Annotated in this window: 98 protein-coding genes and 6 pseudogenes (2 of these 104 only partly in view); 63 read left to right on the plus strand and 41 right to left on the minus strand. The window is 68.9% G+C overall.

The window, feature by feature from the left end:
• The 4 genes in view from Sspor_RS06820 to Sspor_RS06835 are tightly spaced (each overlapping or abutting the next) and all read left to right on the plus strand, a layout consistent with a single transcriptional unit that may run on beyond the window.
• On the plus strand, positions 1–2926 hold the 3' portion of the coding sequence (locus tag Sspor_RS06820) for an SNF2-related protein (RefSeq protein ID WP_308445526.1). 131 nt of this gene lie to the left of the window's left edge; only the last 2926 of its 3057 coding nucleotides appear in the window; its start codon lies off the left edge, out of view; it ends in the stop codon at positions 2924–2926.
• On the plus strand, positions 2923–8220 hold the full coding sequence (locus Sspor_RS06825) for a hypothetical protein (RefSeq protein ID WP_202198255.1): 5298 nt from the start codon (positions 2923–2925) through the stop codon (positions 8218–8220). Before Sspor_RS06820 ends, Sspor_RS06825 begins: the two co-directional genes overlap by 4 nt.
• The gene (locus Sspor_RS06830; RefSeq protein WP_202198256.1) at positions 8217–14939 is read left to right on the plus strand and encodes a DEAD/DEAH box helicase family protein; all 6723 of its coding nucleotides are present in this window, start codon (positions 8217–8219) and stop codon (positions 14937–14939) included. Before Sspor_RS06825 ends, Sspor_RS06830 begins: the two co-directional genes overlap by 4 nt.
• Entirely contained in the window at positions 14936–17260 is a 2325-nt protein-coding gene (locus Sspor_RS06835) for a UvrD-helicase domain-containing protein (protein WP_202198257.1), read from the plus strand. The genes Sspor_RS06830 and Sspor_RS06835 overlap by 4 nt, the downstream gene beginning before the upstream one ends.
• A 51-nt stretch (positions 17261–17311) precedes the next feature.
• Here Sspor_RS06835 and Sspor_RS06840 read toward each other — a convergent pair whose 3' ends face one another.
• From Sspor_RS06840 to Sspor_RS06850, 3 genes are all read right to left on the minus strand, one after another.
• Entirely contained in the window at positions 17312–18364 is a 1053-nt protein-coding gene (locus Sspor_RS06840) for a PDDEXK family nuclease (protein WP_202198258.1), read from the minus strand.
• A 157-nt stretch (positions 18365–18521) separates the two neighbouring features.
• Positions 18522–19226, minus strand: coding sequence for a nucleotidyltransferase domain-containing protein (locus tag Sspor_RS06845; RefSeq protein ID WP_202198259.1), 705 nt, complete (start codon positions 19224–19226; stop codon positions 18522–18524).
• 1 nt (position 19227) lies between these two features.
• A complete protein-coding gene (locus tag Sspor_RS06850) occupies positions 19228–20214 on the minus strand; it encodes a phosphotransferase (protein WP_202198260.1) in 987 nt (328 codons plus the stop codon).
• Between the two features lie 355 nt (positions 20215–20569).
• Between Sspor_RS06850 and Sspor_RS06855 the strand changes: the two genes are divergently transcribed.
• The 5 genes from Sspor_RS06855 to Sspor_RS41025 all read left to right on the plus strand — a co-directional run bounded on the left by Sspor_RS06855 (position 20570) and on the right by Sspor_RS41025 (position 24468).
• Positions 20570–21037: an NUDIX hydrolase gene (locus tag Sspor_RS06855; protein WP_202198261.1), complete on the plus strand. Its 468-nt coding sequence runs from the start codon at positions 20570–20572 to the stop codon at positions 21035–21037.
• Positions 21038–21443: 406 nt separating this feature from the next.
• Entirely contained in the window at positions 21444–22667 is a 1224-nt protein-coding gene (locus Sspor_RS06860; RefSeq protein WP_202198262.1) for a hypothetical protein, read from the plus strand.
• A 988-nt stretch (positions 22668–23655) separates the two neighbouring features.
• On the plus strand, positions 23656–23868 hold the full coding sequence (locus tag Sspor_RS06865; RefSeq protein ID WP_202198263.1) for a hypothetical protein: 213 nt from the start codon (positions 23656–23658) through the stop codon (positions 23866–23868).
• Between the two features lie 42 nt (positions 23869–23910).
• Positions 23911–24150, plus strand: a complete 240-nt coding sequence (locus Sspor_RS06870; RefSeq protein WP_202198264.1) for a hypothetical protein — start codon at positions 23911–23913, stop codon at positions 24148–24150.
• Between the two features lie 189 nt (positions 24151–24339).
• Entirely contained in the window at positions 24340–24468 is a 129-nt protein-coding gene (locus Sspor_RS41025) for a hypothetical protein (RefSeq protein WP_272934830.1), read from the plus strand.
• A 57-nt stretch (positions 24469–24525) separates the two neighbouring features.
• On the opposite strand, the gene Sspor_RS06875 is transcribed toward Sspor_RS41025, so the two are convergent.
• Both Sspor_RS06875 and Sspor_RS40315 read right to left on the minus strand, forming a co-directional pair.
• Positions 24526–25563: a serine hydrolase domain-containing protein gene (locus Sspor_RS06875; protein ID WP_202198265.1), complete on the minus strand. Its 1038-nt coding sequence runs from the start codon at positions 25561–25563 to the stop codon at positions 24526–24528.
• 80 nt (positions 25564–25643) lie between these two features.
• A pseudogene (locus Sspor_RS40315) lies at positions 25644–25917 on the minus strand (glycosyltransferase); the annotation flags it as partial.
• A 426-nt stretch (positions 25918–26343) separates the two neighbouring features.
• Between Sspor_RS40315 and Sspor_RS06880 the strand changes: the two are divergent.
• From Sspor_RS06880 to Sspor_RS06890, 3 genes are read left to right on the plus strand one after another with little or no spacing between them, the layout of a single operon-like run.
• Entirely contained in the window at positions 26344–26559 is a 216-nt protein-coding gene (locus Sspor_RS06880; protein ID WP_202198266.1) for a hypothetical protein, read from the plus strand.
• Complete coding sequence (locus tag Sspor_RS06885) at positions 26559–27239, plus strand: restriction endonuclease (protein ID WP_202198267.1); 681 nt, start codon at positions 26559–26561, stop codon at positions 27237–27239. Before Sspor_RS06880 ends, Sspor_RS06885 begins: the two co-directional genes overlap by 1 nt.
• A 42-nt stretch (positions 27240–27281) precedes the next feature.
• Complete coding sequence (locus Sspor_RS06890; RefSeq protein WP_202203517.1) at positions 27282–27995, plus strand: restriction endonuclease; 714 nt, start codon at positions 27282–27284, stop codon at positions 27993–27995.
• A 219-nt stretch (positions 27996–28214) separates the two neighbouring features.
• On the opposite strand, the gene Sspor_RS06895 is transcribed toward Sspor_RS06890, so the two are convergent.
• Positions 28215–28658 carry an NUDIX hydrolase gene (locus tag Sspor_RS06895; RefSeq protein ID WP_202198268.1) on the minus strand — a complete coding sequence of 148 codons (444 nt, stop codon included), beginning with the start codon at positions 28656–28658 and terminating at the stop codon, positions 28215–28217.
• A gap of 399 nt (positions 28659–29057) precedes the next feature.
• Here Sspor_RS06895 and Sspor_RS06900 point away from each other — a divergent pair, with 399 nt between their 5' ends.
• The 5 genes from Sspor_RS06900 (at position 29058) to Sspor_RS06920 (ending at position 32878) form a co-directional block, all read left to right on the plus strand.
• Positions 29058–29258 carry a YozE family protein gene (locus tag Sspor_RS06900; RefSeq protein ID WP_202198269.1) on the plus strand — a complete coding sequence of 67 codons (201 nt, stop codon included), beginning with the start codon at positions 29058–29060 and terminating at the stop codon, positions 29256–29258.
• A gap of 104 nt (positions 29259–29362) precedes the next feature.
• Positions 29363–30010, plus strand: a complete 648-nt coding sequence (locus tag Sspor_RS06905) for a hypothetical protein (protein ID WP_202198270.1) — start codon at positions 29363–29365, stop codon at positions 30008–30010.
• A 1200-nt stretch (positions 30011–31210) separates the two neighbouring features.
• Complete coding sequence (locus Sspor_RS06910; protein ID WP_202198271.1) at positions 31211–32200, plus strand: hypothetical protein; 990 nt, start codon at positions 31211–31213, stop codon at positions 32198–32200.
• A 171-nt stretch (positions 32201–32371) separates the two neighbouring features.
• Complete coding sequence (locus tag Sspor_RS06915; protein WP_202198272.1) at positions 32372–32650, plus strand: hypothetical protein; 279 nt, start codon at positions 32372–32374, stop codon at positions 32648–32650.
• Between the two features lie 42 nt (positions 32651–32692).
• Positions 32693–32878 carry a hypothetical protein gene (locus Sspor_RS06920; RefSeq protein WP_202198273.1) on the plus strand — a complete coding sequence of 62 codons (186 nt, stop codon included), beginning with the start codon at positions 32693–32695 and terminating at the stop codon, positions 32876–32878.
• A gap of 157 nt (positions 32879–33035) precedes the next feature.
• On the opposite strand, the gene Sspor_RS06925 is transcribed toward Sspor_RS06920, so the two are convergent.
• From Sspor_RS06925 to Sspor_RS06945, 6 genes are all read right to left on the minus strand, one after another.
• The gene (locus Sspor_RS06925; RefSeq protein WP_202198274.1) at positions 33036–34151 is read right to left on the minus strand and encodes a hypothetical protein; all 1116 of its coding nucleotides are present in this window, start codon (positions 34149–34151) and stop codon (positions 33036–33038) included.
• A 328-nt stretch (positions 34152–34479) separates the two neighbouring features.
• Positions 34480–35139: a hypothetical protein gene (locus tag Sspor_RS06930; RefSeq protein ID WP_308445527.1), complete on the minus strand. Its 660-nt coding sequence runs from the start codon at positions 35137–35139 to the stop codon at positions 34480–34482.
• Positions 35140–35275: 136 nt separating this feature from the next.
• A complete protein-coding gene (locus tag Sspor_RS41310) occupies positions 35276–35452 on the minus strand; it encodes a hypothetical protein (protein ID WP_308445528.1) in 177 nt (58 codons plus the stop codon).
• 56 nt (positions 35453–35508) lie between these two features.
• Positions 35509–36300 (minus strand): WbqC family protein, encoded by a 792-nt coding sequence (locus Sspor_RS06935; protein ID WP_202198275.1) that lies wholly within the window; start codon positions 36298–36300, stop codon positions 35509–35511.
• Positions 36245–36910, minus strand: a complete 666-nt coding sequence (locus Sspor_RS06940) for a YdcF family protein (RefSeq protein WP_202198276.1) — start codon at positions 36908–36910, stop codon at positions 36245–36247. Before Sspor_RS06940 ends, Sspor_RS06935 begins: the two co-directional genes overlap by 56 nt.
• Positions 36907–38031, minus strand: coding sequence for a helix-turn-helix domain-containing protein (locus Sspor_RS06945; RefSeq protein WP_202198277.1), 1125 nt, complete (start codon positions 38029–38031; stop codon positions 36907–36909). Before Sspor_RS06945 ends, Sspor_RS06940 begins: the two co-directional genes overlap by 4 nt.
• A gap of 156 nt (positions 38032–38187) precedes the next feature.
• Between Sspor_RS06945 and Sspor_RS06950 the strand changes: the two genes are divergently transcribed.
• Complete coding sequence (locus Sspor_RS06950; protein WP_202198278.1) at positions 38188–38628, plus strand: recombinase family protein; 441 nt, start codon at positions 38188–38190, stop codon at positions 38626–38628.
• Positions 38629–38682: 54 nt separating this feature from the next.
• Here Sspor_RS06950 and Sspor_RS06955 read toward each other — a convergent pair whose 3' ends face one another.
• On the minus strand, positions 38683–39123 hold the full coding sequence (locus tag Sspor_RS06955) for an SAM-dependent methyltransferase (protein WP_202203518.1): 441 nt from the start codon (positions 39121–39123) through the stop codon (positions 38683–38685).
• A 117-nt stretch (positions 39124–39240) separates the two neighbouring features.
• The gene (locus Sspor_RS06960) at positions 39241–40629 is read right to left on the minus strand and encodes an NsdA family TPR-like regulatory protein (RefSeq protein WP_202198279.1); all 1389 of its coding nucleotides are present in this window, start codon (positions 40627–40629) and stop codon (positions 39241–39243) included.
• Between the two features lie 306 nt (positions 40630–40935).
• On the opposite strand from Sspor_RS06960, the gene Sspor_RS06965 reads away from it, so the two are divergent.
• From Sspor_RS06965 to Sspor_RS06995, 7 genes are all read left to right on the plus strand, one after another.
• Positions 40936–41397 (plus strand): ATP-binding protein, encoded by a 462-nt coding sequence (locus Sspor_RS06965; protein ID WP_202198280.1) that lies wholly within the window; start codon positions 40936–40938, stop codon positions 41395–41397.
• Positions 41394–41951 carry a DUF5999 family protein gene (locus tag Sspor_RS41500; RefSeq protein WP_373318747.1) on the plus strand — a complete coding sequence of 186 codons (558 nt, stop codon included), beginning with the start codon at positions 41394–41396 and terminating at the stop codon, positions 41949–41951. Before Sspor_RS06965 ends, Sspor_RS41500 begins: the two co-directional genes overlap by 4 nt.
• A 49-nt stretch (positions 41952–42000) precedes the next feature.
• Positions 42001–42516, plus strand: coding sequence for a hypothetical protein (locus Sspor_RS06975; protein WP_202198281.1), 516 nt, complete (start codon positions 42001–42003; stop codon positions 42514–42516).
• The gene (locus Sspor_RS06980) at positions 42513–43250 is read left to right on the plus strand and encodes a hypothetical protein (RefSeq protein ID WP_202198282.1); all 738 of its coding nucleotides are present in this window, start codon (positions 42513–42515) and stop codon (positions 43248–43250) included. Before Sspor_RS06975 ends, Sspor_RS06980 begins: the two co-directional genes overlap by 4 nt.
• A complete protein-coding gene (locus Sspor_RS06985) occupies positions 43244–44338 on the plus strand; it encodes a hypothetical protein (RefSeq protein ID WP_202198283.1) in 1095 nt (364 codons plus the stop codon). The genes Sspor_RS06980 and Sspor_RS06985 overlap by 7 nt, the downstream gene beginning before the upstream one ends.
• Entirely contained in the window at positions 44335–45222 is an 888-nt protein-coding gene (locus tag Sspor_RS06990; RefSeq protein ID WP_202198284.1) for a hypothetical protein, read from the plus strand. The genes Sspor_RS06985 and Sspor_RS06990 overlap by 4 nt, the downstream gene beginning before the upstream one ends.
• Positions 45223–46374: 1152 nt before the next feature.
• Positions 46375–47700, plus strand: a complete 1326-nt coding sequence (locus tag Sspor_RS06995; RefSeq protein ID WP_237403712.1) for an NsdA family TPR-like regulatory protein — start codon at positions 46375–46377, stop codon at positions 47698–47700.
• A gap of 14 nt (positions 47701–47714) precedes the next feature.
• Here Sspor_RS06995 and Sspor_RS07000 read toward each other — a convergent pair whose 3' ends face one another.
• The 10 genes from Sspor_RS07000 to Sspor_RS41030 form a co-directional block, all read right to left on the minus strand.
• Entirely contained in the window at positions 47715–48818 is a 1104-nt protein-coding gene (locus tag Sspor_RS07000; protein WP_202198285.1) for an SAM-dependent methyltransferase, read from the minus strand.
• Between the two features lie 168 nt (positions 48819–48986).
• Complete coding sequence (locus Sspor_RS07005; RefSeq protein ID WP_202198286.1) at positions 48987–49553, minus strand: nitroreductase family protein; 567 nt, start codon at positions 49551–49553, stop codon at positions 48987–48989.
• Entirely contained in the window at positions 49550–50824 is a 1275-nt protein-coding gene (locus Sspor_RS07010) for a cation:proton antiporter (RefSeq protein ID WP_202198287.1), read from the minus strand. Before Sspor_RS07010 ends, Sspor_RS07005 begins: the two co-directional genes overlap by 4 nt.
• 91 nt (positions 50825–50915) lie before the next feature.
• Positions 50916–51782 (minus strand): dimethylarginine dimethylaminohydrolase family protein, encoded by an 867-nt coding sequence (locus Sspor_RS07015; RefSeq protein ID WP_202198288.1) that lies wholly within the window; start codon positions 51780–51782, stop codon positions 50916–50918.
• Between the two features lie 109 nt (positions 51783–51891).
• Complete coding sequence (locus tag Sspor_RS07020) at positions 51892–52317, minus strand: GFA family protein (RefSeq protein WP_202198289.1); 426 nt, start codon at positions 52315–52317, stop codon at positions 51892–51894.
• Complete coding sequence (locus Sspor_RS07025) at positions 52317–53147, minus strand: DUF3865 domain-containing protein (protein ID WP_202198290.1); 831 nt, start codon at positions 53145–53147, stop codon at positions 52317–52319. Before Sspor_RS07025 ends, Sspor_RS07020 begins: the two co-directional genes overlap by 1 nt.
• On the minus strand, positions 53144–54436 hold the full coding sequence (locus Sspor_RS07030; RefSeq protein WP_202198291.1) for a JmjC domain-containing protein: 1293 nt from the start codon (positions 54434–54436) through the stop codon (positions 53144–53146). The genes Sspor_RS07025 and Sspor_RS07030 overlap by 4 nt, the downstream gene beginning before the upstream one ends.
• 74 nt (positions 54437–54510) lie before the next feature.
• Positions 54511–55620, minus strand: coding sequence for an inosamine-phosphate amidinotransferase 1 (locus tag Sspor_RS07035; protein WP_202198292.1), 1110 nt, complete (start codon positions 55618–55620; stop codon positions 54511–54513).
• A gap of 108 nt (positions 55621–55728) precedes the next feature.
• Complete coding sequence (locus Sspor_RS07040; RefSeq protein WP_202198293.1) at positions 55729–56790, minus strand: fatty acid desaturase family protein; 1062 nt, start codon at positions 56788–56790, stop codon at positions 55729–55731.
• Between the two features lie 185 nt (positions 56791–56975).
• Complete coding sequence (locus Sspor_RS41030) at positions 56976–57110, minus strand: hypothetical protein (RefSeq protein ID WP_272934831.1); 135 nt, start codon at positions 57108–57110, stop codon at positions 56976–56978.
• A 531-nt stretch (positions 57111–57641) separates the two neighbouring features.
• Between Sspor_RS41030 and Sspor_RS07045 the strand changes: the two genes are divergently transcribed.
• From Sspor_RS07045 to Sspor_RS07125, 17 genes are all read left to right on the plus strand, one after another.
• Positions 57642–58523, plus strand: coding sequence for an amino acid--tRNA ligase-related protein (locus tag Sspor_RS07045; RefSeq protein ID WP_237403713.1), 882 nt, complete (start codon positions 57642–57644; stop codon positions 58521–58523).
• A 45-nt stretch (positions 58524–58568) separates the two neighbouring features.
• The gene (locus Sspor_RS07050; protein ID WP_202198294.1) at positions 58569–59411 is read left to right on the plus strand and encodes a TauD/TfdA dioxygenase family protein; all 843 of its coding nucleotides are present in this window, start codon (positions 58569–58571) and stop codon (positions 59409–59411) included.
• 82 nt (positions 59412–59493) lie between these two features.
• A complete protein-coding gene (locus tag Sspor_RS07055) occupies positions 59494–60621 on the plus strand; it encodes a YhaZ family DNA alkylation repair protein (protein ID WP_202198295.1) in 1128 nt (375 codons plus the stop codon).
• Between the two features lie 994 nt (positions 60622–61615).
• Entirely contained in the window at positions 61616–63661 is a 2046-nt protein-coding gene (locus tag Sspor_RS07060; RefSeq protein ID WP_202198296.1) for an ABC transporter ATP-binding protein, read from the plus strand.
• Positions 63658–65199: an NUDIX domain-containing protein gene (locus tag Sspor_RS07065; RefSeq protein ID WP_308445529.1), complete on the plus strand. Its 1542-nt coding sequence runs from the start codon at positions 63658–63660 to the stop codon at positions 65197–65199. Before Sspor_RS07060 ends, Sspor_RS07065 begins: the two co-directional genes overlap by 4 nt.
• Before the next feature lie 138 nt (positions 65200–65337).
• On the plus strand, positions 65338–66444 hold the full coding sequence (locus Sspor_RS07070) for an MFS transporter (protein WP_237403714.1): 1107 nt from the start codon (positions 65338–65340) through the stop codon (positions 66442–66444).
• Between the two features lie 42 nt (positions 66445–66486).
• Complete coding sequence (locus tag Sspor_RS07075; protein ID WP_202198298.1) at positions 66487–67965, plus strand: site-specific integrase; 1479 nt, start codon at positions 66487–66489, stop codon at positions 67963–67965.
• Positions 67965–69905 (plus strand): hypothetical protein, encoded by a 1941-nt coding sequence (locus Sspor_RS07080; protein ID WP_033224083.1) that lies wholly within the window; start codon positions 67965–67967, stop codon positions 69903–69905. Before Sspor_RS07075 ends, Sspor_RS07080 begins: the two co-directional genes overlap by 1 nt.
• A 74-nt stretch (positions 69906–69979) precedes the next feature.
• Complete coding sequence (locus tag Sspor_RS07085; protein ID WP_237403715.1) at positions 69980–72010, plus strand: integrase; 2031 nt, start codon at positions 69980–69982, stop codon at positions 72008–72010.
• Positions 72007–72465, plus strand: a complete 459-nt coding sequence (locus tag Sspor_RS07090; protein ID WP_033224085.1) for a hypothetical protein — start codon at positions 72007–72009, stop codon at positions 72463–72465. Before Sspor_RS07085 ends, Sspor_RS07090 begins: the two co-directional genes overlap by 4 nt.
• Before the next feature lie 893 nt (positions 72466–73358).
• Positions 73359–73700 (plus strand): ArsR/SmtB family transcription factor, encoded by a 342-nt coding sequence (locus Sspor_RS07095; RefSeq protein WP_008736324.1) that lies wholly within the window; start codon positions 73359–73361, stop codon positions 73698–73700.
• Between the two features lie 68 nt (positions 73701–73768).
• Entirely contained in the window at positions 73769–75436 is a 1668-nt protein-coding gene (locus Sspor_RS07100; RefSeq protein ID WP_237404268.1) for a SulP family inorganic anion transporter, read from the plus strand.
• Positions 75433–75864: a pyridoxamine 5'-phosphate oxidase family protein gene (locus tag Sspor_RS07105; protein WP_033224087.1), complete on the plus strand. Its 432-nt coding sequence runs from the start codon at positions 75433–75435 to the stop codon at positions 75862–75864. Before Sspor_RS07100 ends, Sspor_RS07105 begins: the two co-directional genes overlap by 4 nt.
• Before the next feature lie 50 nt (positions 75865–75914).
• On the plus strand, positions 75915–76286 hold the full coding sequence (locus Sspor_RS07110; RefSeq protein ID WP_051763608.1) for an ATP-binding protein: 372 nt from the start codon (positions 75915–75917) through the stop codon (positions 76284–76286).
• Between the two features lie 17 nt (positions 76287–76303).
• Entirely contained in the window at positions 76304–76714 is a 411-nt protein-coding gene (locus Sspor_RS07115; protein WP_033224106.1) for an STAS domain-containing protein, read from the plus strand.
• Between the two features lie 35 nt (positions 76715–76749).
• Positions 76750–76971, plus strand: coding sequence for an alkylphosphonate utilization protein (locus tag Sspor_RS07120; protein ID WP_033224089.1), 222 nt, complete (start codon positions 76750–76752; stop codon positions 76969–76971).
• A gap of 234 nt (positions 76972–77205) precedes the next feature.
• Positions 77206–77541 (plus strand): ArsR/SmtB family transcription factor, encoded by a 336-nt coding sequence (locus tag Sspor_RS07125; protein ID WP_008736311.1) that lies wholly within the window; start codon positions 77206–77208, stop codon positions 77539–77541.
• 492 nt (positions 77542–78033) lie between these two features.
• Here the strand turns inward: Sspor_RS07125 and Sspor_RS07130 are convergent, their stop codons facing one another.
• The 5 genes from Sspor_RS07130 to Sspor_RS07150 form a co-directional block, all read right to left on the minus strand.
• Complete coding sequence (locus Sspor_RS07130; RefSeq protein WP_008736308.1) at positions 78034–78192, minus strand: DUF6126 family protein; 159 nt, start codon at positions 78190–78192, stop codon at positions 78034–78036.
• Complete coding sequence (locus Sspor_RS07135; protein ID WP_202198300.1) at positions 78189–78401, minus strand: hypothetical protein; 213 nt, start codon at positions 78399–78401, stop codon at positions 78189–78191. Before Sspor_RS07135 ends, Sspor_RS07130 begins: the two co-directional genes overlap by 4 nt.
• A gap of 10 nt (positions 78402–78411) precedes the next feature.
• Positions 78412–78795, minus strand: coding sequence for an ATP-binding protein (locus tag Sspor_RS07140; protein WP_202198301.1), 384 nt, complete (start codon positions 78793–78795; stop codon positions 78412–78414).
• 88 nt (positions 78796–78883) lie between these two features.
• Complete coding sequence (locus Sspor_RS07145; RefSeq protein ID WP_202204137.1) at positions 78884–79021, minus strand: hypothetical protein; 138 nt, start codon at positions 79019–79021, stop codon at positions 78884–78886.
• Between the two features lie 143 nt (positions 79022–79164).
• Positions 79165–79905 carry a carbonic anhydrase gene (locus Sspor_RS07150; RefSeq protein WP_202198302.1) on the minus strand — a complete coding sequence of 247 codons (741 nt, stop codon included), beginning with the start codon at positions 79903–79905 and terminating at the stop codon, positions 79165–79167.
• 284 nt (positions 79906–80189) lie between these two features.
• Between Sspor_RS07150 and Sspor_RS07155 the strand changes: the two genes are divergently transcribed.
• Together Sspor_RS07155 and Sspor_RS07160 are read left to right on the plus strand one after the other, a co-directional pair.
• Positions 80190–80570, plus strand: a complete 381-nt coding sequence (locus Sspor_RS07155; protein WP_202198303.1) for an ArsR/SmtB family transcription factor — start codon at positions 80190–80192, stop codon at positions 80568–80570.
• A 195-nt stretch (positions 80571–80765) separates the two neighbouring features.
• Entirely contained in the window at positions 80766–81140 is a 375-nt protein-coding gene (locus Sspor_RS07160) for a hypothetical protein (RefSeq protein WP_202198304.1), read from the plus strand.
• Between the two features lie 607 nt (positions 81141–81747).
• Here the strand turns inward: Sspor_RS07160 and Sspor_RS07165 are convergent.
• From Sspor_RS07165 to Sspor_RS07185, 5 genes and pseudogenes are all read right to left on the minus strand, one after another.
• Positions 81748–82488, minus strand: a pseudogene (locus Sspor_RS07165) (IS5 family transposase).
• Positions 82489–82536: 48 nt separating this feature from the next.
• On the minus strand, positions 82537–83121 hold the full coding sequence (locus Sspor_RS07170; protein WP_202198305.1) for a DinB family protein: 585 nt from the start codon (positions 83119–83121) through the stop codon (positions 82537–82539).
• A gap of 350 nt (positions 83122–83471) precedes the next feature.
• Complete coding sequence (locus Sspor_RS07175; RefSeq protein ID WP_237403717.1) at positions 83472–83855, minus strand: CBS domain-containing protein; 384 nt, start codon at positions 83853–83855, stop codon at positions 83472–83474.
• Between the two features lie 112 nt (positions 83856–83967).
• Positions 83968–84288 (minus strand): annotated as a pseudogene (locus tag Sspor_RS07180) (ArsR/SmtB family transcription factor); the annotation flags it as partial.
• Positions 84289–84393: 105 nt separating this feature from the next.
• Positions 84394–84756, minus strand: coding sequence for an STAS domain-containing protein (locus Sspor_RS07185; protein WP_033215671.1), 363 nt, complete (start codon positions 84754–84756; stop codon positions 84394–84396).
• Positions 84757–85199: 443 nt separating this feature from the next.
• On the opposite strand from Sspor_RS07185, the gene Sspor_RS07190 reads away from it, so the two are divergent.
• From Sspor_RS07190 to Sspor_RS07275, 18 genes are all read left to right on the plus strand, one after another.
• Positions 85200–85337, plus strand: a complete 138-nt coding sequence (locus tag Sspor_RS07190) for a hypothetical protein (protein ID WP_158711739.1) — start codon at positions 85200–85202, stop codon at positions 85335–85337.
• 47 nt (positions 85338–85384) lie between these two features.
• Entirely contained in the window at positions 85385–85786 is a 402-nt protein-coding gene (locus tag Sspor_RS07195; protein WP_051762659.1) for a pyridoxamine 5'-phosphate oxidase family protein, read from the plus strand.
• A 49-nt stretch (positions 85787–85835) separates the two neighbouring features.
• Positions 85836–87077 carry a hypothetical protein gene (locus Sspor_RS07200; RefSeq protein WP_051762657.1) on the plus strand — a complete coding sequence of 414 codons (1242 nt, stop codon included), beginning with the start codon at positions 85836–85838 and terminating at the stop codon, positions 87075–87077.
• Between the two features lie 240 nt (positions 87078–87317).
• Positions 87318–88532, plus strand: coding sequence for a pyridoxal phosphate-dependent aminotransferase (locus tag Sspor_RS07205; RefSeq protein WP_033215667.1), 1215 nt, complete (start codon positions 87318–87320; stop codon positions 88530–88532).
• 720 nt (positions 88533–89252) lie between these two features.
• Positions 89253–89528, plus strand: coding sequence for a hypothetical protein (locus Sspor_RS40325; RefSeq protein WP_237403718.1), 276 nt, complete (start codon positions 89253–89255; stop codon positions 89526–89528).
• Positions 89525–90862 carry a methyltransferase domain-containing protein gene (locus Sspor_RS07215; RefSeq protein WP_237403719.1) on the plus strand — a complete coding sequence of 446 codons (1338 nt, stop codon included), beginning with the start codon at positions 89525–89527 and terminating at the stop codon, positions 90860–90862. Before Sspor_RS40325 ends, Sspor_RS07215 begins: the two co-directional genes overlap by 4 nt.
• Positions 90859–91719: a methyltransferase domain-containing protein gene (locus Sspor_RS07220; protein WP_237403720.1), complete on the plus strand. Its 861-nt coding sequence runs from the start codon at positions 90859–90861 to the stop codon at positions 91717–91719. The genes Sspor_RS07215 and Sspor_RS07220 overlap by 4 nt, the downstream gene beginning before the upstream one ends.
• Positions 91716–93101 carry a phosphotransferase gene (locus Sspor_RS07225; protein WP_202198307.1) on the plus strand — a complete coding sequence of 462 codons (1386 nt, stop codon included), beginning with the start codon at positions 91716–91718 and terminating at the stop codon, positions 93099–93101. The genes Sspor_RS07220 and Sspor_RS07225 overlap by 4 nt, the downstream gene beginning before the upstream one ends.
• Before the next feature lie 38 nt (positions 93102–93139).
• Complete coding sequence (locus Sspor_RS07230) at positions 93140–93619, plus strand: GNAT family N-acetyltransferase (RefSeq protein WP_202198308.1); 480 nt, start codon at positions 93140–93142, stop codon at positions 93617–93619.
• On the plus strand, positions 93616–94122 hold the full coding sequence (locus Sspor_RS07235) for an NUDIX domain-containing protein (RefSeq protein WP_237403721.1): 507 nt from the start codon (positions 93616–93618) through the stop codon (positions 94120–94122). Before Sspor_RS07230 ends, Sspor_RS07235 begins: the two co-directional genes overlap by 4 nt.
• On the plus strand, positions 94123–94779 hold the full coding sequence (locus tag Sspor_RS07240) for a M15 family metallopeptidase (protein WP_202198309.1): 657 nt from the start codon (positions 94123–94125) through the stop codon (positions 94777–94779). It abuts the gene before it with no gap.
• Between the two features lie 45 nt (positions 94780–94824).
• The gene (gene fxlM / locus Sspor_RS07245) at positions 94825–97200 is read left to right on the plus strand and encodes a methyltransferase, FxLD system (RefSeq protein WP_202198310.1); all 2376 of its coding nucleotides are present in this window, start codon (positions 94825–94827) and stop codon (positions 97198–97200) included.
• Positions 97197–97754 (plus strand): P-loop nucleotide/nucleoside kinase family protein, encoded by a 558-nt coding sequence (locus tag Sspor_RS07250; protein ID WP_202198311.1) that lies wholly within the window; start codon positions 97197–97199, stop codon positions 97752–97754. The genes fxlM and Sspor_RS07250 overlap by 4 nt, the downstream gene beginning before the upstream one ends.
• Positions 97755–97773: 19 nt before the next feature.
• The gene (locus Sspor_RS07255; RefSeq protein ID WP_202198312.1) at positions 97774–97977 is read left to right on the plus strand and encodes a hypothetical protein; all 204 of its coding nucleotides are present in this window, start codon (positions 97774–97776) and stop codon (positions 97975–97977) included.
• Between the two features lie 43 nt (positions 97978–98020).
• A complete protein-coding gene (locus Sspor_RS07260) occupies positions 98021–99481 on the plus strand; it encodes a site-specific integrase (protein WP_202198313.1) in 1461 nt (486 codons plus the stop codon).
• Positions 99482–99885: 404 nt separating this feature from the next.
• The gene (locus tag Sspor_RS07265; protein ID WP_202198314.1) at positions 99886–101274 is read left to right on the plus strand and encodes a hypothetical protein; all 1389 of its coding nucleotides are present in this window, start codon (positions 99886–99888) and stop codon (positions 101272–101274) included.
• Positions 101275–101372: 98 nt separating this feature from the next.
• Positions 101373–103454, plus strand: coding sequence for a hypothetical protein (locus tag Sspor_RS07270; protein WP_202198315.1), 2082 nt, complete (start codon positions 101373–101375; stop codon positions 103452–103454).
• 25 nt (positions 103455–103479) lie between these two features.
• Positions 103480–104019, plus strand: coding sequence for a hypothetical protein (locus Sspor_RS07275; protein WP_202198316.1), 540 nt, complete (start codon positions 103480–103482; stop codon positions 104017–104019).
• Between the two features lie 50 nt (positions 104020–104069).
• On the opposite strand, the pseudogene Sspor_RS07280 reads toward Sspor_RS07275, so the two are convergent.
• Both Sspor_RS07280 and Sspor_RS07285 read right to left on the minus strand, forming a co-directional pair.
• A pseudogene (locus Sspor_RS07280) lies at positions 104070–104903 on the minus strand (ISAzo13 family transposase); the annotation flags it as partial.
• A gap of 12 nt (positions 104904–104915) precedes the next feature.
• Positions 104916–105826, minus strand: a protein-coding gene (locus Sspor_RS07285; protein ID WP_202198317.1) for an IS5 family transposase whose coding sequence is annotated in 2 segments (ribosomal slippage) — positions 104916–105472 and positions 105472–105826 — 912 coding nt in all. Because the reading frame shifts where the segments join, the coding sequence is not laid out codon by codon here.
• Between the two features lie 356 nt (positions 105827–106182).
• Here Sspor_RS07285 and Sspor_RS07290 point away from each other — a divergent pair.
• On the plus strand, positions 106183–107379 hold the full coding sequence (locus Sspor_RS07290; RefSeq protein WP_202198318.1) for an IS110 family RNA-guided transposase: 1197 nt from the start codon (positions 106183–106185) through the stop codon (positions 107377–107379).
• A 109-nt stretch (positions 107380–107488) separates the two neighbouring features.
• Here Sspor_RS07290 and Sspor_RS07295 read toward each other — a convergent pair whose 3' ends face one another.
• From Sspor_RS07295 to Sspor_RS07315, 5 genes and pseudogenes are all read right to left on the minus strand, one after another.
• The gene (locus Sspor_RS07295) at positions 107489–108622 is read right to left on the minus strand and encodes a substrate-binding domain-containing protein (protein ID WP_373318894.1); all 1134 of its coding nucleotides are present in this window, start codon (positions 108620–108622) and stop codon (positions 107489–107491) included.
• Between the two features lie 678 nt (positions 108623–109300).
• Positions 109301–112099 (minus strand): SpoIIE family protein phosphatase, encoded by a 2799-nt coding sequence (locus Sspor_RS07300; protein WP_373318748.1) that lies wholly within the window; start codon positions 112097–112099, stop codon positions 109301–109303.
• A 115-nt stretch (positions 112100–112214) separates the two neighbouring features.
• Positions 112215–112706, minus strand: a pseudogene (locus Sspor_RS07305) (ABC transporter permease); the annotation flags it as partial.
• Between the two features lie 17 nt (positions 112707–112723).
• Positions 112724–114381: pseudogene (locus Sspor_RS07310) on the minus strand (sugar ABC transporter ATP-binding protein).
• A gap of 433 nt (positions 114382–114814) precedes the next feature.
• A protein-coding gene (locus Sspor_RS07315; protein ID WP_202198320.1) for a cyclase family protein crosses the window boundary here: on the minus strand, positions 114815–115343 show its 3' portion. 404 nt of this gene lie beyond the right edge of the window; only the last 529 of its 933 coding nucleotides appear in the window; its start codon lies beyond the right edge, outside the window; the stop codon is at positions 114815–114817.

Below are 115343 nucleotides of genomic sequence, written 5' to 3' on the forward strand. Positions count from 1 at the left end.
CCGGGATGAGCTATGGCTCGTCCGTAACTGCAAAGACACGAAGCTCGACGGGTGGATGGTCGAGGTCACCGGTATCTCGTCGTTCGTCCGCGGCACCGACGCCGTCTTCTACAGTCGGCTCGACGACATCCAGGAGCTGGACCCCCGGGAGACGCGACTCGTCGCGGACGACTCGCCGAACCACCGGCGCGGCCGACTGTTCCTCGAGTCCGTGATCCGCAAGACGTTCCTGCCGCAGACCGAGCACGGGCTGGCGCTGGCCGACGGATTCCTCATGGACCAGCAGGTGCACCAGCTGCGCCCTGCCGAGCTGGCGCTGTCGATGAAAAACCCGCAGCCGCGCATCCTGATCGCGGATGTGGTGGGCCTGGGCAAGACTCTGGAAATCGGGGTACTGCTGGCCGAGCTGATCCGGCGCGGCCGCGGTGAGCGGATTCTGGTGGTGACCCCGCAGCATGTGCTGGAGCAGTTCCAGCGCGAGCTGTGGACCCGCTTCGCCATTCCTCTGGTACGCCTGGACTCGACGGGCATCCAGCGCATCCAGCAGGACATCCCGGCCGGCCGCAACCCGTTCGCGTACTTCAAGCGGGCGATCATCTCCGTGGACACCCTCAAGAGCGATGTCTACGCGCACCACCTGGAGCACACCGACTGGGATGCCGTCGTCATCGACGAGTCCCACAACCTCGTCAACCGGGGAACGAAGAACAACGAGCTCGCTCGCCTCCTCGCCCGCAAGACCGACGCACTCGTGCTGGCCTCTGCCACACCACACAACGGCCGCACCCAATCCTTCGCCGAGCTGGTCATGATGCTCGACGAGGCGGCCATCACAGACCCCTCCGCGTACGCGGTGGAGGACCTCGGCCACCTCTACATCAGGCGCACCAAGACCTCGGCCGAGGTGCGCGACTCACTGAAGGGCTCCTGGGCGGACCGCGGCCCGTCGCAGCCCATTCATGTGCCGGCTGGTGAGAAGGAGCTGGCCGTCTTCCGAGAACTGGCCGCGCGCTGGATTCCGGGTGATCCGGCGCAGCCGTCGGTCAGCCGGCACCAGCTCGTGCCGTACCAGCTACTGAAGTCCTTCCTGTCTTCGCACCGGGCCCTTCTGGAGACGGTCAAGACGCGGCTGGCGACGCTGGACAAGCCGTCCACTGAGCAGTCGACGGACCGTGCCCAGAAGGCCACGCGGCCGGTCGACCCTGCGGTCCGGGAAGCGGCACGGCAGGCGGAGCGCGCCGCCCTCGTCGACTTGCGGGGCCTGGCTGAGCAGATCCAGGACGAGGACTCGGCAAAGCTGACGGCGCTACTGGACGAGCTGCGGAAGATGGGGGTCGGCCCTGGGTCGGCAACCCGCGTCGTGGTGTTCTCCGAGCGCATCCCCACCCTGAAGTGGCTGGCAGAGACTGTCCCGGCAGCGCTCGGTTTCACGCACGGAGCCAGCCCAGACGAGAAGAAGCCCTGGCTGGCGTTCGGCGGCGCAGTGCAGGTCATGCACGGCGAGGCCTCCAGCGACGAAGAGCAGCAGGCCATCGTCGAGAAGTTCGGGCTGCGCGACGACCCGGTACGCATCCTGCTCACCGGCGATGTCGCCTCCGAGGGCGTAAACCTGCACCAGCAGTGCCATCGCCTGATCCACTTCGACCTGCCGTGGTCTCTGATCCGGATCGAGCAGCGCAACGGCCGTATCGACCGCTACGGCCAGGAACACCAACCGCAGTTCCGGGCCTTGATCCTCACCAGCGACGCCCCCTGGCGTACGGACGAGACGACCGGCCAACCGCGCACTCTGGACGACCGGCTGGTGGGCGAGAAGCTCCTCAAACGCGAGGAGGAAGCCCACAAGATCGAAGGCTCTGCGGAGGCAGTCACTGGCCTGTACCGGGCCAAAGAGGAAGAGACCCGCCTCACCCAGGACCTCATCGCCGGCCGGACCGTCGAGGAGTCACTCAAGCAGTCCCAGCAGGGTGGCGCTGCATTCCTCGCCGGGCTCCTCGGGCAGGTCGGCGCCGTGCCCGAACACCCCGAGGTCCTCCGGGCCGACGTCCCCAGCCTCTTCGCTTCCACCGCCGACTACTTCGACGAGGCACTGCGCCAGGTCTGCCAGCCCAACCCCGAGGACCAGCTGTCCCTCCGCCGTGACGACGACGGCACGATCGCGTTCGAGCCCCCGCGCGACCTGCTGTACCGGCTGAAGGCCCTGCCCAAGTCGTACCTCGACGAGCAGCAGATCATGCCCCGTAAGAACGAGCCGGGCCGCATGCGCATCACGTTCTCCAAGGACCTCGCAGCCACCCGGCTGAAGGCAGCCCGGGAGTCCTCCAAATCCCAGTGGCCGAACGTCTCCTACGTCACCGACGTCCACCCGGTCCTGGACTGGCTGACCGACAAAGTGCTCGTGGAGATCGGCCGCCACCAAGCCCCGGTGCTCGCCGCCTCCGTGGACACCCCGACCTACCTGATTCAAGGCATCTACTCCAACGCGCTGGGCCGACCCACGATCGTGGAGTGGATGGCCGTTCACGGCCTACCCGGCACACTCGAAGCCACCACCCTGACCGCGGAGGTGCTGGAGGGATACGGCGTGGGCCCGACAATGCCCGGCCGGTCCACGCCGCTCGACATCGACGGCCTGACCGCGCAGGTGCCCGCTGCCATCAAGGAAGCGGAACGGCACCTCGTCAAGCTGAAGGACAGGTACCGCCAGCAGATCGAGGCGACCCTCGAGCCCTACCGCAAGCGGGTCGTGCACTGGCAGCAGGAAGCCATTTTCTCCGCCGACGGAACGGGCAAGCGCGGAGTCAACCTCAGCGCCAGTCGGCGGCTGAAGCTGATCAAGTCCCTGGAGACCACGGGCGAGCCGATGCTCCGCCTGCTCGCCGTCCTGGAACCGCTCAACGCCGCTGAAGGGGGCACCGACCGATGAGCACCGAATTCGACTCCTTCAGCAACCGAGGCGAGTACCTGTCGGCGCACTACTTCGCCGAACAGCTCGGAACCGACCTCAAGAAGGGCCTGTTCACCGCCTGGGCCCTACGCGAAGGCGATGAAAACGATCCCCGCCGCACACCGCGTGAGATGCTGCGCGGCCTACGCTCCGGATACCTTGCCGAAGACGTACGCGGCTACTTCGCCGAGGCCGCCGAGCGTGACGCCGGAGACGAAGCCCGGCTGAACACCCACAACAACCCAGAGTGGCGCAAGCGGCTCGCCGAGTGGCACCAGACGGTCTTGGGCGCCCTCGGCTTCGAGCCCACGCCGACCGAGGTCACGGTTCACCGCGCCGGACGGGACCACACCCTGACCGCGGCCTACCACGGCCACGGCATCGTCGCTCTGGACTGCGGCTGGGCCGCCGACAACGACGCCGCCCTCGACGCCGACGGCCCCGGCCGCCTGCTGTCGCCACTCCGTGTGAGCGCAAGCGAAGCGTACGAGACAGGCCCCGCACTGGCAGCCTGGCTCTTCCAGAGCGAACTCGGAGAGGCCAGCGGCCCCCACCCGCGCTTCGTACTGCTGCTGTGCGGCGGCGTACTCGTCCTAGCTGACCGCCAGTCTTTCAACGAGGGCCGTTACCTCGCCGTCAATCTCGACGCCGCGCTGGAACGCAACGACCGCGCGCAGCAAGGTGAACTCGCCACCATCGCAGCCCTGTTCAGCCTGGGCATGCTCCGGCCCGGCGAGAACGACCAGAGCCGTGCCATCGACGCACTGCTGAAGTCCTCCGGTGCCAATGCCGCAGGTGTTTCCGGCGAGCTACGCCACGGCCTGCAGCGCTCGGTCGAGATCATCGCCAACGAAGTCCTTCAGCGGATGGCCGACCCGAAGAACGATGTCGCGCCGGCCGACATCGCAAGCCGGAAGATCCCCTTCGCTCGGGAACTCACCCGCGAAAGCCTGCGCTACCTCTACCGGATCCTGTTCCTTCTCTACGCCGAGGCCCGCCCCGAGCTGGGCATCCTTCCGGCCGACGACGGCAGCTACGAGGCCGGCTACTCCATGGCCCGCTTGCGTGAACTCGTCGAACGCGACGAGGAACTGGTCGAGGAAGAGGCCCGTAATGGCTTCCACCTGTACGAGTCCCTGGACGTCCTCTTCAACAAGGTCAACTTCGGTCACCGCGCGTACGGCACCGAGGCCGATGACGACCAGCCTGGCGACGACGAAGAGACCCGCAAGGCCAAGACCGCCCGCCGCAGCGAGGACCGCGGTCTCCGCTTCGAGCCGCTGCGCAGCGAGCTCTTCGAGCCTACGGCTGTACGCCTCATCGGCAGGGGCGTCCTCGACCCCCGCAGCGATGAGGACAACGACCCGCGGTGGCTCGATCTGCGCCTGCGCAACTCGGCCCTCCACGAGGTATTGCGCCTGCTAACCATGAAGAAGGGCAAGCGTGGTGAGCGGGGAGGGTTCATCTCGTACCGCAACCTCGGCATCAACCAGCTCGGCGCCGTCTACGAGGGACTGATGTCATACACCGGCATCATCGCCGATGAGGAACTGTGCGAGGTCGCCAAGGGCGGTGACCCTGAGAAGGGCTCCTGGCTCATCCCCTCCCACAAGCAGGACCAGTACCCGGACAAAACCCTGGTCCACTACGACGAGGACGACGCCCGAAAGGGCATGCGCGGGGTCAAGAAGTACGAGAAGGGCTCCTTCGTCTACCGCCTCGCCGGACGCGACCGGGAGACCTCCGCCTCGTACTACACACCCGAATCGCTGACCCAAGTCACGGTCGAGCTCACTCTCAAACACCGGCTCGACCAGGAGCGCGACGCCGACGGCAACGTCATCAAGACCCGCGCGTCCGAGCTACTCAGGTACAAGATCTGCGAGCCGGCCCTCGGCTCGGGCGCTTTCCTCAACGAGGCAATCAACCAGGTAGCCGACGAGTACCTGCGCCGCCGCCAGGGCGAACTCGGCATCAGCATCCCGACAGCCGACGCCATCACCGAGAAGCAAAAAGTCAAGGCGTACATCGCCCTCCACAACGCCTACGGCGTCGACCTCAACGCCACAGGCGTCGAACTCGCCGAGGTCTCGCTGTGGCTTAACACCATGCACCCCGGTATGCGCGCCCCCTGGTTCGGTCTGCATCTGCGCCGTGGCAACTCCCTGATCGGCGCCCGTCGGGCGGTCTACGCAGCCGACCACGTCACCGACAAGGAGTGGCTCAAGGCCAAGGGCGCACTGGCACCGACCCCGCTACCCTTCCTCAAGGACGGCAAGCTGCAGCCGCTCCCCCAGGACGCTGTGCACCAATTTCTGCTGCCGAGCCCCGGGTGGGCAGCCGTCACGGGCTCGAAGGAAGCCAAGGAGCTCGCGAAGCACAACGTCGATCAACTCGCCGTCTGGAAGAAGGGCATCCTCCAGCGCCCCAAACGCAGCAAGGGCGGTAAGTCGAAGCAGGAGCCTGCATCGCAGTTCACCCGTCTGCGGGACGCCGCCCAGCGCTTGGAGTTCCTCTGGTCGCTCGTTGCCAAGCGCATGGATCTCTCGGAGAAGGAGATCGCCCGAAGGATCCACGTCTGGCAGGCCGACCCATCAGACCCGGAGTACGCCTTCCTCCAGCACCCCGAACAGGCTCTACCCAAGGAGAAGGTCCTCGAAGACCTCTTCAACGCCGCCGACACTCCGTACTGGCGACTCAAGAAGGTCATGGACGCCTGGTGTGCACTGTGGTTCTGGCCTGTCGACAAAGCTAGTCTCCTGGACGGCACAGCCAGCGAATACACGGCGCGGCCAGTTGTCACCGGTGCAGACGGCCTCAGCCAACTCCTTGGCGGCGTACCGCTCACCGGCGAGGAACCTGCTACACCGGTGAATCCCGAGCCGCGGGTGCTCCCGGCCGCCAAGCCAAAGCCGCGCTTTGTCGAGGCGACGGCACTGTTTGCATTGGGGTCGGAGCAGACTTCGTTCGCCGACTTGGAACTCACCGCGCACGACGAAGGGGTCGTTGAAACCAAGCGGATCGGATCGACGGCCAAGGGTGCCGCACCAAAGCCGAAGACCGAGTCACGTCGGCCAAAAATCCCGCTGAAGGAACTGGACGACTGGTTGGACTTCCTGGAAGCGATGCTTGGCACGGCCGACATCCCGGAAGGCACCCTAATCGACAGCTTCAAGAACCTGGAAGCCCTCAAGAACTTCGAAGAGACACTCCCCGGCTTCATGGGAATGGACTCGAGCAACCCCGAAGACCGTTTCCCATGGATGCGTGTCGTGAAAGACATCCAGGAAGAACATGGTTTTCTCCACTGGGAGCTGGAGTTCGCCCTCGTATTCACACGCAATGGAGGATTTGACCTCCAGGTAGGAAATCCCCCATGGGTTCGCCCAGTATGGAAGGAGAACTCCGTTCTTGCGGAGCATGAGCCCTGGTTCATGCTTATGGAGAAGCCCACAACTACCGACAGAAACAACCGGCGATCCTCCGAATACGCAAAAGAGGAGGTGCGCGACTACGTTCTGGGCGAGTTGACTAACACGGTCACCATGGCCGACTACTTGACCGCCACGCAGGTCTATCCACTCCTGGCAGGCACGCAAGCAAATCTATACCGGTCCTTCATGTGTCAGGTCTGGCAACATCTCGGCAGTCATGGAGTGGCCGGATTGCTCCACCCAGACACGCATCTGGAGGGCGTAAAAGAGGGCAAGCTGCGCGCCACCTCTTATCGCCATCTGCGACTGCACGCCAGTTTCGTGAACTCGGCCAACTGGGCTTTCGATGACGTTGATCGGACCGTCTCCTTCGGCATGCATATCTACGGCAGGAAGCGGGAGCAGATCGACTTTCTGAATCTCAGCCAGCTGCGCGCAGCCCATACCCTCCCAGATTCCCTCACCCATGACGGAGAGGGCGAAATCCCAGCCCAGAAGCACGCTGGTTCGTGGGACGTGCGCCCCCACCGCGCACGCATCATTCACGTAACCAACGAACTCCTCTCCGAATGGCGCAAGCTGGGCGGAGAAGTGAATGCTGCCACAGAAGAAACCCAACTACTTTACCCGGTCACCACGATCGAGCAAGCAGCAATTGCAAGCATGGGTGACTACAGCAGAAGAATCGGGCATCACAATCCACTCATCAGCTCCGGCTACCACGAGGCGACCGGAAAGACGGACGGGATCATCCGCCATGAGGTAAACGCCCCGGACAGTTGGGACGAGACAATCCTCCAAGGATCCCACATCGGCGTGGGTTCGCTCTTCGGCAAGCAACCGAACCTGCCAATGCGCAATGTGAAAGATTGGTCCCCTTGGGATATCACATCGGTGCTCGGTGATTCCATCCCGCGCACCACCTACATGCGCGCCTGCAGCCGACAGGAGTACCTGGCACGACAGGACCAGTGGACGGGCAAGCCGTACTCCGCTTACTTCCGCCTGGCATGGCGAGCCATGATCGATTCCAAGAATACCGAGCGCAGTCTATTCTCCGCCATCATCCCACCTGGCCCCACCCACGTTCACGCTGTGCACTCCCTTGCGCTGGAAAGCAACCTCGCAACGACGCTAAACGCGGGATTTTGGGCATCACTGCCCCTGGATTACCTCCTCCGCGTTACGGGTCGATCTCACCTACAGTTCGCTGAGGTACAGAAGATGCCGGCGGCATTTGCTGCACACCCCCTCGCCGAGCCGCTTCTACTTCGGACACTCCGCCTGAGTTGCATCACAGCTGAATTCGCCGTCTTGTGGAAAGACCTTTTTCGGAGCGAATGGGCCGGGAAGGAGAACTGGGCCGCTACCTGGCCGCTGCTCGAAAGAGCACTCAGCTCCGGGATCTCCGAAGAGTGGACCTTGAGAACACCTTTGCGCACCGAGCATGAGCGTCGATCCGCCCTTGTTGAACTGGATGCCCTCGTCGCCGTTTGGCTGGGCATCACAGCCGATCAGCTGACCGCGATCTACCGATCCCGCTACTCGATTCTTGCCGATCGAGAAGGGGAAATGTGGTTCGATGCGAACGGTCGACGTCTCGCAATGGACCCGTATGCATTCGGATACGGGCAGGCGAAGGAAGACTACGGCCAGCTCCAGTCCCATCTCGCCGATCCAAACATGGCGCCAATTCCCGATGGATACGCTGCTCCCTTCTACAAAGCGGACCGCGAGAGGGAGATGCGGGCGGCGCACGCCGTGTTCCAGAAACGGCTCGATGAGGCCGTTGCCCGTGGCGAGTGGGACGCGGCCAAGCAGGAGGTGTCGAATTCATGAGGCCGACCCTTCAGGCGCGGGGGCTCAAGGAGAGCCTGCTGCAGTACCTGTCGACGACCTACGCGCTCACCGACGAGGGTGCGCGCGAGGCGCTACATCGGTTCCTTGGGGATGAGACGTCGGGGATGTTCCGTGGGCCGTATCTGCGGATCCGGACGCCGTTCACCGTGGCTGGTGAGGGGTGGCGGAAGCACCTGGAGTGGCAGCGGGAGGGGTTCAAGCCGTACGCGCATCAGGCGGTCGCCTTCGCACGGCTGACCTCCGCCCACGGGCACACTCCGCAACCGACCCTGGTCACCACCGGCACGGGCTCAGGTAAGACGGAGTCGTTCCTGTACCCGGTGCTCGATCACTGCCGGCGGGAGCGGGACGCGGGAAAGACTGGCGTCAAGGCGGTCTTCCTGTACCCGATGAACGCCCTCGCCACCGATCAGGCGCAGCGCATCAACGAACTGCTCACTCAAAACGCCGAACTCGGGAAGCTGTCCGCTGGCCTCTACATCGGTGAACGGGCTGCGACCCAGTACGAGAAGGTGCGTACCCGGCGTTCGGACATGCAGATGTCACCGCCGGACATCCTGATCACCAACTACAAGATGCTGGACCTCCTGCTCCAGCGTTCCGATGACGCGCCGCTATGGCGGGAGTCGGACATTCGCTACATCGTCGTGGACGAGTTCCACACCTACGACGGCGCGCAGGGTACGGACGTCGGGATGCTGCTGCGGCGGCTCGCTGCTGCGGTCGGCGCCTCCGAGGACGGCCAGCCGCTGGGGAAGATCTGTCCGGTAGCGACGTCGGCGACGCTGGCCTCCGGTACGGACGAGGATGGCGTGGCGCGACTGCTCGAGGTGGCAACGCAGGTCTTCGGTACGGAGTTCACGGCGGACTCGATCGTCGGGGAGAACCGGCTGTCCGTCGAGGAGTTCGTCCCGCTCGGCGACGTGACCATGCAGCCGATGCCAACGCCCGACGAGCTCCTGGCGCTGCCTGATCCGACGACCGGCGACGAGGCACTGCTGGACCTGATCGAAAAGGTGACGGATGTCCGTAACCTCGATCCCTTCGTGCTCGGTGGGAACCTCAAGCGGCACCTCTTCACCCGCGCCGTGATGCAGGCCCTGAGCGGCGAGGTGAAGACCAGCCCCGAGGTGCTGGATGTGATGTGGCGCGCCGGTGCGGCCGGCTGGTCGCAGGCAGTGGCCCGGCAGCCGGAGAAGGCCGCTGAGGCACTGGCACGGTTCGTCGCGCTGCTGTCGCACGCCCGGGATCCGGAGTCCTCGCCCGCCGAGCCACGACCCTTTGTACACGTGGAGGTGCACCAGTGGGCGCGTTCGGTGTCCCGTCTGCTGCGGGGTGTACTGCCATGGCCGAAGGCGGAGTTCCGCTGGGATGCCGCGGGCATGGCAGATGCGAGCGCGGCTGACGGCGGGCGTACGGCACCGGTGACGACGGCCACCTCGGGCCAGAGCGCGAACCTGTTCCTGCCGGCGATCTACTGCCGTGACTGCGGTCGCTCCGGCTGGGCCGTCTTCTCCCCCGAGAGCGACGACCACGACGTCCAGTTCGACACGTACAAGATCCGCCGGGCCTCCCTCGGCCAGGACAAGGCACGGGTGCGGAACCTCATCACCGCGACGGAACAGCAGGCCCGCGAGGGTTCCGGCGCGGCGCTGATGACCGCGACCAGCGGCAAGGCCGGCTCGGCCGCGTCGCAGGGTGCCGGCGGCGTGCTGATGGTGCTGGACGGCACCCGCAAGCGGCTGCGGCTTCCCGATCCCCTCAACGACTACGACCGGGAAACGAAGGAACCCCGGCTGACAGCCCGCGATTCGGCCTTCGTACTGGTGAACTTCGGGGAGACCGCGAATACGGCTGCCAAGGAAGACTGGTGCCCGGCCTGCGGCGAGCGCAACGCGATCCGCTACCTCGGTACCGGCGCGGCCGCGATGGCAGCTGCGTCGATCACCCAGCTGTTCACCGGCGGGGAGCTAGACAAGGAGCTCCGCGAGGACAAAACGCTGATGTTCAACGACTCGGTGCAGGATGCCGCGCACCGGGCCGGATTCGTCGCCAACCGCTCGTTCACCTTCTCCCTGCGCGCGCTGCTGGCCGGCCATCTTCGCCACGACAAGCCGACCGCGCTCAACGATTTGATCGCGGACGTGGTCGAGGCGACGACTGACAAGGACACCCTGTCCGCGGTGGTGCCGCCGGACCTGCACGGTTTCAAGGGCGTTGACCGGCTTCTGTCGGGGCAGGGCCGCGGTGGGGACCTGAAGACGTGGCGGCTGATCGGCCAGCGACTGGCGTTCGAGACGTTGATGGAGTTCGGTTTCCGATCGCGCAACGGCCGTACCCTGGAGCTGACTCGGACCGCCGCCGCCCAGGTCCACATCGACGACCCGGCGGCGGTGGTCGCGTTGGTCAGGCAGCTGCACGAGGAGTGCGTCCGCGACGGCCTGCCACTGGTGCCACAGGACGACGCGCGGTACCTGGCGTTCGTCCGCATCTTCTTGGAGCGGCTGCGCACCCGTGGCGCGGTCGCCCACCATTGGCTCGACAAGTACATCGACGAAGCGGGTACCAGCCGGTACTACATCTGGGGCAAGCGGACTCCTGGCATGCGGGCCTTCCCGAAGGGGATCGCGGCCCCGGTGTTCTTGCTCGGCCAGACCAAGAACGGCAGCGAGTTCGACTTCGCCACCGGTAGGTTGTCCTGGTACGAGCGGTGGGCCGGACGATGCCTCGAGCTGCCGCGTGAGCTGGCGCCCGAGCTGTGGAGTCGCCTGCTGCCCGAGCTGGCCTCGATGGGTCTGTTGTCGGTCCGTACCCCGAACGACACGTCAGTTCGGGTGTACGGGCTCAAGCCCGGCAGCATCGTGGCCCAGCTTCTGGACGACGAGCACGTGCGTTCCTCGTACGTGCGCTGCCCCGTGTGCTTCTGGGAGCAGACAGTCCATCCCTCCCTGCTGGACCAGTGGCACGATCAGCCCTGCCCCTCATACCGGTGTGGCAAGGGCCGACTGGTGGCTGGCGACCGGCCGGAGGGCCTGGGTATTCACCACCGCGATCGCGACTACACGCACGACTACTACCGGCGCCTCTACCGCGGTGCGGGAACGTATCAGGTGGTCACGGCCGAGCACACCGGAATGCTGGGGCGCCCGCAGCGCGAGAAGGTCGAGGAAGCGTTCAAGCGCGGCGGCGGCTTCAAGGACCCCAACGTGCTGTCCTGCACTCCGACGCTGGAGATGGGTATCGACATCGGCGACCTGTCCGCCGTCGTCCTGGCCGCGCTGCCGCGCCGTCCCGCCTCGTATGCGCAGCAGGTCGGCCGAGCCGGACGCCGCACCGGCAACGCCTTCCTGCTGACCATCCCGGACCGGCGCCGACGCGACCTGTACTTCCTGGAGCGCCCGAAGGACCTGATCGCGGGCACCATCGTGCCGCCCGGCTGCCACCTGTCGGCCATCGAGATCCTGCGCCGCCAGTACCTGGCGCACCTGCTGGACTTGGCCGCCGCCGGCCGCCTCGTCCGCGCGGACGGAATCGTGCTGAGGGCGCTGCCACACAAGGCTCCCCGCCTGTTCGGGCCGTCCGGGTACCTCACCGATCTGGTGGAACTGGCGATCGACCAGGGCGAAGAGCTGGTCAAGGGCTTCCTGAAGCTGTTTCCCACTGGCGTCAACGACCAAGCCAAGGCCGAGCTGGAGAAGTACGCAACGCACGATCTGCGCGGCAAGGTGGAGCAGGCGGAGCGGGAGTGGAGGCAGGGCGAAGACGCCTTGCGGGCGCGGTTGCGCGAGATCGACGAGGCGCACGGCGAACTCCACGAGAGCGACCCCGACCAGGCCCGTCAGAAGGCCGAACTGGACGCCGAACGGCGCGGTGTGGGCAAGCGGCTGCTCCACCTGGGCGACACGACGGCCCAGAGTGCGCTGTGCGACCTCGGGCTGCTGCCGAACTACGCACTGATCGACTCGACGACGACGCTGTCGGCGACCCTGTACGGGGAAGACGGCATCGACCCGAAGACGGGGAAGGTGGTGTACACCTCCGACACGCTCTCCTATGAACGGCCCCGCCGCTACGCCCTCCAGGAGCTGGCGCCGGGCAACACGTTCTACGTCAACGGCTACCGGCACGAGGTCACCGGTCTGGAGCTGTCCACAGGAGGGCGCCAGGAGTGGCGCACCTGGCGAGTGTGCCCAGGCTGCGGCTACGTCCGTACCGAGCACGCCGCAACCGACCGCTCTGCGTGCCCGAGGTGCAAGACCAGCCAGATCGCCGATGACGGCTCCTGCCTCTTCCAGATCGTCGAGCCGGCCACCGTAACCTCGCGGGACAAGCGCGAGGACGCCCGGATCCGCGATGACAAGGACGACCGCGACCGCCGTTCGTACACGGTCGTGGACGCGGTCGACATTCCGGTGGAGGCCATCGAGCCCGGCTCCTGGCGGCATGCCCGCGAGACCTTCGGCGTTGACTACTGCCGCAGCGCCATGATCCGCCGGATCAATGTGGGGCCGGTCCGCTACGACTCCCCCGCCCGCGATGACTTCGCCGGCCACCTGGTGCGACTGAACCCGTTCCATGTGTGCACCTCGTGCGGGGCCGCCACCGCGGACGGCCGGCCTGTCTTCGACCACGACACGGATGCCCTCGACTCGGCGGCAGCCCGGTCCCCGCAGCTCAAGCACCACCGCCCGTGGTGTCCGCTGCGACGTGGCAAGAAGGACGGCACCACGCAGGAGCCGGTACTGCTCGCCCACCAGCTGCAGACCGAGGCACTGCGGGTCCTCATCCCGGCTGCGACCGCGGATGTGGACGCCAAGGTGCACTCCTTCCGTGCCGCCCTGCGGCTCGGCGTGGACCTGCATTTCGGCGGTGACCCGCAGCACCTGGACACCACGGTCGCGTCCATGCCGGACAACGACAGCGGAGAGCGCCGCTGGTTCCTGGTGCTCTTCGACTCCCTGCCCGGAGGCACCGGTTACCTGGACCGGCTCACCAACCCGGCCGCCTTCCGGGACACGCTCGCCCGGGCGTACGAGCAGCTCAAGGCGTGCCCGTGCGCGGAGGAGCAGCGCCGGGCCTGCCACCGCTGCCTGCATCGCTACACCCCCGAGCAGTTCCAGGACGTGGTCTCCCGCCAGGCAGCGCTGACCATGCTGGAATCACTGCTGTTCAAGGGTGAAGGCGAGGACGGCTGGGAGACCACCGAGGTGGAGCACACCGGGCTGGTCGGGCTGGATGCCCAGGTCGAATCCGACCTGGAGGCTCGCTTCCTGACCGCCCTGCGGGACTGGGTGAAGGTCACCGACGACGCCGCCCTGGACGAGGACGGCCACGCCAGCGGGCACCTGCGGTTCACCGACGGCTCGGAGGTCATGCACTGGCGGCTCACCGCCCAGCGGCACCTCGAAGGCACCCGAACCGACTTCACCTTCACCCGGGTCGGCGGCCCTCAGCAGAGCGTGGACGTCTACCTCGAGGGCTTCCGGTTCCACGCAAGCCGGGAACACAACCGCATTGCCGAGGACTCCGCCCGGCGCACCGTGCTGCGTGCCGATGGAAGGGTCGTCTTCCAGATCACCTGGGCGGACATCGACCTCTTCGAGCACCGCCCGGGGCGCACCCGTCCGGTCTGGCCGCCGTACCGGGGCACCGCCCAGGAGCAGGCCAAGGCGGCGTACGAGCAGTACGGCGGCAACCGTGCCCACTTCGGTGAGGCCGTCTTCGCCAACCCGGTCGACTCGCTGATCGCCTATCTGCGTGACCCCGACGCCACTCGCTGGGCGCGTCGGGCACGCGCCCTGGTCACCGGTCTCACGGGCGTCCCCGCAACAGCCGCCGTCGCCGCGACGGGCAAGCGCAGCGAGCTCGTCACCGTGCTGCGCGACCAGCTCGCTACCCTCGGGGCTCGAGAGCGGGCCGACAGGCCGGTCGTCCCCGACACGGCCGGTATCGGACCCGTCCACGTCTTTCGCAGCCAGGACGAGCACGGTCTGCCGATCCTGTTCGCCCTGGATGCCGCAGCTCCCGAGGACCTGCGCTGGACCGCACTGGCCGTACTCGATGACAGCGACGCCGTCCTCGACACGGACGAGCACAAGCTGCGGTGGCGGTCCTGGCTGTACTGGACCAACATCACCCAGTTCCTGTCCTTCGCCGGGGGTGACGGCGTCCAACTCGCCGCCAGCCGGGCTGCGGACTTCGAGGTCGAGGTTCTCGCCGTGTGCGGTGGGCTGGGCGAGCTCGACTCCATCACCGCTGCTCTTTCTCCAGTAGCCGAGCCGGCGGTCAAGCCTGCCGTCCCCGAGCACACCGAGGACTCGGCAGCCGAGGCAGCGCTGCGCCGGGCCATCCGGGACGCCGCTTGGGACGAGGACATCCTGGAGATCTTGCGCGAGGACGCCGAGGAGGCACCCGACCTGCTCCGCCTTGCCGAAGCCCTCGCCGACCGCGGCAAGCGGGCACCCGTCTTCGGCTTCGAACTGGGGGCGAGTCGCTGGCAGGCCGACTTCGCCTGGCAGACCCCCGGCTTCAAGATCGCCGTGGTCACCGCCCACAGCGGGGCCGACGACCCTGAGGCCCAGCGCCGGGACGCCGCGTACGCCGAGGACGGCTGGACCGTACGCACCGCCGCTGACTGGCTCAACCACCTCGACACCCTGCTCGAACAGCTCCCCGACACGGAAGGCACCACCCGATGACCGCCCGGCTCAGCCTGTACCGCAAAGCCGAACAGGAGCTGTACAAGCTCGACCGCTCGGTCAAGGCCCAGTTCTACGACTTCTGCCACGACTTCCGGAAGAACCCCAGCCTTCCCGGGTTCCAGCTGAAGAAGCTCAAGGGCGACTCCCGGATCTGGTCCGCCCGTGTCAACCAGTCCTATCGGGCCCTTCTCGCTCCCACCGGTGTGGATGCGGACGGCACCGAGAGCTGGCTGGTCATCGCCGTCCGCCATCGCAAGGACGTCTACGAGGAACTACAGGTCGCGGTCAACCGGGTCACCGGCGAGATCGAATTCGTCGACCTCGCCGTAGTCGGCGACAGCGCCCTACGTCGCGCAGGCATCACGCTCACCCCCGCCGAGCCGGACGCCACAGAACCTCCAGCCGAGCCCGCGCCCTCCCCCGCCGCTGAACCGGAAGAGCCTCAGGCTGCACCGGCACTACTCGCTGCGTACACCGCCGACCAGCTGCGCGAGCTCGGCGTCGCCGAACAGCTCATCGAGCTGGCCCTCACGGTCACCGACAGCCCCGAGCTGGACCAGCTCGTCGAGGGCGCCCCCCTGCTGTCGAAGGACATCCTGTACGGCCTCGCCGCCGGCATGGACATCGACGAGGTCCGCAAGGAGATCACCCAGCCCGTCGAGCTCGGCCACGAGCCCGACCTCGGCGACTTCGCCGCGGCCCTGACCCGGACCAAGGTCACTGCCGTGGACGACGCCGTCCAGGCCGCCATCGACGAAGGCGACTTCCGCGCCTGGAAGGTGTTCCTGCACCCCACCCAGGAACGCATCGTCCGCCGCCACTACAACGGGCCCGCCCGTGTCTCGGGCGGCCCCGGTACGGGCAAGACCATCGTCGCCCTCCACCGGGTCAAGCACCTGGTCGAGCAGATGCCGCCCGGCCACGGCAAGCCGATTCTTCTGACCACCTTCACCAAGAACCTCACCACCGATCTGCGGCTGCGTCTGGCCTCGCTCATCGAGCCCGAACTCCTCGCCCGCATCGAGATCGCCCACATCGACCAGCTCGCCGCACGCGTCCTGGGCGAGAACACCGCGCCCGGCCGCGGCAGGCAGCGCGTCTACGACAACGTGGCGCTGAACGAGATGCGACAGCTCCTCGCCGAACTCGACGACCGCCGCTGGGAGCCGGAGTTCCTGCTCGAGGAGTGGGAGCAGGTCATCCTCGGCCAGTCCGTGCCCACCCGTTCCGCCTACTTCCAGGCCCGCCGCGCCGGCCGAGGTCGCTCCCTGACCCGCCCGGAGCGCAACCACATCTGGAAGTTGATCGAGCAGTTCACCGCCCGGCTCGACAAACTCGGCGTGGAAACCTGGGGCCAGGCTTCCGAGCGCGCCGCCCGGTTCGAGATCGAACGCGCCGCGAAGATCCGGGCCCGCCGCGAATACAAGGAAGAGGTCGGCGGCAAGGACCTCATCCACCGCGACAACAGCTCCGGCATGCGTTACCTCGGTTACCGCTACCGGCACATCGTCGTCGACGAGGCCCAGGACCTCAGCCCCGCCCACTGGAAGATGCTCCGGGCCATGGCCGACCCGGACCTGCCCAACGACATGTTCATCGCCGGCGACACCCACCAGCGGATCTACGACCACCAGGTCGCCCTCGGCGCCCTCGGCATCAACATCCGCGGCCGCTCCTCCCGGCTGACCCTGAGCTACCGCACCACCAGGGAGATCCTCGCCGACGCCCTGCGTGTCGTCGAACCGCGGAACTCCGGTCAGAAGGTCGGCTACGACGACCTCGACGACGGAACCGACAACCTCGCCGGCTACCGGTCCGTCCTACACGGCCCCGCCCCCAGCTTCACCCCGTACGAGACCTGGGACGCCGAACTCGCGGGTCTCGCCACCACCCTCACCACCTGGCGCGACGATCTCTCAACCGACGAGAACGGTTCCCCACGCGACCCCAGCGGCCACATCGCCGTCTGCGTCGCCGACCGAGACATGGTCAGCCAGACCATGTACTACCTGATCACCAAGGCCGGCATCACCTGCGCCGAACTGACCAAGGACGGTCCCAAGGGCGACGGCGAAGTCCACGTCGGCACCATGCACCGCTTCAAGGGCCTGGAGTACCAGCGCCTGGCGATCGTCGGTGCCAGCGACGGCATCATCCCTCGTACCCACGTGATCGACCGCTACCGCACCGAGGACCCGCCCCGCTACGAGCGCGAACAGCGCAAGGCACGCTCCCTGCTGTTCGTAGCCACCACTCGAGCCCGCGACGCCCTCAACATCAGCTGGCACGACAGGCCCAGCCCTTACCTGCCGATCTGACCAACTGCCGGCCTCCCCACACCCGCGGGGAGGCCGGAGTCTCGGCTGTCCTCAGGCACGCGACAAGGAACTCGCCTCATAGCGCAGCTGATAGGCGCGCACCCCACCGCCGCTCATCCGATAGATCGTTATCGCCGACAGGAACTGCTCCTTCACCTCCAGCGTGCGACCCCGCTCCTTCTCGGCGATGTCGCTGATCCAGTCCTCCACATGTTCCGGCAGCTTGAACGCCAGCTCGTACGCGTTCTGCGCACTCAACGGTGACAGCGTCCACTCCGCCGAGCCGCCGCTACCCCGCCGCCGGATCCGCACCGCGTGGTCGGGCTGGGCATCCGCGTATGCCACGAACGCATGGTGATCGTCAGCGGCCAACGGCAGGATGAACGGGGCTGCCGGAAACCCGAGCAACAGCTCAGCATCGCTGCGTTGCTGCAGAGCCGCAACGAAGCTCGCAATGGCTGCGGTGGCCTCCTGTTTGAACTTCCCCTCGGCGATCGACACTGCGGGCAGCAGATGGGCCGGTGCGGTACCCAGCGCCTTCCGCACCTCGGTGCGGAGCCACGTCATGGGAAAGGGATCGGACGGCCCCAGGTGCTTCTGAGCCTTGTCCAACGTCCACACCGTCGTACCGATGGTCCCCAGCAGCCACGCGAACGACGCACCAGAAAGATCCACCAACGAGAGTTGATGGGCGAGCGCATACTTCTGCGCATCCGGGGTGAAACCGTTCGCCGAGAACAAGGCATACGAATACTGGTAGCGCTGCCGGGGTCGCCTGCCGGCATGCGTCATGAAGTTCTCGTTCACGTCGTGCACGACGCCGTGCGCATTCCGCACAATCTCCAGCCCGACCCGGTCCCTGTAGAACTTCGCCTCAAGAAAGAGCCGCACGGGCATCGAGAACGCCGGCGTGAACGCGAACTCGCCCAACGCATCCACCTGATGCAGTGCACCCCGCCCCTTGACCCGGAGCGTGTCACCCTGGCTCACCAGCTCCACGGGATCCTGGTCCTCGTGTACCAGGAGCCGGTAGCCGGAGAACCGCAACAGCCAGGCCAGCGACTCCTCCAGTAGATAGCCCCGCAACGCCGAAACCCTGACCACGCGATCCCCCTCCGCAACACCATCACGCTGTACGCATCAGTGATGATGTCACCGCTGGCGAACCTGAGTCATACGTAGGGAGCGTCGCCAGTCCTCCCAGCCGAAGAGGCCCAAGGCGACGACGCATCGGCCTTTCGACCCGTCTGCTCGAGATCATTCACGGTGTGCCACCTCGTCGGTATCCGGCCCACAGCCGCCCGCCGACCTGTGCCAACACCTCGTCCGTCACCCCAACAAGAGGCTCGATTCTTCCGCCCAGTGCCTCACGGACGGCGTAGTGCAAGCTGGCGGTAAGTCCTGGGGCAGCGACATCCAGGCGACGTGCCAGCCATTTCCCGCCGCCGCCCCATGATCCACCCACATTCAGTGCCAGTTCGCCGACTCTCCTGGCGAGTTCCGTCGCGATGAACAGCGTCTCCGCCTGATCGGTGCTCCCAGCTAGATCGTCCAGGAGGTCCGTGATCGCATAGCGCCAGTCCTCAAGCTCCTCGGCTGTAATAGCGGGCGGACCCGCGACGGCTAGCTTCCGGGCTTCAGCGTCGAGACGCGCACCGAGCCCATCGGCATCGAAGAGCAACAGGCCGTCTGCACACATCCACAGCAGCGGGCTCCGCCGCCGCCGTATCTCACGCTCTACGAAGGCATGCCAGGTGTCCTCCGTGTGGACGAACATCTCCACGGGCCAGTCGCGAAACCGGAAGCTCTCACGGTACGGGGCCGGGGTTCCGTGTAGAAGCACGACGATGTCGAGGTCGGACAAGGCCGTGCGTCGTTCCGACAGGATGCTGCCACCCAGAAAGGCCGCCCGAGCGGCGGGATGACGTTCCTCTACAACGGCACGCGCTGCTGCAATTGGATCCATGTCAAATCGCCCATTTCTTTCGCTCGGCAAGCCACCGCAGGACGACCTCGCCGCTCCAGGTTTGGTGCTGTCGGAGGAACGGCGATCCGAACACATGAGGTGGCTGGGCTCCGGAAACGAGGAAGAAGCCGGAGAGGGCGGCCAAGGCGGCATCCAGTTGCTCTCCTTCAACGTCCTGGGCCGTGGGATGGCGGGCGAAGAGCGCCGATGCGTCGTACCCATCAGCGAATGCTGTGGCCAGAAGCAGCACAAGGTCGAACCAACTTGCACCCAGACAAGGCCAGTTCCAGTCGCAGATCCAGGCTGCTCCATTGGTGTCGAGCAGGACGTTGTCCTGCCGGAGGTCATGGTGCAGAACCGCGGTGCCGACGGTGGCCTCGCGACATCCAGCCTCCAGGTCAGCAAGTTGATCCAAGAGATGGAATGGCGTCCAGGTCGGCAGCAGACGGTGCTCAGTCGCGCCTCCGGCGAGTGCGCGCCAATCGTCGAAGTCTCCTTCACCGCCCACTGGTTTAAGTCCGGTTTGTAGAAGCTGGGCAGACGGATGAGCGAGCGCCTCTGCTGCCGTGGCCCATGCATCCAACGCGGCCGACAGCTCCTCGGGCTTCCAGGGCTCACTGGGCATACGTCCTCCGACGACGGCGTCGAAACCCAGGACAACCCACCCATCCTGCTCCTCATGCCATCGCAGACGGGGAGCCGGCACATCGTGGGGTAGCGCCGTATTGATCAGCGCTTCGCGCCGGTAGCAATCCGCGATGTGCATGGAGTCGCCACTGTTGACGGCCTTCACGAACTGCGCATCGCCAACTGAGCAGATCACGGCGGCAAAGCCGCGGGTGAACCCGCTACCAGAGCTCGGTCCAGGCGATACTGGGCCGACGAACCGCCGACTGATCAGAAGGCGGACATGCTCGGGAAGGTCCAGCCATCCGGGGCGAACGGCGGTGGAACTGTAGTGCGGGCGTGGGGTCATTGTGGCCAGCATCTCCTCAGAGTGCAGCAATCTCGTGGCGCTCCGCCAACGAAATTGAGGAGGAGCGGCAGGCGCATCCCACGCCGTGTGACGCCTCGACCGCGAGGAGGCCTTCCTCACAGCGATGCCTCGAGCCGACACTTCATCGCCTACTGGGTCGCGATCATGTAGACGCTCGCCCACGGTCGCTTCGGGCTGGCCATCTGAGGGTCGAAGCCCCAGGGATCGACGGTGGCGAAGCCGGCCACCCCTTCTGCACCTCAAGGGGGATGACGGCACAGGATGGTTCGAGAACTACGCTCAAAGTTTGGAAACGTCTGGGCCGCCGCACGGCCATGGACTCCCGACCAGGAGGGGACCGCCGCACATGGGCAGGACTGAGTACTACAACGACCCCACCGCACCGAAGGCGAACACCCTCATCCCCGCCAGCAACCTGCTCGTCGTCGACGACAACGGTGCCATCCTCTTCCAGCGTCGCCGCGACACCGGCCAGTGGGCCCTGCCCGGCGGAGCCCAGGACATCGGCGAGACGGCCGCCCAATGCGCGGTACGCGAGTGCCTGGAGGAGACCGGCGTCGTCGCCGAGATCACCGGCTTCCTCGGCGTCTATACCAACCCGAAACACATCGTCGCCTACACCGACGGCGAGATCCGGCAGCAGTACGAGAACACCTACATCGGCCGCCCCATCGGCGGTACGCCCACGATCAACGACGAGGCTGATGGCGTCCGCTTCCTCCAGACCGCAGACCTCGACCAGTACGACATCCACCCCAGCATGCGCCAGCAGGTCGGCGACTACCTCGCCGGCACGTACCCCTACCTCGGATAGCGCGGAAGCGCCGCCTTCACGTGCTCCACAGCGACAAAAGTCTTCGGCGACGCCCGACGGATGAACCGACCCACCACGCTGTCAGCCCCGTGGCGGCTCACGATCCGGTCCCCGTCGGGCGTATTGCTATGCCAGGCCCCCCGTCTCGGCGGAGGCGCAGCAGCGTACGGAATCGACCTCAGGGCGTGAGGCGGTTCGGGCCGCGGAACAGGAACGCGGCCTCGCGGATCGAGTCCAGGCCGAGCATGACCATCAGGATCCGCCCCAGTAATCAACAGCGCAGCACCTCTACGCCCTGCTCGCGCCGCCCGCTGAGCAAAGGCAAGCACGGGCTGCGGCTGCCAGGACCGAAGGAACCTGACGCTGGCCCGGGCGGTTTGTCAGCGGCGGCCTTCACACTTGGCCCATGACCCCGGGCAACAGGCTCTTCAGCAACGGCGATCTCGCCGACACCCTGAACCACCAGCTCGGCCAGATCGCGAACGCGGTCGCCGGATGGAGCGAGAACGAACTGCTGACGCTTCCGCAGGCTGACGTCTACGAGGCTCTCAGAGCACGGTTCATCATCGACCCCATCGTCCTCGACCGGGACGGCATCACCGCCGAACCTATCGAGGACGGCTTGATGGCCACCCGCCACTTCGGCGAGACCGTCAACGTCAAAGTGACGACCGTGACCCTGGTCGTTCCCATCACAGGGGATCAAGCCCTCCTGGGACTCCGGCCCAACCACTACACGCACAACCCCCCGACTGCCACGGTCAGGAGCGGCGAGCTCAGGGTCAATTGGAGCGGGCCGGTCAATCCCGACCCGAGCGTCGTCCAGCAAGGTGTCGACAAGCAGCTCAGCGAGATCCAGCAGTGGATCGACTGGAGCACGGCCCAGGTCACCGTGCACAACGAAGCAGCAGGTCAGCGGATCGTCCGCGAAGTCCAGGCCCGCAGGGAGAGGGCTCTGGCCAACCGCGACCTTCAGGCGTCCTTGGGGTTCCCCATGCGGAAGCGCTCTGACGCGGACACCTACACGGTCCCGATCACTCGCAGGCGGATCGTTCCTCGCCGAACCACCCCCACCGCTCAGCCGTTCCGGCCGGAGCCGGCCCTCGACGAGAAGCAATACGAAGCCGCGCTGGAGGTGCTTTGGCACCAGCGGAACCAGCTCGAGCGCGCCCCCACCACGGTCGCGAAGATGGGAGAGGAGCAGATCCGGGACCTTCTCCTCGTTCACCTGAACGGCCACTTCGAGGGACAGGCTGCCGGCGAGGTCTTCAACAACGTCGGCAAGACGGACATCCTCATCCGCGTCGAGGACCGCCACATCTTCATCGGCGAGTGCAAAATCTGGCGCGGCCCCAAGACCATCACCGACACACTCGACCAACTCCTGAGCTACCTGACCTGGCGCGACACCAAAGCAGCCCTGGTCCTCTTCATCCGCTCCGGAGTCCCCAGCGAGGCCATCGCCAAGGCCGTCGTCAAGTTCCGCGAGCACCCCAGCTACAAACGAGAGGGACGACAGGTGACCGGGGAACGACACGACTTCGTCTTCACAGCCACCAGCGACCCCAACCAGGAGATCAAACTGGCCTTCCTCCCCTTCCACCTTCCCAAGCCGCGCAGCAACAGCTGACGAAGAACCAGGCAGCACGTTGACTACCGTCAGGAGCCATCAGCAGAACCAATGCGCCGTGCGTGACACCTCCCCGGAAGACCCAGGGCAACACGCACAGACTTGGCAGGGAAGCCGCCGCCTGGCTCGACCCGGCCCTCAGGTGCATCTGGCTTATCACCACCGCCAAGCCGAGTCCCGCCGAAGCAGAACGGCGGGCCTCCCGGATGCCGGCTTGGCGCGCCGCACCCCCTGATGCACTGAACGCCTTCGCGGAGGCCAACGCCAGGCTGTGGGCAGAGATCGCCAACGAGAATCCCGGGGCCTGGTCGAACTCGCTGCATGACGCTGCGCGCCAGTACGCGGCTTTCCGCAACGGCGCCTGACACGGGCGTCGGTCACCTCGCGATACCGTGTGCTGGCATGGATGGCCGCCCTCCCCATACTGATCCCGACTCGGACCATCGCCTGTGTGGGATCTGCCCCGCCCTGCGGTATCCGCGTGAGGACTTCATCATCTTCGACCGGCCGTGCCGCGAGGCACCCTTCGACCCGGCCGACGGACACCGGTACACCCTCGCCAGGGAGCCAGCCTGTGTGCACCCGCACAAGATCGGCATGCCGCCCGACCACACCGCGGCGCCGTACGAGCCTGCGCCGAGCTTCGCTCCTCCAACCCTCACACCTCGCCGATGGTGGCCCTGGGGCCGATGATGGAAGAGAATCTCACCGCGCGCAGCGGCCCCGGTATTTGGTCTGGCCCAAGGCGCGGTACCGCGGAGTCCCGTGCCGTCGTCGTGGTGGGGATGCCGGAGGGGGAGCGCCGCGGCAGGCAGTGTCAGCCGAGTCCTGACGCACCTCCACCCCGCCGGTCGCTGTCCCCAGGTGGGCGGACGCGGCCCCTGGCCCGGGATCCGGGCCCTCCGCCCGCTCGGCGTCCCTGCCCGTACTGCAAGCCCAACACCTTGCTCGGCGTGCTGGACGTACCGAGCCCGCGCACGCTGGAGGTATGCCTGACCGCACGCACATCGTCGTCCACCCCGCCACAACAGACGGTGGCCGTGCGGTGACGGCCCACGTATACGGCGAGGACGGGCCCCTCGGAACGGCTTACTCGTTCGCCGAGGTCGTCGACATGTTCCGTGCCGCTGGCCTGGAGACCGAGAAGGGCTGGCCGCCGATCCGCTGGCAGGGCGGCGAACCCGACGCTTGGGGCGGCTGACCTCGAGATGCCCGATCCGCAGGCACGTCGCAGGCTGGAGGGATGGAGCATGCGCCGATCCTCGTGCACCGAATCACCTCGACGGGCGGCCGGCGGGTCGTGATCCGAATCCGCGGCATCGACACCGTGCTCGGGGTCGCCCGCAGCGACCGGGACCTGATCGAGTTCCTGCGGCGTATCGACGTCCCCGACCCAGATGACCTGGTCCTCGGCGACTCACCGGCCATCGCCTGGCAGGGCGGGAACCCGCACGTGTACGAGGCCGAGTCCGACGAGCCCTGAAGCAGGCAGGCCGCGGTGCTCCGGGGGAAGCCGGGAGGACCCTCTGAACCCAGGATGACGACCTCGGCGTTTGCAACTCTCCTGACCCAGATGCTCTGAACCAGAGCCTCCCGTAGCACCTTGTAGTACGAACTGCGTGGGGTGAATCGCGGGCGAAGCCCTGCTGCCGGTGTCGCGACGGTGACAGCATTGATCTGGCCAGCGCTGCGGGAAAGGAGCGAGCTGGACAAGCTGGTCCTTGCCAAGTGGGTCATCAACCAGGAGGAATGGAAGCGGCTCCTCCAGGACATCGAAGGCCTCGCCCCGCGCGACTTCTAGCCACCCGCACCGCCGGCAACATCTGGGGGCCCGGCTTGGCCGGGCCCCCAGATGTGTTCAGGAGAAGGAGAGCTGCCGGAAGGTGTTGCGGACGTCGGTCAGGGGCTGACGGTCACGGGTGAAGTACAGCTTGTTGGTCAGCAGCACCGCCCATCGGTCCTGGGCGGGCCAGATCCACATGCCGGTGCCGGTGAACCCGTAGTGCGCCCACACGTCCTCGTCGTCGCTGGCGCCCGGCGCGGGATGCCAGAAGAGGCCACGTGCGGGCTCCAGGCCGCCGGTCTGCACGGTCAGGGAGTACGAGGTCCACTCGGGCCCGAAACCGGCCTCAGTGGATGTGGCGGGCTCCAGCATGTGCTGCAGGAAGCGGGCGAGGTCGTCGAGGACGGTGAAGACGCCTGCGATGCCGCACACCCCGCCCAGCAGACGGGCGGAGAAGTCGTGAGCCGTGCCTTTGAGGTGAATGCCGGTGTCCTGGTCGAGTTCGGTCGGCGCACAGCGGGCCGCGAGCTCGAGGGGCAGCGGACCGAAGCGGGTGGAGTCCATGCCCAGCGGCTGCCAGGTACGGGCGGAGGCCAGTCGCTCTAGGGTCTGACCGGATAGGTGTTCGGCGAGGTAGCCGAGGATGAGGGCCGCCCGGTCGGTGTACTCGACCGCCTCGCCCGGAGGCCGTTGGAGAGCTTCGCTCAGGACGCCGTCCCGGATCGCCTTCGGGGCGGTGCCGTAGAGGCTCTTGAGCTGGGCCCGCGCTGGGAGCCCCGCGGTATGCGTCAGCAGCTGTCGGGCGGACACCTGTCCGATCGGGTGGCCGGTCACCTCGGACCAGAAGGCGCCCAGAGGCCGGTCGAGGTCGAGGCGCCAGTCCTCCCACAGGGCTCCGATGGAGGCCCAGACGGCGAGGATCTTGGTGAGGCTGGCGACGTCGAAGACGGTGTCCGTCTGCATGCGCAGGTCGGGCTGGTCGGGGTCCAGAACGCCGACGGTGCCGCTGGCGAGGATACCGGCGGAGTTGCCGACGGCCCACACGACACCGGGGTAGACCTTGTCGCGAACCCCTTGGTCCAGCAGCGTCTCGATGCGGTCGAGGTCGATCATGGTCTCCCTGTTCGCCGTGGGGTCTCGCTCCGTCAGCGTAGTGACTGGGGACCAGCAGGTGGGGCTTCGGCACGGGTGGTTCAAACAAGCTGTCGGCCGAGTGCATTCAGAGCATCTGCGGTCGCCGAGCGCCGATAGCGGGCGGCGTTGCCGTACCCAGTTTCGCGGTAGGCCTTCAGCATGGTCGGGCTGGTACGTAGCCGGTGGAGGTAGCGGGCCCACGGTGCCGGACTGGGTGAAGTTGGTGGCCTCGGTGGCGGCGCCGAGGGCTTCGGCGAAGCCGGGGACGGGCTGGTAGAGGACGGGCAAGCCGCAGGGGTGGGTTTCGAGGGCGACCAGGCTCATGGCTTCCACCCCGGCCTGGCGTCCAAGCCCCACGACCCTCGCTTCCGTGGCAGGCATCGCGGGAATCAGCCCAGGGGCGGCACCGGCGCATTGCAGCTCCCAGCGCGCTCCGCTGCTTCTCGCCATTCCTCATTGACGTAGCACAGGGCGTGGCCGGGGCCGTCTCTGCACGTGAGAGGCACCCACTTGCTGCGCCTCGGGAAATCAGGCGCTCCGCGGTGGCGGCGGATAGGGGCCTTCGTCGCACGTCCGCTGAGGTCAGCGACTCAAGCCCGTAGCGTCTTGGGCTACAGGGCGGACCTGCCGCCAGTGGCTTGATGGCGCCCTGACGGGACTCGGCTTCGTGATGATCCATCAGTTTCTGTCAGAGCCCGCTGCTACACAAATTCCTGAGGGATGGGCCGCGCCCGCGGCCCGCCGACGGGAGGGGACACCATGTCGAAGGCGCCGGACGGCTTCCACCATGTACGCGCACACAACCGCCGTAATCCAAAGCCCAGGAGCGCCAAGCGGATGAGCGGCTGGATGATCGCCGGCCTGCTGGCCGGCGCATGGCTGTGGGGGCAGGTGTTCGGGTTCGGTGAATCGGCCGCCACTACGCCGCCGCCCATGGATCCGCACCCGGCTGCGTCCGCTCCGGTTGCTCGCTGATGGGGCGGAAGCGGCTGCGGCTGCGGGGCCCGCGCGGCGGGGCCGAGATCCTGTCGGCAGCCGTGGTGGTGCTAGCCGTGCTTGTCCTGGCCGTACGGATGGCTGCCGCGGCCGCCGACGCGCTGAAGGATGCCTGGCCGGTCCTGCTGGCTCTCGGACTGCTAGCGGGGGCCGGCGTCGTGTGGCGGTTCGTGCAGGTCGCGGGTGGACGGCGTCGTGAGGCCGAACGGCTGGCCGTCCTGCGGATCACCATGGCCGAGTTCGATGTCATGGACGACCGGCAGTTCGAGCATGCACTGCGGGATCTGTTGATCCGTGACGGATGGCCGGCCCGCCGTGTGGGCGGCGGTGGCGACCAGGCCGCCGACGTCATCGGTGACCATGCGCAGCGCGGCCGCATCGTCGTACAGGCCAAGCACACTCGGGTCGGTGGGAAGGTGGGCGCGCCGGTGATGTACGCGGTCAAGGGGACGGCCGGGCCGGCCCATAGAGCCGATCACGCTGTCGTCGTCACAAACGGCGCCTTCACCCGCGACGCCATGGCCTGGGGCGATCGGCACGATGTCCGCTGGGTCGACCGGGAGAAGCTACGGCGCTGGGCGGAAAACGGCACTGCGCTGCACGATCTCCTCGGGCTGTCCGCCCGCTCCCGCAAGGGCCGATTCAAGCGCGCGGCCTGATCGGCAGTCCCGCTCTTCATTCAACAGACTGTAGGGGGTGTGGTGTTCGACGAAGACGGGTCGCTCGACCCACTGCTGAAGTTCCTTCTGACCACCGTCCTCGTGCTGGCCGTGGCCAAGACGCTGTGGGAGTGGCTCACGGAGGACGTCAGCCGGTGGATCACCGTGGATCTGTGGGGACTGATCACTGATCACCCGTGGTGGACCGGATTCATCGTGGTTGGTGCACTGGTCACGCTGGTCCTGCTCGGCAAGCTGCTGTCCTTCCTGTTCGGCGACGACGCCTACACCTACGTCGGCGACGACGATAGCGACACGTTCGCCGCTCCGGTGGCCCCCGATTTGCTGACGTACAAGATGAAGCAGCTCTCCTCGATGAGCCCGTCGGGCTTCGAGCAGGCATGCGCAGATCTCCTGGCCCGTGACGGGTTCCGTCGCACATTGCGGGTTGGAGGCGCCGGTGACCTCGGCGTCGACGTCACCGCTCGCGACGACGAAGACCGTTTGCTGATCGTGCAGTGCAAGCAGTATCAAAACCCGGTCGGATCAGGGCACGTGCAGCAGTTCAACGGGACGGCGCGCCTCCACCACGGAGCCGACCTCCCGATCATGATCGGGCTCAACGGCTTCACACGGCCAGCGACCGACTTCGCCCAACACCACCGACTCATCCTCATGGGTCGCCCGGAACTGAAGAGGTGGGCCCACGGCCAACATCTGTACGACGTCCTTGGCATCCAGAGCACCATGCGATGACGGCAGCCCGATCATCCTCCAGCCGAAAGGACCGGAGCAGGCTCAATGTTGTTCAATCGGGGCCGCGAACTCCCCCACAGAACCTGGTGCGCAGACGGCAGTACGGACGGGTCCGAACCCGCCTGTACAACAGACCGCGATCAAGACCGAGCAGCGGGGAGGCTTCGCGGACCGCATCGTCTGGACTGGCAACCGCTGATCCGCGCTACTGAAGGCCGGCTACCTCCGTGGGTGGGTGAACCAAGAGGCGATCGAGGCCTTGTACCCGGCAGGCATGGGCAGTGCGCCGATCTCATCACGGTGGAAGAGACCGACCTTCTTGTGTTCGTGGCTCAGGGTTGGCGGATGGTCGGGCGTGAGGACCGTGCAGCCGTAGGTGACGATCAGGACGCGGCGGCCAGGGAGCGGCTCGTAGATCCAGGTCCCGCCCTCCAGCTGCGGGCCGGTTGCGACCATCCAACCCGTTTCCTCCCGGAACTCCCGTTCCAGGGCCAGGGTGGGACTCTCGTCGGCGGGATCCGATCCACCACCCTCCAACCCGATCTCTAACCAACCACCAGGCAGTTCCCACTCCGCTCGCTCGTTATGCAGGAGCAACACCCTGTGCTGGGAATCAAGGGCGACACCCTTGACGGACACGGGCCACAGCGAGGACTTGTACATAGGGCATCCAAGGAGACCGGAGTCGGTTTGGCTTCGGAACCTACCACCTGCAGCCTGGCCCCGAGTCGAGGTGCTGCCCTTGACCCTGGGCTCTTGATCACGGGGATTGCTCGCGAAATCGCAGACCTACAAACCAGTGCGGTCCCCGGCAGGGGCCCGCCGCTGGGGCGCCAGTTCGGCGAACATCGCCGAACGGGCGGTCATCGACTTCCACCAACTTGCCCCGGCGCCCAGGCGATCGGCAGGTAGCCGGGCGGGAGAGCCCCTCGGATGGTCACCCGCCCGGCCCGAGCGCGGCCCGGACGCAACCGTCCGCGCGCAGCAACCGGGAACGGGCAGTACGGGCCCACGGGCCACCGGTAGCGTGGGGACCGGCTGGACGAGTGAAGGGAGAGCGCCTTGAGCGAGTGGCTGGCCGCCTTCGCGGGGGAGAGCTCGGCGATCGGGGACCTCGCCAGGGACGCGGCGCCGGATCCCGGGTGGCCGCAGGGCCCCGACGAGCTCGGGGTGTTCCGCGAGCACGTGGAGGACCAGGGCGCCGTGGAAGCGGCTCTGGAGGGGCTGGAGCAGGCCTGGGAGCAGTACGAGGTGTGGAGCTGAAGCGCCGGCGCGCGAAGGCGGGGAAGCCACGCCGCCGGAAGAGTCCACCGCGGCCGCCGGGTCCGCGCTGCCCGCGGTGCCCCTCGACGTACGTGCGGGTGTGGGTGCCCGGCCCCCAGGTCGAGGTGCTGGTGGACGTGGCCAGGCCGGCGGCCGGGGTGCTGGAGGCCCAGGTCCACGCCGACGACATTCCCCGGGCCGGTGAGCGGTGGATGGCGATGTGCGCGCTGTGCGAGGCGGATCTGGGGTACCGGCCGCGTCAGCACGGCCGGCCCGCCTACGCCGCGGCGGTGGCCGCGATCGAGGAGGGGCCCTGGCCCCGGGCACGGGACTGGCAGGTCGCCGATCTGGACACGGACTTCTTCGCGACCGCGCTGCAGCGGCGGATCGACGCGTACGACGAGGAGCTGACGGGCGAGCCCGTGTTCGGCTACGGGCGCTCCCGGGAGTACGACCCGCCCGGCCGGGGCGGTCTCGAACGTGGTCAAGGCGTTGACCACGAGCCGTCAGAAACGCCGCCGAACGCGGGTGGTCAACGCGTTGACCACCCGCCGAACGCGGAAGAGGCGGTCCAGGCGATGTTGGCCGCGCGCGCGGCGCAGACGGCGGCGCTGGAGATGCTGGAGGTGGCGCTGCGCGCGGAGTACGTACCGGGCGGCGGGCGGGACCTGTCGCGCCAGGCGGCGCCCGCGATGTCGCGCCCGCTGGTGCTGCGGGCCCTCGCCGGAGTCCTTCAGGAACAGGCCGAATAGACCCTCCTCTGGGCATTCCCCATATCACCCCGCAGCGGCTTCGGGCCGCCTTCGGCTAATTCCCTGATTTCTCCTTCCGGAGCGCCTCGAAGCGGATATGGTCATCTCGCTAGACCCTCTGCCGCGTGGCGCGTTGGGTGGTGCCCCTGGACAGGTAACTCGGGAATTCAGATACCCGGGTGCCGCCACCAGGGGTACGCATCCGGTGTGCTCCGAGCAGGAGGAAGGGCATCCATGGATGCCGAGCACGAGGCGAGCGGTCCTCGCCGGCGGGATCGATGGAAGCGGGTAAGGACCCGTAGCCACCTGGCAGTTCGCGCCGCGACTCCGTACGTGGAGCTGCTCGCCGCCGTCACGACGCTGGTCGTGACGCTCCGGTAGCTGGCCGGGCCCGTTTCAGTCGGGCCCGGCCAGCCGTCCGGGGGTGAGGTCCGTCGCGGTTGTCCGCGGCGGACCTTCGCCGTTACGAGCGTCGTAACGCGGGCTCGTAAGCTGTGACACATAAGAGTGTACAGGGGCGACAATCCTCGGCGCCGTACGCTTGTTAAATCTTCCGTGGATTCTTATGTGGTGAACCCATTTCAATGGTTCCCGTGGATATTTGGTTCGTCAATGCTTCCCGTGGATATTTGGTTCGTGACGTATGTTCGTGACGTATGTTCGCGGCGTTCCTGGAAGATACAATCGGTGCTTTGTCGGGGCCGGTTTGGTCCACCGTGTCTCCGGTAGGCGCTCTGCGGGTCGTACAGCACCTCTCCATACGCGTACCGCCTGCTCGGAGGGGGGTCACCTACTAACGCTAGTAGGTGATACGTCGGCTCCCCGGCGCTGCCGGCGCCGCGGCCCTGCGGGTGGCCACCCCTCAACGTTTGAGGGGTGGCCACCCGCAGGGCCGCCAGAACGGCGATTCTGTCAGCGACTGCCAGAATATCGACCCACAGAAAGGCCCCGTGCGCGGCCGAACGCGGAGTGGCCGGTGCGATGGGATCTCCGTCACGCGGGAGGTCGCCAACGGGTCGCGTGCGGCTTCGCGGCCCTCCGGAGCCCGGACGAAGCCGCCACGCTCCCCCGCCAGCGGCCCGCTACACCCCCATTCGGGCTTGTGTCGCGCGGTTAGGGTCCCCTTACCTCCTATTCCTGTAAGAGTGCGAGGTAGGGTACGGAGCTTCAGGTGACCCGGCGTCAGCAAGGATTCAGGCCTTGAACGTTAGCGAAGGTAACGACGGTGAAGTGCCCGAGCCACGCTCCGAAGCCCAGACGGCACCGGCCGCGCACCAGGTCGACTTCCCGCCGGTGCAGAACGGCGTCGACTACCTGGACAGCGTCGCCGACCAGCTGCGCTCCGGACAGCCCAGTCCGCGGAACCTGAAGTACGCCGTCCTGCACCTCCAGGCCGCCGCCGAAGTCCTGCTCAAGGCGCGTCTGGTGCAGGAGCACTGGAGCCTGGTCTTCAAGGACCCCGGCACCGCCAAACGCGACCGGTTCGAGGCCGGCGACTTCGACAGCTGCACCACAACCGGAGCCATCGGCCGGCTGCGCGACATCGCCGGCGTCGCCGTCGGCGACAAGCCCGCCAAGAGCCTGGCCATCCTCGCCAAATGGCGCAACCGCCTGCAGCACTACGGACTCACCGCCCCCGCCCCCGCCGTCGAGGTCACGGCCGCCCAAGTCCTGGACTTCCTGGTCGCGTTCGTCCACGACGAACTGCTGCCCGCCCTGCCCGGGCCCGAGGCCGCGGAGGCCGCCGCCGACCTGGAGTCGGTCGGCACGAAGGTCCGCAGCATCACCAGCTACATGGCCGCCCGGCTCAAGCGCCTGGCCGACGAGCTCAAGGACGCCGCGGACCGCACCGTGATGTGCCCGGTCTGCGACCAGTGGGCCCTCATCCTCGGCAACCCCGCCATCGTGATGGACTGCCGCTTCTGCCACACGACCTGGCCCAACGCCGTCCTGGCGCTGGAGGAGTACTACGAGGTCAACCTGCTCGACGCGAACGTCCAGGACTGCCCCGAGTGCACCCAGCACACCCTGGTCGTCGAGTCGGTAGGCACCGTAGCCGCGCCCGGGGCAAGCAGCTCCGTGTGTTTCTGCTGCGGCACGAACTTCGAGGTGGCCGCGCAGTGCACCGACTGCTACAACGTCTTCATCCCCGACCCCGTCGAAGACCACGGACTCTGCGGGAACTGCTGAGAGCCCCGCACATCCACCGCGCGGCGAACGGGCCCCCGGCCCGCCCGCCCGCACCCGCACCCGCACCCGCACCCGCGACAAGGGAGCCCCGCCCTCTACCCCGACCTCGACACCCCACCACCGCGTGCACCGCCCACTCGACGCAGTGCACGCCCAACGGCAGGAACCGACGTGCCCGACGTGTCCGAGGCCGAGATCATCAACGCCGAACTCGTCGAAGACCTGACCGTGATGCCGGCGACCGTCACTCCGACCGCACCGTCGTACGCGCTCACCCGCCACACCCTGCTCGGCCCTGGCGAGCCCCCGCCTCTCACCGACGAGGCGTCCCAGTTCACGGAGATCGGCTTCAAGGTCCCCAAGGACGTGAAGCGGCGCGCGAACGAGGGCGGCGCCCGCAACACCCACGTCAACCGGAAATCCAGCCGGGCCCGCTTCAACCGGGGGTGAACCGGAGCAGTCCGCGGCCTCATCCTGAAGTACCTGGTCAAGGTGCTGACCGCGATCAACGAGACCACCAACCTCCTCGTGCCTCATGTCCGCCTGGACACCGAGGGCGTGTGGGTGTGGACCGCGAAGTCGAGGACGCGCCGGAGCGGTAAGGCCCGCCGGCGGTTCATCCGCGACCGCCCCGACTTCCAGCTCACCTTCCTTGTCGGGGGTGATGACGATTTCTAATGAGCAGCCGAGTCGTCGTGGGGGTCCGGGCGGCCAATCGTCAGCAGCCACGGTTCGGCAGAGTTCTGAAAGCCACACCCGGGCCCCCTGGGTGGGCCAACCATACGAAGGGCTCGCCCAGTCCCGTGGAAGAACGTAGGGAGTTCTGAAGCTTGGCTCATTCCTGAGCAGGAGCTGGACTGCGGCCATCATCGATCAGCTCGGCAAGAGCGGGATGGCGGACCGCCCATGCCCTGTAAGCAGCTGTGAGAGCCTGCTGCTGCCTCGGGTTGCCCCGGCGGTGTCCCTCGGCGCTTGGCATGATGAATCGGTGCCAACGCTTGGGCACCGCTCGCAACATGCTGGCCTGCGCCTCAGCAAGACGTAGGTGCCGGTCGAAGTCCTCACTCCAGTCCGCGTCGGTGGCCAGGAACTGCCTACGGATCGCGACCACGAACGGGACCATCGCCGAGAACCGGTCCGGGCTCGCCATGACCGCTCTCTCGACCACCAGGCTCAGCGCGGGCCACTGCAGTGACCGGTCGAGCCTCGAACCCAAGTAGCACAGCGTGTGGGCGTAGTGCAGCATCGCCTTCAGCGTGTCGCGTGCCTGCTCGATCTCAGCGCTTCCAGCATCTGCCACCGCGGCGCGCACCGCATCGAGGTTCACGAACGCCAGATCGCGGGCCGTGAGGGTGTCATCGAGGTCAAATCCGAGGTTGTCGATCGTGTCGATCACCTCGTCATCGCTCGGCGTGCCACCGAGCAGCAAGGTGAACAGCACCGTGAACGCGAACCGCATCGACTCCGCCGCGTCGGCGGAGGAACGCCCGAACGCATTCGCGCGCTTGAGTGCCTCGACCCACGCTCGCACTGACGCACGTCTGCCGGCCCGGCCGGTCAGGGCATGGGCAAGACGTTCGGCGTCCTCACTGATGGAGCCGCACGCATCCCGGTCGAGCAGGCCGAGGAAGACAAGATAGCTGGCGCGCAGGCGGTCGACCTCGACGTATCGGCCCGCCCACAGCAGTCTGATGCGCACCTCGTCGAACGAAGCCTTCGCTCCGGCGAACAGCAGGGGACGCGCTTCGAGCAAGGCGCGCACCGCGTCGGCTTGGATGGCCGCGTCCGGGGGATGCACGGAGACGGACCCCGGCACGCCCGACCGGTGCGACTGCACCGGAGGCTGGAGGCATCCCTGTTCGCGCCACCGCTCGATCTGACGTGGTTGCACTTTGATCACTTCGGCCAGCTCGCGGTCGGCACGGCTGTAGTCGCGGGTCACGGTCGCCAAGCCAACAGCATGTACCCGTGATCATGCAGGAGTCCCCGAGAAGCCGATTGCGACTCTGGATCCATGACTACGCGCCGTGTACCGAATCTCCGCCCCAGAGCTATGACCACCCTCGTGGTTGCCGGGTTCGGCCACCCACCCGTGATTGCGACGGTCGGCCTACTGCTGCTCAGTACCGTTGCTCTTGCCACACTGCTGCTCAGCACCGACGACCGGACCGTCCCCCAACGAATCTTGCTGTTGGCCTGCGTCCTGCTGCGCGCCGACCCGCGCACCGCGCTGCTGCCCGGTGGGCAAGCGTGTGCGGTCCGTCCCGGTCCAGGCGCCACTAGGCCGACGCCGCGGTGAGCGCGACGAGCTCGCGGACACCGGCGACGCGCGGGTATCGGGTGTGGAGTTCGGTGACGATCCGCCTGATCGGGGGCCGGTCGCGAACTTCCGAGCGGGCTACCCGGGCGGCCTTGAGGAGCTCGGCGGCGGCCTGCTCAGGCTTGCCCCGTTGGAGCCAGGCGCGCCCCAGGTCAGTGTGCATTCTGCCCTTGCGCTCTGCGGTGGCGAACTGGCCCGGGTGCAGGGTGCGGCCGGCTTCGAGGGCTTTGCCGGCGTCGCCGAGGGCCCAGTGCACGCCGACGGCGTACAGGTTGATGGCGGCCGGGGTGATGGGGAACAGGCGGCCGGGCGGGGGCTGGCTGGGGAGGTCACGCGCGGCCCGGGCCGCTTCTCGAATCATGGTCAGAGCCTGGTCTCGGTCGTCGGCGATGGCCGCGGTGTACGCGGTGGAGGCGAGCATCTGTGCGTACGCGGAGACCTGCGCGTCCGTGTTCAGGCCGGTGGCCTCGATCCGCGCAACCGCGGCTTCCACATGGCGTTGCGCGGCGGCCTCCTGTCCCTGGTGGCGCAGGACTGCGGCGAGCTCGCGGGCGGCGGCCGCCGCCGCGAGGGGTGAGCCGGACACCTCGGCGTACGTCGCGGCCCGGGCTGCGGTCAACCGGGACTTGCTGTACTCGCCCAGCTTGTTGAGGACGGTAGCGGCGAGGGTGTAGGCGGAGGAGAGTCGGGCGTAGCCGAATTCGCGGCGGGCAGCGGCGGCGTGGTGGGCATCGCCGAGCAGGCCGGGCAGCTGCTCAAGGAGACGGGTGTGGTGTCCGGCGTCGAAGAGCGCGCGCGGTGTTGAGGCGCGTGTCGATGGGGACCTGGGATCCGCTGGGGTCGGGCGTGGCGCCCAGGGCCGCGTCCAAGCCGCCGAGGAGGCTGAGGGGTGCGGCGAGGCCCACGGCGGCGATGACGGTACGGCGGCGCATCGGGTGCTCCTCGGCAAGCAGCGGATCTGCAGGAACTCGAGGCTTTCGTTGTGTGGTCACGCCGCAGTCTCCAACGCGATTTGGGCCCCAGGCAGAACCGGGAGCCGGTCTGCCAAGTCGGCCGGGCCGAGGGATGCCAGGGCCCACAGGGCACTGACTCGGCGGCCGGAGGACCAAATGCTGGTCTCCGGTGTCAGGAACGGGATGACGCCGATCCCCTCGGCGAAAAAGGGGCTCTCGTCCAGGTAGCCCATGCCGCCGGGTCCGCAAAGATACTGGCGGGCGCCGGCGGCGGCGGTGAGGTCGGCGAGCCGTTGGGACCGGCCGGGCCGGGCGGGGAGTTCGCTGCTGCGGAGAATCTGGCCCTTCCAGCCGACCAGATCTAGCAGGCTACGTGTGGAAGCCTCGGCGACGGACGCGGTCCGCCCGGTTTCGAACGCGGCTGATACCGAATTCAGAGCCTGCGCGAGGGCAGACCAGTACGGGCTGGCTCCGTAGTGCTGTCGCAGCATCGACTCGGTCCGGCGCCGGGCGAGGTCGGCATCAACGATCAGAGCCTCGCTGATGACTGTCTGGCGTCCACGGGGCAGGTGGGTGGGGATGGAGAGCCACTGAGTCCGTTCCTGGTCGTTCATGGCAGCCAGCCGGGTGCGGTGCTGGTAGTCGCGGCGGGTGAACTGGACGTCGTCGAGCACGACCCAGCTGTCCGCCGCGAACAACTTGGCCAGTGTCGTCAGCCTCGGGAACAGGTTGGGCTGGTGGATGGCACACAGCCCACCCGGAGCCGGGGAATCAGGAGATGAGGCGGCTGGTGAAGCCTTCGCTAATGAGGGATTCGTACGCGTCATGCACGTCCTCCGGGACTTCCTGGGCGATAGCGAACCCGTTCTTCGGATATTCGATCACCCGTTGGAGATCACCGACGAGCATGTCGAGGACGAGCTTCTCGTCTCCGATGCTCTTGAGGTAGTCGTCCAGCTCTAGCGGCTCCGAGGCACAGATGATCTCGACCTCGGGCCACAGCTTGCGGGCGGTGGCGAAGGACCGGCGCTCCATATACGGCTTGGAGACCAGCATGACGGACTTCGGGATGATGCCGTTCGCGGCCAGGAGTTCGCGGCTGAGGGTGATGTTCTGGCCGGTGTTCGCGGCGTTCGGTTCGACAAGGATCGCCTCGTCGGGGACACCGAGTTCGAGGGCGTGCTCGCGGAAGTGAACCGCCTCGCCGCGGGGGAACCGGACCCGGGTGGTGGGGCTGTTCCCGCCGGTGAACACGAGGACTGGGAAGAGGCCGGCGTGATACAGGTCGGCCGAGGCTGCGGCGACGCCGAGGTCATGACTGCCTAGTCCGATGGCGACGTCCACCGGGGCCAGGGCGTGGCCCACCTGGTGGAAATCCCAGATCAGCTTGGCCTTGCGCCACTGGTCCTCGGTGATCGTCTGCTGGATGTCCGTCACGCGCTCTTCTCCCTGGTCACCGTCGTCGGGGGCGGGTGGCCCCCCTCGCTCATGGCCCTGATGCCCTCGATACTGGTCAGCTGGTGGCTGAGGCCGAACTGCCCGGCCAACTTCGCCGCTTCGTCGAGGACGTGAAGGCCATCATCGCGGGTGGCCGGGTCGGACAGCAGGATGTGGCCATGGGCAGTTTCCAGGCGGACCCGCTGCATCGGCGCGTCGGTGGCTGCCGTTCTGCGGGCAATCCCGATGAAGTGCAGAGCGTTGGTCAGGTCGCCGGCGCCCCGGTGGGCGAGGGCGAGTTTCTGGTGGGCGACTGACCAGTCCTCGGGCTCAGCTAGGTCTTCGAACTCCCGGGTCGCGGCGAGCATGACGCGGGAGGCGTAGGTGTGGTTGCCGTCCTTACTCAGGGCTGTTCCCACCCACAGCCGGGCCCGGGCTCGGTCGCGGCGGGAGAGGCGGTCGTCGACGGCGAGGGATTCGTACTGCTGGGCGGCGATCTCCAGCCTTCCCGACATCTCCGCGATGACAGCCAGGGACAGGTCGAGCTGGGCGATCCGGCGGGGAATCTCTAACTGCCCGAACAGCGTCTTGGCCAAGGCGTAGGAGTGCTGGGCCGATAGCGGGCCGATCACGGCCCCCCGGTCACGTTGGAGGTCGCCCAGCAAGGCGGTTGAGCGGGCGAAGAGGTAGAGGCCTTTGTCATCGAGCGTGGTCGGTGTAAACCGTCCGAGCCAACGGTTGATCAGGCTGTCGGCGAAGGTGAAGTCCTGCCGGGAGAGGGCCACCACGGCCCGGTCGAGATCGTCGGTCCACGATTCGTACTCCCAGGCCAGCGGCCCGCTCGTCGTGACTCTGCGGGCAGAGGCGGCGGGAGTGGTTCGGCCGGCTTCGGACAGGAACGTCTCGAAGCGGAGGTGGGCGGCGGCATCGCCGCGGGCCAGAGCGGTATCCAAGATCGCCTGGGTGTCCTGGCGAGGCTCGGTCGCGGCCAGGAGTTTCTCCCACTTGGAGATCGTCCTGATGCTGACGCCGAGATCGCCGGCGAATGCTCGGACACTCAGCCGCAGCGCGAAACGCAGGGCTCGGGCCTCCAGGCCGGTCCAGTGGTGCACGGTCGCCACACGTCGCTCCCTTCCTGCTGCCATCGAAGCACGGTCCGCACCAGCGGGGGGACGCAAGTGCAACGGAAGTACAACAGGCGTCCATTTCCGTGGTGGTGGACCAGGTCCAGGCTGAGAAGTGCCACCAGCCGACGGACCTTGGGATGGACAACCGGGATGGAACCCCTTACCGAGCATCGCGGCGTCAGCGGTCCAGTCGTCTACGGCTACCTCAGGGTGGTCCGGGTCTCCCCGGCGCGCCAGACGGCACTGAGCGAGGCTCTGGCCGAGTACTGCCGCCAACACGAGCTCAAGCTCTCGGGGGTGTTCACCGACCGGGAAGCCGGCAGCGGGCCGTCGATGGCGTTCACCGGCCTGATCGACGTCCTGGAGCTGCCCGACACCTACGGCGTCGTTCTCCCTGCCGCCTCCCACCTGGGTCCCAAGGGGATAGCTGCACCGAAGGAGGCCCGGATCGTGGCGGCCGGAGCCCGGCTGCTGCTGGTTCGAGGCCGCGATGGGCGCCGCCCGGACCGCCACAGTGCGGCCGGGCTGGGACCGGCGCCGGTGCGTCGCTTCGGTCCAGTCCCCACTCCAACACCGGTCACCGGGAGGTGAAGCACGATGCGTGACCAGAGGCGGTGCCTATTCGGTCTGCTGCCCGAGCAGAGCTCAGCTCGTACGGTCCGCGGCAGGGGCCCAGTAGGTCGGTTCCAGCATTTCGCCCGGCCAGTCCGGCTGAGTAACCGGACCTCGCGGCCCCATCTGTTCGAAGTACGGGGCAATGTCGTACACGGGCGTGCCGTCGACTGCGTCGAGGTCGGTGACGTGCAAGTCGCGCCCGACGACCTTGAGGAGGCGGGGGAACGACGTCGCGAGCTGGTTGGGCCGGCGGTGGTTGCGGTGGACGAACGTTCCGGTCTCCGGCCAGCGTGCATCGCCGCGCGGGCTGCGGGCATGGAGCTGGACGTCGTCCGGGGAGGCCTGGTCGAAGTGCCACACGATTACGAGGTGGGAGAAGTCCTCGATGCCCTGGAGCGTTTCGAGCGGGAACCGGTCGTCGAGGCGGATCACCGATTCGACTCCGCCCTGGTAGTCGTCGGCGACGGTCATGTGGCCGCCGACGACGGTGGCGATCTGTGTGATGTTCAGGGTGGCGGGCACGGTGTTCCCCCGTCTGCCGCACCGGCCCGCTCGAGGCTGCCGCGGCTGTGTGGTGTGTTGGCCCGGTCAGCCTACGTCGCGCAAGACGGTTCGGGCCCGCTGGTCGAGGTCTTGTGCGGTGCGGCCGCCGCGGCCCTTGATCGGGGAGAGCGTGCTGCGCATGCGGGTGACGGTGTCGCGGGTTCGGGCGGACTGGATTCCAGCCATCGCGTCCAGGGCCTGGGTCCAGGTCGTGATGGCCGCATCCAAGTGTCCCTGGCGAGCCTGGACTTCGCCGAGGTATCCGAGGGTCACGGCGTGGGTGCGGGCAAAGGGGAGCGCGCGGGTGCGGACGCTGCGCTCGAATGCGGCTTCGGCGCCCTTGAGGTCGCCGAGGTCGCGCAGTGTGGCGGCGGTTTCGTGGGCGAGGGAGGCTTCGCCGAAGAACCAGACGCGGCTGGGCTCGTCGTCTCCGGCCTGAGCTCGACCGAGGTCTCGCTCTGCCTGGAGGAGCGCGGTCGCGGCTTCCTTGCTGCGGCTGTCGGCGGCCAGGGCGCGGGCGTGGACGACTCCGATGAGGGCCTTTTCGCGCCAGCTCGCGTGGGTGTAGCGGTTGTCGGCGAGGGAGGCGGTGGACAGCCGAACGGCCTGGGCGGGCTGGTTGAGGTCTACGGCCTGGTGGGCCATGGCCCGAAGGACGTGGCCGGCGAGCGGGGCGTCCCGGGCCTCTTCGGCGAGTTGTGTGGCGAGGGTGAACCAGTGCAGGGCGACGGGGTGTTCTCCTGCGTCGAAGGCGGTCCATCCGGCGACGTAGGCGAGCTCCCCGGCTGCCGAGGTCATGGAGCGGCGGACCTCTTCCGAGGGGAAGCGTCCGGCGAGGTACTGCGCGACGTCGGTCCGCAGGTAGGCGACGAGTGCGGTGCGGCCGGCTCCGCGGCCGCCGCGTTGCTGGTCACGGCGGGAGAAGAAGGCGGTCATCTCGCGGACGCTTTCGACGTCCTGCACGGTGACGGTGTGCGCCGCGACCGGTGTGCGGGCTCGCGCGCGGTCGGAGGCCTCGCTCCACCAGCGGGTGGTGGGAATTGCCAGGCCGGCGACGGAGTATGCCGAGCCGGCCAGTACGCGCCGACGGTCCATGTCCAAGTCAGTGCTCCCGAGGTCCACCAGGGTCGTCAGAGTGTCGGCGCTCCACTGGGGTGGCCGCGGGTCGGGTCCCTCAGTGTCGGCGAGGCCGATGTCGGTGAGGGTCACGGTGCGGCCGAGGCCTTGCGAGAGCGTCGCGGCCAAGATAGACGGCGCGCGGCCGCTCGGGCGCACGCCGGCGATCCATCGGGCGATGTGCGACTGCGTCAGGTTCCGCAGCTCGGCGGCACCGTTCTCCGCTGCCACGACGCTCATGCGGGCGGCCAGACGCCCCTGCGACAGGCCCAGTTCCCGCACGACGGCTTCCAGCCGGAGGTTGCGCGTGCGCTCCATGGTGCGCCCCCGTCTCCGAAACGATCTTTCATTACGTTCATTGACCCCGCGCTATCGACGGGATACCCACCGGGCCGCGAACGCGGTTCTCTCGTGAAGACGATATTCCTCCAACGCCCCCTGGGTGCGCGGAAATCGTCGACGCCATCCCCATGGGTGCGCGGCAACTGGCGCCTCTGGTGTGTGGCCGGCGAGGAGAAGCCCCCTGATGAACCACTCGGCGCCGGTGGCGCCTTGCCTTCGTGGACACCACCAGTCGGCCCCGTGCGTGAGGGAGCAGACCGGACGGCTCAAGGAGAACGCGTGATGAGCGAATCCCCTGCCCTCTCTCCCCCGGGCTGCGAACCGGCGGTGGCCTGCTTCAAGGCCGTGTTCCCGGCCACCCAGTCCGCGATCGGGCCCGTGCGGCGCCGGCTGCGCGGCTGCCTGGAGAGAGCCGGGCTGGCCCAGATCGCGGACGACGTGGCGTTGGCCGCGAGCGAGCTGATGACCAACGCGGTCGTGCACGGATGCCACGGCCTTCCGTCCACCTGCAAGGTGACCCTCACCGCGGAGTGGACCGGCAAGAGGCTCCGCGTGGCAGTGGACGACCCCTCCGACGCTCTGCCCGCCGAGCAGGAAGCGTCGGCCTACCGGGCCGGTGGGCGCGGTCTGACTCTGGTGGACGCGCTCAGCCACCGGTGGGGGGTGGAGCCCGGCTCCCGCGGGTGCGGGAAGTCCGTCTGGCTGGAGCTCGACCTGTTCGCCGCCGAGGAGCGTGTCGCATGAACCTTCGTACCCTGACCGCCGCTCGCCGCGCCCCGGGGCGCAGACCGACTGCCGTGCGTTCAGCGGCTGTCGCGGCCCGGGAGACCTGCGAGCTGCTGTTGGCCGAAGACGCTGCGGTGGTGAAGAGCGACCAGGACGTGCGTGATCTGCGCCTGCGCCTGCGGCGCCACCTGAAACGGCTCGGGTCCGTGGCGGCCGGCGCCCGCCCGGCCCAGCCCAGCCTGGCCCGCCTGGTTGAGACGGCACGCCGCTCCGCCGCCCAGGCGCCTCCGGCCGGGCTCGGGGAGGCCCAGGCCTACCTGCGGCGGCTGGCTGGGGAGGTGAAGGCGGTCCTGGCCGAGATGGGCCGGTGCGGGCTGGTGTGCGTGCACCCGCGGGAATGCCCTCCCGCTCACGCCCCGGACCGTGCCGCCGCCCACATCCGCAAGGACTTCCCCGACATCGGATGCCGCCTGTTGTGCAACGGCTTCCTTTCCTTCGACGACACGGGCGGGCTGGCGCCGGATGGAAGCGTCGATCCGCCCCACAGGACCGGTCACGCTGTGCCCCGCTGATCCGTCCGATGCAGCACCTCCCACTCACTCCGTTTTCGTGAAGGACGTCATGGCTACCACCGTCGGCGCACGCCCGCGCCCGCAGTTGAGCGAGACCGCGCAGGTCGTGCTGCTGCAGTGCGCGTTCGGCCGCTACCGCGATGAGGAGGAGCTCCCTGCCGTCGAGGCCGTGGCCGCCGCGTTGCGGATACCGCATCAGGTGGCGGACAAGGCCCTGGATGAGCTCGTCCTGGCCGGTGTCCTGGAACCCCGTTGGCAGGGCCGGCATGTGGTCATCTCGCGCGCCCTGTGGCCGTTCCCGGTGCGTCGGCCTACCCCCGCCGCCGAAGCCGTGGCCCGGCGCATCATCCACGAGGCCACCGCGCCCCGGACTCCGGCCGTAAACGAGCTGCCCTCCGACCGGCAGTTGGCCGCCATGTACTGCGTGAATGTGGACGTCGTCCGCGAGGGACTGCGGCTGGCGGCGATGCGGGAGGCCGTCGCGCTCGTTCCCGGCCGCCCGGCCACCGTCATCCGACCGCTGCCCGCGGCTCGCCAGGCCTCGGCCGGAACGGTCGGCCGATGACCACCCTCGCGCGTACGCAGCCGGCCGAGGCGCCCGCCGCTCCCGTTGTGGCACCCTTCACGGACGCTGCCCCAAGCCAGTCCCTGGACGCCCGGAACCGTCTTGACGACATCCTGCGGGGGTTAGCGGGCGTGCCCGTCCCGGAGGAAGGGGCACGCCGAGCGGCCCGGGTCGCCATGCTGCGGGCCCGCCTGGAGCAGCTCGGCGGCTGGCTCATGGCTCTGCCCGACCAGCCCGCCAGGACTGAAGTTATCGATCAGGTGGTCCGATGGCGGTCCGTCGAACCCCGCGATCCGGCAAGGCCCGACCCCCGGCTCGTCGCTGCCCTTGAGAACGTCGCGGAGCGGGCCGAGCGTTACCTCAACGCGCACGCCGTCGGCCTTGCCTACGCCGTGGTGGCGCCCGGCGCCGATGACCGCGCGGTCCTCGCCGTCCTGGAAGACACCGCCCACCGCTTCTGCGGGCAGGCCCCGCTGTGGCGCTACGACCACGAGCCGGCCCCCGGCTACGTACGGCCCGCGCTGCGCTCGGTCCTCGAACTGGCCGAGAGCCGCCGAATCCACGTGCTGGTCATCCCGTCCCTGGACCACCTGCCCCCCGCCGATCCGCAGGACGAAGACAGCATCTGGACGCTGCCGAGGATCTGGGACCGGCTGCGCGCCCACGAGATCCGCCTGGTGACGGCCGACCACGGCGCTCCCCTCGCCGACCACGATGTGGAGGAACGGTGCTGACCCGCCACCAGCCGTGGACCGAGGCCAATCCGGCCGTAACCCCGGGCGCCGACTTCGTCGTCGAACCCGCGCGACCCTTCCACATCCCCAGCCTGCGAGCCCACCTGCAGTTCCACCTAGAGGTGTGCCCCGGGGCGGCGCAGTGCCGGGAAGCGGCCGCGCTGGAAGCGCATCTCTCCGCCGGGCTGTCCGGGATGTGGGTGCTGACTCACACGCCCACCGGGTACGTGGTAGGGGCCGCGTGCCTGAGCGTGAGGCTGAGCGGGGACGGCATCGGCGTCCTCCATGTCCATCACCTGCTCGCCGAGCCCACGTGCGCGGACGACCGGCCGCAGGACCTCCTTCTCGCCTGGTGCACGCGCTGGGCCGCGCACCGGCCGGCCCGCGTCCGCGAAGTGCACGTCCACACCCAGTGCCTCCTCGCCCGCCGACTCAAGCCCCACCACTCTTTCATCGGCAGCACCACGCACACCCACCACGACGGGCGCGTGGTCCGCACCGACCGGCACCACCCCAACCTCCACCCCACTCTGCCCGCCATGGTCACCGAACAAGAGCCCTTGACGCTGGAGTGGGCCCTGGAGGTGACCCCGCTCGTCCCCGAGGACAAGGGTGCGCTCGTTCAGTTCCTCGACGAGGCCGACAGTGCGGTCCGGGCCGACGACTACCCCGGCGAAGGGGATCCCAGCCGCAGCCACGGATTCAAGGTGTTGGCTGGCGGGCGTCTCGCCGCTGTCCTCACCGCATGCCTGCGCCTGCCCGCGCGCACCCGCGCCGTTGCCCCGGCCACCAGCAGGCAGGAGGCTTTCTTGTACCTGGACCGGCTGGTGCTCTGGGATGAGCCCGGCTGCCTGGACGTGCTGATGGAGGTGAGCCGTTGGGCCGCGCGCCGTGCCCGGCACGAACGGCTGCCGTACGTGCAGGTACGCACAGGCTCCCGTAACCAGGTGGCGCAGCTCACTGACCTCGGCTGGCGCACCCGCGGGATCAACACCGGAGGCGACGGCCTCGTGTGGCTGCTGCAGCTCGACGTCCGCCACAGCGACGCCCCCTCCCGCTCGTCCCACTCGTCGGGAGCCGCCCTGTGAGCATCATCTTGGCCCCCGCGGCGCTCGACCTCGCGCGGACGGTGTGTCCGGCCGGCACGGAGATCCAGGCACCGCCCATCGTGGGCTCTGCCGTGATCGGTACCCCGGCCTGGCCGTTCATCGCCAGCCGCACCACCGAACAATCGCTGCCGGGAACCTTGATCGTCCGTCCGGGAGCGGAGGGCCTGGGCCTCGGCTACGAAGCCGACGAGGGCGAGGGGGAGCAGGACCGGGATCGCGACGGCGCTCTGTGGGCACGGGTGTCCACAGACCTGTCCGGTGCCGGGACAGTCGAAAATGCGATCCCGCATCCCTACCGGCAGCGGGCCTTGATGGACGGGCTCCTGTGCCAGGTCTGTACGGGCGGGCCGGAACGCGACGAGCGGGAGCGCTACCTGTTCGTGGTGCCCGACGGGCCCCCGGACCGGTCTGCCCAGCCGGCGGACTGGGCAGAGCGGGCACGGGAGGCGACACCGCCGGTGTGCCTCGCGGACGCGGTGAAGTCGGCGGCCGGCTGTCCCCGTCTGGGGCGCGCCACGGCTCTGTGGGTGCGACGGCCCGTCCTCTACGGAGTGGCTGGCTTCGGCTACCGCCCGCTCGACGGCACCCGCCGCCGCCTCACGAAACCGGTCTCGTATGAGAACCCGGCCTTGGCCTGGGTCGTAGCCCATCAGATGGTCCGGCGCCTCGAAGAGGTCACCGTCGACTGGGAACTGACCGAGTACCTCCGCTCACTGCACGCCGCCGCCTGGCCGACGACGCGCCGCTCCTCCCTGCAGACGGCCCCGGCTGGGGAGCTCTCGGTCACGCGAGGCTCCTGCCCGGTAGCCGCCGCCCCGGCCGGGGGCCACCGGCTGGCCCTGAGTGAAGGAGTGCGCTCATGACCGGTGCCCGCACGCTCGCCCCCCGTGGTGCCCGCACCCGGGCGGCAGCTACATGGCAGGTGCGCTCCTACCTCGCTGCCCGCCGCCCGGGCGGCTTCCTCCTCCCGGTGCCGTCCGTCTTCGAGGACAACATCGCTCACCTCTCGTCCAGGACCGGGCTTCCGGCGGACGAGGTGCGCTCGGCCGTGCGGATCCTGGACGAACGCGGTGACGTCGCCCCGGTGGCCGGTCGCGGTCTGATGATCCTTCGCGGCCAGATCGCCCACCCGGACGACGAGGGCATGACGGCCCGGATCCGCCACCTGGGGCCTTCTTGCCGACATCCCGCTCGGCCGTGGCTCTTGTGCCGTGCTCGTACCCACGGCCGCCGCGGCCACAGCCGTCGAGAACCTCGCGAACTGAGATGTGCCGCCAGCGCCGGTCCTGGAAGCAGGGCACGTCTGGGCCTTCCTGGTCCACCCCTCGATCGTGGACGGCCGGGACAATCCCGGCGGAGTGCTGTTCGAAGGGCGAGGTCCTGCGCTGTCCCGAGCCCGGGCAGTCGGCTGCTCCCCCACGGATCCGGCTCGGCCCACCCGATGGCTCCGGTGCCCTGCTGGACCCCTGGACCCTGGCCGACGCACTCCGGCCCGTGTGACCCGCGCTCCCCGTTGCGTCCTTCGTCACCGGCCCCAGGGGGTTCTCGCATGACCGTGTACGCACACCCAGCCGCATCACCTTCGCCAGCGAACTGGATGAAGAGCCGTGTGAGGAGCTCACGCGCCAGGGCCTGGCACACAGCGTGCATTGCCACAGCCATCGAGACCGCTCTCGACCGGTTCTCCGGCGTGGCCCTGGCGAGCGTTTCGCGATGAGCGCGCTCACACGGACACCGATCGCTCCGGCGTGGTCCACCGAAGCGACCCCGCCCCGGTCTCCCCGTCCCGGAGCAGGTCGCGGATTCGTCCTGCCGACCGGTTCGTTGCCGGCGGGCCGGTGGGCGCCGTCCTTCCCCCTGGCCCGCCCCGCCATGAGGTGCTGACCAGCCTTCGGCCCTCGCGTTGCGCGACTCCCCCGATCACCATCCGAAGGCGGCCTCCGCCAGCCCACCTCCCGTACCCCCAGGTACGAGGCGCCGGGGCCGCCTTGGGTACGACTGCGAAGGACGGCGTCATGGCGGGTTCCGGCAGGAGGGGAGACGCCCCCAGCCGCAACGAGTTGCTACACAAGCACCTGGCTCAGCTGCGATGGTCCGGCCGGGGATTCGCGCGGCGGGTGTATGAACGCTGCCAGGCCGTGGGCCTGCCGAACACCGTGAGCCCGAGCACTGTTGCGCGCTGGTGTTCGGGTGAGACGACTCCGAGTGCGTCTCTCGCGGCCGCCGCCTGCCATGTCCTCTCCTCTGCGCTCGGCAAACAGGTCACCCCGGAGAGCTTGGGGTGGCCTGCCGACACCACGGATATCGCCACCGAGTCCCTGGAGTACTCGGATCTCCCGCACGCGATCCGGACGCTGGGAAGGCTCTGGGAGATCGACGCGCAGCGCGACCCGGCCCTGATCAAGAGCATGTTCTTCCCCAGGGCGTTCGGACTCGCCTCGCGCGAAGCGCTCGTCATGCCCCCGGACCCTGATATCTCCGGTTCCGGCACTTACAAGGTGACGGCCTCGGACATCACGCTTCTGGAGGACCAGACCAGGCTCTACGGCGCGCTCGACGGACAGCACGGTGGCGGCAAGTTCCGTTCGGTCTTCGCCGGCTTCCTTGCGATGCAGACCGTGCCGCTGCTCGACGGGGCCTTCTCCGCCAAGGCGGGTAAGCGGCTCTACGGCAGCGTCGCGGACGCGGTCCTCGCGATGGCCAGCATGGCGTATGATGATCAGCTTGCCGGGTTCGCACAGCGCTACGACCTGCAGGCGATGCGTCTGGCCCAGGCGATCGGTGACCGCGCCCGCATCGCCCGGGTGCACATCCACCAGACCCGGCTGGCGGCCGCCCAGGGAGATCGCCGCGAGGTTCTCACCCACGCCCGCAGCGCCGTACTCGCCGCTGAAGGAGCACCGCCCCTGGTGCGGGCGTACGCCGCGATCACCGAGGCGCGCGCGTGGTCCTTCAACCAGAACCCCGAGCGGACGATCGCCGCGGTGACCCGTGCCCGTGAGGGGTTCGACCAGGCGAAGGCATCCTCGTCGTTGGACTGGCTTGCCTGGTTCGACCGGTTCGAGCTGGAGGCGCAGGCGGCGTGGGCGCTTGCCGGCGCCGGGCTGGTCGACGCGGGCATGCTGGCGTTGAAAGAGGCCGAGGGCATGCCGTACGAGCGCCTGCGCGACCGGGTCGAGCTGTTGATCACTGGCGCGGAACTGGCCCGGCTGGGAGGAGACCTCACCGCGTACGGGGACAAGGCCAGGCGCGCCGAGGAGGCATCACGGCCGCTGGTCAGCCGCCGGCTGGCCGCAAGGATTTCGCGGCTCGCCGCCGGCCAGCCGCTCGACGACTTCTAGACGGGGGCCGCTCGTCAGGGGGCCGGGAACAGAAGGCGGTAGACGGGGTGCGTTCGGAAGTGCGCCCCGCGATGAGGTGACTCCAGGGACCCGTTGTGGGTGCGCCCGTCCGCCGTGTGCAGGGTCGCGGACAGCTGGTAGTCGGGGTGGACCCCATCCGCGCCGAGGGACGAGGCGAACACCAGGTCCAGCGTGTCGCCGGGTTCGACGGGCACGGGTTCCTGGAAGAGCGGGCAGTAGATCGAGGCCCAGTTGGTCTTCATCCGCAGGGCGTCGAGGGGCTCGTCGTCGGACAGGCACCAGAGCTGGAGCCAGGCCAGTACTCCGTCGATGCGGCCCGAGCGCTGGATGGCCAGGCACGTGGTCGTCTGCTGGGCGGTGTGGAGTGTGCCGTTGAAGTCGAGGGATTCGATTTCGGCGCTCTCGGATACCAGAGCGTCCGGCGATGCGTTTTCGATCCGTAGGCGTACATCGAAGGGGCTCGTGTTCCAGTTGAAGATGCTCTGGAGATAGGGAATGGACTCGGCCGCGAATGCGATGTGCTGTTCACCCAGTACGTCGGAGAGGCATACCGCGGCGGCCCGCGTGACGGCCCGGTGCGGGACGATGACGCCGTCCGGTACGAGGTGCCTGCGTCTGGCGTCGGTCAGTACGGCGGCGGCGCCTTCGGCGCTCGCGACGGACCCGATGATCTCAGCCACGCACACGTCGGCCTGCGGCGCGAATGCCAGGCTGGTCGATTCGCCGAGCAGGAGCGTGGCCCGGTCCTCCAGGCCGTAGGCGGTCAGGTTCACAGCGGCTTGGCGGAAGGAGTCCTCCATCACCTCGATCGCGGTGACCTGCCGGGCTCCCGCCCGCACGCTCTCCCGCGCCCACACGACGTCCTGTCCCGTCCCGATGTCCAGGACGCGCCGGCCCGGTGCCAGCTGTTCCAGCGCGGTCCGGAACCGTTTGTTGCGTTCCTCGTCCGTCGTCATGGTGGTGTAGAGAAACGGGTCGTAGATGGGGTACTCGCCGACGCTCGGCCACAGGGAGGCCCGTCCCTCCAATTCAGGCTCCGAGCGCACCAGAACGTGCACCGGTTTTCCGTGCACGTCCAGTTCTATGACTTGCCTCATCTGTCTTCCCTTTCAGTCAGGTAGGCGGAACATGCGTGACCATCCAGGCCGCCGGCGTGGTGTCCGTCGGCGCGTGGAGTACCGCTCTCGGGCGTCGTGATGGTGAGGTGAGCTCGCCGGCCGGAGCATGGACACGATGGGCGCGTTGCCCACGCGAGGGGCCGGTCGTCAACGGGTGGGCGCGTACGCCCAGCTGATCTTGGTGCGGGGGTCCAGCACCGGGCGTTCCAGGCCGGTGCCGGGCCGCTTGGGTGTCCCGATGTAGAGCCAGCCCAGGAGCTGCTCGCCGTCGTCGAGGTCGAGGTACTTGCGGACCTGGGGTGCCTCGGTGGCTGGTCCGGTACGCCAGATCGAGCCCCAGCCGCGGCTGTGCAGGAGGAGCGACAGGGTCGTGACCATGGCGCTGGTGGCGGCCAGTTGCTCCCACCGGGGAACACGCGGGTGGTCAGGGTGCGGGCAGTGGACGACGGTGAGGAGCAGCGGGGCGCGCAGCGGCTTGTTGGCGGCGTGTTGTGCGTGTTCGGGTGGAGCGGCTTCACCGAGGGCATCGCCGAGGCGAGCGCGTTCGTCCCCGGTCACGGGGATCAGCCGCCAGGGCCGTATCCGTCCGTGGTCGGGGGCGGTGGCCGCGGCCTGGACGAGTTCTTCGAGTTCGGGCCGACCGGGGGCTGGCTCGGTCAGGCGGGAGATGCTGCGGCGGGTGAGGACCGCCGTCATGACGGGGCCCTGGGTCATCCGGTGGCCTCTCGTTCCTTGCCGAGGGCCGGTGAGTGGCCTGGTGCTGGTGGGGACATGCGGGGGTCGCGGCCGGTCAGGCGGCGCATTATCGGGGCGGTGGCCCCGGTGGTGATGACGGCCATGACGACCAGGAGGGTGAACAGCTCCGGGGAGATGATGCCGAGTTGGAGGCCGATGCCGAGCACTACGAGTTCGGTCAGGCCGCGGCAGTTCATCAGCGTGCCGACGGCGGCCGCCCACCTCCAGTCGGCGCCCGTTAGCCGTGCGGCGCCGGCGGCCCCGCCCCACTTGCCGAGGACAGCGACCGCCAGAATCGCCGCGCCCCAGCCCCACTGCCCGGCCGGGAGGGTGGAGAAGTCGGTGTGCAGGCCGGTGTCCACGAAGAAGAACGGGAGGAGCAGCGGGAGGAACACCGCGCGCAGGCGGGCGGCCCCGCGTTCGACAGCGGGCAGGGACCGGGGGGCGCTGGCGCCGAAGAGGAAGGCTCCTATCGCGGGATGGACTCCGATGCGGGCGGTGGCGTAGGCGCTGAGGCACAGGCCGGCGACCAGTGCGGCGAGTACGAGGTCGTCGGAGGTACGCCCGGCCCGTAGGAGTGCTTTGCCCAGTGCCGGGCGCAGGAGGGTGAGCGCGGCGGCCCAGACTGCGGCCAGGGCGAGGGTGGTCAGGGCGGCCAGAGCTGTCCCGGCGGTGCTCAGGGAGATGACCGCGGTGAGCAGGCACCAGGCGAGCGCGTCGTCCAGGGCGGCGCAGGCTAGCGCGAACGTGCCCAGGGGTGTGGCGTCCAGACCTTGGTCGGAGAGGATCCGGGCGAGGACGGGGAACGCGGTGATGGACAGGGCGACGGCGACGAACAGGATGAAGGGGAGGCGTTCGACGCCGGGTGGTGCCAGGTAGGGGTACATGGCGGCGGCCAGCGCGCCGCCCAGGGCGAGGGGCAGCACGAGGCCCCCGAGGCTGACGGATATGACGGAGCTTCGCGCGCCGCGCAGGGCGCGGAGGTCGAGCTCCAGGCCGATCAGGAAGAGGAAGGCGAGCAGGCCGAGACTCCCCAGGGCCGAGGTGACGGGCAGGACCGACGGCGGGAGGAGCTGCTGCTGGATGCCGGGGGCGAGAGTGCCGAGCAGGGAGGGGCCTATGAGGATCCCGGCGAGGATCTCGCCGATGACGGGCGGCTGTCCGATCAGGCGCACGGCCCGGCCGGCGGCCTGGCACGAGAGCACCACGGCCGGCACGGCCACAAGCAGGGACACCAGCGGGTCGGACACGAGAACCTCCACTTCGGGGGTGTGGGCGCGCACCGGCCCGGCCCGTCCGCGACGGCGGGGTTGGTGGCGTTCGGGTTGGTGGCGGGGGCGGTCAGCTGCGGATGAGGGGCAGGGTGGTGCAGCGCAGGGATCCGGGGACGCGGGTGACCTCGGAGTAGTCGACGGTGAGGACCTCGATGCCGCGCCCGACCAGCTGCGCGGCGATGCGGTCGCTGCCGGCCGCGACGACGACCGTGTCCGCGGCGATGGCCAGGACGTTGGCCTGGACGGTAAGCGCCTCTTCGTCGCTCACGTCGATCAAGTCGAAGTGCCGTTCGAACCAGGCGAGCTCGGCGGGCGGGAACACGGCGCGGTGGATGAGCGCGGTCGCGGGGGCGACGATGACGAAGTGGTCGTCGAGGTGGACAATCCCGGGCCCCGTGAACGCGACGGTCCGGACCTCCCGGTCGACGCCGCCAGCAGCCAGCGCCTGCTGCAGCGCTCGGGCGCCCTCGGGGGAGGTTTCCTCGCTGAGGCCGACCAGCACGGTCCCGTCGTGAAGTGCGACGTCGCCTCCCTCGATGGTGCCTGCGGCGAGATGGACGACGTGGGGTTCGTCCGGGAAGAGCCGGGTGAGTGCGGCGGTCTCGGGGAGGCGGTGGCGGGAGTTGAGCCGGGCGACGACGAGGAGGTGGTCGATCACGAAGGCGGTGTCGCGGGGGAAGTGCTGCGCCGAGCAGCCCGGGGCGTCCTCCAGGAGGATCACCTCGGTGCCGCGGCCGCGCAGCAGGCGGATCAGGGCGTTCTGCTGCGTGCGGACCGTGTCCGGCCGGTAGTCGGCCCATGTGCTGGTGGCCTGCTGGCGGGCGAAGACGGGATCGGGGTGTGGATCGGTGAGGTCGCGGAGGTGGTCTCCGGCGTAGCGCATGGCGACGGCGCGGAGGGTTCCGTATTCGGTGGTGGCGTGCGGTTGGGGCACGGCGGGCCTCCTGGGCGGCGGTGCGGCTAAGCCGCGGCGGTTGGCGGTGCCCAGGCGGGGCCTGGGTGTCCGCCGGGTCAGGGCCGGCGGACACCCAGGGGCTCGGGTCTCAGCCGACGGTGCTGGCCGCGGCGTCCGGGACCTGGGGCAGCCAGTGCACCGCGGTCTTGCGGAAGGACTGGTTGATGGGGATCAGGTCTGCGCCGGTGGTGCTCTCCAGGGCGGTGACGTTGATGCCGATCTCGGGGATGTTGCTGTCGATGGCGGCCAGGCGTGTGCCGCATTCGGGACAGAACCCGCGCTTGGCCTCGTCCTTGAAGGTCTCGAACCACTTGATGGAGTCCCAGCCGCTCCAGGCGATCCGCTCGGCGGGCCAGCCGGCCCACCACATCATCGGTCCGCCGCCGAGCTTCTGGCAGTCGACGCAACTGCAGGTGTGCGGGTAGATCGCCGAGCCCGTGACGGTGAACTGGATCAGGCCGCAGCGGCAGCCGCCTGTCCGCTCGTCGGCGTGTTCGGCTGGGGTGGTGTTCATCAGGCGATGTCCTTTGCGCGGCGGACCAGTCGGAGCCACCACTCTTCCATTCCCTTGAGGATCTCCAGGAACCCGGTCAGAGCCTGGGCGAGGTCCAGGTGAAAGAGTTCACTCTTCCGAAGGAAGTGAGCCAGGCCCTCGATGTGAGCGGCCTCCACGCTCATTCCCCCGACCTGCGCCGCCTCGTGGTCGTCGTCGAGGTGGAGACGGTAGTAGAAGTCGAGCTTCTCCAGCTTGCTGCCGCTCATGCCGACCGTGACCTCGCCGTACTGGTCCGTGATCTCGCGCAGGATCTCCGTCTCGGCGATGGCGACGCCCTCGGTGGCGTAGTAGCCGCCGGCGATGGCGCTCGGCTGGTGCGAGTTGACCATCCGCTCGTGCAGAGACATCAGCATCAGCGTCTCGGCGGCCGGGACGTGGCCGACGACGAGAAGGTCCAGGTCGCTCAGGAGCGCGGCGGAGTACAGGACGTAATGCGCCGGCACCTTTCCGGGCTCGCCGCCCTCTTCGAGGAAGTTGCGGTACAGCTCGTGGGCGAGCGCGGGGCAGAAGCTCGCGACGGACGCGGTGGCCTGGCGGAGGTAGGCGGCGTTGTAGCGGGCGAAGACCGACAGCTCCGAGATGTACATCCGGGCCTGCCCGGCGGTGAGCTGTCCGGGGCCGACCAGGTCGCGGATCTGCGCGTACACGGTGTCGATCATCGGCTTGAGGTGCCGGTCGACGAGCACGGTGCCGTCGGTGAGGCTGCCCTGCAGGGTCCGGCTGATGGCGATCCGGGTCTCGGGGTTGGCCTTGAGGTAGGCGTCGACCAGGGAAGTGCTGGTGCTCATGCGCGTGCCTCCGGGGTGTTGGAGCCGGTGAGGATGTGGATGCCGCCCGTGGCGCCGAGCGCCGCGAGGCTCTCCCGCAGCCTGTCGTCGTCGGGCAGGGCGGTGGGGGTGTGCGTGTTGAGGGCGTCGATCAGGCCCGCGGTCATGGCGGTGGTGTCGCAGGAGACGGCGACACCCCGCAGGTATGCCTGCTGGGGGCCGGTGATCCGCAGCTGGTAGGGGGCGGGGATGGCCACCTCCGTGCCGGCAAGCAGCCGGGAGGCGTCGAACGCGGCGGCCGCGTCCATGCGGCCGAGGTCGCTGGCGACGTTCTCCCAGCCGCCGTTGGTCTCCAGCACCATCCAGCGCTCTTCCACGTGCCGGGCGACCGCCGCGCCGAGCTGTTCGTCGGCGTCGGCCAGCGCGGCGCGGGCCCGGTCGGTGAGGCGGGTGACGGCCGGGGCGCTGCCCGCGGCGGCGGCGTGCAGGGGTGACTGCTCGCCCATAGGGTTGGTGGGGTCTTCGCCGAGGAGCCGCTCCAGGAGTTCGGGCAGGACGGACAGGCGCAGCAGTCGGTCGTCGGGGTAGGTGTACAGGCTCACCGCGACGGAGATGCTGAATTCGTCCTGCCGGCCGACGTGGAAGACCCGTTTGGGAAGGAACAGCGCGTCGCCGGGTTCCATGACGAACCGCTCAGCGTGCTCCAGGAGCCACTGGTAGTCCCCCTTCAACGGGGCAATGCCGCCGGTGAGGCGTACGTAGTCCTCCTGCGACCAGCAGTAGAAGTCCTTGACGCCCGGGCCCAGGTGGCACAGGAACGCGTCCTCGGCGCCCTCGTGGACCCCGAACGCGGTCCCGGCATAGTTGCCGGCGAACGCGACCTGCTCGGCTCCGCCGATGGGCACGCCCCAGCCCTCGTAGAGGGAGCGCAGGAACACGCCGAGGCCTGCGGCGAGCTTCGGGGAGGCGGTCTCCAGGTTGTTGAGGACGAGGCTGAAGCGCTCGGCTCCGACGAGGGACTGCATCCACGGCACGAACTGGCCTTCATCCCAGCCGTCCTTGGCCAGGACCGTTTCGATGAGCTCGTCGTGGCGTTCCTCGCCGACGTACACGCGGGCTCGCGCGGCGTGCACGGTTCCGGCGGCGTGCGCGCGGCGCAGCGACTCCAGGCCGGCCAAGGCGTCCTGGGGGCTGGCGGCGGAGGGCGGGATGATCCCCTTGAACAGGTGCGGGGTGGTCCGGTTCCTGGTCGCTTCGGGAAAGGTCCTGCTCCAGAACTCGGTGGTGGGGGGCCAGAGGGTGGTGTTCACGCGATCTCCTGACGGTCACAGCTGCAGGGGGTGCAGCCGGCGAACGGGACGGCGCCGCCCACGGGCGGGCGGGGCTAGTTCAGGTAGTCCTCAAGGCCGCCGGTGCGGACCGTATCGAGGGTGAAGCAGTGGTAGCCGCCGCCCGCCAGCCGCCGGTGGCGGTGGAGTACGGGGATGACCGTGAACCCGCGGCCCTCCAGGACCCGGATCAGCTCGGGGTAGAGGGAGTTGACGACGACGGTGTTCTCGTCGATCGACAGGACGTTCATGTCGATGTAGCGGCTGGCGATGTTGAAGCCGAATTCGCTGTAGTCGGGGAACGCGGCCTCGTCCATCGCGGGCGGGTAGATGACGTCCCACCCCTGCATGGCCTTGGGCAGGTAGGACAGGTACTGCGGGGAGCGCAGCAGCATCAGGCCGGGCCGCAGCGGCACGACGACGCTGTCGATGTGGCTGTCGGCGATCCCGTCGAGGAGGTGGAAGCGCAGGCTGGGGATGACCTCGCGCAGCCAGCGCAGGGCCAGATGGTGGTTGGTGTTGGCGGCGTTGACCAGGACGTCCGCGCCCAGGCGCATGCACTGCGCCCCGTCGAAGATCATCTCCAGGTCGAGGCCGTCGATGGGCAGGGCCGTGTCGGCGTCCATGACGGCCGACACGTCGATGCCCTGCTTCTCGAAGTAGGCGGTGTCCAGGGAGCCGCGCGCCAGCGCGGGCCTCGGCATGCTCACCCACCGCGCCCCAGCCTTGTAGTAGCGCTGGAAGATGGCCTTGAGCTGGTCGTTCTCGAAGATCCGGGCTCGGACGTGCGGGGCGGTCTCCACGATGGTGTCACCGAGGATGATCGTGTTGTCGCGCACGTTGAGGGCCGGGGTGGCCCGCGCGTCCCAGTAGGGCGAGCGGATGTCGAGGTCCTTGCCCGGGGCGGAGGGCCGGTGGACGGTGACCCCGTGGGCGGCCAGGGCGGCGGCCAGGCCTTCGACGTCCTCGTTGAGCTCGTCGACGTACCTGTCGGGGATCGGCAGGAGCGTCTGGCCGGCCGCGGCCCTGGTCTTGACGTTGTCGAAGTAGAACAGCTTGAAGCTGGTGTCGACGTGGTGCGCGTTGTAGTGGTCGGCGCGGCCGACGACGACTTCGCGGAGCGGGCTCCACTCGTCGAAGCTGTGCACGGGCAGGGCAGGGGTCATGGCGGGCCGCCTCCTTGGCGGCATCTGCCGAGCAGGTCGGCAGCCGGGAAAGGCGCGTGCGGGCGGTCGCCCGCAGCGGCTCGGACAGTGGGAGAGAACGCGGGGTGGCTAGGCGGCGTCGGCCCTCTGCGGGGCGGGGGCCGTGGCGGCCAGGCGCGCGATGATGTCCTCGATCACACAGGGCTGATCAGGGGTGGTGCGGCGGCGGAAGAAGAAGCCGCTGCACCAGGGGATGTCGCGCCACCGCTCCAGGCCGGCGCGCACCATGGCCGTGGCCTCGGGGAGGCGACGGAAGGGGATCTGCGGGCACAGGTGGTGGACGGGGTGGTTCATGTCGTCCAGATGCCCGCCGAGCAGGTGCCGGGTGAGCCAGTGCGAGGACCAGCCGCGGGTCTGCAAGAGCAGGTCCTCCTCCTCGATCAGCCCCGCGTGGTTGCCGAGGTCGGTGATCCAGGTGACGGCCGGGCGGACCAGGACCAGCGCAAGGAGCCAGTACAGGAGGAACGGGCCCACCACGTCCAACGCCCAGCACAGGGTCAGGGCGGCGCCCCACAGGAGGCCCCGGGCAGCCGGCGCGCGCCACGTCTCCTCCGGTGCCTTCGTCACCAGAGCGCGCACCGCGCTCCTCGGCAGGCGGAACAGGGCGTTGCGGACGATGACCTTGAGGATGAAGTCCCGGCGGGTGGGCTGCGGCCCGGCGCGGCGGATGTCTCCGGCCAGGTAGGACTGGAACATGGGGTCGCGGGCCGATCCGAGCTCGGCGTGGTGAATGCCGTGGGTGATCTTGTAGGGCAGGAAGCCGTCACCCAGCAGGGCGGTCAGGGTGTAGCCGATCCACCGGTTCGCCCGCCGGCCGGCGGCCAGTTTTCCGTGGACGCACTCGTGGGCCAGGTTCGACAGATGCCGCTGGCGCACCCCGATGTAGCAAACGGCGAGCGCTGGTCCGATCCCGTGGCCGAGCCAGGTGCCGAGCACGGCGGCCGCGATGACGGACGCGACGTCGACCAGGACGTCGAGGAGCCCGACCGTCGGACGCCCGCACAGGCCCTCCAGCTCCGCGATCAGCTCTCGCCCCAGTACTTGGCGGGCCGGCCCCGACGCTCCGGTGCCGTAGCGGGTGCGGCGCGGGGGCGCCGGGGTGCGTGCTGCCCGCGCAGCTCGGCTGCTCATCCGATTCCTCCTGGCAGGGTCTGCTTCTCGATCCGGTCCGGGCACCCGGGGGTTCGGCGGTGCCGCCGAACCCCCGGGGCCGTCCCCCTTCTCAGCCGGGTCCGGGTCCCGGACGGGCCACGCCGTCAGGCGGGCCCACCCCAGGCCGCGGCTTCAGGAGGGAAGGGGAGTGGGGGTGTTGCTGATCAGGCGGCGTCCGGGCGGACGCCGGTCTTCAGCTCGGCGTCGGGGCGGACACCCGTCTTGAGGAGCGCGTCCGGGCGGACACCCGTCTTCAGCTCGGCGTCGGGCCGCATGCCGGACTTCAGTTCGACGTTCATGACTTCTCCCTTTCAGGGCACAGGTGTGCCCTGGGTTGTGTGGTGATCGGGTGGGGTGTGTGCCGTGCGGACCTCAGGTGGATCCCTGGCGGTCCTGGGCACCAGGCAGCACGCGGCGGGTGGTGCGTTCACGTGGAGAGCTGGGGCGAAGAGGCGAGCCGGCGTACAGGCTGTGCCTGTCGTCCGGAGCGGTCCATGTGACCGCCATCCCGCCGGGTGCCGAGCCATCAAGCTAGGGCCGCCCTCTCCAGCCCGGCAATGCCTCGCGGTGTCGCGCCGGACGCACGGCTGTCGCATCGGGTGCATCCGGGTGTCGCGCAGGTGTTGCACGGTCAGCCCCTGCGAGCAGGCCGCGCAACAGCGCCGGTCCACCCGCATGCCTGCGGTGGTGACACCGGGCTCCCCAGAGCGGTTTTCGAGGGGTTCTGTGCGCCGGGAGGGCGCACTAGCGTGCCGGTGCCGACGACGTGCCGCGGAGCCCACCGGCCCCGCATGCTCCGGCCCTACAGCCCTGTGACCAAGGAGTGCCCCGTGTCCCGCGAGATGATCGCTCTCAAGTCAGACGTACTGCGCGGCCTGCGCAACACCCTGCACGAGCAGGGCTTCGTCGAAGTCGTCACCCCGACCATCCGCAGGGCCGACCTCGGGCCGGGGCGCCGCCTTACGGTCGGGCTGGATGAGGGCCGGTTCCTTCGGGCGATGATCGGGCCCGCCTTGCGGGTGAACCTCGAACACCACCCCCGGGTCTTCGAGATCGGCCCCTGCTACCGGCCCGAAGAGCCCGACGAACTCCACGCATCCGAGTTCGGGATGCTCGATCTCTACGCCGCCGACGAGACCTTCGAGTTCCTGATCGCCCTGATCGAGCAGCTAGTCGGCCCGCACATCCCCTTCATCCCGCGGAGGTTGTCCGTCGCCGGCTACATCCGTGACGTGTTCGGCATCGACCTGCGCGACGAGCCGCTCGGTGACCTCCCCTGGAAGATGGCCGCGCACATGCAGCTCAGCGCCGACACCCCGTTCAAGGTGGTCCTCGGGCGCTTCATCGAGGCCGAGGTGGAGGTCCAGAGCGCGGGCGCCGCCCTGTTCCTGACCGACTACCCGCTCGGCGGGGACGAGCCGTGCGCCCGCCTCACCCCCGGCACGACCGCCGTCCTGAACCGCACCGAGCTCCTGGTCGACGGAATCGAGGTCGCCCACGGTTACGAGGACGAACCGGACGGCCCCGCATTCGTCGAGCGGGCCCGCGCGGTCAACCTGTACGACGACGAACAGGCCCTGGCCCGGGCAGCGATCGACGCCGGCCGGGTGCCCGCCCACAGCGTCGGCCTGGGCATCGGCATCGAGCGCCTGTGCATGGCCGCCTCCGGCACCAAGGACATCGGCCGCTTCCAGCAGTCCTCCCAGTTCTGACCCCACACTCTCCCCCGGCCCGCCCGGCTACTCAACGGAGGCGTGATGTCCGTATCACTTCGCCCGCTCGACGACAGCGGCTTCGGCGCGATCGTCGACTGCGACCTCACCCGCCCTTCCCCGGCCCTCGCCCGCGACCTCGCCGGCGCCCTGCGTCAGTACCGGCTGCTGATCGTGCCCGGGCAGCACCTCAACCACGCAGACCTCCTGGCGGCCGCCGGCTGCTTCGGGACCGTGGACACCCGCACCGACCGCCGGTACACGGTCGGCGGCTTCCCCGGCCTCACCGTGATCAGCAACATCACCGAGCACGGACAGCACATCGGGATCTACGACGGCGACGACGAGGAGGAGTGGCACGCCGACAACTCCTTCAAGGACGAGCTCACCGGGGCGACGCTGCTGTACTCGGTCATCGCACCCGAACAGGGCGGGCAGACACGGTTCGCCGACGCCACGCGCGCCTATGCCGAGCTCCCCGCGCCGGTGAAGGAGAAGATCGACGCCCTACGTGCGGTGCACTCCATCGAGCAGCTCGCCGCCTTGCAGCACGAGGCCGGCGCCGGCCAGTCGTCCGTCGCGGCCGGAAGCCTGACCGGCCACCCGGACGTCGAGCACCCCCTCGTCCTGCAGCACCCGGTCACCGCAGCCCGGTCCCTGCTGCTCGGCTCCATGGTCATCCGCTCCATCACCGGCCTGCCGGAAGACGAAGGCCGTGACCTGGTCGAGGAACTGCTGCGGCACACGACGAGCGACCCGTACGTCTACAGCCACCCGTGGAAGCAGGGCGATCTCGTCGTGTGGGACAACCTCGCGACCTTGCACACCGCCTCCCCCTGCGACAGCTCCCGCCACCCGCGGCTCCTGTACCGGGCCGCCGTCCGGTAGCCCACGCCCTATGCGACACCGCCGGAGTGACGGGCGGCCAGATCCCTCGTTTCCCTTCCTTTCGCCGTCCTAGGGTGTGCCCATGACCGAGAAGGTTCCCCTCAAAGAGACCGCGCTCAACGCGGAGCGCATCGCGCGCATCGCCCGGGAAATCCGGGCGGTCTGCCCCCGGTTCGACGCCGAAGGCTTCGAGCGGTCCGTGATGGCAGATCTCCCCCGCCTGGAGCTGAGCGCCCGCATCGCCCGCACCAGCGAGGCCCTGCACACCCACCTTCCGGTCACCGGCCCCCAGGCCCTCGACGTGATCCTTCGCTCCCTTCCGCCCACCCCCGAAGCCGCCGGCATCACGAACGACTTCGGGTCGCACATCTACTCTCCGCACTCCGACTTCGTCGCCCGCTACCACCGCACCACCGAGGACCTCGACCAGGCCCTCGCGGCGCTCGCACGCCTCACCCGGTACTTCTCCGCCGAGGTCGCCGCGCGCCACTTCCTCAACACCTACCCCGAGGAGACGATGAAGGCCGTCGACTCCTGGGCAGGCGACGAGGACCACCGCACCCGCCGGCTCGCCAGCGAGGCCACCCGCCCTCTGCTGCCCTGGGCTCCCCGCATCAGCCTGCCCGCCGACACCGCCCTCCCTGTCCTCGAACGGCTCTACTCCGACAACAGCGTCTACGTCCGCACCTCGGTCGCCAACCACCTCCACGACCTGGCCACCACACAGCCCGACCTCGTCCTGGACACCCTCCTCCGTTGGAAGGCCTCAACCCCCACGGCAAGCAAGGAGTTCGACACGCTCGCCCGCGGGGCGCTACGCGGCAGGCTGAAGGCCGGATGGCCACCCGCGTACGCCTTCCTCGGCTACGCGCCCGACGCACCGATCTCCCTAACGCCCCTCGTCCTGGAACGCACTGAACTGTCCGACGGCGAGACGCTCAGCTTCACCGCCGAGCTCACCACGACCGCCCCGGCACCGGTGGACGTGATGTTCGTGATCTCCTCCACCACACCCACCGGCAAGCCGCGCGAGAAGGTCTACTTCCTCCGCCGCGCCACCGCCGAGCCAGGCGAGGCGCTGCCGCTCACCAAGCAGCACGTGCTGCGATCGACGGCCACCGTGAAGCTCCACCCGGGACCACACACGATCGCCCTTCAGATCAACGGCCGCCGGTTCCCCACGGCAGCCTTCCAGGTCCGAAAGGCATGACCCTCACATCACTCACCGAGGAGGACCGCTCTTGGCAGCCCTGACCGACGACGCTGCAGCGCCCTAGCCCGGATGACTGAGCCGGCCGAGATCGTCGCCGATCTCTGCTGGACCGGCGCGTTCACCAGGGTCGGTCGTCCGCCTCCTGGCGCATAGAGCCGCTTGCAACTGGGCGCGGTCTGCGGCGCGCCCAACGAACGCGCGTGCAGCAGTCGACACAGCGTTGAAGGCCGCAAGGGGTTTTCGGTGAGCCGCCCCTGCGCCGGTCACTTCCGGCAAACCTCGCATGGTCGTCGACCCGGCAAGTCCTGCGGCTGCCGGAAACGATCACGGGTGACGACTGGGAGGAGGGTTCGACGAGGTCGGCCAGATCCTGCTGCTCCGCCTCGGAACCTGCGCTCTACTCGCCCCCTCCAGTTCCAGCACCTTCCAACTCGCGTCAGCCCGTCGTGCAGGCGGGCTTCCTCGCCATGCGCCGGAGGTGCCTGAACCCGCCGTCCAGCACGTCGATCTGAAGGGAGCCCAGCCGATGCCGAACAGGAAGCGTGGCCGTATGGCCTCGCTCCGTCGCCCGCCCCGCCGGCTGTCCCTCGCCGGTCGGCATCGCAGCCCCGGCGAATCGACCACCTGATCGAGATCGACACGTCGCACAAGCCCCCGATCGGGTGCCAGAGCTCGACAACCACTCGAACGCGTGAGTTCAAAAGCCAGCCATCAAGCCGCTCCTACCCGAGCTACGTGATCCGGATTCACGTTCGAGTTCATCACCCTTCCGAGGCCGTTACGGCCACGGAACCGGGGCGTTCTTAGAGCACCAGTGCCAACAGAAGATCCATTTGGAGGACATCGTGAACGCCGGACCCACCCCCGCTCATCGCCATCTCGGCTTCGAACACCGGCCGGTCTCGCTCGCGCTCGCCTCCCAGCATCGGGGGCCCCGGCAGATCGACGTCCGCGCCCGCCGCTGGGCGCAAACAGTTACGAGGTGGACAGCATGAGCGAGACCGCCAGCACAGCGGATCCCACGGATGCGGCCCAGCAGACGCAGCCCAAGAGCAAAGCCGCGGACGGCATCTCCGATGCCGAGCGCGAGCTGTACGGGGGGCGGCTGCGGTACGACCAGTCCTTCGTCCGACACGAAGGCCCCCTGACCCGGCTCGGGTTCGGGCACATGGCTGCCGCCATGCCACGCATGGTGGTGATGGTCCTGCGCACCGGCTGGCACACCGACCCGCGAGCCCTGGCCGGGGTCGTGGCGGCGCAGCTCGGGCAGGGTGTGGCGGCCGGGTGGGGGCTGGTGGCCGTCAACAGCGTGCTCACCGAGCTGTTCGCGACCGGGCCGACCGCCGGGAAACTCCGTGAGGCACTGCCGTCGCTGGTAGTACTCGGGGTCACTGCGGTGGTGACGGCGGTACTGGCAGCGTGGTCGACGGCCATGTCGGGCCGGCTGGAGCCTCAGGTCGAGCGGGCGGTGTCGGCCCGGTACTACACGGCCGTCACCAATGTCGAGGTAGAGGCGACCGAACGGCCGGAAGTGCAGCGGGTGCTGGAGGCGGGACGGTTCGGTACCGACTCCGCCCGCAACATGCTCCGGCTGTCGGTCGGCGTGGGCAACGTGGTCATCGGCATGGTGGCCGCCGCCGTGGTCCTGGTCTCGCTGCACTGGACCTTGCTGCCCATGCTCCTGGTCATCGCGCTTCCCAAGGGGTGGGGGGCGGTTCGCTCCGCTCGCCGCGACTACCTCTCCCGCCTGCACTGGGTCGATCACCGCCGGGCGATCTCCTCGCTCCTGGCCTACCTGACCCGCCCCCACGCCGCCGCGGAGATCCGTGTCCACGCAGCTGGCACGAAGCTGCTGGCCAGCTACGAGGAGATGTCCCGGCAGACCGAGGCCGAGCAGCGGCGCCTGGCCCGGGCGCAGGCCGGCACGGACCTGGTCGCAGGCGGCTTCGCGGGTCTGGCCTCCCTGGGCTGTTACGGCATGCTGTGGTGGCTGCTGGCCGCCGGGGGTCTGCCGCTGGCGGTCGGGGGGACCGCGGTGGTCGCCATCCGGACCTCGACCGCGCGCCTGTCCTCCCTGGTGCAGCAGGTCAACCGGCTCTACGAGGAGCTGCTGTTCCTCACCGACACCGAGGACGCCATCGAGATCGCGGGCAAGCACGCGATCCCCCTGACCGGCACCCCCCTCCCCTCCCCCGTCCAGTCGGTGCGCACGGAGAGCGTGACCTTCACCTACCCGGGAGCCGACACACCCGCCCTGAAGGGCGTCAACGTGGAGATCCGACCGGGCGCGGTGACCGCCCTCGTCGGGGCGAACGGCTCCGGCAAGACCACCCTGACCAAGATCATCGCGGGGATCCTCCTCCCCAGCGAAGGAAGCGTGTGGTGGGAGGGCGAGTCGGGCGAGCGGGTCGAGCTGCGCGACGCGGACCGTGGGCAGGTGTTCGAGTCGGTCGGCGTGCTGGCGCAGGACTTCCCGCGCTGGGAGATGACCGCCGCCGCGAACGTGGCCATCGGCGCCGGCGATCGTCCCCGCGACATGGGCGCCATCCGCGAGGCAGCCCGTGCCGCGGGCGTACTCGACCTGATCGAGAAGCTGCCGCACGGCTGGAACTCGATCGTCATCAAGGGCTACGAGCGCGGGGTCCAGCTCTCAGGCGGTGAATGGCAGAAGTTGGTTACCGCTCGAGCGCTGTACCGGATGGCCCGGTTCTTCCTGGTCGACGAGCCCACCTCTGCCCTCGATCCACTCGCTGAAATCGCCGCGTTCAAGGGTCTGTGGTCGCTGGCGGAGCAGGGGCACGCGGTCGTCCTCGTCACCCACCGGCTCGCCGCCACGATGAACGCCGACCACATCTACGTCCTCGCCGACGGGCAAGTCGTCGAGGAAGGCACTCACGCGGAACTGATGGCCCACGAAGGCCCCTACCAGGGAATGTTCACCGCGCAGGCCGCCCAGTACGGGATCGGAGCGGCCTCCGACACGGTGCCCGGCCCGCGAAGCACACCGCTGGCCGACCACGAGGAGAAGGCGCGGTGACCCGCGGACACATGACGCCGAACCCCCGATCCAGACACCGCACCCCCTCCGAAGGCGAGAAGTCCTCCGTGCCCCCCGGCCACACCCACATCCGCAAGACCGTCGAGGCCTACCTCGCCCACCACCCAGCCGAGCGGGACACCCTGGCCGACCTCTTGGCCGCTCTCGACCAGCCCGACGACGCGACCAGCCGCAGCACCCTGCCCGGCCACGTCACGTGCAGCGCCATCGTCATCGACCGAGACGCCAATGTTCTCCATATTTCACACCGGGTGACGGGGCTGCTTCTGGCTCCGGGCGGCCACGTAGAGGCCGGTGACCGTTCCCTGCTCGGCGCGGCCCTGCGCGAGCTGGCGGAGGAGGCCGGAATCCCGGCCGACGCCCTCACCCTGACGCCCCAGGCCCTCGGCACACCGATCGACATCGACGTCCACGCCATCGACGACAACCCTGACAAGGGCGAACCCCCGCACCAGCACTACGACATCCGCTACGTCCTCTACCTCGCCAACAAGGACCGGCCGGAGACCGTCCTCCAGGACCAGGAGGTGTCCGGCTCCCAGTGGGTACCCATCACCGCCATCACCTCGCCGACACTGCGCGCGAAACTCATGGAAGCGGGGCTCGACGGCCAGCCGGAGCCGGTGAACGCCTCCGCGCTGATCCACGACGGTGCTGGGTCCTACCTGCTGCATCTTCGCGACGAACGGCCCGGAATTTGGCAGCCATGGACGATGGCGCTGGTTGGGGGCGGGCGTAGGCGGGGCGACCGGAGCCTGGAGGACACCCTGCTGCGTGAACTGTCCGAGGAGGTCCCCGGGCTGCACCTGGAAGGCCTTGAGCCGTACGCAGCGGAGGAGGCCACCAGCGTCGACGGCCTCCGCGTCCCCATCCGCGTCTTCGCCGGCCGGTGGAACGGGAACCCCGACCAGCTCGAGCTGCGGGAGGGGGTTCTCCTGCACTGGGTTACTCCGGACCAACTGGATCGGCTACGCCTGAGCCCCGGACTCGGCGACCTGATCCGCCGCCACGCAGCAGATCACCCGCCGCAGGCAGAGCAGGACGAGGCGCCGCCAGCACGGGACGGCAGCCGCCGGCCCGTACTCAACGGTATCGGCGTCCACCTCCACCTGGAGGACGAGCATGGACGCGTACTCCTCGGACTGCGCCACCCGGACGTCGCGTACGCGGGGAGCAGCTGGCACTTCCTCGCCGGGAAGTGCGAACGGGAGTCCGCTGTCACCTGCCTGGTCCGCGAAGCCCGGGAGGAGGCGGGGTTGGTCATTGACCCGGCCGACGTGAAGCTGGTGCACGTCGTGCACATCGTCGACAGCCCCGATGGTCTCCCACTGCTCCAGATGGTCTTCCAGGCCAGCCGGTGGGAGGGGGTTCCCGAGGTCCTCGAACTCGACAAGTGCCTGGCCTGGCAGTGGTTTGACCCTTCGGACCTGCCGAAGGAGCTCGTCCCGTACACCCGCGCGGCCATCGAGGGAATCTCCGCCGGCCACCGCTACACGGAACTCGGGTGGGACCGATGACCGCGGGCCTGCGTCGACTCCGCATCCGGGGCTGTTGGGTACCGAGCCCGTCCACCCGCTGGAGGCGGTTGCCCAGGAGGAACCGGTGCCCGCGCCCGGCCTCGCGCGTATTCGCGGATGACTCAGAGGGGGTGTTCCGTGAGCAGCCCTGACTCCGGTGCCGCCTCCGTGTCGTTGTGGCGGCACCGTGATTTTCGCCGGTACATGACCGGCCAGACCTGCAGCGTTGCCGGGAGCTCGATCAGCTCCATGGTCCTGCCGGTGATCGCTGTCATCGATCTGGACGCGACCGCCGGGCAGGTTTCGGTCCTGGCGGTTGTCGGTCAGCTGCCGCCGGCCCTGCTGGCGCTGCACGCCGGGGCGGCGGCGGACCGGTACTCCAAGCGGCGGCAAATGATCATCGGGGACCTGGTGAGCGCCGCGGCGCTCGCGACGGTCCCGGTGGCTGCGGCGTTGGGCACCTTGACCCTGGTGCACCTCATGGCCGTCGCCGCTGTTCGGAGCGCGGCGGCGGTGGTGCACGACGCAGCGTCGATCAGTCTGCTCCCGGGACTGGTCGACCGGTCGCTGATCCAGCGGAGCAACTCCCGTATCGGCGCGCTGTTCGCGATCGCCGCGACCGGCGGCAGCAACCTCGGCGCCTCGTTGACCGCGCTGCTCGGCCCGGCCCGGGCGCTGTTCGGCGACGTGGCCTCCTACCTCGTCAGCGCGTGGTGTACCTACCGGATCCAGGCCCGCGAGAGCGCCCCCGCACCGGCCGAAGGACGCCGGTTGTGGACGGAGATCGTCGAGGGTCTGAGGTACGTGCACGGTGATCCCCGGCTGAGCGTTCTGACCTGGGTAAACGCCACGACCTCCTTCGCGCTGGCGCTACTCAACACCCTGTGGGCCCTGTATTTGTTGCGGTCCTTGGCTGTGAGTCCGACGGCGTTCGGCGTGCTGCTGGGGCTTGGTGCCTTGGGTGCTGCCGCCGGGGCGCTGGCCGCTCCAGCGGTTACGCGGCGGTACGGGCCCGGGCCGATGATGCTGACCGCGCTCGCCCTCACACCGCTCACCCAGATCCCGCTGCTGATCGCCTCCCCTGGCCTGACCTGGGAGGTCGTGATCGGGAGCGCGCTGTTCCTCCAGTTGGCATGTGCCGGGGCCGCCGGAACGACGCAGCGTTCGATTTCTTGGGGCACTTCAGTTCTGTCTCATCACTCGTCCCTCGAACCGGTGAAGGGTGTCCGCGTCGCCCTCTACTGACTGCTATCTCTCGTCTCTCAGAGGTCTCGGGAGGCAACAGGCATGCAGCTGTACGCGGTTGACACGGCGGTGGTACGCCGGTATTTGGACAGCCCCGTCTTGACGGGTGACCAGGCGGCTCGGCTGCTGGAGCTTCGAGGGATCTCGGACGGCACACCGATCTATCTGGATGCCGAGACGATGATGCCGGTGGAGCCGCTGTGTTCATGGGGCAGGAACATGTCGTACGCCGATCTGGCCGGAAGCACCTTGAAGGACTACGGGCGGATCATGGCCCGGTTCAGCGCTCACCAGGACACGCGTGTGAGCGACGTGCTGTCGGCCACGGAGTCCGATCTCGTGGCGTACAAGAAGCAACGCACTCAGTTGCAGAAGAAGCCGGTCGGCACCTCGGCGTGGTCGAAGGAGTCGTCGGTGCTGGACCAGTTCTTCACCTTCGCGGTCGAGCAGCGGTACCTGCGGCGCCGACCCATGCGTGTGGCGGCGCGAGGGCGTAATGCGCTGAGTCCGCGGACGCGGCGGGGAATGGATATCCGGCATCTGAGTCTGGGGCAGTACCGCTACTTCAGAGATGTCGGTCTTGGCGGGCAGTGCCCGGACTCGCAGCTCAGCCGGTCCTATCGGGGCAGCTCCCCGCACCGCGACCGAGCGGGCGCGGATCTGGCCTTGTGTAGCGGCATGCGGTGGCAGGAGTGGGCCACGGTTCTTCTGCCTGAGCTGGGTCTGGGCGTGGGCCAGTGCGCAGAGGAGGCCGAGTTCACGGTCCAGGCGTGCGCGAAATACGGGAAGGAGCGTGGAGTCTTCGTTCCCGAGCAGGCCATGCGGGCGGTCGAGACTTACTGCTTGCTGGAGCGGAAGGAGTTCACTGCGGCGGCGGCCAGGCGGCTGGAGCGCCAGCATCGGGAGCTGTTCGTCGTCTCCCGCGTGGAGGAGGAGACAGGCCGGATCCACGGCACGCTCGACGGTACGGCGCAGGTGTTCTCGATGCAGGCGATGCCGCCGCGCCTTCGCCGGATCACGGTCCGGGAGGGCGAGTTCGGGCTGGAGGCGATGGCGGTGTTCCTGTGTCGGGGCGGGCTGATGCCGGGGGCAGATTCCTGGAAGCGGTACCGGCATGCGGCGTGGCGCCGGATGGTGGCGCTGGCTGATGAGACGACGCCGCAGCTGCCCGCGAAGAGATGGCGCTGGCACGATCTGCGTCACACGTACGCGCTGCAGCTGCTCACCTATCTGGAGCAGCAGATGGACGGGGCCGAGCCTGACATGGTTGCGCGGCGTCGGCGTCACCGCTCCTATTTGAGTGGGCATATCCGCTACAACCCGTTGTTGATCGTGAGCCGGCGGCTTGGTCATTCCAGTCCGGAAACGACGTACGCGTATCTGGAGTACACCGACGATCTGGTGCAGGAGTACGAGGCGGCGTTCGCCGGGTGGGTCGGTGACCGGGGTGAGGAGGCCACGTACGCGCAGATCGCCGCCAGGGCCTTCCGTCTGGAGAAGTCGCCGTTGGGGGTGGGTTGATGGCGCGCGTGAAGTGGCGGAGGTCGGCTGAGTGGACAGCGTTTCTGCGTCAGGCGTTGGGGGTTCCGGGCGGGGACGGCCGCCTCGGCGTTCGTGTGGTGGCGGTCAATGAGCAGGGTCGCGAGCGCCTGCACTATGTCGATCCGGCAGATTACCGGTGTTCACGGCTGGCCGCTCAGCTCGCCGATGAATGGGTCGAGTACGTCGCGGTCACCGGTCTGTCGGCCTCAGCGTCTCGCGACTATGTGCGTGCGGTCGACCTGGTGTGCTCCGCGATGGACGGTGCGTGCGAGGAGGCGGCATCCCTGTCGTTGGAGTCGGCGGATCTGCTGCCTTTGCTGGCTCGGTGGGAGCGCACCCTGCCGGCCTCTTACCAGGAAGGGTCGCGTCAGGCGGGGGTGGCAGCGTCGTGCGTGAGGGTCCTGATCGTGCGGCGGGAGGACCATTCCGAGCGGGGGCTGGACGAATCCCTCGCGAGGTTCGCCCGTGGCCGTTGCTTGACACCGTGGGGTGATAGCTCGGAGCGGGACGAGTTCAGCCGGGCCGACAAGCGGGCGTTGGTCAAGGCCGCGTGGCAGGAGGTGCAGGCCTTGGAGAAGCGGCTCGCCGATGGCTGGTCTCTGGCGGCACAGGGTCGGCATCCGGATGAAGGGGACTGGCTCCATGTGCCGGATCTGTTGTGGGGGCTGTCGCGGGGAGTGATCGAGCCACGCCAGATCGGCGATGCGCTCCCCCCGCTCACCGCGCAGTGGCCCGACGCGTTGCGCGAGATGGTGCTCAGAGCGGACGGAACGGTAGCGAAGCGTCGGGCCAGACGGGATGTGATTCTGCGGCTGCTCGCGCGCCTGTACCCTACGAATCTGGATCTGCACTCCTTCCGGGTCCTGCTGGTGGACGCCACCGGGCACGCCTCGGAGGAGGTCACAGGCTTCGGCGCGCAGGACATCGAGTTCCTCCCCAAGGGCGTACGCCTGACACTGGTCAAGGACCGCGCTTCGCGGGTACGCCATCGCGCCTTCCGGGACGCCTCCGAGCCCCGGAACGCCGATCAAGGTGAGGTGTCGGCGAGCGAGTTGCTTGACGGGCCGCGCCGGGAGGTGAGCGCGATCGTGCGCCGGCTGCTGGCGGTCACGGAGAAGGTCCGGGAGCGGTGCCCGGAGGTGAGCGACACCCTGTTCGTCCGTCCCTCACTTGTGTATTACGACCTGCGCTTCGGCCGCTGGAATTCCAATATGCAGGGCCAACGTTTCACCGATTGGCTTCACACGGCAGGCGTCACGGTAGACGGTGAGGCCCATATCGGGCGGCTGCGGAAGTCCACCAAGGTCGAGAAGGCCATCGTCTCCGGCGGCCGGATCAGCGTCGCCGCCGACGACCACCTCGAGGAGACCTTCGCCGGACACTACGCCCAGGGCACCACGCTGCGGATCCTGTCCGGCAAGGTGATCAATACAGCCCAGGACCACTGGTTCCAGCAGGCGGTGGAGGGGCCGACCCTGATCTCGTCCGACGCAGTCGAGATCACCGAAGACAGCGAACGGCTGCAGGCACTTGGGCTGGACAGGGAGCAGGCGGACGGCATTGTCCAGGGCGAACTCGACATGGGCGTCTCGCACTGCAAGAACCCGTGGGATTCACCCTTCAGCCCGCCGGGCGAGCTGTGCGCCGTGGCGCCGCTGCGCTGCCTGGAGTGCCGCAACGCGTGGCTGCTGCCCAGCCACCTGCCGCAGCTGATGCTGTTCGCCGAGCACCTGGAGACGGTGCGCCAGCGACTTGACCCGAAGACGTTCACCCGGCTGTGGGGCCAGTCCTACACCAATCTCCGAGCTGCCATGGACGAGCGCACCGAGGAAGAGAAGGCCCTCGCCCGGAAGCACATCACCGCGGGTGAGGTCTCACTCGACCTCCCGCTGGCCGCACATGTGGAGTTCGACACGTGATCATCCCGAGTTCCGGGGAGAGCCCCCGGTCCCTGTTCCGCCCGGACGAACCCGTTGTCCAGAGCCACCCTCTGATGCCTGCGGCTCGCCGATCGCAGGTCCGCATGCCGCTGTTCGGCGACAGCGAGTTCATGGACTTCAACAGTGTCGTGCGCCGGCCCGCCAACCGCAACCGCTCGTGGTGGAAGATGCGCCTGGTCGGCGTGCTGGCCGATGAGCCCTGGAATCTTCTCGCCCGCGAAATGATCATAATTCTGGCGAACCCCGGCCACGAGGCACTCCAGGCGGCGGGGCTTCACCTCGGCTTCACCCCGTGGGACATCGGCAGCATCAATCTGGAGATCAGCTGCCTGCGCGGTGTGATCACCTGGGCCCGCGAGGACGGCCTTCCCGAGGACCCCTCCCGCTGGAGTGAGTCCGATCTGCGCCGACGCATCAAGGCACTGAAGAGGGAAGTGAAACCGAGAACGCTCACACGGCATGTGAGCTTCGTCCAGCGGATGGCGACGCTCTCCCCGGCGCTCAGCTGCGGCTGGCCGGGTGTCAACCCGTGGCCGGGCAAACCTCCGGGACAGGTGGCCAAAGACGTGCGCGATGGCACCCTGTCCACGAAAGCGATTCCGCCCGACATGTGGTTTGCGCTGGTCCGTGCCGCATGGACGTACATCCACGTCTTCGCCCCGGACATCTTCCGCGCACTGGACATGCTCAAGGAACTGCGCCGTGCCGCAAGGCTCTCGGCCGATGTCCGCGACAAGAACGGGGAACTGGACGCCTGGCTGGCCGACCCGGCGAACAAGGTGCCCTGCCACCACGACCCGCACACGGCCGAAGGACAGCAGCCGGAGGTCTACTGGGTGATGCTGACGCTGCTGCTGGGAGTGAAGGAGAAGCAGAGCAGCTCGTTCTTCGGGACGTACTGCATGGCGGGCCGACAGCGCAGAGAGAGGGTCCAGCGGGCGGTGGCCGACGGCCGGTACGCCTACGGCCTGCCCGTGGAACTGACGCAGGTCACCCGCCCGGACGGCAGCCGCGGCCCCTGGCACCCCGGTTTCGACCTCTACGAGCTGTCCCGCCTGCCCACGATCCTGCGCGATGCCGCCTTCGTGCTGGTGGCCGCCTTGTCGATGATGCGAAGTTCTGAACTGCAAGAGATCGTCCGGGGCAGCGTCGTCGAGCACTACAACGCACCCGCCGTCGCCTCCACCCTCGTCAAGGGCCGTCCCGGGCGACCGCGCAAGCACTGGTGGATCAGCGAGCCGGTCGCGGAGGCCATCGCGGTCGCCGAGGCCGTCTCCCCCCACCCCGTGCGGGTCTTCGCCCCGCTGACACCCAAGGCTGTCAACGAAGAACTCGACGGCGGCGCCATGGTCGACTCGTTCATCGGGTTCGTCAACGCCGGCCTCACCTGGTCCGGGCTGGCTGCGATCCCCGACGGCAAGGCCCGGCCCCACATGTTCCGCAGGACGATGGCGATGCTCACCGACCAGTTCGCCGGCTCCGAGATCGCGCTGGGCATGCAGCTCAAGCACATCGCCACCCGCGCCCTGGCCAACCGCGCCACCCGCGGCTACGCAGCTCCCGACTCCGCTTGGGCCAAGCACCTTCAAGACGCGGTCCACGCCGCCCGGTTCCGCCGGCTCAAGGACCTGTACGGGGCCCACTCCCAAGGACAGGAGATCGGCTTCGGCCCCGGAGCCGAACGCCTCAAGGGCGTCTTCGAGCAGATCACAGCCACCGCCCGGGCCCGCCACGGAGACGCCCGCGTCGAAAACGACCTCCTGCGCAAAGCCCGGATCACCATCCGCTTCGGAGCACTCAACAACTGCCTGTTCGACGAACGCAACCCGACCGGCGCCGTCTGCCTGGAGAACGCGATCATCCCCGAAGGGCATATCGGCCCGCTGGAAGACCTCTGCCGGCCCGACCGCTGCCCCAACAGCATGATCGGCACCGAGCACGCCCCGTTCTACGACGCACACCACCGCACCCAGCTCGAGCTCCTGAAGACCCCTGGACTGCCCGCCTGCCGCAAAGCCCTGATCGCCAGGGAAGCCGAACGCGCCGAATCGGTCCTTGACAAGATCCGGGGTACCTCCGCATGACCGCTCACAGCCGTATGACCTGCGACGGTGTCTCGCCCGACACCGCGGAGGCCCTGAGGGCCGCCATGCAGCGGCTGTTTGCCGGAAAGCCACAGCGCACCGACGGACGGCTCACCAAGGAGAACCTCTGGAGAGAAGCCCAGGTCAGCCGGGCCACCATGAACCGAGCTCGGCCGATCCTCGCCGAATGGGATGCCCGCATCGCCGAGCAGGGCAAGACCACGTCCGGAGAGGCCCGCAGAGACGAGGAGATCAGCAAGCTGCGCAAGAAACTGGCCGCCAAGACCCGAACATGCGCGCTCCTGGAGAAACAGCTCAGGGCCGCGGCCACCGCTATCGCCGCCTTGCACCACGACAACTGTGCCCTGCGCGAGGAGATCGGCCGACAGCAGGGCACCAACATCGTCGGGCTCGACGGACGCCGCACAAGACTCGACAACAATTCCCACGCGTGACGGCACTCCCGCATCCAGGGGATACAGCGCGGTACACGGGTCGGCATATATCTGCTGGACATCCAGCTGTCGTGCGCAGGGTGGATGTCGGCTTGGACACCGCCGCGGCCACGGCAGGCGCGGCATACCGGCCACCTCCCTCGCGGCGCTCGCCGTCACGCTGCGGCGCCGCGCCGCGAAGGAGTCCGTCATTGCCATCGCCGGGCATCTTAGCGTCGGCCGCTCCACCCTCTGCTGCCCTCTCGCCGCATTCGACGCCCGCCACCACACATCCGGGGCCGCAAGCGCGGTGGCCTGCTGCCTCGCGTGCCGTCAAGTGTTGCCGCAGCCGGTCACCGGCTTCGCCGACCGCGACCAGGAGAGCCGCGGATGAGGTGCAGGGCGCGAGCGGTGAGTGGTGCCCACGAGCCGTGCTCGCCAGCCAGAGGATGCTGGTGAGGGCCACCCATCAGGCTACGGCGGACCAGGCCGGGAACAGTCGCGGACGGCGCCCGATGACACCGTCCCGGCCGGCCCCGGGGGCGGACGGCGACCGGCGGCGTCATCGAGAAGCCGGCTTCGTCATCGAAGACCAAGCTGTCAAAGCCGGTGAAGATTGCCTGAAATCTGACCCACCGCCCCCGTTCCGCCGGGGAGGGTCTGGCCGGACGGAAGCATTCCCACCGCCCGGCTCGGAGCAGGTCACGCCTACGGCGCCGAAGTCGGTGAGGTCTCGCCGACGGGGGTGGCGGCGAGACCTCACGGCATGACGGTACTCCTCGCGGCGACAACTTTCCGCAGCATCCATAAATTGCAAATATCTGCAATTGAATACATGATGTAGGAGTTGTGTCCGTAGGTAGCCGCGGGCACGGCACCAGACCGCAGGCCCGCGGCGTTGAAGGGTGGAGATCGTGCCGGTTCCGCTGTATCAGGCGAAGGCCGAGTTCTTCCGCATGCTCGGGCACCCCGTGCGCATACGCGTACTCGAGTTGCTGCAGGACGGGCCATTGCCGGTGCGCGAGCTGCTGGCGTCGATCGAGGTGGAGCCCTCTGCCTTGTCGCAGCAGCTGGCGGTCCTGCGCCGGTCCGGGATTGTCACCTCTTCCCGCAACGGCTCCACGGTCGTCTACGCGGTAGCCGGCGGCGACGTGGCCCAGCTGATGCTGGCGGCACGCCGGATCCTGACCGAGGTCCTCACCGGGCAGACGCAGCTCCTGGCGGAGCTGCGCGAGACGGGAGGCCGTGCGTCGTGAACACGTTCCTCGTGGAGTCGGCGAGCCGACTGCGGGCGGTGCTGCCCACGCGCGCAGATCTAGCTGGGATGACCCGCGACCCCCGGCGGAATCTGCTGGCGGGGCTGACGGTGGCGATCGTGGCCCTGCCTCTGGCCCTGGGCTTCGGCGTTTCCTCGGGTCTGGGCGCGGAGGCGGGACTTGCCACCGCAGTGGTCGCGGGCGCTTTGGCGGCGATATTCGGCGGCTCCAACCTGCAGGTGTCCGGACCGACCGGGGCGATGACCGTCGTGCTGGTGCCGATCGTGGCACAGTACGGGCCCGGCGGTGTGCTGACGGTCGGGCTGATGGCCGGTGTCATGCTGATCGGTCTGGCGCTGCTGCGGGCCGGCAGGTATATGCAGTACGTGCCGGCGCCGGTGGTGGAGGGTTTCACCCTCGGTATCGCGTGCGTGATCGGTCTCCAGCAGATCCCCAACGCGCTCGGGGTGGCCAAGCCCGAGGGCGAGAAGGTCCTGCTGGTGGCCTGGCGGGCCGTGGTCGAGTTCGTGGCGTTTCCGAACTGGACGGCGATCGGGCTCTCGCTGGGTGTGGCCGTGGTGATGCTGGCCGGGGCGCGGTGGCGTCCGGCGATCCCTTTCTCGATCGTCGCGGTCATCGCCGCCACCGCCTTGGTTCAGGTGTTCGGGCTGCGGGGTGCGGCGCCGATCGGTGATCTGCCGTCCGGACTTCCCGCTCCGTCGCTGTCCTTCCTCGACGTCTCCGCGCTCGGCTCGCTGCTCGCGCCTGCGGTGGCGGTGGCCGCGCTGGCGGCGCTGGAGTCGCTGCTGTCGGCCACGGTGGCTGACGGGATGACGGTGGGGCAGAAGCACGACCCGGACAGGGAATTGTTCGGGCAGGGGCTTGCGAATCTGGCGGCCCCGCTGTTCGGCGGTGTGCCCGCGACTGCGGCGATAGCCCGGACGGCGGTCAACGTGCGCAGCGGAGCCTCCTCGCGGCTGGCGTCCTTGTCGCATGCGGCGGTGCTGGCGGTGATCGTGTTCGCCGCGGCTCCGCTGGTGTCGAAGATTCCGCTTGCGGCGCTGGCGGGTGTGTTGCTGGCTACCGCGATCCGCATGATCGAGGTCGGCGCTCTGAGGGCGATGGTGAGGGCCACGCGCTCGGATGCGGTGGTCCTGGTCTTGACCGCGGTGGCCACGCTCGTCCTCGACCTCGTCTACGCGGTGATCATCGGTCTCGTCGTCGCCGGGGCCCTGGCCCTTCGGGCTGTGGCGGGCCAGGCGCGGATGGACCAGGTCGATTTCCGCCCTGACATGCCCGGTGAGCACAGCGCCGAGGAGCACGCTCTCCTGGCCGAGCACATCGTGGCCTACCGCATCGACGGGCCTCTGTTCTTCGCCGGCGCGCACCGCTTCCTCCTGGAGCTGTCCGAGGTCGCTGACGTGAGGGTGGTGATCCTGCGCATGTCCCGCGTCACGACCCTGGACGCCACTGGCGCGCTGGTGTTGAAGGACGCGGTGGAGAAGCTGAACCGGCGGGGGATCGCCGTGATGACCTCCGGCATCCGCCCCGGTCAGCGCCAGGCCCTGGAATCGGTGGGCGCCCTGGCCTTGCTCCAGCAGGAAGACCGCGAGTACGCCACTACCCCCGAGGCCATCGCCGGCGCCCGCAAGCACCTGGAGCAGGCCGGGCTTGTGCCGGCGCGCCACCGACCGCACCTGCCTGAGTCGCACCGCATCCGGAAGGGCCCGCGATGACCGTCCCCGCCGACCTGAACCTGACCGACATGTCCGGGGCAGAAGTGCTCTGGCTCCTCGAAGGAGCAAGCCACGGCCGTCCGCTCTACCGGGGCCGCCTGGTGTATGTGCGGCGGGAGCAGGCTGTCATCCGGCCCGCCACGCACGTGATGGCGTGCGGGCGGCTGGTCGTGCGCGCGCCGGTGCAGACATCGGCCGTCGCCGGCCGGACGGTGCTGACCTACCAGGTCGACCAGATCCACCCGCGGACCGGCACCGGGTGGACGCTCACCGTCCACGGCCCGGCCGAGGTGATCACCGACCCCGATGAGACGGCCCACTACCGGCGGATCCTGCCCGGGATGGCGTACGGGCCCCATGACACGCTGCTGTGGCTGCACCCGCAGGCCCTCACCGGACACCGCCTGGCGCCCGTGGAGGAGCGGTGAGCGTCCGGACGGAGACTTTGCCCTACCGGCATGTGCTGACCCTGCCCGCGATGGGCGCCGCCGTACGCACCGCGAGGGAGACGACCGAGCTCGTGCTGCTGGAGTGCGGTGTGGGTCTTCGCCATCCGAGTGTCGGACCGGCGCTGCTGATCCTGGCGGAGCTGGTCACCAACGCTGTCCGCCACGCCGCCGCGCTCTCCCCTACGCTCACCGTCACCTACGCCCACGGCCCGGGCGTGTTCGCGTTCGCTGTCCACGACCGCCACCCCTACCTGCCCGCCCTCTACGGGGCACTGGCCATCAAGCCGGGCAGCGGGCTGGCCACCGTGGTGGAGATGACTATGGAACTGGGCGGCACCGCCGTCGTGCGCCCGGACGCGGACGGTCGCGGCAAGAGCGTCTGGATCACCCTGCCCCTGTGAACACCGAGGAAGCGACGATGACGATCGAGTGGAACTACGCCGCGCACGAGGACCTGGCTGTCCTCTCCCTGGCCGGATACCTCGGCGCGGAGGCGACCGGCCGCTTCACCGGCGCGGTGGGCTGGGCCCTGGCCCGGGGCACCGGGCCCGTGATCCTGGACCTGACCGCCCTGCACGGCTGGTCGGCCGGCGGGCAGCTGGCCGTGGCCCAGGCCGCCCGCCTTCTGGCCGAACACGGGCGTCGCCTCGAACTCGCCGCGATCCCCGCCGACGGCTCCCTCGTCCCCGAGGCCACCGGACCCTCCATACCCGTCCACCCCGACCTGCCCGCAGCCCTGGCCGCACACCGCCAGATTCGCCAGCCCGACAGGCAGTGGAGCACCGGCAACTGGCCCGCCCGCCCCGTGGTCACGGCCAGCACTATCTGACCCGCCACCTCGCAACCAAGGAACACAGCCACATCATGAGCGACATCACCTTCAAGGACTCCAACGGCACCGTGCTCGAGGAGGGAGACTCCGTCACGCTGACCAAGGACCTCAAGGTCAAGGGCACCTCCGAGACCCTCAAGCGCGGCACCCTCGTCAAGAACATCCGCCTCACCTCCCGGCCCGGCGAGATCGAGTGCAACACCAAAAAGGTCAAGGGCCTGGTCCTGAAGAGCGAATTCGTCAAGAAGGCCTGACCCGGCCACAGAGGCCCGGGCCGAAGCGCCCTCAACGACGGGCTGTTCGGCCTGATCCGCTCCCGCGGGTATCCATCAGTTGCGAAAATCTGCAATTGTAGAGGTCGCAGGATGTTGACGGGGACGCTGGAGCAGGTCCCCTGGTGGAGAGTTTGGGTGGACGAGGTGCCAGGTACACGCGCGAAGAACACGGCCCGGGATGGCAGCGGCCCGGCCGGCGCCGCAGGAGCGCCGATGGTCACGCCGCTGTACCAGCTGAAGGCCGAGTTCTTCAAAACGCTCGGCCATCCGGCCCGGATCCGGGTGCTGGAGCTGTTGGCCGAGCGTGAGCAGGCGGTCGGCGAGTTGCTGGCCGAGGTCGGCATCGAAGCCGCTTCCCTGTCCCAGCAGCTCGCGGTGCTGCGCAAAGCCAACCTCGTGGCCACCCGCCGTGAGGGCTCCAACGTGTACTACCGGCTCACCAGCCCCGACGTCGCCGAACTCCTGCGCGTCGCCCGCGGCATCCTGTCCGGTCTCCTGCAGGGCCAGGCCGATCTCCTGGCCGACCTGCGCGCCACCAGCCGGAAATAGCCGGCCGGGCGCCCTCAGACGGCGGCCGTCTTCCGTAGTGCGGGGTTCACCCGGCGCTTCTGACACCGGGAGACGGCCGCTTCCCTCTTTCTTCGGGCCCCCAGCCCGCCGTGGAGTGCTTACAGGAGCCGGCCATCAGACTACGGCCGGTGAGCGAAGCGCGGCGGATGCCCAGGATCGCGCCCTGGCCCGAGCCCTCGCCCGTCAGCGGCAGCAGGCCCGGGCAGCGGACAAAACGCCCCGGTTCACGCTCCAGTGTGGCGATGCCCGTCACCGACACGCTCCGCGGCATGGGTCACCGAACCGGCCGACACCACGCGAGGCACCAAGCGGACGGCCGACGGAGCCAGCCGCGGGAACACCACCGCGCCACCCCGATCGCCGCGAGCATGCGGCACTCCTATTCGCCCGCGGCGCGGCGCCGCAGGTCGTCCCGGGCCGGCGGGGTCCGCGCCTTCGATGTCATGGCCGTGCCCTGCTCGGCGAATGCGGTTACTTCTGGGCGTGCTGGCCCAGATAGAACAGCAGCCAGATGAATCCGGCGAACACGTGCGTGCCGAAGATGTAGAAGAACGCGCGCAGCGCGACCCCTTTCTCCTTCCACTTCTCCGCATCCGCTCTCGCCGTCTCGGCGCGTTTGTCGTCGCTCATGACTGACTTGCTCCCTTCCCTGCCGCTGCGGCGTCCCGAGCGGTCGCCGGGCGGGCGTAGGGCCGGATGAGGATCGTGGCACCGACGGAGCCGGCCTGCTCGATGAGGTCCGCGACCTCGGCGGCCGCCACCCGGCAGGTCGCCGGATCGTCCCCGCCCAGATACGTGATCTCGTACATCTGCTCCTCCACTTCGTCGGTGCCGCTCACGATGCGCCGGTCACGGTGTTCCGGACGGCAGGATGAAGCGGACCAGCACCGTCTTCCCGCGCCCGTCGGGCGAGGGTTCGACGCCGACGTCGCCGCCGTGGGCCCGCGCCAGGTCCGCCACCGTGCGCAGCCCCTGTCCCGCGGACCGGTCGGCGAGCGTGACCGGGAGCGGGTCGAGGTCCCCGACGGCGACGACGAGCAGGTGATCGGTCATGGTCAGGGTGATCTCGGCCTCGGGGGATGCCGTGGCGTGGCGGGCGGCGTTGGCCACCAGCTCGCTGACCACCAAAAGCACCGCACCGCCGAGCGAGGATGCTCCTCCTACACCGAACAGCACCAGGGACCGTTCGGTGCGCTCGCGCGCGGCCCTCACCGAACCCGGCGCCAGCGGCACCGTCCAGGCATGGCGACGCTCCCGGACCAACTGCCGCCCGCTCGGATCGCGGCCCATTACCGGCCCGCCTGCGGCCGCGCCGCCAGATTCACCGGACACCCGGCTCATCAGCACCGATGCCGTGCTCCCGGGCCAGACGCGAAGCGTCCTCCAGCTCCTCGGCTGCCTGCGCCTCCTCGAAGGCGTCCTCGGCCTCCCGCGCAGCCTCCAGACGAACCCGCGCCACACGGACCCTCTCCAGCGCCGCACCCTCGAATCCGACCACACCGCAACCCCCCGTCCACCATCATGGAACTAGTAAATTGCATAACTCTGCAAGTCTAGCGTGGCCTGCCCCGCCCGCCAGTCTCTTTGACCGCCCACTCCCGGTCAGCCGACCCGGTGCGCCCACTGGCCGGCCAGTTCGTAGCGGGCCCCGACCACCGCCAGCTTCCCCGCCGCGATACGCCCCGCCATCTCGGACTGGGCGGCCAGCCGCGAGGCCACCCGGCGCACGTTCGCGGTGACCGCCGCGTCCACGCACGCGTCCCCCGTCAGCGTGCGATCGATCGACGGACGGATCTGCCCGGCCAGATACCGCAGAGGACCTGGCAGCTCACCCTGCCCCGTCTCGGCGTGGACGGCGGCGGCGACGGCCCCGCACGCCTGGTGCCCCAGGACCACCACCAGCGGAATCCCCAGCTCCAGCACCCCGTACGCGACGCTCCCCACCACCGCCTCGTCCAGGACTTCACCGGCCGAGCGGACCGTCAGCAGGTCACCGAGCCCCTGATCGAAGACCAGCTCCGGCGGAACGCGGGAATCCACGCAGCCCAGCACCACGGCGAACGGATGCTGGCCGCCCACCAGCTCCCTGCGCAACCCACCCGACTCGTCCGGATGCCGCTCACGCAGTGTCCGCCAGCGGCCGTTGCCCGCGGCCAGCTCCGCCCACGCGCCTTCCGGCGTCACGGGACGCCTGCGCACCCCGCCATCGGAACGCGTGGAGACGGCGCTGGAACCGGATACGAGCCCCGCCCCCAAGGCGACCGCACCCGTGAGGGCGAAGCGAGCGAGCCCGCGCCTCCCCAGCACCTTCCCGCCGCCTTCACCCTGGGCACTCACGCACATCACCCTAGGCGGGCACCAGGCCCGACGCCCGGGACCACGGGCCGCCTTGGCACTTCCTTGGCCAGGCCATGGCGAGAAAACACCCTCGAGCCAGTGGCCCCCGGCCGCGGCCTGCAGTCAGTGCCGCAGCCGTAACCGCGGCGGACACAGACACCACGCGACCTGATTCCCCGATACCCCGATACCCCGGGCAACGGTCCGCAGCGTACGGAATTCTGCAATTGTGGCGGTCACAGCGCGGCAGACGTCCGACAGCCGCCCGACGCCAGGATTGGGCCCACGCCGTGTCAGGACGCGCCAGCAAAGCGAACGAGGACGAGACCCCAGAGGTCAGCACTCCCCTCTACCAGTTGAAGGCAGAGTTCTTCAAAACCCTCGGCCACCCGGTACGCATCCGCGTCCTGGAACTCCTGAGCCAACGCGAACACGCAGTCTCCGAACTCCTCACCGAGGTAGGCGTGGAATCCGCGTCCCTGTCCCAGCAACTCGCCGTACTCCGCAGAGCCAACCTCGTCCACACCCGACGAGAGGGCGTCAGCGTCCACTACCGCCTCGCCAGCGACGAAGTCGCCGAGCTCCTGCGCGTGGCCCGCAGCATCCTCACCGGCGTCCTACAGGGCCAGGCCAGCCTGCTGGCCGACCTCACCGCCCACCCCCACCGATAACCCGCACACCCGCCCCGGACGCCAGTCCTCCGGCACCCTCCCGCGCTGCGGGACGGCCCGCCCCACTCCCTCCGCCCGATCACGCCAACCCCACCCGAACTTGCCGAATCCCCCACGGGCGGGGCCAGGCAATGAGTAGCGTCCCGGTGACAGCCCGCGCCCAGCGCGCACGCAGACACACCGGAAGGCGACATCATGGCCAACGTGGACACCGCCCTCAAGGACATCATGACCAGCGTCGAGGGGACCCTCGGAGCCGCAGTGGTCGACTACAACAGCGGAATGGCACTCGGCACCGCAGGCGGCGGACGCGACCTCGACCTCGCCGTGGCCGCAGCCGGCAACACCGACGTCATCCGCGCCAAGGTCCGCACGATGGAACACCTCGGACTCACCGACGCCATCGAGGACGTCCTGATCACCCTCGGCAACCAGTACCACCTCCTGCTCCTGTGCACCGGACGCGGCAAGGAAACCCTCTTCCTCTACCTCGTCCTCGACAAGCGCAACGCCAACCTGGCCATGGCCCGCCACCAGCTGCGGCGCATCGAAGCCGACCTCGAAATCTGAGCTCAGCCCTCTTTCCCACGCCCAAGAGTTGCAATTTTTCGCAACTATCCATGTCGGCATGTCTGGCAGTCTGCAGCTCCCTACGGCCCCGCCAGGGCCCCGGCCTCGACGAAGCACGACACTCGCCCCTGCGGCTGTATAGGGTCTCCGAAGCCTGAAGCTTCACCCGTTGAGGGCATCCAGCCGCAGGGGCGCCCACTGCTCCCCGCGCGTGGCGTGGGCAGCGGATTGGCGGACCCAAGGCGGGCCTCGGCGCCGCGACGGCGCCACCCCCGATGGTGCCGCGCGGTCAGGTGCCCGAGCGGCGTTGAGCAGCACCCGCTCGCGATCCTCCTCCAGCGTGAACCCGTGCCGCGCCGCAGAGACACAGCGAAGCGCCGGACGGGTCCCAGGACGGAGCAGGGCGCCAGCCTTGATCAACTTATGGACTTGGGCCTCGCGACCGGCTGGGGCCGGTAAATCGCGCCCAACAGAGGCGAGGGCGGACAGAGGCGAGAGCGGAGGGCCGCATGCTTCAACCCGCAATGGAGGCGCGCTACGAACTCTGCGCCGAGGTATCCGGGCCCCGTACACGCGGACGACGTGTCCGAGATTCTACGAGGTCGTCTCACGTGGCAAGTTTCGCGAGCTCCTTGTAGCAGGTCAGGGCAGCGGCCAAGGCGAGGAGTGCGAGCCCTTTCGTTCGTATCGGATGCTCAGGCGGCGGTAGCCGAAGAGCCAAGCGATCGACCGTTCGATCTTCCAGCGGTGCCGGCCGAGGCGTTCGCCGGACTCGATGCCTGGCCGCGCGATGCGCGCGACAAGCCCACGCTCGCGCAGCCAGATGAGGTGTTCGGCGGAGAAGTGCGCCTTGTCCGCGCGAAGTTTGGCAGGCCGGCGCCGTCGGGGCCCCCGGCCGGACCGGACGGCCGGGATGCCAAGGATGAGCGGCCTGAAGGCGAGGCTGTCGTGCATGTTCGCACCCGACACGGCGACGGCGAGCGGGATGCCCTGGGCATCGGACAAGACGGGCAGCTTGCTGCCCTTCTTGCCACGATCGCCCGGGGTGCGGGCCCGTCAGCGATCCCCCGTTGGCGCGAACGGAGGATGCGTCGACGATCGTCGAGGTCCAGTCCACCTCGCCCCGGACCCCGAGTTCGTCCAGCACCGCCCGATGCAGCCGACGCCACAGGCCGACCCCGGTCCATACCGTGAAGCGCCGATGCGCGGTGGCGGAGGACGTGCCGAACGTCGGCGGCAGATGCTGCCAGGCACAGCCGCTGGTCAGCACGTACGCCACTGCCGTGAACGGGCCAACCAGCTCCCAGAGTTCATCAGGAACCAGACGCTTCGACAGATCAGCGCTCACGACCGGCATCATGCCGTTCGAACATCACCTCATGTCCTGGAACAGCCCCTACGCGGTGGTTGGTGTGGCCATCCTGGCGGCTTGCTCGATCTTCGCGAAGTAGGCTGCGCGGGCTTCCTTGTCTATCGGCTGCTCGTGTTCGGCGCGCATCCCGGTCCGGCCGTCTACGCCCTCGCGCAGGATGTCGGCGTGCCCGGCATGCCGGATGGTCTCGCCGAGGACATGGACCATGATGGCGAACAGGTTCGTGTTCGTATAAGGCTCCGGCCACCAGGGCACGTGGCCGGGGGCATCGAGGGCAAGCTCGTCGATCGTCGCATCCGAGTGTTCCCACGTGCGCCGGTAGAACCCGACGATCTGACCACGCGTCTCGTTCTCGGCCGCCCATTGATCGCTGCCGTCGGAGTCCTGCCACCGGCAAAGCGGCTCCGGAGAAGGGCGGCCGAAGACCTCACCGAAGTACCTGGCCTCGACCGTGGCCACGTGTTTGACCAGGCCGAGGAGGTTGGTCCCGGTCGCCGTCAGAGGCCGGCGCGCGTCGTATTCGGACAAGCCGTCGAGCTTCCAGAGCAACGCCTCACGGTCCCGCCGCAGTCTCTTGTGCAGGTTGTCTTTCGCGAAATCATCGATCATGCGGCACGAGCCTGCCATGGGCTGCTCATAGTCTCAAGATCCCGTACGCGGTCCGCAACGACTGGCGGAGCCGTGGTCAGCTATGGTCACCGCCCCGCCTGCTGCAAGGAGCTCAGGAACCTGTCCACGTGCGACAACCTCTAAGCCGCTGGATCATTCCGGCGCTGTGAGGGCGAGCGCCTGGTCCTTTCGGGGCTGCGGCGGCTCGCCTGCGGTCGTCCGAGAGCGGCCCAGCGGGCTTCGTGCAGCGTCGGCGGCAGCCGGACCGGCCTGTCGGCGGCAGCCGGACCGGCCTTGGGCGGGCCGTCGGTTTCGGGGCGCACGGGAAATGCCGGATCGGCAGCCTGGGGTCAGGGTTGCTCTTGCGTGTCCTGTGATGCTGTGCCGAGGAGTGTCTGCAGCCGTTCGGTGGTGAGGATGCCTACGGCGAAGCCCTCCTCATCGACGACGGGCAGGACCGTCAGAGACCGTTCGCGCATGGCGGCGGCGGCCTCCGAGGCGGGCATGCCGGGGCGGGCGAACGGGCTGTGGTCGTGCGCGATGTCACGGACGCGGGTGTTCTCGGCGTACCAGGGTTTTGCCCCGAGGGCGGTGAGCTGGTCGCGGGTGACGATGCCGGCGCACCGGCCGGTGTCGTCACGGATGAGTACGTATTGGCTGTGGGATCCGCGCAGAACGTCGAGCGCCCTGTCGATGCTGGTGTGGTCACTGATCTGCAGGTCCGGCGGGATCATGGCGTCGGCGGCGGTGGGGCTCGTTGGAGGAGTGATCGTCGGCTCCAGGGGGTGGGGCACGCGGCGTCAGGCCGGGCGTGCAGGGGCGGGTGCGCTGACGGAGGGCGCTGCGGGCCCGGAGGTCTTCGAGGAGTCCGGCCTGGCCGGCCAGGAGACCGCTGAGGATGCTGCGGGCTGCGGCCAGGAGGTCGGCGACCTGGGGTGTGGTGAGGCGGTAGAAGACCGCCGAGCCTTCCTTGCGGGTGGCGACCAGGTTCGCGCGGCGCAGGATGGCCAGCTGCTGGGAGAGGTGGGCGGCTTCGATGCCCACTTCGGGGAGCAGTTCGGCGACGGCGTGTTCGCGCTGACTGAGCAGTTCGAGTACGCGGATGCGCACCGGGTGGCCCAGGGTTTTGAAGAGGTCGGCCTTGAGCTGGTACAGAGGTGTGCTCATGGCCGCCGCCTCATGGGTTCGGGGACCGGTGCCGACGGTATGCGGCACCCGGCCGGGTGCGCCTTCCGTCGGCCGCGGACAAGAGATGATCGGTTGCCGACTTTATCAATGCACATCGCCCGCCGGGCGGGAGGCTTCTGCCCGGCTTCGCGCGTCGGAGGCCAGGTGGGCCACCGCGGAGGGAAGGTCCGGGTAGATCCGGATCACGGCCTCGCGCGCGGCGAGGAGTGGAGCGGGGCGCTCACGCAGACCGCACACGGCCAGCGAATCCCCGGCTGCTCGTACCACGGCGGCCTCGCCCTCTGTGCTCCAGCCGAGCAGGCCGGACATGTCGAGCACCAGCGGGCCCTTGCAACGGGAGCGCACCCAGTCCACCGCCCCCTCGAAGCGGTGTGCATCCTGACGGCCCAGGAAGCCGAAGAGCTGCAGCACCCCTACGCCGTCACACTCCGCTGAATCCCAGTACATGCTCACCACCGCCCCAGCCGGTGCCAGGCGCGCACCAAACCGGCCCGGTACAGCTTGCGGCGGGGGCCGGACTGTACGAGGCGGGAGCCTCCGCATCGCGAACAGTGCCTCTGGCCGTCCAGTGCGGAGGGGCGGCACAGCAGCCCGCACGCCGCACAGAGCAGCACCGGGGCCCTCTCTCCGCGAATCGGCGTGATACGCATGACCCCTCCTAGTGAGTTTACCAATTGCCAATCTTAGCAACTGATAATGTATGCAGCTAGTGGTTGCCGTGGGGGCCGGCGTCGGGGCACCCGCGTCCCGCCGCACGGCGGTGTCGCGAAGTGGGGCATTTTTCACGCGTGTTGCACCCGAGGAGTGTGGGTGGGCGCGCAGGGCACGGGAGGCGATTGATGGGCGAGCCGGAGCTCCGCCGTCGGGCGGCGCAATTGCGACGGGGCCGCGTGGAGGCTGACGAACAGGGCGACGCGTGGGCGGTGGCCCTGCACACCGTGGCTCTGGAGGACGTCGAACGCCTGGGACGCGAGCGAGGCATCGACCTGAGCGGCGAGGCGGACCCGAGCGCGGGGGTGCACGGATGATGAGCCGATCCCACCCGGACGGGGACCCAGCCCCGGCGACGCGGGCCTTGCCCCGTCCCATCGCACTCGGACCCGACGAGGGGCTGCCCCTGCTCGACATCCTGACCGCGGGGCGCTTGATCCACGACGAGCCGGGACTGCCCGCGGTACGTGTCCTGCGCCACTGCCGCGACTTCGGGTATCTCGTCGTACGCGTCCAGCTCACTGGCCCGCCCGCGGTGTTCCGGTGTCCCGGCCGCCTCACCTACCAGACCGAATGGGTCGACCCGCAGGACCACACCGGCTGGACCGTGACGGTCAGCGGCCCCGCGCAGCGCATCACCAACGGCTACCAGCAGGCCCGCTATCGCCTGATGCTGCACGCCGGACCGCAGACCTCCCATGAGCACCTCCTGCGGATCCGCCCGGACAACGTCACCGGATACCGCCTCACCCGCGCCCCGGCCTGAGCAGCCCAGGTCACCAGCCCGAATGTCCCGGATAAGGAGCCAGGCCCGCATGCCGCACAACAGCAGCAATCTTCAGATTCCCTCGCCCGGCAGACCCGGCCCGGCCTTCAGCCTCACCGCCCACGTGCAGCCGGCCGCGGCTACCGCAGCCGCGGCGCTCATCGCCTCCGTCGCCGGGGCCGTCATGACCGAGACGGACCACGACCCCGGTGTCGGCCTCGACCGGATCAGCGCCGACACAGACGGGCCTGAGACCCTGCTGCGGCTGTGCACCCTGCTGCGGGACCGTCTCGGCACAGCCCTGATCCACCTGGGTGATCCCGCCCTGGACGCTGCCGCCACGGGCAAGATCACCCAACGGCTGTGCGTGCCCGCCGGCACCCCTCGCGAGAGGGCGCTCCTGGACACCGAAGCCGACCACCGCGTCATCCAGCATCTGCTCCTCAATCCCGGCAGCGTCGACTCCTGCACCGGCCGGCGCCACCGCATCGCACTGCTCTCCAACGCCTCCGCCGTCGCCGATCTGGGCCCCCTGCCCGCCGCCGTGGTCCTGCCGGCCCTGGAGTCCGCCGCCGCCCACCTGCGCAGGACCACCGGCCTGGACATCTATCCCCTGCCGATCGACGCTGACACACCCGAGGACTTCGCTGCCACGGCCGCCGCGCTGGCTCCCGGCTTCGCGGCGCTGTGCCTGTCGCACACTCACCCCGCCTACGTCGGCGCGGTCCGCGCCACCCTGGAGCACACCGACACACCGGTCGTGGACACCACCAGCCACGCCCACGCGGTCGCCGTCACCGCTGCCGCCCTCAACGCTCTTCGCCACAAGGCGATCCCCACCGGCGAGGCGCGCGTGACCCTCACCGGCGCTCATCGCGGCGGAGACCTGTCCGGCCTGCTCACGGCTGCCGGCATCAGGACCCTGACCCTGCATCAAAGCGGAGCGCCGCTGGTGGACCCGGCCGGCCCCGCCGACCTCCTGATCGACCTGACCGGCGTCCCCGCCCCTCGGGACGGAACGCCCGTGCTGCGCGCCTGCCCTCAGCATCTGCCCCCGCTGGGTGCAACGGCCTCTCGCGCTCACCCCCTCCACGCTCTGCCCGCCCTGCTGTCCGCCGCGGCACGCACCCGGCGGCTCACCCCGCACAGTCTCCTGGCCGCTGCCTTCGCACTGGCTGAGCTGGCGGGGCCGGACCGGCTGCTGCCCTCCGTCGACGAACCCGGGCTCACCCAGGCCCTGGCAAGCGCCCTGATCCGCGACTCCGCCCATCCCACCGATTCTCAATCCTGACCGCGGGACACCACCGCCGCGTCCGAAACCATCCTGCTCCTGCGGCACGCGGACACCTGTGTACGTCAGGGCCCGCGGGCCCTGACGGCCGCGATCCTCGTCACTGCCCAAGCCCACGCCACTGGCGGGCGCGGAACGCGGCAGGTCAGAGCGCGCCCATGCAACGGCTGCCGCGCCGACCGCCCACCGGAGCCCACAAGGCCCGGCCCTCCGCAATCTCCCAGCCATGAGGTGAACCACATGCAGGTAAACCAGTCCAGCAAGCTCGCAGGAGTCTGCTACGACATCCGCGGACCGGTACTCGAGGAGGCGACGCGCCTGGAAAACGAGGGCCACCGCATTCTGAAGCTCCACACCGGCAACCCCGCCGCATTCGGCTTCGAAGCGCCCACGGAGATCCTCCGGGAAATCACCGGCAACCTGGCCAGCGCACACGGCTACGGCGACGCCAAAGGACTGCCCTCAGCCCGCCGGGCCATCACCGACTACTACCTGCAGCGCGGCGTGACCGGCCTGACAGCCGAAGACATCTACCTGGGCAACGGAGCCTCCGAGCTGATCCAGATGTCCATGCAGGCCCTGCTCGACAACGGCGACGAAGTACTGATCCCCGCACCCGACTACCCCCTCTGGACCGCATCGGTCTCGCTGGCCGGCGGCACAGCCGTGCACTACCGCTGCGACGAACAGGCCGGCTGGTTCCCCGACCTCGCCGACATCGAAGCCAAGATCACTCCTCGCACCCGGGCCCTGGTCCTGATCAATCCGAACAACCCCACCGGCGCCGTCTACTCCACTGCCCTGTTGCACGGCCTCATGGAGATCGCCCGCCGCCACCAGCTGATCGTCTGCTCGGACGAGATCTACGACAAAATCCTGTACGACGGCCTGGCCCACACCTGCACCGCCTCCCTCGCCCCCGACCTGCTGTGCCTGACGTTCAACGGCTTGTCCAAGGCCTACCGGGTAGCTGGATACCGCTCCGGCTGGATGGCCGTCTCCGGCCCGAAAGCCCACGCCACCAGCTACATCGAGGGCCTCAACATCCTCGCCAACATGCGCCTGTGCGCCAGCATGCCCGCCCAGTACGCCATCAACGCCGCACTCGGCGGCCCGCAGTCCATCAACGACCTGCTCCTGCCCGATGGACGGCTGACCCAGCAGCGCGACACTGCCTGGAAGCTGCTCAACGACATCCCCGGCGTCTCGTGCGTCAAGCCCCAAGGCGCGCTGTACGCCTTCCCCCGCCTCGACCGCACGGTCCACAAGATCAACGATGACGCGCGGTTGGTACTCGACCTCCTCAGAGCCCAGCACCTCCTCATCGTCCAAGGCACCGGCTTCAACTGGCCCGAACCCGACCACTTCCGCCTCGTCACCCTGCCCCGCGCCGAGGAGCTCACCGACGCGGTCACCCGTATCGCAACCTTCCTCGACGGATACAGCCAGCACTGACCCCGCCACACCACCTGGAACATGCGCAGAAATCAGCAATGGCTGAACTCCGCAAGTCGCTAAATAGTGTTGGGGTCATGCCCGCGCTGTGCGGGCGGGCATGCCCCCAGTCCTTGCAGTACAGGGGCGGGCGAATCTGGCCATATCGCCTGGTGGGTGCGGCCGTTTACTACGCGTCGGCCAGCCCTCAGGTGGCCCAGTTGATGTCGGTGGCCCGGGCGACCGCGTCCCAGGACGACAGCTACATCGACGGCCCGCTTGGTCGTGATCGCGACCTGCTCGACGCCAAGCGTGATCGAGTGCCGGGCGGTGGGCTGTTCGTCGCGGAAGGCGAAGAGGCCGCCCGGATGAGAAGGTCCCGTGCATGCCCGCCCGTGCCCTGCGGTACGGGAGCTGTGGGCATCTCCGCGTTTGCGTGCTCGTGCCCAGCTGGTCGGGCTCTGACACGTCCCCGGTGTGTGAGCATGGCGCTGGCGCAGCGCGCAGCTGGTCATACGTACCAACCTCGAACGTCGCCCGAACGGGTGACTCTCGTGGCCGGCCAACCCAGGGCTCCGATGTCTCAGACTTCCGCACAGCAGACTCGAAGTGGCGCCACCATCAGCAGATGTTCAGCCCAGAGACTGCGGCTCTACGAATGTCTCATGAGACATCTGCATCGCGGAGAATTCGATCCGGCAGATCGTCACCTCGGCCGGAATGCAGGCCCGGATGCAGGCCGTGAGTACCTGGCTGGCCTGCGCGGCCAAGCCGCTGGGCGCGCTGCTGGCCGGAGGACTCGGTACCTGGGTCGGCGTCCGGCCGGCCCTGGTCGTGGGCTCCTGCCTCCTTCTCGTGCCGTTCATGGTCCTGGCCCGGTCTCCGGTGCGCGGCCTTCGGCAGATGCCCAACATGGCCGGGCCGCCGGACACACCCTGCCCGGTCGTGCCCGCCCCCGGAGCGGCGCGCGCCAAGGACGTCAGCCGTGAAGGCTCGATGGACGGAGGGACACCGTGAACGACTTGAACACCGGGGCGGCCACCGAGGCCGTATCGAAGGCCTGCCCGCTGCCTGAGCCGCGGTCCGCGGGAAGTATTCCCGCCGCGTCGTCCGAGGGCGGCGTGGTCGTGGCGGCCGCGGGTCCCGATTCCGCGGCCGCCCGGGTGGAGATGGTGGGCCGCCTGGAAGAATCCGGCGACCTGGGCGCGGGCCCGGTGCGGGATGCACTCCTGGCCCTGCGGCGCGAGGTCCTGATGCGGCAGGCGTACGTACGCCGGTCGGATCCCGACGAGCTCCCACCTCGGTGGGAGCTGCTGGACTGGGCGCGGCCCCAAGACCGGGACGAGTTGTGCCGTCTGCTCCACAGCGGGGACAGCGTCCCGGTCCAACATGCGGGCGAACCCATGCTCGGCCGGAGCCCGGGCGTGCGCAGCGGGGGGACCATGACGGCGATGTCGAGCACGATGGGCATGACAGCTGGCCTGATTGAGGTGCTGGACCTGCGGCCGGGACAGCGGGTTCTGGACGTCGGCACGGGTGCCGGGGTCACCGCGGGCGTGATGTGCTTCGTGTGCGGGGACGATGGCGTCGTCACGCTCGATGTGGACCAACACGTCGGCGATGCCGTGCGAGCAAGCCTGGCTGCTCTCGGCTACCGGCCTACCGTGGTGACCGGCGACGGGCGGGACGGCTGGCCCGCCCGCGCGGGGTACGACCGGATCTTCGTGTCCTTCTCCGTGCCCAGCATCCCGCCGGCCCTGGTGGACCAGCTCGCCCCTGGCGGTCTCGCGCTGATGACGGTGGCCACCTCGTCGCCGTCCTGGCCGGGTCTGGCCGTGATCACCAAGTCCTCGACCGGTCAGGTCCACGCCGAGCTGCGCGGGGTCGAGTTCGGGCACCGCGCCGGTACCGGCATCGATGGCTTCGAGCAGGTCTTCCTGTCCGCCAAGTTCCGCCAGCAGATCGCCGCGGGCGGTGGCCGCTGGACCCGGCGCAGCCGGCTCGTACCTCCTTCGGTCACTGACCGCGGTGCGTGGCTGGCTCTCGGGGCATTGCGGCCGGGGCTCGTCCGGGACTACGGAGCGGAGGACCTGACCATCGGCGCGCCCAGCTGCGGATCGTGGATGCGGGCCCGCCCGGCCGGGACCGGCAGGTGGAAGGTCACCGTTGACGGGCCGCGTGACATCTGGGCTGAGCTCCACGAAGTCGCCGCCCTGTGGCGGGCGGCCGGCTCTCCCTCGACCTACCGCATCGACATCGGCTCCAGCGGCGCTCAGCAGGTGACCACCACCGGCGGGCACCTCTCCTGGGTGCTGCCCGCCCCATCCCCCACTCCCGGAGAAGCCCCATGACCATGCACTCCGGCGAACCGGTCGTCGCCGACACCCCCGGAGGCGGGGGGTCGCTGTTCGGAACGGCAGCCGCCGACTACGCCCGCTACCGTCCCGGGGTGCCCGACGCAGCCGTGCGGCTCCTCGCCGCAACCCTGCACGGCGTGCCCGCACCGGTCCTCGTCGACCTCGGCGCCGGGACAGGACAGGTACCCCGCGCGCTGCTGGCAGTCGTGCCCCGGCTGGCCCACATCGACCTCGTAGACGTCAACCAAGGGATGCTCGCCCAGGCGATGGCGGACCTCCGTCCCGCCCTCGGCACGACCACGGTCTCGGCATTCGCGGGCGAAGCCCACACCTACGCGCCGCTGCGGCCCGGCCAGGGACCTGATCTGGTCACCTGCTGCCGGGCGTTCCACTGGATGGACCGGGCGGCTGTCCTGGACATGGTGGACCGGATCTCCGCGCCGCACGCCGCGGTGGCAGTCCTGGGGGACGGCAGCCTTTGGACCTACGAGTCCGACTGGACCGCTGTGCTGCGCGAGCTGATCCAGAGCTTCCTCGGTCCCTCCCGCCGGGCGGGAACCCGCGGAACCTACGGCGGGCCCGGCCGCTCCTACGCGGACGATCTCGCAGCCTCGGCGTTCAGCACCGTGACCGAGCACCGCTTTCCCGTGACCCGCGCCTGGACACCGGCCAACGTCGTCGGCTACCTCCGCAGCACCTCCTTCGCCCGACCCGACCTGTTCGCCGACCGCCACGAAGCGTTCGAGTCCGAAGCCATCCAGCTCCTCAACCAGTACGCCACGGAGGGCGTGCTACGGGAGGACGCCGAGTTCACGGTGCTGGTAGGCCGGCGGCCCGGGACTGCCACGTGAGCGGCCCGCAGCGCCACCGCGAGGTAATCGACGTCCACCTGATCCTGCGCCGCGAAGGCCCAGACGGCCCGGAAGTGCTGCTGTCGCGCCGTGCCGGCGACGTGTACGCCTCCGGCATGTGGCATTTCCCGTCGGGACATCTCGATCCCGACGAGGACATGGTCTCGGCCGTCATCAGGGAGGCACGCGAGGAGACTGGTGTCCTCATCGATCCCAAAGACGTGACCGTGGCCGTGATCGTCCACCACCGCCCGCCGGTCGGTGCCGGGAGCCGTTTCGGCGTGTTCTTCGAGGTCTGCCGGTGGTCGGGACAGCCGGAGGTGATGGAGCCGTACCGGTGCGACGACATGGGCTGGTACCCGCTGGAGGGCGGGCTGGCGGAGCCGATCGTGGCGTACTGCCGGGCCGGCCTGGACGCCTACCGTGCCGGGCTGCCCGCAGCCGTCCACTTCCAGGAGCCGGGCGACGTGATCCCCTACGCGGCCCAGGGCCCCGACCGCACCCTTCTGCTGCCCGGCCCATCCGTCGACGGGCCCGGACTCCCCCACAAGCTGCGGGAGTTCGCCGAGCGGGCCGTGGGCCGGATCACCGGAGCCGAGGACGTCTCCTGGGTACGGACCGGGAGCAGGGTCTGGCGGATCACCGGTGCCGGCGGGGGCACCTGGTACCTCAAGCGGCACCGGGGGGCCAAGTTCCATGACAGGGAGGTTGCCGCGCTCCGGGCGTGGGCACCGGTACTCGGTGCGAAGGCCCCGCGGCTGGTCGCGGCCGACCGCCAGGCGCAGGCGATCGTTGTCACGGCGCTCACCGGTCGGCCGCTGCACGGCATGGCCCTGGATCCGGCGACGGAGGTACAGGTTCAGCACGGTCTGGGGCGCCTGGCAGCCGCCTTGCACGGCGCCGCTCCCGCGCAGCCCGCGGTCCCTTCCCCGGCGCTGGCCAAGATCGAGCGGCACCTGAGAGCGGCCGGACCGTACCTGCCCGTCGGCGACGAGGACCTGGTCCTCGCTCTGGCCCGCGCGTACGCGGACCTGCCCACGCCTCCCGCCGTGCCGACACACGGGGACCTGCAGTACCGCAACGTTCTGATCAGCGACGACGGCGATCAGCTGCTGCTGGATTTCGAGCGCTCCGAGTACGCGTCCGCCACCCGGGACATGGTGCGGCTCTCCGACACCTGGACCGGCCGAGACGACCTGAGGGCCGCGTTCCTAGACGGGTACGGCAGGCTGCTCGACCCGGACGAGGAGCTGCGCCTGGACTGCGAGGCGGCCTTCGACGCGGTCTCGGGCATCGCCTACGGCATGTCGCACGGCGACCCCGAGGTCACCGAACGCGGACGCCGGACCCTGCTGCGCCTCCACACCGCCCGCCGCCCGTAACCCCGACCGGAGCCCCGCTTTCGAGGAAGGAACACGGTATGTCCCAGCCCCGCCTGGCCACACCCGCCGACGCGCCGGAGATCTCCCGCCTGCGCTCGGAGAACATCCTGTCTGAGCCCCTGGACCCGCTCTGGCTGAACCGGTGCACAGGCCAGCTCGCCGAACGCCTCGCATCCGGAGGCGACGCGCGCGCCTACGTCGTCGACGCCCCCGACGGCCGCCTGGCCAGCTGCGCCCTGGGTCTCGTCCACAAGGTCCTGCCGGCCCCCAAGTACCCGAAGGGGCTTGCCGTACGGATCCACGCGGTGGCCACCGACCCCGATCACCGGCGCCGTGGCCACGCCAAGGCCGCGCTCACCGCGCTCCTGGACCATCTGGAAGCCGAAGGGGTCACCCTCTACGAGCTGTACGCGAACGAGGGCTCGACCCCGCTCTACGAAGGGCTCGGATTCGCGAGTAATCGGATGCTAATGCGGATGACCCGCTTCGCCGTCCCGCTCGACGGGAGGGCATCGTGAGCGGCACTTCTTGGCTGCCTCCGGAGGAGTTCGCCGCGACGCTCCCCAAGGCCACGGTCTTCGGCGCGGTGTTCTTCACCGACGAGGCCGACCGGCCCGTCCATCTCCGCGCCACGTACACCACTACCCATCCGTGGCAGTGGCCGGGCGGGATCGCGGAAGCCGGGGAGCGGCCGTGGCAGACCGCGGTACGCGAATGCCGGGAAGAGACCGCGCTGGAGCTGGCTGGACCACCCCGGCTGCTCGCCGCCGTGTTCGGACTGCCCGGAGCCGCGTGGCCCCTGAGCACGGTGGGCTTCGTGTTCGACGGCGGCCGGCTCACCGCGGCGCAGCTCGAAGGGATCGTGCTGGACCCGGCCGAGCACGACGAGGTCCGGGCGCTGGCGGTAGCCGACTGGGAACCGCTCATGCCGGGCCGGGACTTCGCCCGGCTGCAAGCGGTCATGGCGGCCCGGGAGTCGGGTGTGCCCGTGTACTTCGATGCCTGGGACTGGGAGAAGTAGATGAGCATCGTGCTGATGTCCGATCCGAAGGTGGCTGCGATCCCCGTGGCCGACAACGGCGAGCGGCTGACCGACATCCGCGCCGGCGAGCACTTCCTGGTCGACGACCGTCGCCGCGACGCGGCAGGTGCCTTCGCCCTGCTCCGCTCCGGGGTCGTGGACCGGCTCCTGCACGCCCAGGGGCTGCTGCCGGACGGGCTGCGCCTCCTGATCGTCGAGGGGTACCGTCCGCCGAACCTGCAAACGCGGTACTTCCAGCAGTACACCGATCAGCTCCGGGTGGCCTACCCGGCATGGACGGAGGAGGAACTGCGGGCCGGGGCGAGCCGGTACGTCTCACCGCCGGAGATCGCCCCGCACAGCGCGGGCGCGGCCGTCGACCTGACCCTCGTCGACGCGGAGGGCTCCGAGCTAGACATGGGCACCCGCGTGAACGCGACCCCGGAGGAGAGCGCGGGCGCCTGCTACACGCTCGCCGACACCATCACCCGCCAAGCCCGGCTCCACCGCACCGTCCTCAGCGACGCCCTGACCAGCACGGGCCTCGTGAACTACGGGAGCGAGTGGTGGCACTGGTCATTCGGAGACCGGTACTGGGCCCTGATGTCGGGCCGCTCGACCGCCCTGTACGGACGGACCGTCCCGCACCCGGCCTGACCTCCCTGAACATCCTGAACATCCTGCTGAAGGAGCACCCCGTACATGAGTACCCCACCCACCATGCAGGGATGGCACGACCACTACGCCCGCGGCCGTGACTTCAAGCCGCTGAGCGACAAGGAGGAGGCTGCCCTCCGACACCATCTGGCCCTCCCCCAGGACGCGGGCGCCGCGCCGGCCCTGGAACTGGGCTGTGGGACCGGTGAAGTGGCCCGGCTGCTGGCGGACGTCGGATACCAGGTAACCGCGGTGGACTGGGCCCAGGCCGCCGTCGACCGCGCCGAAGCCAACCCGTCGCAGGCCATCACCTACCACCAGCTCGACATCACCAGCGGCGACCTCGCCTCCCTCACCCCGGGCGGCGAGGGGTTCCGGGTCATCATCCTGCGCCGGACCCTGGCCCACCTGCCCGACCGGACCCGCACCGTCGCCGAACTCGCAGCCCTCCTTCAGCCCGAGGGCACGCTGTGCGTGATCACCCCGCACGCCGACCGATTCCCGGAAAAGCTGCGCGGGATCTGCCTGGACGACGCCGAGATCGACCTGCTCTGCGACGGCTGGGAGTACGTCGAGCGCGTCGAGGCCGGCGACTCCACGGTCCTGTTGCTGCGCGGTCCGAAGACCGGCGCCGTCGTCTACGGGGAGAAGCGGACGCCGACGCCGGTGGCGATGGCCGGCGTCGCGGTCGTCGTCACCAACACCCACGGGCAGCTCCTCCTCGGCTGGAACAACGCCCGCACCATGTGGGAGCTCCCGGCCGGGAAAGTTGAGCCGGGAGAGCCGTTCCAGGTCACGGCGGTAAGAGAGTTGGAGGAGGAGTCCGGACTGGTCGCCCGCCCGGAGGCGGTGATGCTGCTGGGCACCCTGTGCGACGCCACCCACGGAGGCTTCACCCGCGTCACCGAGGTCGCCCGGCTCACCGACTACACCAGCGAGCCCGCGGTGCGGGAGCTCGACCTGTCCCGTTGGGAATGGCACAACCTGTCCGACCTGCGGAGCCTGCCGCAGCCGCTGTTCACGGCCAGCGCCCAGGCCGTGAACGTCGTCTGGCCCGGCCTGCTGCCCCACGTGCCGGCCGCCCACCACACCCCGCGCCCCGCTGGCACCATCACGCTCGGGTTCGGGGAGCCGCCAAGCGCCCTGCGGCTGCGCGAACAGCTCGTGCGCGAGCTGACCGAGGCAGGCTGGACCGACACCCCTGATCTCCGGCGGGCCTTCACCGTCGTGCCCCGCCAGGCCTTCCTGCCCGAGCAGCCCCTGGACCGGGCGTATGCCAACGAGGCGGTGGCGACCGTCTTCGACGAAGTGACCGGCCGGTCGATGAGCTCGGTGTCCCAGCCCGAGATGCAGGCCCGCATGCTCCGCGAAGCCGCTCTTCGGCCGGGCGACCGGGTACTGGAGATCGGGGGCGGCGGCTACAACGCGTGCCTGGCCGCCGAACTCGTCGGCCCGACGGGTTCGGTCGTGTGCGTGGAGATCGACCCCTACGTCCATGCCCGCACCGAGCGGTTCCTCGCCGAGACCGGGTACGCGGACCGCGTCCGGCTTGTCCTCGGTGACGGCACCCACGGAGCGCCCGGAGCGCTCGTTCCTGCTGAGGGCTTCGACGCGATCATGGTGACGGTCGCCGCGAACGACGCCCCGAATGCGTGGTTCGGCCAGCTCGGCGAAGGCGGTCGTCTGGTCGTGCCGTTGCGGATCGGCGGGTTCACCCGCGCCATCGGGCTCCGCAAGGAGGCTGGTGCGCTGGCTTCCACCGGCATCAGCGTCTGCGGTTTCGTGCCGATGCAGGGCAACGGCTGGTGGGACGAGACACCCGACCCGATCGGCGAAAGCGGCTACGGCGTCCGTTGGGAGGACAGCGAGCCTTCCCCGCTCGACGGCCTCGACCGGGCCCTCACCACAGACCAGGTGGTGGAGGTACGAACCGGGGTGACCGTCGTCGAGAACGAGTCCTTCGAGCACCTGCAACTGTGGCTGGCGACTTCGGTGTCCGGATTCTGCCGCCTGACCGGGGACCGCGAGAATCTCGGCCCTGTTCGGCTGCCGAAGAGCATGGATGCCATGGCGATGGTGTCTGCCGGCTCCCTGGCCTGCGTGGTGGTCGATCGCCTCGCCGACGACGAGTCCGGCTCCACGCCCACCTGGGAGTTCCTCGTCCAGGGCGTCGGCCCCGACGGCAAGACCGCCGCAGACACCCTGACCGGTGCCATCCACGCCTGGGACCGGGGGCTCCGCGGCCGCGCCACCCCCGCATTGACGATCCTGCCCGCGGGGACACCCGACAGTCTGCTGCCCGCCGGCGACATCGTCGAGAAGCCCCAGACGCGCATCGTGACTGGCTGGACTGGGCGTGACGGCGCCGCCGATCCGGGCGTTGGGCAGGACTCGGCGAGGGAAGGGGAGACCGGGCGGTGATCATCTGGGTCAACGGGGCGTTCGGCGCCGGCAAGTCGACACCGGCCGTTGGGCTTCGCGAGGCGTTGAGCGGATCGGTCATCGCAGACCCGGAGGACGTCGGCGCGCTCCTTCGCCAGAGCATGGCCGGCCACCCCCGAAGGGTGCGCGACTACCAGGACTACGCCGCCTGGCGGCGTCTGACCACCCGCCTCGTCGCCGAGCTCCATGAGCTCGCCGCCGGGCCTGTGATCGTCCCGATGACCGTCCTCAACCCCGCTTACGCGGCCGAGGTGTTCGGGCCGCTCTCCGAGCTGGGGACGCCCTTCCACCACGTGGTGCTCCACGCCGGTCCCGATCAGCTCGAAGCGCGTATCGAAGCGAGCTGCGAGTACCCGGGTGAAGAGGAGCGCAGCGAGGCCGTCCGCTCCCACCGGCGCCGACGGGCCGCCGACTACGGCCAGGCCGCGGCTGCCTGGCTGCACGCCGCCGCCTCGCACGTCATCGACACCAGCCACCTCACCCCCGGACAGACCCTCCACACCGTCCTCGCTCACCTCCCCGTCATCCCCTGAACACCCGGAGATCCGCACCATGACCACCCTCGTGACCCGTGCCGTCCGGCTCGGAACCCGGCCGAGCCCCATGGCGATGGAGCAGACCGGCCGCTTCGCCGACACCTTCCGCACCCGGCACCCCGGCACCACCCTCGACATCATCAAGATCACCAGCGAGGGCGACGCCCACCGCGGACCGCTCTCCCAGATCGGCGGCAAAGGCGCCTTCTGTCTACGGTGACCGTGTTGTCAGAGGTCGTGTTGCCGTACGTGAGGCGTGCGTTGTGGACGAGTGGCAGCTGTTCTGGACCGGCGCGGACGTTGTGGCGCCGGCGTCAGAAGCTGGTGTTCTTGACGGCTGGGAGGGTCTCGCAGCGCGCGAGAGCCAGCTAGGGATTCGTACGGGGCAGCCAATCCTTCTTTCGCCTGCGGGACGGGTCGACCCGCGGCTGAGCCGGATTTTCAAGTCGCACTACTTCGCTCGGAAGTCCGAGGGGACTCGGCAGACGTATGCCCCCTGCTACCGCGTGTTCTTCACCTTCCTGTGGCAGCGGGGCCTTAACTGGGACGAAGCAACCCCAGAGGACCTGGAGGACTGGGAGGACTGGCGTTTGCGAGGGCTGGGCAACCGGAACACGATCACGGGGTCAACGTGGGGCAAGGAACTTGCGGCTCTGCGCTTGCTCTATGACATCGCGAGGAAGCTGAGGTTCGTCGCGGACAGTCCGGTGCTTCTGAGGTCGTTCGTCCTGCCGGACGGAACTATGGTGGAGTCGGCGGAGCTGGCTCCCGCTGATGTGCGCGGCTCGGACGTGAAGTGGCTGACGCCACGGGCCTACAGGCTGTGGCGGGACGTTGGTCTGGGCGGGATGCTTTCGGATGGTCTGGAGAATCCGAGCTGGCCGGGCCGCAACGACGCCCGGGACACGTCGTACGCGGACCTCGTGTACTCCTCCGGGCTCCGGCGCAGGGAGGGCGGAACGCTGCTCCTCGCGGAGCTGCCAGAGCTGACTGACCGGCGATACTACGCCGGCAAAGTGGGAACGGCTGTCGCAAAGCGCGCCGGCCGTACCTACTACGCCAGCCACGGCGCGCTACGGACGGTGGAGTACTACCGGCTGTCCACGCGGGCCCAGGCCGTAAGGCGGGCTCAAATGCGGGGACTGTACGAGCAGGTGCCGGACAAGCGGATCCTGGAAGAGGTCACGCGCCGGCGGATCGCTCGCTGGTCGGAGCCCGACGGCAGACTCGGCCAGGCCCACCTGGACAAGCTGAATGTCCGCCAGCGCATGAAGCTCTTCGTCCGCGCGGCTGACGGGCTGGAGCCGGCCATGGTGTGGCTGACCGAGTCGGGCATGCCGATGGCCTACCGCAGCTGGACCAAGACCTTCGAACGGGCCAGCGAACGGTGTGCCGCGATGGGGCTCACGGTGTTCGCGACCCCGCACATGCTGCGCCATTCCATGGCCTTGCGAATGCTTCTGGCCCTCAACCATGCACTGGACCGGCGTCTGGGACTGACGCCCGGTGAACGGCGCCGGTACGAGGAGGCTTATGGGACGGTCTGGTCGATGGTGAAGGACCTGCTCGGACACCTGTCGGAGGAGACTACGAAGGCCATCTACCTAGAGCCGGTCCGCGGGCTCCAGCTGGAGACGCTGCTCAACGATGAGGACCATCCGGTGAACGACCTGATGCTGAGCGAACTGGCCCGGCGAACCGGCCTGATCTTGGACGCCGTGTGACGCGAGGGAGGGGCAAGGCGACCCTGCCGCCTGCGGAATACCGGCGCCGGAGCACCGTCGATGCCTCCGGACTGATCTGTACCCCGCTGGGACCCGCCGGCCAGGACCTGGGCACCTACAACTTCACTCAGTGTCCGGGATCGCTGGAGATCAGGCGGGAACTGGCGGCCGGCTTCGCCCGCGCCGCCAGGGCCTGGACCAGCGCGGCCAGCTGCGACACCCACGCCAAGGTGGTCCGCCAGTTCCTGAGGCATCTGGAAAAGGAGTATGGGAAGACCATCGGACACGTTGGCGAGATCAGCGCAGGTATCTGGAACAGGTGGGTGGACGCAATCGAAACCAGGCGGATGCTCGGTGCCGTCCTGCGCCAGGTGCCTTCACTGCCGGCGGCTACGCTCGCGGCGATGTCCGTTCGAAGCCGCTGGGTCCGCAAGGCCGCGCCCAAGGAGAGCTTCTCCCGCACCGAACTGCTGATGATCCGGGACGAGGCAGCACGGACCGTTCGGACTGCCCGCCTCCGGATCACGAGCAACGCCCGCCTGCTGGAGCGCTGGCAGTCCGGCGAAATGACCGACGGGGACAAGGACTGGCCATGGGGTGAGCTGCTGGACATCCTCAGCCGCGACGGCGACTTCCCAAGGACACCGAGCGGGTACCCGCCCCATCCCGTCCGGCGGGAACTGGCCCGCCGCTTCGTGCCGCCCGGCCGCTACCACCAGGGCATCTCTGCTCTCTTCCCGACGGTCGTGGAAAAGGGCGCGGCCGCGGTGCTGCTGATCTGCCACGAGGCATGGAACCTGTCGGTGCTCGCGGCAATGGAGGTTCCGTCTGTGTGGCCGAACGGAGACGGGGACACCGCGGAGCCGGTGGTCCAGCGCGTCGAGACGGACAAGGCACGGCGTGGCTCCCGGCTGCGGCACAGTACGAACAACCTGGTCAACGTCGGTGAGGACACTGCAGGGTGGGCCTTGCGGCAGGTCGTTGACATGACCGAGCAGGTCCGGATCACGTTGGCGGGGCTTGGCCGGCCGAGCAGGGCCCTGTTGTGGTCGCGGGGTCTGCACCGGGGGGAGATGTTCAACGATGGGTCCACGGGGCTTGAGCACGCCATCGTGGACTGGTGCGAACTCATGGGTGCCCGCTGCGTAGCCCTGCCACCGGGTATCGGCGCCCGCAAGCTGCGGCATTCGGTGGAGGTCGTCATCGGCGCTCCTCACAACAACACCCGGAAGGTCCACGACGACGCGTACGTGCGGCGAGACCGTCGGGTCATCGAGGACTCCCCGACCGCGGTGGCTGCCGGGCTGACCAAGGCGGTGGAACAGGCACGCGCTCACGTCAGGATGAGGGTCGTCACCGTGGACGGCGGCGACCCGGAGTGCCAGGCCCACGCTGTCCAGGGCCAGGTGGGCATCACGCTGGAGGCCGCCCGGCAGTTCGTCTCGGGCGATCTCGATACGACTGTCGGGGCGTGCCAGGACTTCGACCACAGCCCGTTCAGCACCGACGGCCCCTGCTCGGTGTCCTTCCTCCTGTGCTTCGCCTGCCCCAATGCGCTCGCCACCGGGCGCCACCTCCCACGGATCGTCTACCTGTTCAAGGCATTGGAGGCGCTGCGGTCGGCGGTGGCGCCGGCCGTGTGGATGGCCGACTGGAAGGAGCACCACGCCCGGGTGGGTGATCTCCTGGCCGAGCACACCGTCGAGCGGGCCTGGCCCGCTCTTCTGGGCCGGCTCACCGGGTCGGACCGGGAACTGATCGACGCGATGCTTGAGAGGAAGCTGGACCCGTGACACGCTCATCCGGCTCTGCGCTGGCGGGCCCCGGCCTGGTGGATCCGCCACCCACCGCCCTGGTGTTCCCGCCCGCGCGAGTACGGCGGGGTGTCGAGATGGAGGTCCTGCCGCGGTTTGCCGACGACCGCTGGCAGTTCGCCTACCTCGACCAGCGCGAGACCACACGTAGTTCCGCAATCCGGTGGAGCACGTTCCCGGCCCCGCTTCGGGCATCCTTCAAGCGCCTGGCCTGGGCCTTGGTGCACATTCCCACGCCGCCTGCCCTGATGGACCAGCGCGCCTCAGTGACCCGCTCGGTGGTCACGCCGGCGACGATGATCCTCACAGTCCGATCCTGGCAGAACTTCGCCGATTGGGCCGACCGGCGCTCAGTTACCCGTCTCGACCGCCTGAGCCGTGAGGACCTTGAGCATTTCGCCACCACCCTGACGGACAGGAAGGGCGCGGGTGCGGACGAGCGGGTCCTGTTCGCCCTGACTCGTGCCTGGGCATACGCGCCCTTCATGCTCCCCGGCGACCGCCTGGTGATGCCGCCGTGGGCAGAGCCGGCGAGTGCGCCCGGTGACTTCACCGACTCCAGCAACGGGCCCGCTCGCGGAGAGAACCGCACACCGGTCATCCACCCGGCGACGATGTCACCCCTGCTCGTGTGGGCCCTTCGCATGGTCCTGGACCTAGCACCCGACATCCTGGCCGCCCGCCGGGAATGGCAGCGGCTCGAGGCCGCCGTGGTGCCGCCGGGCTCGGCTCCGAGGGACGGCCGGGACCGCCTTCGCGCCTACATGCGCCAACTACGGGCGAGCGGTGAGGGCATCCCGGCATACAGAGGACGGTCCACTCGAGCTGTGAGCGCGCGATGGGACACGAGTGGGCCCGCCGCGAACGTCCGCTTCATCGCAGGACTCCTCGCGGTCACCACAGGCCAAGTGCAGGATTTCCTTCGCGGCGGCCCTGAGCCGCTGGTCGGACTAAAGTTCGCAGACGGTGCCGCCCTGCCCACGCCGATCACCGCGGCCGTCGATGGAAAGGCGTGGACCCACAGCATCGACCACAGCGAAGTGCGGGCGCTGACGGTGCATCTGGCTACGGCCGCCACCGTGGTCATCGCCTACCTGTCCGGGATGCGGCCCGCCGAGGTTCTGCACCTGGAACGCGGTTGTGCGACCAGGGAAGAACGCGCCGACGGCACCGTCCGCTACCGCGTTGCCGGCCGTCACTTCAAGGGCGTCACCGATCACGAGGGCAACACACGACTGGAGGGGGAAATCCGCCCCGACCCCTGGACCGTGATCGAGGTAGTCCACCGGGCCATCCAGGTGCTGGAGAACCTCTCCGACGAGCAGCTGCTGCTTCCCCGAACCATCAGCCCGCATCACCGCGCTGCCGGGTATCTCGCGCGCGGGCTGTCCAGCGACACGGTCACGCACTGGATCAAGAGGTTCATCGCCTGGGCGAACGAGCAGGCCGCCATCCTGGAGCGGCCTCACGAGATCATCCCCACCGATCCGGACGGTGACGTCACACTTCGACGCTTCCGCCGTACGGTGGCCTGGTTCATCTACCGCCAGCCCGGTGGACGCATCGCGCTCGGCCTGCAGTACGGCCACGTCGGCGCATCCCTGGCCGAGTCCTACGGCGGCCGGACCACGGCCGACATGCTGGACGTCCTGGACTTCGAGCAGGGCATCGCCATGGCGGACGCGCTTGCCGAAGCCAGCGAGCGCATCCAGGCGGGCGAGACGGTCAGCGGTCCAGCTGCCGACCGCTACCGCGCGGCGGCTGCCCAATACCACCATGCGTACGACGGCGCCTTCGTCTCCAAGGCGCAGCTCACCGCGCTGAGGAGCAACCCTCGCCTCCAGATCCACGATACAGACGCGTCCCTGCTCGCCTGCAACTACGACGCGTTCAAGGCGCTGTGCGACCCCGAACGCGGCCGGCCCGGCGCAGCGGCGCAGAAGACGCCCAGCCCCAGCCGCTGCAATCCCTCCTGCGGCAACGTCTCACGCACCGACACGCACATGGAACGGGCACGCCGGGAGATCACACGGATCGAGAGAGAGCTCGCTGATGGGTTCGACCCGCTTCCCCTGCGTTCACGCAAACTGCAGCGCACCGCTGCTCTACGCCTGATCATCGACAACCACGAGGCCGCACGGCCGACGGAGCCGGCGTGAACGGGACGGGCTCATGAACACCCCCATGACCGGCGCGCACGAGATCACACCAGACCCAGCGAGCGGGCAGGACGCCTCTGCCCCAGTACCGATGGCGGCCGCCATCGCACAGACCGTTGGAGCTGTCCTGGCCCAGAGCGCTGCGCTCACCGCCCCGAGTACCACAGTGGATGCGGACGAGATCAGAGCGATCACCGACGCCATGATCCGGCTCCTCATCGGTGTTCCGTGCCGCTCCGACGGACAACTGACCGTGAAGTCGCTGGCCGCCGAGGCAGGGCTCAGACGCAACAAGCTGACCCACAAGCACACCGGCCTCAGAGACCTCTTCTACGCCCTCGTCCGAGCCCAGGACGTCCGCCCCAAGATCGCCGACAGCCTGAAGGCCGATAACGACACGCTGCGGAAGCAGGTCTCACGACTTCGAGCCGACCGGGACGCGCAGGCCGCCCAAACCGCCCAACTCGTGCGAGTGATCCAGGTGCTCGAACTTGAAAACCTCCAGCTCCGCGAGTCCGCCGACAGCACCGGCGTCATCCGGGTCCTCGCCCCGCGAGGACATTAGCCACCGCAGCCAGGGTCAGGTGCCCCTGGTCCGGTCTAGGCGAACATCGGTAGAGCGGTTTCGGAAGCGAGCTGGGCCAGCTGGAGCTTCCAGACCCGGGTGCGGTAGCCGTTGGATCCGCCGGCGTCGGCGGTGATCAGCAGCCGTGTCGCCTGCGGGTAACTGGCCTGGTCCTGGCCGTGCCACCAGCGGCGGATCGATTCCACTGCGAACGCGGCGGTGTCGTGATCGGTGCCGACGTTGACCCAGCCGGTGTGCGCGGTCAGGTCGTAGATCCCACAGGGGACGGCTTTGCCCAGCTGCGGGTCGGCGAAGTCGTGGACGCCGACCGGGACGGGCTCGCCAACGGGACGCCCCTGGCGGCCGCTGTTCTTGAACTCGTCGACGAGTTCCTTCTTCTTGGTGTCCACGCTGATGACCGGCTGGCCGGCGTCCCGGTGGTTGCGGGCTTGCTCGTTGAGGTAGCGGAACTGGGCATCCCGGTCCGGGTGCTGATTGCCCTCGAGCGTCTTTGCGTTCGCCTGCAGGCTGAAGCCCTCTTCCCGCAGCAGGTCGCCCACGGTATCGGCGCTGATCCGGTGCCCGGCCCGCACCAGCTCCGCCGCGAGCGTACGGGTCGATTTCACAGTCCACCGCAGCGGCGACATCGGATCGCCCCTCTCATCGGGCTCGACCAGCGCGAGCAGTGCCGGCCGCACACCCGGGTCCAGGTCGGCGACTCGTTTGCGTCCTCCGCCGGGACGCCCGACCCGTCCCAACGGCTCGTCGCCGGATTCCAGCTCGAACACGCCATCGCGGACCGTCGTCTCACTGACCTGGGCCGCCCGAGCGACAGCGCGGATGCCACCATGCCCCAGCAGCCGGGCCTCGGCCCCCATCAACAGCCGTCGCTGCCGCTAGGCCGTGTCTGACAAATGATCACGGGCTGGTTCGCGGAGCCAGAGGATCAGCGAGGCCAGGACGACTCCGGCACGGTAGCGGTCGGCGAGCTTGTCGAACCTGGTCGCGATCGCGCGGAATTGCTTGAGGCGTGCGAAGCATCGTTCGACGACGTTGCGGTCGCGGTAGGCCTCCTTGTCGAACGCGGGCGGCCGGCCGCCGTGGCGCCCTCGGCGCCGACGGTTGGCCGCTTGGTCGCGGCGCTCGGGGATCGTGACGGCGATGCCGCGGCGCCGCAGCAGGTGCCGGATCGCCCGGCTGGAGTAGGCCTTGTCGCCCAGGACTCGGGTCGGTGTCGTGCGCGGGCGGCCGGTGTCGGCTCTCGGAACGCGGATCCCGTCGAGGACCTGACCGAAGGCGGTGGCGTCGTTGACGTTGCCAGGCGTGAGCACGATGGACAGGGGCAGGCCCCGGCCGTCGACGGCGAGGTGGACCTTGGTGGTCAGCCCGCCTCGGGACCGGCCGAGGGCCTGGCGCGTCTGCGAGCGGCCCGGATCTTCCAGTTCGTCCCCGTCTGCGGCCCCTTTTTACGTGCGCCGGCGGCATGCTGGTAGGCCCGGTTGACCGTGGAGTCGACGGCGACGGTCCACTCCACCCGGCCCACCGCGTCGTCGCGGACCTGCACATGCTCCAACAGCCTCGCCCACGTACCATCCGCCTCCCAGCGGGCGAACCGCTCGTAGACGGTCTGCCACGGCCCATACCGCTCCGGCAGGTCACGCCATGGAGCCCCGGTCCGCAACCGCCACAGCACACCATTGACCACCTGCCGGTGATCACGCCACGGCCGACCACGCCCGTCCACCTGCGGCAACAAGGGCTCTATCCGCTCCCACGCCGCTTCCGTCAACTCGCCTCGCCCTGCCACAAGATCAATTATCAGACAGGCCTTAGTCCAGATGCGGGAACAACACCGCAATCTTCGCGGAGAGTTCGATACGGGTCTCGTCCGGGATGCGCATACCAGACCCTTAAGAATTGGAGGTGGTTCGGGAGGACCAGGCACGGCTGATACCACCCTGCTGGACAATGGTTGCGGTCCGGGAGGACCAGGCATGGCTGATGCCAGGTTGCCGTTGTTGTGGCTTTCGTTGAATGGCCACCTGGTCCTCCGGGACGCTCTGGCTACTGATTGAGATCTGCGGTCATCGCTGCTTAAGGGCCTGATGCGGAGTGTTCCGAGGACCAACGAAGGGCTGGTCACCAGGAAACGGAGCGACGTCAGTGGGCAACGAAAATCACCAGATATGGGTAGGTATCGACGTCGGTAAAGGCCACCATTGGGCAGTGGCGATCAACAACGCGGGCGAGACCCTCTTATCCAGGAAGCTCTCCAACGATGAGCAGGAGATTCTCCAGCTGATCGCCACCGCCTGTGAAACCGCCGGGCAGGTTCAGTGGGCCGTTGACCTGCGGGGAAAGAGCGCGACGCTTCTCCTCGCCCTGCTCGCCGCGCATGGCCAGCAGGTGACGTACGTGCCGGGGCGGAGTGTGAACCGGGCAGCCGAGGGCTACCGCGGTGAAGGCAAAACAGACGCGAAGGACGCCTTGATCATCGCCGACATGGCCCGCGTCCGCCGGGACTTCACCATCATCACTCTCCCGGCCGAGGAGACCTGCACCCTTCGCTTACTGACCGCCAACCGGCGCGACCTCATTGCGGAGAGGGTCCGCCTGATCAACCGGATGCGGGATCTGTTGTGCGGCATCAGCCCGGCCTTGGAACGAGCCTTTGACTTCGCCCGTTCCAAGGGCGCGGTGACCATGCTCACGCGCTATCAGACCCCGGCCGGCCTGCGTCGTATAGGCGTCAAACGGCTGACCACATGGCTCGAACGGCGCAAGGTCCGCAGTCCCCAGCGGCTCGCGGAGAAAGCCGTAGCCGCAGCTGACCAGCAGCACACCGCGCTGCCCGGGGAAACCCGCGCCGCAGCCCTCGTGGCAGAACTGGCGCACCAGCTGCTGGAACTGGACGAGCGGATCGCGGTCAACGACAGGGAGATCCGGGACACCTTCCGTGCCGACGAACGCGCGGCGGTCATCGAATCGCTGCCCGGCATGGGCCCCATCCTTGGTGCCGAGTTCGTCGCGGTCGCCGGGGATCTGTCGGCCTACCGCGACGCCGGCCGCCTGGCGGCACACGCCGGCCTCGCCCCGGTACCGCGCGACTCCGGGCGCCGAACAGGCAATCTGCACCGGCCCAAACGCTACGACCGCCGCCTGCGCTGGGTGTTCTACCTCTCAGCCCAGAGCGCCATGATGTATCCAGGCCCCTCCAGGGACTTCTACCTGCGCAAACGTAGCGAAGGCCTGCGTCACGTCCAGGCCGTACTCGCTCTGGCCCGGCGCCGCGTTGACGTGCTCTGGGCCATGCTCCGCGACCACCGTCTCTACACCCTCGCCCCGCCATCGGCCGCTTGACAACCTCATTGAGATTCAACGAGCCCCAGCACGGGAAGCAACACCTTGATTCTCTGCAAGCCCTTAGTCGGCAGTTTTGGACGTGTTTGGCGGCTCGAAATCAACCATGCTACTTGCCCCAGATTTTCCGGTACGCCTCCCGGTAGCCCGTCGGATCCCATGACGTGGCGCCTTTGCTGTTTAGAGCAGTGGAGATGTGGACGGGCGCGACGTATGTGCTGGCGGGCTGGGCAGAAAATGCTCGGTTAAATTCATCGATGATCTGCCAGCCCTGTTCGATGAGTGGTTCGGGAATGGTGGCTGCTTGGTAATGACGGTTGTTGATGCGCTGGAAGGCAGAAGGGTCGCCGTCGCCCGCGCCGATGTTGAGGGGAGGACCGTCGCCTTGCTTACCCGCCGCTTGCAGAGCGGGAGCAGCGTCTGCGAAGTAGAGGTCGTTGATGGCGACGGAATAAGTCCACTTATTTTGGAACCGGGCCAGGAGGGATGAGACTGCCTGGGGGACGCGGCTGGTCGTGTCCGTGATCGGAATGTTCTCGTAGGACAGCAGGCTCACGCCGGAGCAGGTGGTGAGTTCCCTGCGGATCAGTTCGGATTTGTTCCTGGCGAAAGGTACCGAGGCGTCGGTGAAGATGACGACTCCGGCCTTGCCCTGGGAGTGCGCGATGATCCAGTCAGCGCTGGTTTTCGCGACATCCTCGACTCTGGTCGTGACGTTGGTGAAGAGTCTGGGGTGCTTGCTTGGTCCTGGAGAATGGACTGCGTGCCATCCGACGAGCGGGATGTTCCGGGCGTTGGCTTGCGCAACCTGTTGCGAGGTCACTGCGGGGTCGAAGGCGCTGATGACGATGCCCGCGGGCTTGAGGTTGATGGCCTGACTGAATGCGGCCTGGATTCCGGCCGGAGTGCCTTGCCCGTCAATGACCTTGACGTCCCAACCGATAACCTTTGCAGCCTCTCTTACGCCCCGTGCGACGCCCGCCACTCCAGGGTTGATCATGGTCTGGGCCACGAAGGCGATGGTCCTGCGCGAAGCCGCTTTGGGGCCGCTTGTGGGGCCGTCCCAAGAGGTGGTGGTGTTCATGGCTTGCTCTACGTTGCCCTCGGCTCTGGCGAGGGCGGCTGGGCAGCCGGCCTTCGGCGGGCCTGGGGAGGTGGAGTCTTGCCCGCATCCGGTCGTGGCGGCGGCGAATGCGAGTAGGGCTGCGGCCGCCATGATGGCCGTCTTGCGGCTTGGGTGCATGAGCAGGGTCCTTGCTGAGGGGTGGACAGCGCGCAGGAGACGTCCCGGGGGGTGGGGCTTGGGGTGGCGGTTCTGTGCCCACCGGCAGACCTCAGGTGGTGGCAGGTATTTCGTGCGAAGACCGTGTTGCAGAGGGTGGCCGAGAAGGTTGTGCCGCGTGATGCTGGCGAGGCCGACGGCCGAGATGGACAGGGCCTTCGATAGGCCGACAGGTCGGGCGAGGCCGGACGTGATCGCTGTGGCACCGATGTTTCTGTGGATAACCGACAGCAGATGATCTGGGCCGTCACTGGCGGCGTTGTTGTGCGCCGATACCACGCGGGAGAAGCCGACAACCAGACCGGATCCGGTGAGCCGCAGATGCAGTGCCTGCAACCGGGCACCGACGAGGTGGCCGTGCACCCTTCCTCCGGGCTGCTGCACGCGTACTCCTGCTACGACGCGACCGTGCGAAGGTCTCCAGGTGCCCCAGCTCGTTGTGATCGGCGCAACCCCGATCAAGATCAGCGACGGGTTGGGACGGGTGGGCGCAGAGAGCCTTACCGGATGACTGATCAGTCGCCGACTGTAACGACTCCACAACCGATGGCGTATGGCGACTCTCGCCCTCCACTGTTTCCTTGGCCTATTGCAGCGTGCGGTTTCGCACGCCCAGTCTTTCGGATTCCTGTCGATGCGCTATGCGGCGTCGGAAACACCGGTCCGCCCAAGGGTGAACTCGGCCCAGATGACCTTTCCGTCGGCGGTGTAGCGGGTGCCCCAGGCCTGTGCGAGCTGCGCGACGAGGAAGAGGCCGCGGCCGCCCTCGTCGGTGGAGGCCGCCTGTCGCAGGCGCGGCGAGGTGCTGCTGCCGTCGTAGACTTCGCAGATCAGGGACCGGTCGTGGATGAGACGCACCTGGATCGGCTCCCCGCCGTAGCGAACGGCATTGGTGACCAGTTCGCTGAGCAGTAGTTCGGTGGCGAACGCGATTTCCTCCAGGTCCCAGTCGGTCAGCTGGCGCATGGCGGCGGCACGGATGTCGGAGACGAGGGCCGGGTCGGCTGGCAGGTCCCAGGTGGCGATCCAGGCGGACGGCAGGGCGTGGGCACGGGCGACCAGCAGGGCGATGTCGTCGCCGGGGTGCTGGGGTGCCACGGCGTCCATGACGGCGTCGCAGGTTTCCTCCGGCGAGCGGTCGGGGTGGGCCAGCGCGTGGCGCAGCCGGTCGAGGCCCTCGTCGATGTCGCGGTGACGGTCCTCGATGAGTCCGTCGGTGTAGAGGACCAGGCTGGTGTCTTCGGGAAGATGGATCTCCGTTGTCTCGAAGGGGAGACCGCCCAGGCCCAGGGGCTGCCCTGCGGGTAGGTCCGGGAAGGTCACGCTGCCGTCGGGGCCCACCAGTGCGGGTGGAGGGTGGCCGGCGCGTGCCATGGTGCACAGCTGCGTGGTGGGGTCGTATATGGCGTACAGGCAGGTGGCGCCGATGAGGGGCTGGCGGCCGCCGTCTCCCGCGTCAAGGCGCCCCACGAGGTTGTCGAGGTGAGTGAGGACTTCGTCGGGGGCGAGATCGAGTTCGGCGAAGTTGCGGGCGGCGGTTCGCAGCTGCCCCATGGTTGCGGCGGCGTGCAGTCCGTGGCCGACGACATCGCCGACGAGGAGGGCGACACGGGTGCCGGAGAGCGGGATGACGTCGAACCAGTCACCTCCCACGCTGGATTCGGCGGGCAGATAGCGGTGGGCGAGCTCGACAGTGCTCTGCTGGGGCAAGGAGTGTGGAAGCAGGCTGCGCTGGAGCGCCAGGACTGTGGCGTGTTCGCGGGTGTAGCGGCGGGCGTTGTCGACGCAGAGGGCCGCGCGGGTGACGAGTTCCTGCGCCAGTGCGAGGTCGTCGTCGCCGAAGGGAGCGGAGTCCTGTGCACGGTAGAAAGTGGCGATGCCCAGGACTACGCCGCGGGCCAGCAGGGGGGCGCTGATGAGGGAGTGCACATTCTGGGCGAGCAGCCGGTCGGTGTGCTCGAAGTCCTGGGCGAGCCAGCCGGCGGCAGTCTTCAGATCCGGCTCCAGTACCGCCTGCATGCGCTCCAGACAGCGTAGATGGGGTGTGCCCGGGCGGAGGTTGACCCGCTGGCCGACCGGGTAGAACGGGCAGTCCTCGCGTATGCCGTGGACCACCGTGCGGTGCAGGTCGGTGCGGGGGTCCGCGGATTCATCCCCGCGCAGTACGGCCTCGGGGAGGTCGATGGTGACGAAGTCCGCCAGGCGGGGGACCGCCACCTCGGCCAGCTCCCACGCGGTGCGGCTTACATCCAGCGTGGTCCCGATGCGGGTGCTTGCCTCGGCCAGAAGCTCCAGGCGGCGTCGCGCCGCGACGGCCAGCCGTCCCGCAATCGGCTCTCCCACCAGCACCAGGCCGTCAGTCCGGGCAGCCACCAGCACAGGTACCGGAAGCGGCGGGGATTGCGGGACGGGAAGTGGCGCCGGGGCCTGCGCGGGCGCGGCGAGCAGACGGCGAGATTCGCTGAGGTTAGGCGAAAGGGTGCGACGCCGCCATGCCAAATCCAGCGGCAGGATGGCCTCGACGACGAATCCTGCCACGCCCGACGAGCTCGTCAGCGGACGGCTCAGGAGGGTGGCTTGTCGGCCGTCGGACAGGAGCACTACGGTAGCGGCCCGCTGGGCCGAAGAGATCAATTCGGCGGCTCCTTCCTGCAGGATCATCTGGTCATGCCATTCCAGGCCGCTCTGGACCAGATCATCCTCTCCGATCAGGTACTTGCCCCTCAGCGCCCCGTCGCTGTGCGACTTATGCCGGGCATCGAGGTAAGCCCGCAGCAGGGACCGTTCGCGTTCCGTGCTGCGTTCCAGCAGCCGACGCTCGATATCATGAGCGGCGCTGCGCATCACCGCCTCCATCGCCGGTTTCGCCTCGAGGCGTGGACAGCCAAGAGCGAGAACGCCCTCAATATGGCCACTGAGCGGGTCACGGATTGGCATACCCCAGCAGGCATTCGCCTGGGAACGCTCTGAGAAGTGCTCGGCACCGTAGACCTGGCAGAACCGTCTCTCCGCGAGCGCAAGGGCGATGCCGTTGGTCCCGGCGAACTGCTCGGCGAAGACGAAACCGGGCCTGCTGTGGGATGCGGGGAGATGGTGTACGAGCGACGCCTCGCCAAAACGGCGTGACAGCACCGCCCCGCGCCGGTCGGCGAGTCCCACATTCGCGCGGCTCCCCGAGAACACCGCCTCCAGCCTGTCGAGCACCGGCTCGGCGGCATGAATAAGAGGGCTCGCCAAGTCCAGATCTTCCCAGTACGGGGGATCGGACGGGTCCGGTGAGACCCCCATCAGGTGACAGCGCTTCCATGAGCTCAAGATGAGATTTCGCACCCCGTCCTCGACCAGCTCCCCCACCAGGAACCGCTCACGGGCACCCGTGGGGCTCAGGTTCTCTCCGTCCACCCCCCGCTCGATCATTTCCCTCACCGAACGTGCCACGACGCTACCTCGATGATCTTCGGAAGACCTCTGCTCTGAATACCATACTAGGACCAATGCCGTGCACGATATGATATCCGCCACCGCTTCCTGGAGGCCTTGGGTGACTCCGGCGAGGCGTCGGCAGACCGAGGAACCGGGCGTCGTATAGGCCGGTGAAGGAGGTCGGCAAGCCCTGTGGCCCGGGCATGATCCTGGCGTCGTCGGTGAGCCATCCGGTGAGGGCGTACATGATGCTGCCGGTGCCGAGCGTGGCGATGAAAGAGTCGATCCGGGCGAACTCGACAATCACGCCGTTCAGGGCGCCGCTTAGCGCCCCGCCGAGAACGACAGCGAGGCAGGCGAGCGGCCAGGGCATCCCCTCGTCGACGATGAGGTGCATCACCAGGACGTACGCCAAGCCCAGTCCGTAGCCGATGGAGAGGTCGAACTTGCCGGTGGCGATGGGGATCGTCGCGCCGAGGGCAAGGAGGGCGGGGACCGCCTGGTTGGACAGGATCGATGACACATTGTCCCGGGTGGGGAACGTGTCCGGCAGGACGACCAAGTAGGACACGAAGAGCAGGGCAGTCAAGGCCACCAGGCCGTAGTTCCCGACGATGTGCCCGCGCGGGGACCAGGGGGTCATGGAGCCGTCGTGCTTCCGGTGATGGGGGGCATGGCCGTGGCGGTACGGGTGAGTTTGGCGGGCGTCAGGGCAGCACCGGCCAGCTCGGCCGCCACCGAGCCGCGGACGAAGACCAGAGCGCGGTGGCAGAGATCCGCGACCTCCTCGAAGTCGGTGGACACCAGCAGGACCGCCAAGCCCTCGGCGGCCGCCTGGTCGAGCAGCCGGTGGATCGCCGCCTTGGCACCGACGTCCCCGCTCGCAGTCGGCTCCTCGAGGATCAGCAGCCGCAGCCGTCCGCGGAGCGCCCGCCCGAGAACCACCTTCTGCTGATTGCCTCCGGACAGCGTGGCGATGGGCACCTCGCTGTCGCGGGGGCACACCGAGAACCGTTCGATCAGAGCGGCGGCCTCGCGCCGCTCTCGCCGGGGACCGAGCCAGTGCCACGCCGGCACACCGCCCGCCCTGGGGTTGGCCAGGAAGTTCTCCCGGACCGTCAGATCCGGCGCGCAGCCCTCCTCTTGACGGGTGGCGGTCACGACGCCGACTCCCCGACTGAGTGCGGCTGCCACGCTAGGCGGGTGATACGGCTCGCCGTCGAGCAGGACCCGGCCGCCGAGCAGCGGCAGCGCTCCCGCGAGAACTCGACCCAGGCACGAGGGTGAGCTGCGGGTCGTAGGTCCACAGCAGCACTGCGTAGAGCAGCACCACCACGGCGTCCACAGCGGCGGCGGACAGGTCCCGGGCGAGGGTCTGCATGTGGCCTGCGCCGGTCAGTCCGACCATGCCGAGGATCTCCCCGGGCGCCAGATCCAGGCTGACGGGCCCGGCGCGCTGTGTCGTCACGGCGTCGAGGCGCAGCACGGCGGGCCGGCCGGAGGGCACAGGGGCGGCAGGAACCCGCCCCGTCGGCAGGCCGCCCGCGATGTCACGGACCAGGCGGGCGGGCCCGTACCCGGCGAGCGGCCCTGCGCTGACCAGGCGGCCGTCGCGCAGTACCGCGAACGCGTCGGCGACCCGGTACACCTCGTCGAGCCGGTGACTGACATACAGGACGGCGTGCCCCCGGTCGCGCAGGGTGTGCAGGACGTCGAAGAGCCGGGCACAGTCCGCGGCGGACAGCGTGGCGGTCGACTCGTCCATGACGAGGACCTCCGCCCGGCGCGCGAGGGCCCGGACAACGGCCACCAGAGAGCGCTCGGCGGGTGCGAGGTCCGCGATCCGGGCATCGGCGTCCAGGTGTCCAGCGACGATCCCGAGCGCCTCGGAGCAGCGCTCCCGGGTCCGCCGCCAGGCCGTGATGGCGCGGGTAGCCCGTGCCCAGGGCGATGTTCTCGGCGACCGTCATCCACCCCACCAAGCCGAGGTCCTGGTGGATGAAGGACATCTTCGCGCGGGCGGCTTCGGACCCAAGGGGATGCCCGGCCACCGTCACTTCGCCCTCGTCGGCCCGGTACACACCGGCGAGCACCTTGATGAGGGTGGACTTCCCGCCGCCGTTGGGGCCGAGGAGGGCAAGCACGCTGCCGCGGTGGAGGTCGAGGCTGACCCCGTCCAGCGCGACGGTGCCGCCGAACCGCTTGCCGAGACCGGACACCCGCACGAGCGGCTCCCCGCCGGAGCGCGAGGGCGGGCCGCTCGTCGAGGTATCGGAAGGGTCATGGGCGTCATGCATGGACGTCTCCGGTGCCGACCTCGGATCCCCCGTTCGGGAGGGCGGGACAGGGATGATGCTACGGGCAGTCCAGGGGCATTCCGTGTATGACGGTAGTTACGCTGCATCCAGGGCGAATTTAACTCAGATGGCCTTGCCGTGGGGGTGTGGCGGGTACCTCATGCATAGGCCAGCTGTTCGGCGGGGCACAGGCCACGGCCCCGTCCGTGGTGGCGCGCCCCGCTGGTGCAGCGGTGCTACTGCCGTCGCAGACCGCAGGTCAGCGCGCGGTCGCGGGTCAGGCGCACCTGCATCGGTTCGGTGCCGGGGCGGACCGCGTTGCGAGCTCGCTCAGCAGCGGCTCCGCTTCCCTCGCCGGGGGTCGTCGGTCGCAACGGGAAAGCCAATCGCTCTGGTCCGCGCGTTCTGAGTGTATTCCCGGCCATCTGCCACTTCACAGGAGAGCAACCGGATTCACCGGCGATCCGGTCCCGCCGGGGACATTGAGCGGAGCCACGACGATCATGAACTCGTAGCGTCCCGCTCCTGCGCACGCGGCGGACAGCGCCTCCAGGTCCAGGTTGTCCAGCAAGGGCACCCCCATCGCCGCAACGGCGAGGACGTGTACGGGGGAGTGGATGCCCTCGACCGGCGACGGGCGTAGGTCGCTGTCGCCATCCGCGCCCAGCAGGCTGACCCCACGCTCTGCCAGCAGCGGTACCGCGTCGACGTGCAAGCCCGCGCTGGCCGCGTCGACGTCCCACGGGCCCAGCTTGCGGCGGCGCCGGAACCGGCCGGAGCGCACCAGCACCGCGCACCCGTCGTCGACCGTCACGCCAAGGGCCCGCTCGGCGGCTGCGACGTCACCGGCGTGGACCGGCTGCCCGGGTTTGAGCCAGTCGACCCCGAGCACGGCGGGTAGGTCGAGGAGCACACCCTTGGTGACGAGCGGGCCGAGCGCCGCCACCGAGCCGAAGCGGGCA

The organism is Streptomyces spororaveus (assembly GCF_016755875.1).
GTDB lineage: Bacteria > Actinomycetota > Actinomycetes > Streptomycetales > Streptomycetaceae > Streptomyces > Streptomyces spororaveus.

What these genes read in the sequence shown, in the direction of transcription:
- Sspor_RS07005 (WP_202198286.1), bottom strand. Translation starts at nt 49,553, where the DNA reads ATGACCCAGGGCCCCGTCATGACGGCGGTCCTCACCCGCCGCAGCATC.
- fxlM (WP_202198310.1), top strand. Translation starts at nt 94,825, where the DNA reads ATGAGTACCCCACCCACCATGCAGGGATGGCACGACCACTACGCCCGC.
- Sspor_RS07105 (WP_033224087.1), top strand. Translation starts at nt 75,433, where the DNA reads ATGACCGTCCCCGCCGACCTGAACCTGACCGACATGTCCGGGGCAGAA.
- Sspor_RS07115 (WP_033224106.1), top strand. Translation starts at nt 76,304, where the DNA reads ATGACGATCGAGTGGAACTACGCCGCGCACGAGGACCTGGCTGTCCTC.
- Sspor_RS07050 (WP_202198294.1), top strand. Translation starts at nt 58,569, where the DNA reads ATGTCCGTATCACTTCGCCCGCTCGACGACAGCGGCTTCGGCGCGATC.
- Sspor_RS06950 (WP_202198278.1), top strand. Translation starts at nt 38,188, where the DNA reads ATGGAACCCCTTACCGAGCATCGCGGCGTCAGCGGTCCAGTCGTCTAC.
- Sspor_RS07230 (WP_202198308.1), top strand. Translation starts at nt 93,140, where the DNA reads ATGTCCCAGCCCCGCCTGGCCACACCCGCCGACGCGCCGGAGATCTCC.
- Sspor_RS41030 (WP_272934831.1), bottom strand. Translation starts at nt 57,110, where the DNA reads ATGAACGTCGAACTGAAGTCCGGCATGCGGCCCGACGCCGAGCTGAAG.
- Sspor_RS41310 (WP_308445528.1), bottom strand. Translation starts at nt 35,452, where the DNA reads ATGCGCCGCCGTACCGTCATCGCCGCCGTGGGCCTCGCCGCACCCCTC.
- Sspor_RS06995 (WP_237403712.1), top strand. Translation starts at nt 46,375, where the DNA reads ATGGCGGGTTCCGGCAGGAGGGGAGACGCCCCCAGCCGCAACGAGTTG.
- Sspor_RS06955 (WP_202203518.1), bottom strand. Translation starts at nt 39,123, where the DNA reads ATGACCGTCGCCGACGACTACCAGGGCGGAGTCGAATCGGTGATCCGC.
- Sspor_RS06870 (WP_202198264.1), top strand. Translation starts at nt 23,911, where the DNA reads ATGGAGCATGCGCCGATCCTCGTGCACCGAATCACCTCGACGGGCGGC.
- Sspor_RS07295 (WP_373318894.1), bottom strand. Translation starts at nt 108,622, where the DNA reads ATGCACCCAAGCCGCAAGACGGCCATCATGGCGGCCGCAGCCCTACTC.
- Sspor_RS06965 (WP_202198280.1), top strand. Translation starts at nt 40,936, where the DNA reads ATGAGCGAATCCCCTGCCCTCTCTCCCCCGGGCTGCGAACCGGCGGTG.
- Sspor_RS07000 (WP_202198285.1), bottom strand. Translation starts at nt 48,818, where the DNA reads ATGAGGCAAGTCATAGAACTGGACGTGCACGGAAAACCGGTGCACGTT.
- Sspor_RS07170 (WP_202198305.1), bottom strand. Translation starts at nt 83,121, where the DNA reads ATGATCGATGATTTCGCGAAAGACAACCTGCACAAGAGACTGCGGCGG.
- Sspor_RS07200 (WP_051762657.1), top strand. Translation starts at nt 85,836, where the DNA reads ATGCCGCACAACAGCAGCAATCTTCAGATTCCCTCGCCCGGCAGACCC.
- Sspor_RS07120 (WP_033224089.1), top strand. Translation starts at nt 76,750, where the DNA reads ATGAGCGACATCACCTTCAAGGACTCCAACGGCACCGTGCTCGAGGAG.
- Sspor_RS06855 (WP_202198261.1), top strand. Translation starts at nt 20,570, where the DNA reads ATGGGCAGGACTGAGTACTACAACGACCCCACCGCACCGAAGGCGAAC.
- Sspor_RS07125 (WP_008736311.1), top strand. Translation starts at nt 77,206, where the DNA reads ATGGTCACGCCGCTGTACCAGCTGAAGGCCGAGTTCTTCAAAACGCTC.
- Sspor_RS07160 (WP_202198304.1), top strand. Translation starts at nt 80,766, where the DNA reads ATGGCCAACGTGGACACCGCCCTCAAGGACATCATGACCAGCGTCGAG.
- Sspor_RS06885 (WP_202198267.1), top strand. Translation starts at nt 26,559, where the DNA reads ATGGGGCGGAAGCGGCTGCGGCTGCGGGGCCCGCGCGGCGGGGCCGAG.
- Sspor_RS07035 (WP_202198292.1), bottom strand. Translation starts at nt 55,620, where the DNA reads ATGACCCCTGCCCTGCCCGTGCACAGCTTCGACGAGTGGAGCCCGCTC.
- Sspor_RS06960 (WP_202198279.1), bottom strand. Translation starts at nt 40,629, where the DNA reads ATGGAGCGCACGCGCAACCTCCGGCTGGAAGCCGTCGTGCGGGAACTG.
- Sspor_RS06875 (WP_202198265.1), bottom strand. Translation starts at nt 25,563, where the DNA reads ATGATCGACCTCGACCGCATCGAGACGCTGCTGGACCAAGGGGTTCGC.
- Sspor_RS06975 (WP_202198281.1), top strand. Translation starts at nt 42,001, where the DNA reads ATGGCTACCACCGTCGGCGCACGCCCGCGCCCGCAGTTGAGCGAGACC.
- Sspor_RS07020 (WP_202198289.1), bottom strand. Translation starts at nt 52,317, where the DNA reads ATGAACACCACCCCAGCCGAACACGCCGACGAGCGGACAGGCGGCTGC.
- Sspor_RS07275 (WP_202198316.1), top strand. Translation starts at nt 103,480, where the DNA reads ATGACCGGCGCGCACGAGATCACACCAGACCCAGCGAGCGGGCAGGAC.
- Sspor_RS07090 (WP_033224085.1), top strand. Translation starts at nt 72,007, where the DNA reads ATGACCGCTCACAGCCGTATGACCTGCGACGGTGTCTCGCCCGACACC.
- Sspor_RS07150 (WP_202198302.1), bottom strand. Translation starts at nt 79,905, where the DNA reads ATGTGCGTGAGTGCCCAGGGTGAAGGCGGCGGGAAGGTGCTGGGGAGG.
- Sspor_RS07130 (WP_008736308.1), bottom strand. Translation starts at nt 78,192, where the DNA reads ATGAGCGACGACAAACGCGCCGAGACGGCGAGAGCGGATGCGGAGAAG.
- Sspor_RS06865 (WP_202198263.1), top strand. Translation starts at nt 23,656, where the DNA reads ATGCCTGACCGCACGCACATCGTCGTCCACCCCGCCACAACAGACGGT.
- Sspor_RS06850 (WP_202198260.1), bottom strand. Translation starts at nt 20,214, where the DNA reads ATGCTGGCCACAATGACCCCACGCCCGCACTACAGTTCCACCGCCGTT.
- Sspor_RS07085 (WP_237403715.1), top strand. Translation starts at nt 69,980, where the DNA reads ATGCCTGCGGCTCGCCGATCGCAGGTCCGCATGCCGCTGTTCGGCGAC.
- Sspor_RS06880 (WP_202198266.1), top strand. Translation starts at nt 26,344, where the DNA reads ATGTCGAAGGCGCCGGACGGCTTCCACCATGTACGCGCACACAACCGC.
- Sspor_RS07265 (WP_202198314.1), top strand. Translation starts at nt 99,886, where the DNA reads ATGTCCGTTCGAAGCCGCTGGGTCCGCAAGGCCGCGCCCAAGGAGAGC.
- Sspor_RS06825 (WP_202198255.1), top strand. Translation starts at nt 2,923, where the DNA reads ATGAGCACCGAATTCGACTCCTTCAGCAACCGAGGCGAGTACCTGTCG.
- Sspor_RS07025 (WP_202198290.1), bottom strand. Translation starts at nt 53,147, where the DNA reads ATGAGCACCAGCACTTCCCTGGTCGACGCCTACCTCAAGGCCAACCCC.
- Sspor_RS06845 (WP_202198259.1), bottom strand. Translation starts at nt 19,226, where the DNA reads ATGGATCCAATTGCAGCAGCGCGTGCCGTTGTAGAGGAACGTCATCCC.
- Sspor_RS07100 (WP_237404268.1), top strand. Translation starts at nt 73,769, where the DNA reads ATGACCCGCGACCCCCGGCGGAATCTGCTGGCGGGGCTGACGGTGGCG.
- Sspor_RS07175 (WP_237403717.1), bottom strand. Translation starts at nt 83,855, where the DNA reads ATGATCCCGCCGGACCTGCAGATCAGTGACCACACCAGCATCGACAGG.
- Sspor_RS07270 (WP_202198315.1), top strand. Translation starts at nt 101,373, where the DNA reads ATGGAGGTCCTGCCGCGGTTTGCCGACGACCGCTGGCAGTTCGCCTAC.
- Sspor_RS07220 (WP_237403720.1), top strand. Translation starts at nt 90,859, where the DNA reads ATGACCATGCACTCCGGCGAACCGGTCGTCGCCGACACCCCCGGAGGC.
- Sspor_RS07205 (WP_033215667.1), top strand. Translation starts at nt 87,318, where the DNA reads ATGCAGGTAAACCAGTCCAGCAAGCTCGCAGGAGTCTGCTACGACATC.
- Sspor_RS07040 (WP_202198293.1), bottom strand. Translation starts at nt 56,790, where the DNA reads ATGAGCAGCCGAGCTGCGCGGGCAGCACGCACCCCGGCGCCCCCGCGC.
- Sspor_RS06830 (WP_202198256.1), top strand. Translation starts at nt 8,217, where the DNA reads ATGAGGCCGACCCTTCAGGCGCGGGGGCTCAAGGAGAGCCTGCTGCAG.
- Sspor_RS06935 (WP_202198275.1), bottom strand. Translation starts at nt 36,300, where the DNA reads ATGACGCGTACGAATCCCTCATTAGCGAAGGCTTCACCAGCCGCCTCA.
- Sspor_RS07240 (WP_202198309.1), top strand. Translation starts at nt 94,123, where the DNA reads ATGAGCATCGTGCTGATGTCCGATCCGAAGGTGGCTGCGATCCCCGTG.
- Sspor_RS41500 (WP_373318747.1), top strand. Translation starts at nt 41,394, where the DNA reads ATGAACCTTCGTACCCTGACCGCCGCTCGCCGCGCCCCGGGGCGCAGA.
- Sspor_RS06895 (WP_202198268.1), bottom strand. Translation starts at nt 28,658, where the DNA reads ATGTACAAGTCCTCGCTGTGGCCCGTGTCCGTCAAGGGTGTCGCCCTT.
- Sspor_RS07075 (WP_202198298.1), top strand. Translation starts at nt 66,487, where the DNA reads ATGCAGCTGTACGCGGTTGACACGGCGGTGGTACGCCGGTATTTGGAC.
- Sspor_RS06980 (WP_202198282.1), top strand. Translation starts at nt 42,513, where the DNA reads ATGACCACCCTCGCGCGTACGCAGCCGGCCGAGGCGCCCGCCGCTCCC.
- Sspor_RS07080 (WP_033224083.1), top strand. Translation starts at nt 67,965, where the DNA reads ATGGCGCGCGTGAAGTGGCGGAGGTCGGCTGAGTGGACAGCGTTTCTG.
- Sspor_RS07060 (WP_202198296.1), top strand. Translation starts at nt 61,616, where the DNA reads ATGAGCGAGACCGCCAGCACAGCGGATCCCACGGATGCGGCCCAGCAG.
- Sspor_RS06860 (WP_202198262.1), top strand. Translation starts at nt 21,444, where the DNA reads ATGACCCCGGGCAACAGGCTCTTCAGCAACGGCGATCTCGCCGACACC.
- Sspor_RS07185 (WP_033215671.1), bottom strand. Translation starts at nt 84,756, where the DNA reads ATGTACTGGGATTCAGCGGAGTGTGACGGCGTAGGGGTGCTGCAGCTC.
- Sspor_RS07255 (WP_202198312.1), top strand. Translation starts at nt 97,774, where the DNA reads ATGACCACCCTCGTGACCCGTGCCGTCCGGCTCGGAACCCGGCCGAGC.
- Sspor_RS07110 (WP_051763608.1), top strand. Translation starts at nt 75,915, where the DNA reads ATGGGCGCCGCCGTACGCACCGCGAGGGAGACGACCGAGCTCGTGCTG.
- Sspor_RS07055 (WP_202198295.1), top strand. Translation starts at nt 59,494, where the DNA reads ATGACCGAGAAGGTTCCCCTCAAAGAGACCGCGCTCAACGCGGAGCGC.
- Sspor_RS06835 (WP_202198257.1), top strand. Translation starts at nt 14,936, where the DNA reads ATGACCGCCCGGCTCAGCCTGTACCGCAAAGCCGAACAGGAGCTGTAC.